Here is a 112,409-nt window from a genome sequence, read left to right as displayed (position 1 = left end):
CGGGAGCCGAGGGCGCGCTCCAGATGGCCGCCGACACCTGCGAGGCGATGGCCCGGGGCGGGATCTACGACCAGCTCGGCGGCGGCTTCGCCCGCTACGCGGTGGACCGCGAGTGGGTGGTCCCGCACTTCGAGAAGATGCTCTACGACAACGCCCTGCTGTGCCGTCTGTACGCGCATCTGTGGCGGGCCACCGGCAGCGACCTGGCCCGGCGGGTCGCCCTGGAGACGGCCGACTTCATGGTCCGTGAACTGCGCACCCCCGAGGGCGGATTCGCCTCGGCGCTCGACGCGGACTCCGACGACGGTACCGGCAGGCATGTCGAGGGCGCGTACTACGTCTGGACGCCGGAGCAGCTGACCGAGGTCCTCGGCGAGGAGGACGCGCAGTACGCGGCGCGGTACTACGGGGTGACGCCGGAGGGCACCTTCGAGGAGGGCGCCTCCGTGCTCCAGCTCCCGCAGGACGCCGGGGTCGGTGACGCCGAGCGGGTCGCCTCGATCAAGGCGCGGCTGCTCGCCGCCCGCGACGGACGCGAGCGGCCCGGGCGGGACGACAAGATCGTCGCCGCCTGGAACGGCCTCGTGATCGCCGCCCTCGCCGAGACCGGCGCCTTCTTCGACCGGCCCGACCTCGTCGAGCGCGCCACGGACGCGGCCGACCTGCTCGTACGGCTCCACCTGGGCGAGGGCGCGCGGCTCTTCCGTACCTCCAAGGACGGCAAGGCCGGTACGCACGCCGGGGTCCTTGAGGACTACGCCGATGTCGCCGAGGGTTTCCTCGCGCTGGCCGGAGTGACCGGCGAGGGTGTCTGGCTGGAGTTCGCCGGCCTCCTCCTCGACATCGTCCTCGACCAGTTCGTCGCCGAGGGCGGCGCGCTCTACGACACCGCCCACGACGCCGAGACGCTGATCCGGCGCCCCCAGGACCCCACCGACAACGCGACCCCGTCCGGCTGGACGGCCGCCGCCGGCGCGCTCCTCTCGTACGCCGCGCACACCGGCTCCGAGGCGCACCGCACCGCCGCCGAGGGCGCGCTCGGCGTGGTCAAGGCGCTCGGCCCGCGCGCGCCCCGGTTCATCGGCTGGGGCCTGGCCACGGCGGAGGCCCTGCTCGACGGGCCGCGCGAGATCGCGGTGGTCGGCCCCGGTGACGACGACGGCCCGGCCCGGGCGCTGCACCGGACCGCGCTGCTCGGCGCGGCGCCCGGTGCCGTCGTGGCCTTCGGCACCCCGGACAGCGAGGAGTTCCCGCTGCTCAAGGACCGGCCGCTGGTGGACGGGGGAGCCGCCGCGTACGTCTGCCGCCACTTCACCTGCGACGCGCCGGTGACGGACCCGGCCGACCTGGCCCGCTCGCTCTCCCGCTGAACGAAAGGCTACGGACAGACGAGGGAGGCGCCCCCGGCCGGCCGGTAGTCGCCCAGGCCGCCCGGGATGGTGCTGGTGGATACGGGGCGGGCCTCCGGCAGCGGCCGGTCGGAGCGCAGCGCCTCGAACACCTCCGCCGCGTGCTCGTCGTCCCAGGCGACGGTGGACCCGACGCCGGCGATGTTCGGGAGGAAGCGGCTGATCGGCACGGTCGCGAACTCCGTGGCGGCCGGGTCGAGGCTCCGCAGCCGGGCGGCGAGCACGATCATCTCGGTCACGGAGAGGGAGCGTTCGACCGGCGCCGTGCCGCGCAGGGTGGACGCGAGCAGCCACAGTCGGGTCGGGTCGTCGAAGAGGTCCTTGCGGATCGTGTTCCACGTGTTGGCGACGAACCTCTGCTGCTTCTGCATCCGCCCGAAGTCCATCTTCCCGTCGCGCCGAGACCGTACGTACTGCAGCGCCTCGCCGCCCGCCACCTTCCTGGTGCCGGGGGCGAGCTCGATCCCCGTGACCAGGTCCTTGAGCGGCTCCGTCGTACAGATCGGCACCCCGCCCTCGACGCGGTTCACGCCGTCGATGAAGCGCCGGAAGTCGATCTCCAGATAGCGGTGGACGGGCGTGCCCGTCATCCGCTCGACGGTCTCGACGGTGAGGGCGGGTCCGCCTTCCGAGTGAGCCGCGTTGGCCTTCGCCAGATGCGGCGCGTGGGCAGCGCCCGTCCGCTGGTCCGTGTGTTCGGAGGGGATCGTGGTGAGCGAGTCGCGGGGCAGGCTGACCACACTGACCCGGTCCTCGGCGGCGGAGACATGCACGAGCATCATCACGTCGGTGCAGTCGCAGCCCTTGCCGCCGGCCTTGTACCGCTCCAACTCGTCGGCCGTGAGGCCGGCCCGACTGTCCACCCCGACGACCAGGATGTTGAGTCCGTCCCGGGGCGACGGCAGGGCCGGGGCGGCTGCGGCGAGCGCCCCGGATCCGAGGGCGGCGACCACGGCCGAGGCGAGAAGCGCTTTCCTGACGGGCACGGTCACCGTGCTCACCTCCGAGGTTCGAAAAGCAGATCGACCGACATTAAGGCGATGTCCGTCGCACAGAGGTTCGCGACGCGACATGGTCCGGTCGAATCACTCTCCTGCGGGGTCTGTGTAATGATGCGGGAACCGCTGTGGATGGGAGGGAAGATGGCGCCCGATCCCGGGAAATGGGAGCGGATGGCCTTCATTCCGAAGAGCCGTTATGTGGCGGATCCGCCACCTGCCGACAGGGGACCCTTCCCCGTCTATTCCTCGTTGGTGCAGCAGTGGGCGCTGGCCGGACGCACCGTCCCGGGCCTGCCGGACCGCGAGTGGGAGCGGCTGGTCGCGATGCCCGTCTGGCCGCGATGACGCCTCCGGCGCCGGGGGCCCGGCAGGGCTCAATGGAGTGAATACCGGCGGGTCGGCGATAAGCCGGTTTCCTTTTCGGGGCATGGTCGTTGTGATGTGTGCGGCGGAGGCCGGGGGTTGCAATGCACCGGCGATTCGCGAAATCCGTGAAATTCCGTCCGCCGCGGAAAGGACCTAAGAAAATGAAGTGCAAGAAGGCCGCGGTCGTCGTCGCTGGACTGTTCATGGCCCTGGGTGCGGCCGCCCCCGCCATGGCGGACGCCGGCGCGCACGGTCTGGCCGCTGGTTCGCCGGGTGTTCTCTCGGGCAACCTCGTCCAGGTTCCGATCCACGTGCCGATCAACGTCTGCGGCAACTCCGTGAACATCATCGGCCTGATCAACCCGGCGTTCGGCAACACCTGCATCAACGCCTGACGCAGGCTAAGGGCCGGTCCCCCGGACGTCGTTCGACCTCCGGGGGGCCGGCCCTTCCTCATGCCCGCGCCACCGACGTCCGCTCATCATCGGAACGCGGACGGCCCACCGCGCCCCGCGTCGTCGCCCGCAGCCGCTGCCGTACCCCGCGCACGAGCCGCCCGGCCGTGTAGCCCGCGCCGAACACGAACCGCATCGAAGGACCGTACGAGGGCGCGGTGAGCAGCCCGGCGAGGAAGAGGCCCGGCCAGGAGGACTCGAAGAGCGCCCCGACCTCCGGCGCCCCGCCCGCGCCCACCGTGCGCAGCGAGCCCCGGAGCACGGGTGCGAGCATCCCGGCCCGGTCCAGGCTCGGTGTGAACCCGGTCGCCGCGACGACGTGATCGGTCTCCAGGACGGCCGGGCCCTCCGGCCCGGACACGTCGAGCCGGAGCCGCTCGTCGGCGGTCGGCGCCGCCCGGACGACGTGCGTGCCCAGGCGTACGTCGCCGACGGCCGCGAACCGTTCGCGCAGCCACCACGCGCCCGCCGGCCCCAGCGCCGAGTCGAAGATCCGCTCACGCGTCGGCGCGGGCAGCCGACGGAAGAGCCCGGGGGTGTCCGCGTACAACCGGTTGCGCCAGCCGCAGCCGAGGCCCGTGTGCGGGGCGCGGATCGACTGCCACAGGCCCCGGTCGAGGGCTGGAGGGAGGGTGTTCCAGTTCAGCCGGTCCGAGCGGGCCAGGATGCGGGCGTGCGCGCCCTGTTCGGTGAGGATCGCCGCCGTCTCCAGGGCCGCCTGGCCGGCGCCGACGACGGTGACGTCCTGCCCGGCGAAGCCGTCCAGTTCCCCGTGGTGGCTGCTGTGGGTGGCGTAACGGCGGGGGAGTCCGCGCAGAGGACCGGGGATCTCCATGAAGGGCAGGACGCCGACGGCCAGTGCCACCGTGCGCGTACGCAGGCTCTCGCCGTCCTCGGTGAGGAGCTCGAAGCCGTCGGCGAGCGGGGCGACCGAGGTGATCAGGCGCTCGTCGAGCGCGGGGACGGTCTGGCGGGCGAACCACTCGCCGTAGTCGGCGAAGAAGCCGACCGGGAGCGGGACGCCGTGCTCCACGCGGACCCCTCGGGAGGCCCCGTAGGTGTCGAGTCCGTACGCGCCACGCGGGTCGGAGAGATGGGAGGCCCAGGGCTCGGACTTCAGGAACATGCCCGAGGGCATGGCGCGCCAGGACTCCATCGGGCGGCCGAAGGTCCGCAGGTTGAGGCCGTGTGCCGCCGCGTGGGCGGCCACGGAGAGCCCGTAGGGGCCGGCTCCCACAATCACCAGGTCGTACATCGTGCCTTCCGTTGTCATCGTCGGGTCATGCGGTCGGAGGCGGAGCGGGCCGTCTGCGGAGGAGGCACGGTCGCCACCTTCCGTGGACGGCGCCCCGGGTCGAGGAGCCGACGGAGCGTCATCGCGCCCTTGCGCAGGACGTGGAGGATCCAGGCACCGGCCATCGCCAGGGCGGGGGCGAGGTCGTCGGCGGCGAACCAGGCCGTCTCCGTCCGCCCGCGCGGGCCCTCCTTACCCCGGCGGCCGGGTGAGGTGAGCACGGACAGGGCCGCGTAGTTCTCGACCACGAACCGGCGCCCGTACGTGGGGGAGTGCGCCGGGATCGGACGGCCGGTCAGGTCCAGGTGCATCGCGCGGACGACGTCGAGCCCGGCCGGGTCGGCGAAGAGCCGGAACTGCGCGCCGGGCCTCGGATTGAAGTCGAGCAGGTGGTACGCGCCGGTGGCCGGGTCGAGCCGGAAGTCCAGGTCGCACACGCCCCGATGACCGAGCGCGGAGAGCAGCTCGCCCGCCATCCGCTCGACCACGGGGTTCGCCGTCCAGCGGCCGACCGCCGTGAGGCCCGCCCCGTCCGGCCACGCCCGCTCCTTGCGCCCGGTCGCCCCGGCGACACAGCGGCCGGCGGAGTCGACGTACCCGTGGAAGAACCAGTCCAGATCGCGGCCCGGCGGCAGCAGCCGCTGGAGCAGCAACCGGCTTCCCGCCTCGGGCGTACGGGCGTACAGCGCGCGGACCTCGGGGAGCGAACGCACGAGCGAGGTGCTGCGCAGTCCGCTGCCGGGCGGGAGCAGCCACGGCCGGCTCCACTTGGCGACCACGGGCAGCCCGAGCGCCCAGGCCATGGCCGCGGCCTCCTCGGCGCTCCGAGGGAGTTCGGTCGGGGGGTGCGGGAGCGCGAGGGCGCGGCAGGTCTCGGCGAGCCGGGCCTTGTCGGCCACACCGGCGAGCCGGTCCGCCGACTGGTCGGGCAGGAGATAGCGGCCCGTCAGCTCGGCGCGGTGCTCGGCCAGGGCGAGTGCGCCGAGATCGTCGAGAGGGACGAGGAGCGCGGGGGCGCCCAGGTCGGTCGCGAGCCGGAGCAGGAGGTCGGCCAGGGCGGCGGGCAGGGCGGACGGCGAGAGGGGCGCGGGGCGGGTGTGGGCGCTCCGGACGTACCGGGAGCGGGCCGCGGGGCTGGTCGGTGATTCCAGGACCACGTGGACCGGGACGCCTGCTCTGCCCAGGGAGCGCGCGGCGCCCAGCGTGCCGTGATGGAAGGGGTTCCGGTCGAGTCGCACGAGGACGGCGGGGACGCGGGTGTCAAAACTCGGCACGGCATTCCTTCATCTCGGGTGCCCCAACTGGGCGATGAAATACACCAATGGACTACTGATCAGATCGGTGGTGCGTTCACTGTCGGCTTATTAGGAATACTTTCTGAGTATCGGACTGACGGAGTATCAAACGACGTAGTGCGTGAAGGAGTGGCCATGGAAATCCGGAAGCGGAAGACATCGAGGGTGTGGCTGGGGGTGTTCACCGCAGGCCTCCTTGCCTCAGGTTCCGTCGTGCTGTCCTCCCCGGCTCACGGCGCCGAATCCGTAACGACACGGGGCCCCGAACCGACTCTCTCCACCGCGCTGGGCGCGTTCCTCGAATCGGGACCGCCCGGCGTCAACCGGATCGGCCAGCTCCAGCGATGGCTCGGCGGACCGGAGCTCCGGGTCGGTCACACCTACCTCCCCGGCGACCTCTGGTCGAACATCGAGAGCCCTCCGGGGTTCCTGGACGCCTGGGCGAAGTGGCGCAACGAGCGCGCCGACCGGCTGTTCGTCCTGAACGTACCGATGCTGGAGCGCAACGAGGCCGGGGTCTCCGACTACGAGGTCCGCCGTCAGCTCCAGCTCGGCGCGGCGGGGTACTTCGACCACCACTTCAAGACGCTCGCCGAGCGGCTCGTCTCCCTGAAGGCCACGGACACCGTCATCGTCCTCGGCTGGGAGATGAACGGGACGACGTACACGCACCGGTGCGCGCCGGATCCAGAGGCGTGGAAGAAGTACTGGACGCGGATCGTCACGGCGATGCGTTCGGTTCCGGGGCAGAAGTTCCGCTTCGACTTCAACCCGAGCCGGGGGACGGACGCCATTCCGTGGACGGAATGCTATCCGGGTGACGACGTGGTCGACATCATCGGCATGGATTCGTACGACCAGCCGCCGGGGGCGAGTTTCGACCGCCATGTGAATGAGCCGTACGGGCTGCAGAAGCAGGTGGATTTCGCGGCCGTGCACGGCAAGGAGATCTCGTACCCGGAATGGGGTCTCTTCCGGAACGGCGACAACCCCGAGTACATGCGGCGGATGCTCGAATGGATGGCCGAGCACAAGCCGGTGTACCACACGATCACGGACTACTGCCCGCACGGCGTCTGGCAGTGCGACGACAACCCGCGCTCCTCGCAGGTCTTCCGCCAGATCCTGTCGGGCGTGAAGCCGGAGGCCCCTGAGGTACCCGAGGCCCCGGAGGTTCCTGAGGTTCCCGAGGCGCCCGAGGTGCCGGAGGTGCCGGAGGCTCCTGAGATCCCGACGGATCCCGAGTTCCCGATCCCGGAGATCCCCGAGATTCCGGAGATCCCAGAGATCCCGGAGATCCCGGAGGCGCCCGAGATTCCGGAGACGCCCGAGATCCCCGAGATTCCGGAGATCCCCCAGATTCCGGAGGCGCCTGAGGTACCCGGGGTTCCCGAGACCCCGACCAGCCCCGCACCCAAGCCGGAAACGAAGCCGAAGCCCGAGCCGAAGCCGGAGACCAAGCCGGAGCCGAAGCCGGAGACCAAGCCGGAGCCGAAGCCGGAGACCAAGCCGGAGCCGAAGCCGGAGACCAAGCCCGAGCCGAAGCCGGAGACCAAGCCCGAGCCGAAGCCGGAGCCGAAGCCGGAGACCAAGCCGGAGCCGAAGCCGGAGACCAAGCCCGAGCCGAAGCCCGAGCCGAAGCCCGAAACCAAGCCCGAGCCCAAGCCGGAACCGAAGCCGCAGCCCAAGCCCGAGCCGAAGCCCCAGCCCAAGCCGGAGCCGAAGCCCGAGCCGAAGCCCGAGCCGAAGCCCGAGGAGACCTGCTGGCCCGTGAATCTCGGTTCGTGGGTCGACAGCTGGATCGGTGGCAAGGTCTGCGTCCCCAAGATCGACATGAAGTGGGACGACGCGGTCGAGCCTGAGGTCAACGACCCCTGGGAGGACATCCTGGACAGCGACAACTGGCCCTTCTGAGGTTGCCCGCCCCCACGGCGGCGGAGGAACTCATCCTCCGCCGCCGTTCGTCCGTCCCGGCAGCCGCTCCACCGCCCGCCCGACCCAGGCCCGCTCGCGTGCCTGCCGGGCCGCCCAGCGCCTGCCGTCCGCCGCGCCCGCGCGCAGCCACAGCAGCGGAGCCGCACCGCGGCCCGCCAGCATCAGCCGCTGGTTGCGCACGGGCTCCGGCCGCCAGTGCTGCTTGTACGGTTCGGCGCCCCGCAGCATGCTCAGCGTCGCCCGCCCGCTCGCGCTGGTCTCCCGGGCCCCGTGCCGCAGCAGCATCGCCGCCACGTCGACCTTCCGTTCGCGCAGCACGGGGTCCGCGCCGTACAGATAGCCGCCCGCGAGCCGGGGCGACATCAGGGTCAGGTCCGCCGCGACGACTTCCCCGCCGAGCCGGAACTCCGTCACCCGCGCGTCCCCGTGCTCGACCATCGGCCGCACGGCCCGCGCGAGATGCTGGGCGAAGCGGTCGCTGGTGTGCTCGACGGTCACGCCCCGCCCCCGCCACTGCAGCTGATGCAGCTTCAGGAGCCGTTCGAGGGCGGCCGGCACCTCGTGTTCCGGCACGATCCGCTCGTCGATCCCGAGCGCGTCCAGCTTCCGCAGCTTCGCCCTCACCCGCTGGGCCTTGCCCGACGGAATCCGTTCGAGCAGGGCGTCCATCGGCACGGCGGGCAGCTCCAGACAGAGCGAGTCGGGCAGCCGCCGGCGCGGACCCCGCCAGTGCGCGACGACCTGCTCCGCCGCCGCCCCCGGCCGGACCTCCCGCAGATCGATCACCGCGCCCCGCGCGGCCTCGGCCAGCGCCCGGGCCAGCGCGGGCGCCGCCTCCGGGCAGGCGTCGTCCAGGAGGACGTCCGTGAAGTCGGTGATCGCGCCACCGAGCTGGGTGAGGACCGGCAGCGGACCCCGCGCCCGCGCCAAGGGCGCCGCCGCCACCAGTTCGCCGTCCTCACGCCGTACGAGCACGACCCGCAGCGCGCCCGGAGTGCCGTACGACACCCACCAGGAGTGCAGCCACGCGTGCGACTGGAACGGGGTGGCCGTGGAGCAGCGCGCGTACAGCGACGCCCACCGCTCGGCGAGCCGGCCGAACTCCGCGCCGTCCCGGCAGACCTCGGCTCTCACGCCGCCCCCCGTCACACCGCCTCCGGTTCCGGCTGGTGCTTGCCGACCGCCGGTCCGGGGACGGCGGCCGGGGCCGCGGCCTGCCGGGAGTGCCGGGCCTCCGCGCGTACCGCGCGCCCGGTGCGCCTCGGCCGCACCAGCAGCGCCAGGCCGCCGAGCAGACCGCCCGCGCAGCCGCCGACGAGCGCGGAGAGCGGGGCGGAGGGCGAGACGGGCTCCAGGGGCTTGGTGGCCCGCGAGAACTGCACCACCTTCACGCCCGTGTTCCCCGAGACGTGCGTGCTGTTGAGGACCAGGGCGCGGGCCACTCCGTCCGCCATGGAGACGGCCTTGGCCGGGGTCGCGGACCGCGCGGTGAGCGAGATCATCGGCGCGTCCGGGGAGGTGGCCGCCTGCACGCTCTCGCGCAGGGTCGCGGCGGAGACGCCCGCCCACACCTGCGCGTCGCCGGTCACCGCGATGTCGGTGGCGACCCGCCCGTACGCCTGGGCGAAGCCGAGCGCCGCGGCCGGGTCGGACTTCTCGCCGGGGACCACGATGACGTAACTCGTGGCCGCGTACTCCGGGGTCTTCACGACCCCGTAGCCCGCGCCGAGGGCCGTGCCGACCAGCACGGACGCGGGCAGCACGAGCCATCGGCGGGGGGTGCGCAGCGCGGCGGCGAGCCGGGCGCGGCGGGGACTCAGGGAGCTCATCGGTGACATCGGGTGACTCACTTCGGGAGGGGAGGGGTGCCGTGGACGGCCTGTTCGTAGAGGGACAGCAACTGCTGGGCGCTGTGCGCGATGTCGTAGCGGCGCGCGGCGGCGGGTTGCGGCAGCCGGGCGAGCCGGGCGTCACGGATGCCGCGCAGCGCGGAGACCAGTTCGGTTACGGACTCGCCGACCCGCCGGGCACCCGGGGCCTCGTCCGGCGACAGGTCGTCGATCGCCGGGCAGGCCACGTACAGCGCCGGCAGTCCGGCGGCCAGCGCCTCGACGACCGCGAGGCCGAAGGTCTCGTCGGGGGAGGTGGAGACGAAGACGTCCATCGCCGCGAGCAGCGACGGCAGGTCGGGTCCCGCGGAGTCCGCCGCCGGCGGGTCCTCGCAGGCGCCCGGGAGCAGCACCCGGTCGGCGGCCCCGCACTCACGGGCCACGGCGAGCAGCCGCTCGCGCTCGCCGCCCTCGCCGACGAGCAGCAGCCGCGCCCGCGGCACCGACGCCACCGCCCGTACGAGACGGTCGAAGCGCTTGCCCGGCGCGAGCCGGCCGACCCCGCCGACGACGAACGCGTCCTCCGGCAGGCCGAGCAGCTTGCGCGTCATGCGGCGCGCGTCCTCGTCGAAGCCGAACCGCGTCCGGTCGATGCCGTTGGGGACGACCTCGATCCGCGGGGCCGGCACGCCCCAGGCCGCCAGGCGCCGGGCGACGCTCGGCGAGACGGCGACCGTGGCCGTGCCGAGCCGCTCGGTCGCCAGATAGAGCGCGCGGGTGCCGACGGAGAGCGGACGGCCCTCGATCTGGGTGTCACCGAGGGAGTGTTCGGTCGCGAGGACCCTGCGGACCCCGCCGAGCCGGGCGGCGAGCCTGCCGTACACGCACGCCCGGTACAGGTGGGTGTGGACGAGGTCGTACCCACCCCGGCGCACGATCCCCGCCAGCCGGGGCAGCGCGCCGAGGTCCCGGTTGCCCGCCATGCCCAGGTGCGTGACCGGGACGCCGTCGGACTCGATGCCCCGGGCGACAGGGCCGGGATTGGTGAGCGTGACGACCTCGCTGCGTACCGGCAGGTGACGCAGCATCAGCCGCAGCTGCTGCTCGGCGCCGCCGATCCCGAGGCCCGTGATGATGTGCAGGACCTTCATGACGTCTCCTGGAGCACGACGTGTTCGAGATCGTCCGGGTGGCGTCGGCGCAGCGGGTGCAGCAGGCGTTTGACGGTGAGCCGCCAGGAGGTGTCCTGCTCCCCGACGTGGACCCGGGGCAGCGCGTGCGCACAGGTCAGCGGGCCCGGATCGATGGCGCAGCCGTAGCGGTATCCGGCCTCCCGTACGGCCCGGACCACGCGGTCGTCGACGTCCCCGTACGGGTAGCAGAAGCCGTCCACCGGCGCGCCCGTGATCTCCTCCAGGAGCTCCCGGCTGCGCGTGGTCTCCCGGGCGAGCGTCGCCGCGTCCAGCGTGGGCAGCGAGACGTGCCGCAGGCCGTGCGAACCGATCTCCATGCCGGCCTCGGCGACCCGCAGGATGCCGTCCTCCGACAGCAGCGGCTTGCGCGGCCCGTTGCCGTCCCAGGCGTTCTCCCCGCCGATGCGGCCGGGCAGGACGTACACGGTGGCGGTGAAACCGTGGCGGCGCAGCAGCGGCAGCGCCGACTCGACGAAGTCGGCGTACCCGTCGTCGAAGGTGAGGCCGACGAGCCCCTTGGCACGGCCCTCCGCGCGCGCGGCGAGCAACTCGCGGACGGAGACCCCCCGAAGTCCACGGTCGCCCAGCCAGTGCAGTTGCCGGGCGAAGCGGACGGGGGAGACGGTCACCCGGTACGGATCATCCGTGGGGTCGGCGATCGAGTGGTACATCACCACCCAGGGAGGTGGCTTCGGCAGCAGTCGACGGATCGCGGCGGCGGGGGGCGCCATGGCAGCGGGCATGGGCGAGCCTTCGGGATGCGGTGCGGGTGAGGGGTGGGATGTCCGGCGCGCGGGGGGCGCAGGTGAGGAAGAGCAGGAAGACCGCGGCGCAGACCACGCACGCGACGGTGAGGGAGAGCAGCGTGGGGGTGATCAGGACCGAGCAGAGCCAGCCCGCGGCGGTGGCCCAGGCGGCGGCGGTCGCGAGCCGCAGCAGCCCCTCGCCCAGGTACCGGACGCGGACGGGGATGGCCTGGCGGTGTGCGCCGAGCAGCAGGAGTACGGCGGTCAGGGTGATCCCGAGGGCGTTGGCGCCGGCGATGCCGACCGCGCCCCACAGCCCGGCGCCGACGACTCCGGCGACGGCGGTCACCGCGAGACCGGCGGCCATGGCGGCGGCCGGGTACCAGAGGGGGCGGGCGACGGAGAAGTAGCAGCGGACCAGAGTGCCGACCGTGGTCTGGCCGAGCAGCCCGAGGGCGTAGACCCGCATCACGGCGGCCGTCGCGGCGGTGTCGCCGGAGTCGAAGGCGCCGCGCTGGAAGAGGACTTCGACGATCTGGGGCGCGGCGGCGATGACGATCGAGGCGCCGACGAGAACGACGACGGCGGCGAGCAGCAGGTCGCGCTCGACGCGGCGGCGGGCGCCGTCCGTGTCGCCCGCCGCCATGGCACGGGCGACGACCGGGAAGCTGACCGTGCACAGCATCAGCGAGAGGATCATCGGCATCTGCGCGACCTTCTGCGCGTAGTTCAGATGCGAGATGGCGCCGGAGGGGAGCGGCGAGGCGAGGAAGCGTTCGATCAGGATCTGCGACTGGCGGGAGACCGTGAAGGCGATGACGGGGGCGATCAGGCCGAGGACGAGCAGCCGTCCGTCGGCGACCGGCCCCGCCTGCGGCAGCGGCCGCCGACGCAACTCCCGTACGAGATAAGGAGCCTGGACCGCCACCATCAGCGCCCCGCCGACGGCGACCCCCGCGGCCGCCGCCCGTACGCCGAAGGGTTCGCGGAGCACCACGATCGTGCCGATGATGCCGATGTTGTACGCGACGTAGATGGCGGCCGGGGGCAGGAACGAGCCGTGGGCGCGCAGGGCGGCGGAGCAGTAGCCCGCCAGCGCGAAGGTCAGCACGCAGGTCGCGGTGAGCCGGGTGCAGTCGACGGCGAGAGCGGGGTCGGAGAGGCCGGGCGCGAGCGCGGCGACGAGGAGCGGCGCGGCGAGGATCAGGACCCCGGCGAGCGCGGACATGGCGAGCACGAGCCGGGGCAGCGTGGAGCGTACGAGGGCACGGACGGCGCCGCGCCGACGGGTCAGGGCGCGGCTGAACGCGGGCACGAGGATGAGCGCCATCGCGTCCTCGATGAGCAGCGTCGACGCGAACTCGGGCACGGTCCAGGCGACGAGGAACGCGTCGGTCTCGGCCCCGGCGCCGAAGTAGTGCGCGAGGCTCTGGTCCCGTACGAGTCCGAGGACGGCCCCGGCGGCGGTGAGCACGGCGGTCACGGCGGCGGCCCGCGCGAGGAACCGACCGCCCCCGCCGGCCTTCGGAGCGGGAGCGGACGTCGGTGCGGGGGCGGCGGTCGGGGCGGAGGCCGGGACCCCGCGTGCCGGGCCGTCGCCCCGCCGGCCGCGCGGCCGCCAGTCGTCGGCGTACTCCACGGGCGGCGGCAGCCCGCCGTCCGAGGGCGCGGCGGTACGGGCCCCGGCGGACGGGGACGCGCCGGAGGCCGCCGGGGCCCGTACCGACCCGGAGCCGCCGGGCGGGACGTGCGCCGTCGTGCCCGCCCAACGCCGGACGCCCGGGGCCCACGGGTCCGCCCACACAGGCGCACCGGACTCCCCGGGGGGCTCCGCGGGCGGCACCCGGTCCGTGGACTCGGGCTCCCCGCCCCACGGGTCACGCACGGTCCACCTCCGCCAGCGACCACCAGGCCGCGAGGCCGAGCACGACCGACATCAGGACCGTCGACGGGCCGCCGATGTCCGCGTAGAAGAAGTCGATGAGCTGCCACGACAGCAGGCCGATCGCGACGAGCCCCATCCGCCGCACCGCGCCCACCAGCAGGGCCGCCCAGCTCCCCGCGAGCGCGAGCAGCCCCACGAGCCCCTGCTCGCTCAGCACGAGCAGATACATGTTGTGCGGGGAGAGCAGCGGCTGCTTGAGGAAGTCCGCGCCCGCCCCCGCCGTGTCGCTGCCCGACGACAGCGCGAGCGAGGCGTGCGAGTCGCGGTACGCGGGGAAGCCCTTCAGGCCCACCCCGGTCAGCGGATCGGACCGCCACATCTGCCCGGCCGCCGCCCACATCGTGTACCGGTCCGTCACGGACTGGTCCGGCGCCCCCGCCACCTGCGTGATGCTGGCGACCCGCTCCTTCACCATCGCCGAGCCCACCCCGAACCCGCCCACCAGGACCACCGCGAGCGCGCCCACGACGAGCGCCACCCGCCCCGCCCGCCGCAGCCCCGAAAGGACCAGCTGGATCGCGACCGCGAGCACCGTCGCGATCCACGCGCCCCGGCTGAACGAGAGGACCAGAGGCAGGAAGAGCAGACCTGCGCAGACAAGCGCGGCGGTCCGCGCCCGCCCCCGCCCGCTCCCCAGCGCGATCCCGACGACGACGACCAGGCCGTACGAGACGACCGTCGCCATCCCCATCACGTCCGTCGGCCCGAACGTCCCGACCGCCCGGACGTCCTCGCCCTGGTACGACGCGCCCGTCCCGGTCAGGTACTGCGCCACCCCGACCGCGCCCTGCACCAGCGCCAGGGCGACCAGCGCCCACGCGACCACCGCGAAGTCCCGCCGGTCACGGATCATCAGCAGCACGGCCGCCGGGACCAGGACGAAGATCTGCACGTACCGGGCCACGCCCGGCAGGGACGACGCCGGGTCACCGGAGGTGATCGCCGCCAGGCAGATCCCGAGCACCGGCAACCCGAGCACCACCGCCGCCGCGCGGCTCAGCGGCCGCGCCCCGCTCCGCACCACGCGCACCAGGCAGATCAGCACGAGCAGTCCGGAGGCCGCGTCCGCGACCGTCCCCGTCCCGCCCGTGCCGCCGTCCGCGCCGCCCCCGCCGGGGACGAGCAGCAGCGCGATCACCACCAGGACCGGGGACAGCGCCGCGGCCCGGCGCGCCCAGTCCCGTACCTCCGTCCCGGCCGCCCACGGCACCACCCCCGTCGCCGTCGCCATCATCAGCTCCCCGCCGGCCGGACCAGGCCCGCCGCGGTCCGCAGCAGGATCCGGACGTCCTGCCAGAGCGACCAGTGGTCGATGTAGTGGTTGTCGAAGCGGCAGCGGTCCTCGATGGACGTGTCGCCGCGCAGCCCGTGCACCTGCGCCAGACCGGTCAGCCCGACCGGCATCCGGTGCCGGTCCGCGTAACCCGCGTGGATCTTGCTGAACTGGGCGACGAAGTACGGCCGTTCGGGCCGCGGACCGACCAGGCTCATGTCCCCGCGCAGCACGTTCCACAGCTGCGGCAGCTCATCCAGCGAGGACTTCCGCAGGAAGCCGCCGACCGCGCTCATCCGCCGGTCGTTGGCGACGCTCCACCGGGTCGCCGACTCCGTCTCGTCGGCCGGGCGCAGCGTACGGAACTTCAGCAGCGTGAACAGCCGCCCGTTCTGCCCCACCCGCTCCTGCCGGAAGAGCACCCCGGGCCCGTCGGAGAGCCGGACCGCCAGCGCGCACAGCAGCAGGACCGGCAGGGCCAGGGCCAGCGCGGGAGCGGCCAGGACCACGTCGAGCGCGCGCTTCGCGGTCAGCCCGGGCCGCTCACCCAGCGGGACCAGGCGCCGGCAGGCGTACCCCCACAGATGGTCGCTCATCGCCCCCTCGTGGCCCTCGCCGCCCACCCGCCAGGTGGTGCATCCGTAGTGCTGGAAGAGCGTCACCAAGCTGGTGTCGTCGCTCAGGAAGACGGCGTCGCGCACCGTGTTCTGGATGACCGCCCGGTGGATCTCCTCGGCCGAGGAGAGAACCGGAAGCCCGGGCTCCCCGTCCGGCCGCGCACCGACGATCCCGACCGGCCGGATGCCGTACTCCGGGTGCTGCGCGAGCGCCGCCGCGAACCTGCGGGCCGCGGCCGGCGCGCCGACGACCAGCGCGGAGCGCGGATGCGCCCGGGCCGTACGCCGCCGCCGGGCGTGCACCACGGCACGCGCCAGGCAGACGGCGACGAGCTGCGTCGCGTACGCCGTGCCGAGCGCGCCCGGGCCGATCGCAAGAGCTGGGGCGAACGCGGCGACGGCCGCGGCCGAGACGCACCAGGCGACCCCGGCCCGCGCGGCGAGCGCGGGCAGTTCGTCCAGTACGGCGGCGCGGGCCCCGGCCGGCCGGTGCAGCCCCGCCTGCGCGTCCAGGACCAGCACGCACAGGGCGACCAGCAGGAACAGCCGTAGCCCGCGCTGCGGTTCGGGCATCAGCCCGACGGCGAGCAGCACGGCCAGGCCGTCGGCCGCCATCAGCGGTACGGCGGCGAACCGCAGCGGCGCGGAGCGGCGCGGCGGCAGCGCGAGCCGGTCCGAACCGCCGCGCTGCGGCGCCAGGGAGGCGAGTCCGGGGAGCTTGCCCCGGCCCGCCGAGGGCCAGGGGCCCGGTGCAGAAGGAACGCTGGTGCTTTCCGTAGTCACGGCGAAATCGGCTCTCTGTGCTCGGTGCACCGCACTCCGGCCAGCTCGCGGTACACGTCCGCGACGGCCGCGCCGGTGCGCCGCACATCGAATCTGCTGAGTACGTGTTCGTGGGCCTCGCGGCCCAGGGTCCGCCGCTGCTCCGGCCGGCCGAGCAGGCGGCCGACGGCAGTGGCGAGGGCGGCCGGGTCCTCGGGCGGGACCAGGCACAGGGGTTCGTGGCCGGGCGGGAGGCTCTCTCTGGCCCCGTCCACATCGCTGACCACGACGGGCCGTCCGCTCGCCATGGCCTCCAGGGGCGCGAGCGCCATGCCCTCCCAACGGGACGGCAGGACGACGAGATCGGCCGCCCGGTACCAGGGCGCGGTGTCGTCGACGTTGCCCGTGAACCGCACGGACGGCGGAGCGGCGGCCCGAAGCCGCTCCCCGTCGGGCCCGTCGCCGACCAGCACGAGCCGGGCGGTGGGCACCTGTTCCAGGACGGCGGGCCAGGCGGAGAGCAGGACGTCCTGCCCCTTCTGCCGGCAGAGCCGCCCGACACAGACGACGGTCGGCCCGGGCGCGTCGACGGTGTCGTCGTCCGAGGCGGCCGGCGCGAACCGCGCCACGTCCACCCCGTTGTGGATGACCGACCACGGCGCCCGGACGCCCGCCGTCTCGCCCGTACGGCGTTCCGCCTCGCTGACGCACACGATCCGGTGCGTCCAGCGCGCCGCCCACACCTCCCAGCGGCGGGCGAGGGCGCCGACCGTGCCGTCGACCGCCTCGAACGACCAGGCGTGCGGCTGGTACACCGTCGGCAGCCCTCCGCGCAGGGCGAGTCGGGCGCACAGCCCGGCCTTGGCGCTGTGCGCGTGGACCAGGGCGGGGGCGACCGTACGGATCACCCGGGCCAGGTCACGGGTCTCCCGGACCAGACCGGGGCCGGGGTCGCGCCCGGCCCGCCAGTCGAAGAGCCCGGCGCCCTCGGCCCGTACGGCCTCGGCGAGCGGGGTGTCGGGCGGGCAGGCGACGGCGACCCGAAGCCCCGCGCCGAGCTGCGCGCGGACGAGGTCGACGACGACGCGCGCGACCCCGCCGTCGCCGGGCTGGACCGCGTGCAGAACGGAGAAGGACAGCACGTCAGCGCCGGACGTCCGCCTGGAGGAAGAGCGCTCCGAGCCAGACGGTGTCCTGGCGGGAGCCGAGGCGGACGTGGAATCGGTCGGCTCCATGGCGCAGCGCACCCCCCAGATCGAAGACGTCGGAGTCGTACCCCAGGGTGTTCTGATGAGCCGGAAGTCGTTCGATCCGACCGGCGCCGAAATCGGTGATGCTGGAGTTCATCACGTCGTTCGCGGAATTGGCGGAATCCGAGAGCAGGACACTCTTCGACCGGCTCGTCTCCACCGCGAGGTAATCCCCGGAAGTGCCCTTGTCGCCGTCATAGGCGACCACTCCGAGTTGTCCCGAAGCGCCCTTCGGAACAGCCGTTTCCGCAAGCCCCACCCGGAGTGCACCGGTACGCGGACCGACCGTTTCGAAACCGTCCCAGAGGGCCAGTCGGCGCAGCGGTTCCGCCGCGTTCTCGTACGCGACGACCAAGGTCCAGCCACCCCACCCGCCGACCTTGGAGCGGCCCATGGCGACATTCACCTGGGCCACCGTCCACAGCCCGTCGCGGGCCGAGCGGACGAGTTCGGTGACGTCCGCCGAGGCCTGGAAGGCGTCGGCGCCGTCCGCCGTGCGGTGACCGATCGTGGAGTCGGCCAGGACCGCCTTGTACCGGCCCCCGGGCTCGGCGATCAGCACCCGGCCGTTGTCCTTGTGCGGCTTCTGCTCGCCGACCAGCAGGTTCCCGCCCCAGTAGAGCCGGGCGTAGCTGACCCGGGAGCCCTCGGGGACCCGCAGCTCGGCGCTGCTGGAGTTGTAGGTGTTGGGGTCGTCGTCGACGTCGACGTACCCGATGGCGAAGCCGTCGTTGCGCGTTCCCGCGCTCGTGGCGTCCTTGGCGACGGTGGCCGAGGTGTTGGCTGCGCGGACGATCCCGCCGTGCTGGACCGCCTGGTACCGCTGGGCGAAGGGAACGCGGGGGGCTTCCTTGGGCTGGGGCGCGGCGGCGGCCGGCAGCGCGGCGGACAGGGCCGCACACGACAGGGCGCACAACACACCGCGGCGCACAGCACGAACCGCTGAATTCCGCATACAGGTTCTCCGCTTTGATGAGAGAAGCAAGGGAACACCCGTGAAGACCGGGGGAGAGGGAGATGTCGACCGTGCGAAAAGGGCGTCCGCGCGGCTGGACCGGAAGCAACGTTCGGGAACGTTATAACCCCGACGCCGGGCGATAGTAAGCATTAGATGCTCACAAACGCTAACTCCCGTACCTGTTCGGCAGTTTCCTCGTTGTGCGTGTTGCGCCAATCCTCGGCCACACGCTCGAATGGCCCTCTTATGGCCCAAAGATCGGTTGAACGTCACCCGTTCGGGAGAGCAACCGATGAATTGCCGCTGCGTTGTTGAAGGAGCCGGGCGAAACCGTCCGTGCCGTCTCAGAGGTCTGTCAACAATCGAGGAGCGCTTCTCCATGTCCCGTATCGCGAAGGCTGTAGTCCTGTCCGTGGGTGTCGCGGCGTCCGTCGCGGGTGCCGCCGGTGTCGCCGCTGCCGACTCCGGCGCCGCGGGCGCGGCCCTGCACTCCCCGGGCGTCCTGTCCGGCAACCTGGTCCAGGTCCCCATCCACGTGCCGATCAACCTGTGCGGCAACACCGTCAACGTCATCGGCGCCCTGAACCCGGCCTTCGGCAACACCTGCGTCAACGCCTGATCTCGCACGCCGGATCGTGGTCCTTCCGAGGCCGGCGCGCCGCCCCGTTCACGGGTGGCGCGCCGGCCTTTGCTCATTCGGACGCACCCTTGTGCGCCGTCGGGTGCAACGGCGTACGCCCCTCGGAGGACCAGGTCAGGGCAGCGGATTCACCCGAACGGAGGGGGTGGCGCTGCGTAGTCTTCTCGTTGCGGAGCGCTATGCGTGCAGGACACGGTGGGGGAGTTGTTGTCCGACGCATACGGAAAAGGAACAGACATGCGTCCCCTGGCCCTGAGCCGCATCACCGCCCTGGCGATAGCCGCCGCCATCACCGTCGGTACGGCGGGACCCGCCCTCGCCGACGAACACGACCCGTCCCGCATCTCCGTCCCGGCCGCGCAGGCACCCCTGCCGAACGCGGCGGCGCTGCTCGCCCAGACCGAGGCGCTGGGCGACATGACCGAGGTGACCGCTCCGGTCACCGAGCTTCTCGAGGCCGTCCTCAAGGCCGACGGCGGTCAGATCCCCGCCGCCGACGCCGCGGCGCTCAAGGCCAAGATCGCGGAGGCCATCGACTCCGCCAAGACCGCCGCCGCGGCGCCCGAGACTTCGGCCGCCCAGCCCCCCGCGGCCGAGTCGCCTGCGGAGGCCCCGGCCGCTCAGGCCCCGGCCGTCCAGGCCCCCGCCGCTCAGACTCCGGCCGCTCAGGCTCCCGCCGCTCAGGCCCCGGCCGCACAGGCTCCGGTCCTCCCGGTCGCCGCCGGCGGCGCGAAGGCCGCGCAGGCCGCACCGGCCGATCTCCTCTCCGACGCCCTCGCCACCATCGAGAAGGCGGTCGCCGACCTGCTCGCGGCGGTCACGGGCGGCGACGCCACCGGTGTCGTCCCGCAGGTCACCGCGACCCTGACCTCGCTGGTCAACCTGCTCGTCACCACGCTCCTCGGCAGCGGACTGCCCGCACCGGACCTCGCGGGCCTGCCGAAGCTCCCGACGCTCCCGGTCCAGGCGCCCGAGACCCCGGCGGCGCCCCCCGTCGCGGCCCCCGAGCTGCCGGTGAAGCCGGCGCTGCCCCCTCGGTAGTCACGGTCGCACCACCCGCGCCGTGCCGCCCGGCATCCCACCGGGCGGCACGGCGTTCGGCCGTCCGGTCCGCAAATAGGACCGCGGCCAGTCATTCGGGTGCAGTGGGCAGAAATCCCTTCTCCCGGAGTTTCCGGGGCGCGCACCTCTCGTTACAGAAGACAGAACGACGTACAGGAATCGCCAAGAGGCCTGTACGGCAAGCGACTTGCTTGCACTGTGACGCGAATGAGGAAGGACTCGATTCATGAAGCCCACCAAGGTTGCCGCGGTCGTCGCCGGTTCTGTGATGGCCCTGGGTGCCGCCGCGCCCGCCATGGCCGCCGAGGCGCTGACGCCCACCAGCCTGAACGGTGGCCTCTCGGCGCTCACCAGCGAGGGCCTGAAGACGGACGCGCTGAGCAGCACCACGGACGGCTCCGTGGTCAAGACCGTGGGGGACACCGCCGACAAGCTGAACAAGACCACCCAGAGCGCCCCGCTGCTCGGCGGCCTCCCCGTCGGTGGCTGACGCACCCTCAGCGCCACCACCGCCCCGCGCACTTCCCTAGCGCGGCGGACCGCTCACGCGGTCCCGACCCTCCTGGATGGACCCCTCGCTCCGCCTGGCGCCGGCGGACCTTCTCACCGGGCGTATGCCGCTACCCACAGTGATCGGCTGATCGAATGATTTTCGGATCGGCTGCCGTGTGGTCCCGGCCCCCGAAGTGTGCCGCTCCCTAGGCTCTCGCCGACCCCCCACGGAAGGTCGGCCCTTGGAGAGACCGATGGCGGCGGCGCTCGCTCTCGCGTCGCGGTCCGCGGCGCAGCTGCCCGGTGTCCCTGAGCCTGACGTTCCGTAGCCAGTCCGTCGACGACCGACGTACTGAGCGCGCGGACAGGCCGGTCGGAGCGAGGGGGGATCCCTTCCGGTCTCTCCTTTTCTCCAGAGGAAGAGCGGTATGCGATCCATCATCAGCCGGAAGCTGTTCACCGCCGCGGCGACGACGGGCATCCTGTCGCTGACCGGAGGCGTCGCCATGGCGGCGAACTCCGCGAGCGGTACGGGCGATACGCCGAAGCCCGGCACGGGCCAGCATCTTCAGATCCCCCTCCCCGAGAGCCTCTGCGGCGACCCGGCGCGGATCTCCGCGATCGCCGCGGCGGTCGCCGACGTCTGCGCGACCACGGACGACGACGAGCCCGGCGGCTACGGCGACGGCGACGGCCCCGACGAGGAACCCCCCAAGCCCCCGGAGCACCCCAACTACCCGGACCAGCCCGGGAACCCGGACCAGCCGGGGAAGCCGGACCACCCGGAGAACCCTGGCAACCCGGATCAGCCGGGGAAGCCCGATCACCCCGAGAATCCTGGGAAGCCGGATCAGCCGGGGAAGCCTGACCACCCGGACCAGCCTGGCAACCCGGATCAGCCGGGAAAGCCGGACCACCCCGAGAATCCTGGGAAGCCGGATCAGCCGGGGAAGCCGGACCACCCGGAGAACCCCGGCAACCCGGACCAGCCGGGGAAGCCCGATCACCCCGAGAACCCTGGGAAGCCGGATCAGCCGGGGAAGCCGGACCACCCGGATCAGCCTGGGAACCCGGATCAGCCGGGGAAGCCGGACCACCCGGAGAACCCCGGCAACCCGGACCAGCCCGGGAAGCCGGATCACCCGGAGAACCCTGGGAACCCGGATCACCCGGGGAAGCCGGATCACCCGGAGAACCCTGGGAACCCGGATCACCCGGGGAAGCCGGATCAGCCGGGGAAGCCGGATCACCCGGAGAACCCCGGCAACCCGGACCAGCCCGGGAAGCCGGGCAACCCCGGGGAGCCCACGACTCCCACCACCCCGCCGACGTCTCCGGACGAGCCGGGTAAGCCGGGCGAGCCCACGACGCCGACGACTCCTCCCACGACTCCGGGCGAGCCCACCACTCCGACCACTCCTCCCACGTCCCCGGACGGGCCCGACAAGCCGCAGCTGCCCGACACGGGCAGCGACGCCTCGACGGCGGGTGCCGCGGCCGTCAGTGCCGCGCTGCTCGTCGGCGGAACCGTTCTCCGCCTCCGCGCCGGGCGCGTCGTCCGGGCCGGGCGGGCCCAGCGGGGCGAGCGCCAGGGCTGACGCGCAGTACTGACGCGGCGTCAACGAAGGCCCCCACCGTCACCGGTGGGGGTCTTCTACGTTGCTGCACACAGGCGAATTTCGCGACGTTCCCTCCGTCAGGCTCGTTCTCAGGACGCAGTACCTCAGTACCGTCGACACCCGCTCTGAAGGGCCTCCGCAGTCATGAATCTGCGCTCTCACGCCGGCATGGGAATCCTCATGACCGCTCTCGCCTCCGCGGCCGTGACCTCCCCCGCCGTCGCCGCCAACGCGCCGGTCGTCGTGCCGCTCCAGGGACTGGAGCCGGTGATCCCGATGGACGCCCCCACGGTGGCCACCGGCGTCCCCCTGCCCGTCCCGGGAGGCCCGACCGGCTTCCAGCAGGGGCAGTCCGGGCTGCCGGACGTCGGCCTGCCGCGCGTGCCGTTCACCAGCACGCTCCCGGAGACCGTCCTCGCCGCCGACCTCCCCGAGGTCATCGAGGGCAGCCAGCCCGGTCAGGCCCTGTTCACCACCCCGCGTTCGGAGATGGCGGCCTCCACCCCCGGTGCCACGGTCGGCAACCCGGTCGTCACGCCGCGCGGTGACCGGCTCGGGCTGCCGGACCTCGCCGTGCCGGAGGTCGGCGTCGTCGCTCCGGCGCTGCGCGGGGCGCTGGGCTCGCAGTTGGGTCTGGCGCAGCCGACGGCCTGACCCGCGTTCGTTTGTACGACCAATGACCAGGCGGGTGAAGACACGATTCTTCCCCGCCACCCGAGGGGTCGTTGCTCGTTACAACTGAAGGCTGGTCGCATGGCCGTGGCCCGCAGTTCCCGGGCTCGCTCCGTCGTATCCGACGGCGGGCGGCCCAGCGGTTCTGCGGGCCTTTCGCTCGCCCATTCGTCCCATCCGGCCTAAAGGCCGTGACCCGCACGCCATTGCGGCGTTGAACGGGAATGTCGGCCGTGATTCTCGCGGTCGCCTTTCCACGTCCAAGGAGTTCTTGATGTCTCGCATCGCGAAGGCTGCCGCTGTTCTCGCCGGCACGGGTGCCGTTGCCCTCAGCGGAGCCGGCATGGCCGTCGCCGACTCGGGCGCCCAGGGCGTCGCCGCCCACTCGCCCGGTGTCGCCTCGGGCAACGCCATCCAGGTCCCGATCCACATCCCGATCAACCTGTGCGGCAACACCGTCTCGGTCATCGGCCTGATCAACCCGGCGTTCGGCAACACCTGCGCGAACGTCGACGGTCACGGTGGCGACCACCGTGACGGCGGCTACGGCGGCTGACACTCCCGCAAGGTCCTGACGTCCCCCCGGCCCGTCGGCCGGGGGGACGTCCGCGTCATGCGTACCGGTAGATCGCGCTGTGGTCGAGCATCGAGGCGGGGGTGACCCCCCATGGCCCCATCTTCTCGTCGCGGGCCGCGATCCGGCGGTACTGCGACTCGCCCAGTTGCGGCGGCTCCGTCGGGAGGTAGCCGGCCCGCGGGTTGCGCTCCTGCCAGCGCGACCAGAGCAGGTCGATGAAGGAGTGGTGGAGCCAGAAGACCGGATCGTTGACGGAGGCGCCGCCGAGCATCAGGCCGCCGACCCAGCGGTGCACCCGGTTGTGGATCCGGAAGCGGTCGTTGCCCCGGCCGGGGGCCCAGCCCTCCAGCGCGTTGCGGAACCCCGACCGGCTGGTGGAGTTCCAGGGCTCCACGTCGTACACGGTCTCCCGCATCACCGTGTCCAGCTGCGCCTTCGTCGGCAGCGTGATCGGATCGTGTGGGCGGCCGAAGTCCCTGGTCAGGAACTTGCCCTCGGTCATCGCGTGCTTCACCGTCCAGCGCCCGCCCGCGTACGCGAAGGGGCCGGTCATCACCTGGAGGTCGGCGCGGCGGCCGTTGCCGCCCATGAAGTCCTCGCTCCACAGGGAGGCGGCCGGGGTGTTGTCCCGGGTCCAGTCCCAGTACGGGACGGTGACGGTCGGGTCGATCCCGCGCAGCGCGCGCTCGAACTCCAGCAGGAACTTGCGGTGCCAGGGCAGGAAGCTGGGCGTCATGTGGGCGACGCGGAGGCGGTCGTCCCCGTCGGCGACGTAGTAGTCGATGTGCGTCCGGACGAAGTCGTCGTACGTGCCCCGGCGCTTGAGTTCCAGGACGGCGGAGACGAACTTCCTCCGCTCGGCGCTCGTCAGGTCACGCTGGTTCTTACGTGTGTAGGCCACGCGGGCTCCCTCCCTGATGGACGCCGTGGGCGGCGGCGTAGCGGGTCAGCGGGGCGGACCCCAGTTCGTCCACGGCCGCCCGGGTGGCGGCCAGCGGTGTCGCATGGGACTCGTAGTGGTCGAGGGGGGTGAGAAAGCCCCCGTCGGCCCGGCGCATCACATGGAGCGGCCGACCGTCGACGAGGACGAGGGGCTCGCCCGACGGGCCCGCGAGGCCCCGGATGTGCCGCCCCCGGTACATCTCGTCGAAGACGTCCTTCGAGGACGCGTCCGAGGTGGCGCGGGCGGACCGCTCACGCGGGGTGCCGGCGATGCGGGCCAGGGCGCCGCCGGTGAAGGCGGCGACGGCCACGGTGAAGAGGGAACGCAGTGCGACGCGGCGCGGGACGATCATGAATGGTCTCCAAGCGGTCGGAGAATGCCCTCAGGGCACAACGATGGAATCCCGACTTCGTTGCGAGCGAAATGCCAGCGGGTGGAATGTCGGCCGATCGAGTGAATTCGGCGCGGGTCGGCGGTCGTTCGTCCCCTAGCATCCCGAGGCATGACCACTCCAAATGTCGTTTCCGCGGCGCGCAGCGACAATCCGCTGGGAACGCTGACCGTCGTTCCGTGGACCATCGGCCCCACCGCCGACACCCCCGTCACCCCCTTTCTGATGGTGTATTCGCTCGGGGACGGCCGTGACGGCCCCGAGGCCGGCGAGGAAGCGATGCGGGCCGCCCTCGAAGGCATGGGCCTGCCGATCGGCGACCGGGTCGTCGACGCCTCGCAGGAGCGCGGCACCGGCGCCCATCTGCTCGTCGAGGCACAGCGGGCGGTGCTCACGCTGCCCTTCATGAAGGCCCAGTGCCCGGTGCCCGCCGAGTGGGAGGCGGCCGTCAAGGAGAACGGGCACGCCTACCTGATCGTCTCGGTGCGCCCCTGGCCGGACGCCGTGCCCGGTGAGGCGGTCACCGAGGAGAAGCTGAAGTCCTTCGTCACCGACGACCAGGTCGTGGCGGCCGCCGCGCACGTCCTGCTGCCGGTGCGCAGCCTGCTGGGCTGAGCGGAGAGCCAAGGAGAGGAGGGGGTGGCGGCATGGCGACGGTGAACGTACGGGGCGGAGTGCCGGGACAGCGGCAGGAGGAGTCCGCGGAGACCGTCGGGACGGTCGGCGCGAGCCGGGCGCTCGGCCTGCTCCTCGTGATCACCGGGGCGGCCGGGGTGCTGGCCGGCTGGGTGATCACGCTCGACAAGTTCAAGCTCCTGGAGGACCCGAACTTCCAGCCGGGCTGCAGCCTCAACCCGGTCGTGTCCTGCGGCAACATCATGAAGAGCGAGCAGGCGGCGGTCTTCGGCTTCCCGAACCCGATGCTCGGCCTCGTGACGTACGCGATGGTCGTCGCGATCGGCGCCGGGGTGCTCGCCGGTGCCCGCCACCGCGGCTGGTTCTGGCTCGGGCTGAACGCCGGCATGCTCTTCGGCGTCGGATTCTGCACCTGGCTGATGTACCAGTCGCTGTACGAGATCAACGCGCTCTGCCTCTGGTGCTGCCTCGCCTGGGTCGCCACCCTCGTCATGTTCTGGTACGTGACCTCGCACAACGTCCGTTCGGGCGTGCTGCCGGCGCCGGCCGCCGTGAAGGGGTTCTTCGAGGAGTTCACCTTCGCCCTGCCGGTGCTGCACATCGGGATCATCGGCATGCTGATCCTGACGCGCTGGTGGGACTTCTGGACCAGTTGACGTGACCCTCCTCTCCTGGCCGCGGGCCGCACTGACCGTGCTGCTCGCGGCCGTTCTCGCGCTGGTCGTCCTGCCTCCCGGCCGCCTCTCGACCGGGGGGCCCGCGCCCGTGCCCGAGGCCGTTCCCGAGCGCTTGAACGTTCCGTCCGGCTTCTTCACCGGTTCCGACGCGGCGGGGGTGGCGCGGATCGCCGACGTGCAGCGCTGGCTCGGTGGTGCGTCGCTGACCGTCGGGCACACCTACCTCCCCGGCGACCGGTGGTCCAACATCGAGGGCCATCCCGCGCTCTTCGAGCCGTGGGCGCGGTGGAAGGAGGAGCGGCCCGGGCGGCTCTTCGTCCTGAACGTGCCGCTGCTCGACCGCAGCGAGGAGGGGCTGTCGGACGAGGAGGTCCGGGCGGGGCTGCGGCGCGGGGCGGCCGGATCGTACGACGGCCACTTCCGCACGCTGGGCGAGCGGCTGGTGGCGCACCGGCTCTCCGACGCGGTCCTGGTCCTGGGCTGGGAGATGAACGGCACCACCTACAGCCATCGCTGCGGGCCGGACCCCGAGGCCTGGAAGGCGTACTGGAAGCGGGTCGTGGCCGTGCTGCGGGACGTGCCGGGGCAGCGGTTCCGGTTCGACTTCACGGCGAGCCGGGGGCGGGACGCCGTGGAGTGGCCGCGCTGCTACCCGGGCGACGCGTACGTCGACATCATCGGGCTGGACGCCTACGACCAGCCCGAGGGGCTCGGCTTCGAGGAGCAGGTGACGGAGGAGTTCGGGCTCGCGCACCATGTGCGGTTCGCGGCGGCGCACGGCAAGCCCGTCTCGTATCCGGAGTGGGGGCTCTTCCGGAACGGGGACAACCCGGCGTACGTCCGCGGGATGCTCGACTGGTTCGCGCGGCACCGGCCGGTCTACCAGACGTTCACCGACTACTGCCCTCACGGAGTGTGGGGGTGCGCGGACAACCCGGAGTCGGGCGAGGTGGTCAGGGGCGCCCTGGGGGCGCCGGGCGGCCCCTGACCCTTACGCGTCGTAGGCGACCAGGGAGATGCCGACGTAGTGGACGATGAAGGCCGCGAGCGTGAGGGAGTGGAAGACCTCGTGGAAGCCGAACCAGCGGGGGGACGGGTTCGGTCGCTTGAGGCCGTAGATGACCCCGCCCGCGCTGTAGAGCAGGCCGCCGACGATCACCAGGACGAGGACGGCGATGCCGCCGGCCCGCATGAAGTCGGGCAGGAAGAAGACGGCCGCCCAGCCCATCGCGATGTAGCAGGGCGTGTACAGCCAGCGAGGCGCGCCGACCCAGAAGACCCGGAAGGCGATCCCCGCGGCGGCGGCCACCCAGACCGCCCACATGAGCGGGCGCCCGGTCGAGTCGGGGAGGAGCAGCAGGGTCAGCGGGGTGTAGGTGCCCGCGATGATCAGGAAGATGTTCGCGTGGTCGAGGCGCCGCAGGATCGCCTCGCCGCGCGGTCCCCAGTTGCCCCGGTGGTAGAGCGCGCTGATGCCGAAGAGCAGGCAGGCCGTGAGGACGTACACCCCGCAGGCGATCCGGGCGCGCGGCGAGTCGGCGAGGGCGACGAGGACGACGCCCGAGACGATCACCGCGGGAAACATCCCGGCGTGCAGCCATCCCCTCAGCCGGGGCTTCACGAACTGCTCTATCTCGTTCACCGAGGGCATGGCGGAAGTCATGGCTCGAATGCTACCTACGCGTCCGTAGGTCTCGGATATGAGTGGCGATGCTCACGTGGGCGGCCCTCTGGACATATGGGCACTTGCGTCGGATGATCAAATGAGTGTGGTCGGCACCGGATGAGCAGCTACGACGCATCCGGGTCGCAGCCCCCACGGGGCAGACATCAAAAAACCCCTCATCAAGGAGCAATCGTGGCGCGCGACAACGCGGCTCCCACCACCGCCGTCCCCACCCAGCACCAGGAACTGGTCGCCTGGGTGAACGAGATCGCCGAGATCACGCAGCCGGACAGCATCGTCTGGTGCGACGGATCCGAGGCCGAGTACGAGCGCCTGTGCGAGGAGCTCGTCGCGAAGGGCACGTTCAAGAAGCTCGACCCCACGCTGCGCCCGAACTCGTACTACGCCGCCTCCGACCCGTCCGACGTCGCGCGCGTCGAGGACCGGACCTTCATCTGCTCCGAGAAGGAGGAGGACGCGGGCCCGACCAACCACTGGAAGGCCCCGGCGGAGATGAAGGAGATCTTCGCGGGCGAGAAGGGGATCTTCCGCGGTTCGATGAAGGGCCGCACCATGTACGTGGTGCCCTTCTGCATGGGCCCCGTCGGCTCCCCGCTCTCCGCCATCGGCGTCGAGATCACCGACTCCGCGTACGTCGCCGCCTCCATGCGCACCATGACCCGCATGGGACAGGCCGTCCTCGACGAGCTCGGCACCGACGGCTTCTTCGTCAAGGCCGTCCACACCCTCGGCGCCCCGCTCGCGGAGGGCGAGGAGGACGTGCCGTGGCCCTGCAACTCCACCAAGTACATCTCGCACTTCCCGGAGAGCCGCGAGATCTGGTCCTACGGCTCCGGCTACGGCGGCAACGCCCTGCTCGGCAAGAAGTGCTACGCGCTGCGCATCGCCTCCGTCATGGCGCGTGACGAGGGCTGGCTCGCCGAGCACATGCTGGTCCTCAAGCTCACCCCGCCGCAGGGCGAGTCGAAGTACGTCGCGGCCGCGTTCCCGTCCGCCTGTGGCAAGACCAACCTCGCCATGCTGGAGCCCACGATCTCCGGCTGGACGGTCGAGACCATCGGTGACGACATCGCCTGGATGCGCTTCGGCGAGGACGGCCGCCTCTACGCGATCAACCCCGAGGCCGGTTTCTTCGGCGTCGCGCCCGGCACCGGCGAGCACACCAACGCCAACGCCATGAAGACCCTGTGGGGCAACTCCGTCTTCACCAACGTCGCGCTCACCGACGACGGCGACGTGTGGTGGGAGGGCATGACCGAAGAGGCGCCCAAGCACCTCACGGACTGGAAGGGCAACGACTGGACGCCGGAGTCCGAGACGCCGGCCGCCCACCCCAACGCCCGCTTCACCGTCCCGGCCGGCCAGTGCCCGACCATCGCCCCGGAGTGGGAGGACCCGAAGGGCGTGCCGATCTCGGCGATCCTCTTCGGCGGCCGCCGCGCCTCCGCCGTCCCGCTGGTCACCGAGTCCTTCACCTGGCAGCACGGTGTCTTCCTCGGCGCGAACGTCGCCTCCGAGAAGACCGCCGCCGCCGAGGGCAAGGTCGGCGAGCTGCGCCGCGACCCGTTCGCCATGCTGCCGTTCTGCGGCTACAACATGGGCGACTACATGGCCCACTGGATCAAGGTCGGCGCGAACGCGGACCAGTCCAAGCTGCCGAAGATCTACTACGTCAACTGGTTCCGCAAGAACGAGGCCGGGAAGTTCGTCTGGCCCGGCTTCGGCGAGAACAGCCGCGTCCTGAAGTGGATCGTGGAGCGCCTGGAGGGCAAGGCCGAGGGCGTCGAGACCCCGATCGGCATCCTGCCGACCGCCGACGCGCTCGACACCGAAGGCCTGGACCTGCCGGCGGAGGACCTGGAGTTCCTGCTCAAGGTCGACCGTGACGTCTGGCGCGAGGAGGCCGCCCTGGTCCCCGAGCACCTGAACACCTTCGGCGACCACACGCCGAAGGAGCTGTGGGACGAGTACCGCGCGCTGGTCGAGCGCCTGGGCTAGTCACCCGCACCGCGAGACTCGTGGCGGGTCGCCCCGAACACCGCCCTGACCAGTGGGGTCACGAACGGTCCGCCACGATGCATACCGGCCCCCGGAGCCCCCTCACGGCTCCGGGGGCCGGTGCGTTCCCGCATGCCGGTGCGTCCCCGTGTCAGAGCAGCGGCTGAGCCGCCTCGACGGTCGCGATCGCCCGACGGCAGGCGTCGCGGAAATTCAGGAACTCGCCGTTCCAGCTGGTCGCCCGGCCGCCCCGGCTGTCGGGGTCCTCGAAGAGGCTCTTGCGCAGCTCGGTCGTCAGCTCCAGCTGCGCGCCCATGCCGAGCATCGTCCTGTTGCAGGGGTTGGCGGCGTGGTCGCCGTTGTACTCCGTGAGCAGCGAGGCCCAGGCGGGGGCGAGGGAGTCGATCGCCGGGAAGCCCGCCGCGTTCAGCTCCTTCACCAGCTCCGTACGGAACGCCTTGTTGAGGCCGCCGACGACGGCCATCCGGCGGTCGCCGGTCGGGGGGTAGGTGCTGGTGGGCAGCTTCAGCTGGTCGAACGTACAGCCGTGCAGGCTGAGGACGTTGAGGTGGCTCGCTGCGGTCGCCACGGCGACGTGGTCGTCGCAGTTCTTCGAGGTGACGTGCAGGTCCTTGTTGCCGGTGGAGAGCAGGCCCTCGAACATCCAGTAGTCGTGCACGGTCGGCAGGACCGGGGCGCCGGCGGCGTCGCTCGGGCTGTATCCGGCGATGCCCAGACAGAGTTCGCTGGTGCCGATCTCGATGCCACCGCCGTGCAGCGCGAGGATCGCGGTGCGCCGGACCGGGGCGACGGTGGTCATCGAGGTGTCGAACTGCTCGTGGCGGCGGTACCGGCGACTGAAGGTGGTGCCCTCCTGGCCCGCGAGCTCCCGGTACAGCGCGGTGTTCGAGGCGTACTCGGTCTCCGCCGCGGCCGCGGTCGGGGCCGCGTACGCGGGGGCGGCGGAGGCCAGTTGGGCCAGGAGCGGTGAGCCCGCCGTGGCCGCGGCGGCGAACGCGGTGAGCACCGTGCGACGGGAGGCGGCACGGGGAGCGGAAGGGTGATCCGTAGTCATGGCCGGAACATAACCGATCGTGTTGGTGCGGGGGGCTTTCAGCCACGGCGCGGAACAGCCCGTCGGTCAGGACCTGCCGCGTTCCTCCAGATAGCGGGTGTGCGCCTCCTGCCGGATCGCCTCCGCGTCCTGGAGGGCGGCGGCGATCTGCCCCGCCTCCTCGTGGAGCGCGGTCAGCTGCCGTTCGAGATGGCGCTCGGGCGGCTCCGTCCCCGGCGTGACCCGGCTCCACCACCGGGTCCGTACGAAGGTGTCCACCGCCTCCGGGATGTCCTGGCGCACCGCGCGCGCCAGGACGTGCAGGTGCTCCGGGTCGCTGACCCAGCCGGGTTCGAGGAGCGCCTCGACGAGCGTGTCGAGCGCGGTGAGGCGGTCGGCCGCGGCAGGCGGCAGCTCGACCTCGGTGAGATAGGCGCGCAGGGTCGCGAAGTCCGAGCGCAGGGAGTCCAGTTGCTCCTCCGCGTTCGGGAACGCGGGCGCGGGCGGCCGCTCGGGCGGGGCGATCAGCGCCCCCGCCGTGTAGAGGGCCACCACGACCAGGGGCCAGAGCGAGCCGGCCGCGCCGGTGAAGGAGAGGGCCAGCCCCACGATGCCGCAGGCGCTGCCGGTGAGGTTCTTGCGGGACTCCAGGTACCGCATGACCGGGTTACTGGTAGCCACGGATCTCCTCGAAGGCTCCGTCGAGCGAGCCCTGGGTGGCGTCGAAGAGCCGGCCGCCGGTGAGACTCGCGATGTGGTCGAGGGCGGTGCGGTCGGAGTCCCCGAAGACGATCGGGAAGACCGGCGTCCGCTTCTGGGCGGGAGGCAGCTCCTGGTAGAAGGCGTCGAACGCGCCGGCCGGGTCGCCGTCGGTGTTCTCGCCGTCCGTCATCAGCACGATCGAGGTGAACGTGTCGCCCTCGGGGCCGGTGCCGAGGTGTTCGTACGCCTCCTTGAGGCTGGAGTAGATCGCCGTGCCGCCCGAGGCGGAGAGCCCGTTCGCCTGGGTGCGCAGGGCATCGATGGCCTTCTTCGGGGCGGCCGGGTCGACCGTGTACGTGCGTACCTCGTTCTGCTTCACCGACGTGCCGAACGGCATCAGGGTGACCGTCTCGCGGTCCCGGAAGTCCTCGGTCAGCTCGGCGAGGGCCGACCTGAGCCGTTGTAGCCGCTCGCCTTGCATGGAGCCCGAGGTGTCGAGGACGTAGACCGTGCGCGAGGGGCGGCGGAGCTTGTTCTCGTACGCGTCGAGGAGGCCGTCGGCGACGGCGCGGCTGCCGGGGAACGGCAGTTCGCGGCGCTGGTCGGCGGTGAGCGGCTTCGCGAGCTCCACGCCCGGGACCACCGGGCGGCGCAGCGTCCGGTTGGTGATCATCCGCTGGGCCTCGGGCGTACGGAGATGGGCGGTGAGGCGCGCGGCGGCCTGCTTGGCCTCCGGGCTCGCCGCGGTGAGCAGCGTGAAGGGGTAGTCGGCGGTGACGACACCGTCGGCGGGGCGGACGACCGTGAGCTTCTCGGCCGAGTTGAGCAGCACCGACTCGTAGTTGATCAGCGCGTCGACGTCCGTGCGACGGGACCAGGCGGTGGCCAGCCAGCCGGAGGAACCGGAGGTCAGCTTCTGGCCCCCGAAGAACTCCTTCAGCTTCGGCGTGGCCGCGGTGACGTCCTTCTCGGTGAGGGCGGACTGGGCGCCGGAGAGACCGGAGGCGATCGAGACGAGGGCGGAGAAGCCGGAGTTGGAGCGGGCCGGGTCGGTCATGCCGTAACCGAGCTTCTTGTCGGCGACGGCCTGGTGGATCTGCGACCAGGTGACCTTCGCGGGGTCCCAGCCGAGCGCGGACACGGCGCCCGGGCGGACGCCGAGGGCGACCGGCGAGGTCATGATCGGCGTCTCGCCGGTGATCTTCTTCGCGGTGTCGGGGCGCAGCCGCAGATAGTCGTTGGAGGAGAGCCAGACCGCGTCGTACGCCTTCTCCGCCGCGCCGGACGCGATCTGCTCGACGGCGTCGAGCGTGCCGGCGTAGGTCGGCCTGACGGTGACCCCGGTCTTCGTCCGGGCCTCTTCGAGGACGGGCTCCATGTCGGCGAGTTCGGAGGAGGCGAGGACGCGCAGGGTGTACGGGGCGCCGGCGTGGTCGCCCCCCGTGCCGTCGCCGTCTCCGCCGCCCCCGCCGCCGTCGGTGCAGGCGGCGGCCAGGGTCAACGCCGCGAGGAGGGCGAGCGCGGATGCCGCGCGGCGGCGCAGGGATCTCATTCGAGGCCGCCTTCCAGGGCGCTCGCACGGCGGGCGCGGCCCAGATAGGCGCTCGCGGTCTGGAGTTCGGCGGTCAGGGACTCGACCGTGGCCGCCATCGACTCGGTCGCCCGCACCTTGTACGTGTCGATCGCGTCGAGCGTCCGGTAGATCTGCTGGAACGCCGTGCGCAGCGTCTCCACGCCCACCGCCGGGTCGGCGGCGATGCGCTGGATCTCGCCGCTCTGGGTCGCCAGCATCTCCGCGTTGCCCCGGATCAGGTCCTCGGTCGTCGAGCGCAGCACGTCGACCTGCTCGGCCACCTTGCGCTGGTTCTCCAGGGCGGAGGAGAGCATGACCGCGATGCGCAGCGCCGAGACCGTGGTCGTCGCCGCCCGCTCGACACCCTTGATCAGCTCGTCGTTGTTGCGCCGGACGACGTCCATCGCCAGGTATCCCTGTGCGCAGACGGCGAGTTGCGTCAGCAGGTCCTGGTGCTTCTGGCGGACCGGGAAGAGCACGTCGGAGCGGAGCGCGTCCGCGGCCGCCAGGTCCGGGGTCAACGCGATCCGCTCCTCGACGGCCGCGTCGAGGGCCTCGGTGAGCACCGCGTACTCCTGGAGCTTGCCCATGGTCTCCCAGAGCCGGGCCCGCTCGGTCTGCAACGCCGCGTTGTCGCGGCGCAGTTCGTCCTGGCCGCCACGGAGCGTACCGACGATCTTCGTCAGCGTGCCCTGCGAGGAGGCGTACTTGGCGACGTGGTCGCGGAGCCTGTTGCCGCCGGGCAGCTTGGACAGGAACTTGCGCGCGCCCCTGCCGGGGGTGTCCCGGGGGTCGAGGTCCTCGACCGTCCGGCGCAGCTCGACGAGCGAGGAACCGACCCGGGACTGCGCGTCGCCGCCCGCCTCGCTCAGCGAGCGGACCGTGCGGTCGAGCATGCGGTTCGACTGGGCGGCCGCGCTGCGCATCTCACCGGCCCCGAGGGCCGCGATCTCCCCGATGCGGCCCGCGAACTCGGGTGAGCGGGTGTCGAGCCCGGCGAGCGAGTCGACGTACTCGACCGCGCGCCGGCTCGTCTCCGTGACGACCGAGTCGTCCAGCGGCACGAGACCCGAGGCCTGCTCGGGGCGGACCGGGGGCACCGGCTCCGGCGGGGTCAGGACCAGCTGGGCGGTGGCGGGGTCGTGGGGCGTGGGCGTGGGCGTGGGCGTGCGAGGGTCGGGCGTGGTCATGCGGTGTCCCCCTGGTTGCGGGCCCGTCGCGCCATGTCGTGCAGCACCTCGCTGGTGGGCACGGGGGCCTGGCGGACCCCGGTCAGATTCTGGTTGAGGCGGTCCGCGAGTTCCGCGGTGGCGGCCGTGAACTCGGCGGCGGCACCCTGCGGGCGGAAGCCGTGGCGCACCGCGAGCTCGCGCAACTCCTTGTCGTTCGTCAGGAGTTCACCGAGCTCGCGACCGCTGTCGGTGAGCGGGACGACCGTGTGGTCGCTGATCACCGTGGTGTCCGGGTAGAGCACGACGAGGTCGCCCATCTGCCGCTTCGCGAGGAGCTGGGAGGCCACCTGGGACTCGTAGACGAGCACCAGCTGGTTGCCGACGCCGCTGATGAAGTCGCGGAACGGGGCGTCGGAGCTGGACTGCTGGGCCCCCTGGACCTCGATCAGCTTGCGCATCAGCGGTGCCGTACGGTTCACGGCCGCCTTGTCGCCCGCCACCTTGCCGCCGTCGGCGACGAAGCTCGCGGCGGCGAGGTAGAGCGCGCCGGAGTTGGAGGCGACGGGGTCGGTCGAGGTGATGAACACCGTGCCGCTCAGCTCCGGCCTCCCGGCCGAGCCCTTGAGCTGCTGCCAGGTCCGGTCGGCCTTCGCGGCCTTCAGGTACGGCTCCATGCGCAGGGTGCCGGTCTGGCCCCCCGGGCTGAACGCGACCAGGCCGTTGTCGGCGAGCACCTCGGCGGCCCCCCGGTGGGCGACGACGACCAGCGGCGAGTAGAAGGGCCGCAGCGCGGCGGCCTTCACCCCGTTCTTGGCGCGCAGCTCGTCGGCGGGCGCCTTGGCGGACGGGAACGCGAAGTCGTAGCCCTTGAGGGGCAGTTCCTCCATGTCCCAGGACCCGGAGGTCTCCGTCCGCACGGTGAAGCCCTCGTCGGCCAGGGCCTGCACCACCTTGGGGTCGGCGAAGAACTCCGCCTTCTCCGACCCGATCACTCCTCGCACGGTCTTCGTTGCCGTGCCCTTGTCCTTGCCGCCGCCCATGAGGAGGACGGTGGCCACACCGCCCAGGAGCAGGACGGCCAGGACGATTCCCAGGATGCGTCTCACGAGGGCAGATTGCTCGCGGAAGCCCACATTCCAGGGGGAGTTGGGTGTACGAGGGGTGAAGTGGTGATCCCGGTACGGAACCGGAGTGCGAGGAACTGGCGTGTGGGCGCGGGGGTTGGGGGTTCAGGGGTGGAGGGTGCAGAGCCTGGGCTCGCCCCGCTCGCCTGACGTGGGTGGCTCCCGTGCGTCTGACGTGGGTGGCTCCCGGCCCGCGCGGCGGTGACGCGCGCGGACCGGGGCCGTCAGGGGGTGGTGACCAGTTCGGGTGCGGTCTCCGGTGCGGTCAGGGCCGCGGTGTGGGCGTCCATGCGCTCGGCGGCCAGGATCGCGGCGGCCGTGTCGGCCCGGGAGGCGGCGACGACCAGGGCACGGCCCGCGAGGGCGTGCGCGCGCCGGTGGAGCGACGGGGTGTCCGAGCCGCTCAGCCCCGCGTGCCGGGCCGGCGGCGCGCCGCGCAGTCGCGCGACCTGCCGGGCGATGAGGTCGCCGGCCTCCGTGTCGCCCAGCTCGTCCGTGACGGCGAGCAGCGCGGCGAGATGTCCGGCGAGCTGGATGTCCAGCTCCTCCTCGCGGGAGCGGTGCGGGTACGCGTTCTGGTCGTCGTCGGCCATCCGGTGGACCGACTTCGTGCGGATCGGTTCGTACATGGGGATGGCCTCCTGAGTATCTCTGGATCCATCCTAGCTTAGATTCAATCTAAAGTTGAGTGGGGTCTGAAGGCCGGCGCGGCTACGGCTGGCTGTAGCCGTCCAGGAACGTGCCGATCCGGGTCACCGCGTCCGCCAGGTCCGCGGCGTTCGGCAGCGTGACGATCCGGAAGTGGTCCGGCTCGTGCCAGTTGAACCCGGTGCCGTGGACCACCATGATCTTCTCGGCCCGCAGCAGGTCGAGAACCATCTGGCGGTCGTCCTTGACCTTGTAGACGCTCGGGTCGAGCCGGGGGAAGAGATACAGCGCGCCCTTCGGCTTCACGCAGGTCACGCCCGGGATCTGCGTCAGCAGGTCGTACGCCACGTCCCGCTGCTCCAGGAGCCGCCCGCCCGGCAGCACCAGGTCCTCGATCGACTGCCGGCCCTGCAGGGCGGCGGCCACCGCGTGCTGCGCCGGCATGTTGGCGCACAGCCGCATGTTGGCGAGGATCGTCAGACCCTCGATGTACGAGGAGGCGTGCGCCTTGGGGCCGCACACCGCGAGCCAGCCGGAGCGGAAGCCGGCCACCCGGTAGTTCTTGCTCATCCCGTTGAAGGTGAGGACGAGGAGGTCGGGCGCGATGGCGGCGGTGGGGGTGTGCGTGGCGCCGTCGTAGAGGATCTTGTCGTAGATCTCGTCCGAGCAGACGACCAGGTTGTGGCGGCGGGCGATCTCGGTGAGGGAGCGGAGCATCTCGTCGTCGTAGACGGCACCCGTGGGGTTGTTCGGGTTGATGATCACGATCGCCTTGGTGCGGTCGGTGATCTTCCGCTCGATGTCGGCGAGGTCCGGCATCCAGTCCGCCTGCTCGTCGCAGCGGTAGTGCACGGCCGTGCCACCGGCCAGGGAGACCGAGGCGGTCCACAGCGGGTAGTCCGGGGCGGGGACGAGCACCTCGTCGCCGTCGTCGAGCAGCGCCTGCATCGACATCTGGATCAGCTCGGAGACGCCGTTGCCCAGGTAGATGTCCTCGACGGAGAGCGGAATGCCCTTGGTCTCGTAGTGGCTCATCACCGCGCGCCGGGCCGAGAGCAGGCCCTTCGCGTCACCGTAACCGTGCGCGTCGGCGAGGTTGCGCAGGACGTCCTCGAGGATCGCCGGCGGGCACTCGAAGCCGAAGGCGGCCGGGTTTCCGGTGTTGAGCTTGAGGATGCGATGACCCGCAGCCTCAAGCCGCATCGCCTCTTCGAGCACCGGACCCCGGATTTCGTAACAGACGTTGGCGAGCTTCGTGGACTGGATCACCTGCATGCCGAGAGCTTACGGCGGGGTGGCGCGAGGCGCCTCGTGTTTTGGGACACGTCGGGCGGAACGGGAACCTCGGGCACGCGCGTCCGGAATGTGACCTGGCTCGCTCCACGCGGCCCCGCTCCCTAGAATTCGGCGCCATGAGCCACGAGGACCACCGCGCCGTAGGCGCCTCACCGGCCGGCGGGGCCGGGGGACGTCGCCGCCGGCACGCGCCGCCACGGTCACGCGCGGGCGCGCGATGGCTGCTCGCCGGCGGCGGAGTCGTCGGGCTCGGGCTCCTCGTCGCGGCCCTCGCCGGCGCCTTCCGCGCCGGGGAGACCGTCGGGACGCCCACGGGAGACGACGGGCGCCCGGGGCCGCCCTCGCTGATCCAGGCCGATCCCCCGGGCGGGGGAGAGGCCGGCGGCGAGGAGGAGGGGACCGGGGCCTCGTCGAGCGGCGCCTCGCCGGGCCCGGGCGCCACGACCGCACCGGCCGACCCGAGCGCGACCCCGTCGGCGACCCGGTCGGGGACCACGACCACGACCGCCTCGCCCTCCGCCACGGCCGACGCCCTGGAGGGGGACTCCCCGGACAGGATGGAGAAGCCCGGAAAGTCGGGCTCGGCCCCGGGGGCGTCCAAGCGCCCCAGGTAGGTTGACCCCTCATGTGGGTTTTGGGTGCAGCCGGCTGTCGGTGGGCAGGTGCGGTCGGGGCGCTGGCCGTCGCCGTGGGCGGGTACGCGGCCGGGACGCTGCCGGAACGCGAACCGTGGGGCCTGTGGGCCGCACGGGGGACGGCGACGACGGTGGCGGGCGCGATCCTGGCCTATCTGGGGCTCACGGTGCTGGTCGTGGCGTGGCTGCGGTACGGGACGCTGCTCGCGCGGGGCGTGGACGAGGCGCGCGAGCGGGTGCACGTCACCCTGGGCCTGTGGTCGGCGCCGCTGGTCCTGGCGCCGCCGCTGTACAGCGCCGACGTGTACAGCTACGTCGCGCAGGGCGCGATGGTCCTGGAGGGGCACGACGTGTACGGCGCAGGGCCGTCCGTGCTCGGCCCCGGCGACCTCGGCGCGGACGCGGCGGCGAGCGTCGGCGGGCACTGGACGGACACCCCCGCGCCGTACGGGCCGGTCTTCCTGGTGCTCGCCCAGGCGGTGGTCCGGCTCACCGGCGGGGAGATCGTGCCGGCGGTCGTGGGAATGCGCCTGATCGCCCTCGCCGCGCTCGCTCTCGTCGTGTGGGCGGTGCGGGGGCTCGGGGGAGGCGGCGGGGCGGTGTGGCTGGCCGCCCTCAACCCGCTGCTGCTGATCCATGTCGTCGGCGGGACGCACAACGACGGGCTGATGATCGGGCTCATGCTGAGCGGCGTGCTCCTGGCGAGCCGGGGGCGGTGGGTGCTCGGCAGCGTGCTGGTGGGGCTCGCCGTGATGATCAAGTCGCCTGCGGCGGTCGCGCTGCTCTTCGTCGGGGTGATGATCGCGCGCCGCGAGGGCGGGGCACGCGGGGTCGCCAAGGGCCTCGTCCTGCCCGGCCTCGTCGCCGCCGGGGTCGCGGTGGTGGCGACGGTGGCGGCCGGGACCGGCTTCGGCTGGCTGCGGACGCAGAGCGTGGCGGGGGCGATCCACACGGCGTTGTCGGTGACGAGCGACGTGGGGCTGGGGCTTGGCCTGCTGCTCGGGGACGACCCCGACCCGGTGAAGGGCCTCGTGCAGAAGCTGGGGCTCCTCGCGGCGGGGGCGATCATTCTGGCGCTCGGGTGGCGGGCGTGGCGGGGGCGGATCGATCCGGTGCTGGGGCTGGGGTTGTCGCTGGTCGCGTTGGTGGCGCTGTCGCCGATGGTTCAGCCCTGGTACCTGCTGTGGGGGGTGGTGGTCGTGGCGGCCGTCGCGTGGCGGACGCTGGTCGGGCAGGTGCTCGCCGTCGTCTCGGCGGCGCTGGTGTACGAGACGGCGCCGTCCGGGTCCACGCCCTGGTACGGGTTCGTGGCGGCGGGGGTTGTGCTGGTGCTGGGCCTCCTGTGGGTGCGACGGGAGCCGTGGGTGGGGCCTGGGCCGCGCACCGGCCCCGTGGTGGACAGGGACGTGGAGCGGACGGGCCCGTAAGGGCGCCGTCCCGTGTGCCCGCCCTCCCCCAAGCTCGCGGCTTCGCTCGAGCAGGGGGCCCCATCGCCCTGCGGGACGATTGCCCACACAGGGCCTGGGGCGGGCCGGACGTGCTTGCCCCGCGCGGGACTGGTCGCCGGCCCGCGCCGGTCAGGGGGCGGGCGGCCTTCGGATGGATCGGCCTGCGAGGACGTCCGTCCTCCGGCCGTCCTCCATGACGAACCGGCCGTCGATCAGGACGTGCGGGATGCCCACCGGGAGGGTGCGCGGGGCGTCGTACGTCGAGCCCGCCGCCACCGTCGTCGGGTCGAAGAGGACCAGGTCCGCCACGTAGCCCTCGCGGACCAGGCCTCGGTCCGGGAGGCGGAGGCGGGCCGCCGGGCGGGAGGTCAGGTGGGCCACGCACTCCTCCAGGGAGAGGACGCCCTCCTCGCGGACGTACTTCCCCAGGTACTGCGGGAACGTCCCGTACGCCCTCGGGTGAGGCTTGAAGCCCTGGAGGATGCCGTCCGAGCCGCCCGTGTGCACGCGGTGGCGCATGATCGTGCGGACGTTCTCCTCATGGCCGACGTGCTGGAGGATCGTCGAGCCCAGCCTGTCGTCGATCAGGAGGCGCCGGGCCGTCGCCCAGGGCGCCTCGCCGCGCATCTCCGCGGATCGGGCGATCGTTTTTCCTACGCAGGACGCGAGCCCCGGGTCGCTCACCCCCGAGATCTCGATCGTCTCCCACTCGATCGGCACCCCGTGGCAGCCGTCCGAGCCGATCTCCTCCAGGTGGTGGCGGATGCGTTCGGCGGTCTCCTCGTCCTTCAGGCGCGCCAGCAGCGCCTCAGGGCCGCCCTCCGCCGCCCAGCTCGGCAGCACCGCGACCAGCGTCGTACAGCCCGGCGTGTAGGGGTACGTGTCCAGGGTGATGTCCGCGCCCTCCGCCAGGGCCCCGTCGAGAAGGGCCAGCAGGTCGGGGGCCTTGCCCTTGTTCACGCCGAAGTTCATCGTCGCGTGCGCCAGGTGCAGCGCGCACCCCGCCTCCCGGGCGAGGGTGACCATCTCCTCGTACGCCTGGAGCGCACCGGCGCCGTACGAGCGGTGGTGCGGGCAGTAGTAGCCGCCGTACCGGGCCACGACCTTGCAGAGCTCGGTCAGTTCGGCGTCCTTCGCGTACATGCCGGGCGTGTACGTCAGGCCCGAGGACATGCCCACCGCGCCCTGCTCCATGCCCTCGGCCACCAGTTGCCGCATCCGGTTCAGCTCCGCCACGGTGGCGGGGCGGTCGTCCCAGCCGACCGCGTACATCCGGACCGTGCCCTGCGGGATCAGGTACGCCGCGTTGACCGCGATGCCCCGGTCCAGGCGGTCCAGGTACTCGCCGACCGTGCGCCAGTCGAAGTCGACGGTCGTGTCTCCGGGCGCACCGCCGTTCCAGCCGGTGATCGCCCGGCGGACCTCCGCGAGTGTGCGGTCGTCGACCGGGGCGTACGAGAGGCCGTCCTGGCCCAGCACTTCGATGGTCACGCCCTGGGCGACCTTCGCGGTGTGTTCCGGGTCGCGCAGCAGCGCGAGGTCGGAGTGCGCGTGCATGTCGATGAAGCCGGGGGACAGGGCGAGGCCTTCGGCGTCCAGGACACGCCGGGCGGTGGGGCGCTGGCAGCCCGCCGCCGCGCCCTCCTTGACGATGGCGGCGATGCGGCCGCCGTCGACGGCGACGTCGGCGCGGTACGACTGTCCGCCGGAGCCGTCGACGACGTCCACGTCGCGGATGACGAGGTCCATGGTGACCGGCTCCTCTAGAAGAACGTACGGATGTAGTCGACGACCGTGCCGTCCGCCTCGACCAGCGGGATCAGCTGCCACTTGTCGAAGGACGTGCAGGGGTGGGAGAGGCCCATGCCTAGCCAGTCTCCGACCTCGATCTCCGCGCCCGGCTCGGTGCGGACCCAGCCGTGCTGGTCGGAGAGGCCGGTGACCGTGATGCCGGTGGCGGGGCGTTGCGCGCCGGTGCGGGCGTCCCGTACGACCTGCGCCTCCGGGAGGTCCAGGTCGTACGCGGCGTCCCGCTTGCCCGCGTTGGTGAAGGCCTGCTCGGGGCTCGGACGGGAGACGACCTGAGCCCAGAGGCGGAACGCGGGCTGCAGCGCGCCCTCTTCGGTGACGCGGTTGAAGGGGGTGAGGCGGCGGTAGTGACCGTCGTCGTGCGAGACGTACGCGCCGGAGCGGAGCAACTTGAGGACGGGGAGGGAGAGTTCGGGGATCTCCGCGAAGACGTCGGCGACGGCGTCGAACCAGGCGCTGCCGCCCGCGCTGATGACGATCTCGTCGAGCTCGGGGGAGAAGCGGCCCGCCTTGTCGAAGTCGGCGGCCAGGGCCGTCAGCCGGCGCAGCCAGGCGTGGACGCGGTCGGTGTCCGCCTGCGGGACCTCGCCCTCGTAGCCCGCCACGCCGGCCAGGCGCAGGGTGCTCGTCGCGGCGACCGCGTCGGCGACGGCGGCGCAGTCGGCCTCCGTACGGGCTCCGGTACGGGCTCCCTCGCCGGCGCCGAGCTCGACGACGACGTCCACGGGGCGGACGGCGCCGGCGTCGGTGAGGGCCGCGTCCATGAGCTCGACGCCACGGACCGAGTCGACGTAGCAGAGGAAGCGGAAGCCGGGGTCGGCGTCGAGCTCGGCGGCGAGCCAGCGCAGGGCCGGTGCGTCGACGAGCTCGTTGGCGAGGAAGATCCGCGCGATGCCGTGCGCGCGGTAGACGCGGGCCTGGTGCGGGACGGCGGCGGTGATGCCCCAGGCGCCGTGCTCCAGCTGGCGGTCGAAGAGCTGCGGGGCCATGGAGGTCTTGCCGTGCGGGGCGAAGGCGAGGCCGTGGCGCTCGGCGTAGCTCTCCAGGAGGCGCAGGTTGTGCTCGACGGACTCGGCGGAGAGGGCGAGGACGGGGGTGGTGAAGCCGCCGGTGAAGAGGTTGCGGCGCTGGGCGGCCAGCTCGCCGACCGTCAGGCCCTCGGCGTCGGGCGGCAGGGCCTTGAAGCGGTGGTCGACGCGCTCCTCCGCGAGCTGCTGGGTGCGCTGGGCGGGGGCGGGGTGCGGCTGCTGCATGGGTTCCTCCAGGCGTCGCATCAGTGCGTTGCAGTATCTGCAACGGTCATTGCGCATATCGCTTACTGGTGTCTAACATCCGGGCCAACGCCGGGTCAATGGACCCCCATGATCGACGAGGAGCCCGCAGGTGACCGTGACCGGAGACCACCCGACCGTGGACGCGCCACCCGTGGACGTCGTCTGCCTCGGCGAGTCCATGGTCACCTTCCTGCCCTCCCGGCCCGGCCGCCTCGCCGACGTGCCGTCCTTCGCCCGCGCGATCGGCGGCGCCGAGTCCAACGTGGCCTGCGTGCTCGCTTCGGCGGGCCACCGCGCGAAGTGGGTGAGCCGGGTCGGCGCGGACGGCTTCGGCGACCACCTGGTGGAGGCGATCGGGGCGTACGGGGTCGACGTGTCGGGGGTGGGCCGGGATGCCGTGCGGCCGACCGGGATCTACTTCCGTACCGCCACGGACCGGGCGACCTCGGCGCACGAGGTCGCGTACTACCGGGCCGGGTCGGCGGCGTCGGCGATGTCGCCGGTGACGGTGGCGTGGGGCGACGTCTCGGACGGGCGGGTCCTGCACCTGTCCGGGATCACCGCGGCCCTGTCGGACGACTGCCTGGAGCTGATGCGCGCGCTGACCGCGCCGCGGGTGGGCCGACCGCTGGTGTCGTTCGACGTGAACTTCCGGGCGGGGCTTTGGAGGGACGGGGTGGCCGGGGGCCGGGTGCTGCTCGAGCTGGCTCGGGGGGCGGATCTGGTGTTCGTGGGGGAGGACGAGGCGGAGGAGGCGTGGGGGGTCGTGGGGCCGGAGGCGATTCGGAGTGTGCTCCCGGAGCCGGCCGTGCTGGTGGTGAAGCGGGGGGCGGCGGGCGCGGTCGCCTTCGAGCGCTGCGCGGCTTCCTTCCCCACCCCGCCCCTTCCCGAACCGGGGGCTCCGCCCCCGGACCCGCGCGCCTCGAACGCCGACGGGGCTGAATCCTCAGCCCGCCCGGCGTGTGAGGACATGGCCCCGCTCGGCGGCCCCCATGCGGAGGCACCCGACACCACCACCCCCGACACCGCCACCACCGTCCCCGCCCCCCGCGTCGACGTCGTCGCGGCCGTCGGGGCCGGGGACGCGTTCGCCGCCGGGTTCCTGTCCGGGACCCTTCGCGGGCTGGACGCGCGGGAACGTATCCGGCACGGGCATCTGGCCGCCGCCGCCGCCCTCACCGTCCACGGAGACCTCGCCGCGCCGCCCGCCCGGGACCACGCCGACCGGCTCGTCGCTCTCGACGAGGAGGGCTGGGGGAGACTGCACCTCGGACCCGGCTGGACGCGGACCGGGGAGGACCAGGAGGTACGTACGCCATGAGCCAGACCGTCGACCGCGCGCTGAGCATCCTGCCGCTGCTCGCCCAGGGGCCCGCCGACCTCGGGCAGGTCGCCGACCGGCTCGGCGTGCACAAGTCCACCGCCCTGCGGCTGCTCCGCACCCTGCACGAGCACGGACTCGTCTACCGCCAGCAGGACCAGCGCTACCGCCTCGGCGCCCGCCTCTTCGCCCTCGCGCAGGAAGCCGTCGAGAACCTCGACATCCGCGAGATCGCCCATCCCCATCTCGCGGCGCTCGGCGAGCAGATCGGGCACACCATCCACCTCGCCGTGTACGAGGACGGCGAGGTGCTCTACATCGACAAGGTCGAGAGCCGCTACCCGGTCCGGATGTACTCCCGTATCGGCAAACCCGTCGCGATCACCGTCGCCGCCGTCGCCAAGCTGCTGCTCGCCGACCTCCCCGAGCCCGAACGGCGCGCCCTCGCCGCCAAGCTCGACTACCCCCTGTACACGCCCCGTTCGACCCCCAACGCCGCCGCGTTCCTCAAGGAGCTGGCGACCGTGCGCGAACAGGGCTGGGCCACCGACCTCGGTGGCCACGAGGAGTCCATCAACTGCGTCGGAGCGCCCATCCGCGGCGCCGACGGCCGTGTCGTCGCCGCCATGTCGGTCTCGGCGCCCAATGTGGTCGTGACCGCCGAGGAACTCCTCACCCTGCTCCCGCTGGTGCGCCGCACCGCCGACGCCATCAGCCGGGACTACTCAGGCAACACCCCTACCAAGGACCGGACATGACCGAGAAGATCGCGCTCACCCCCGCCACCCACACCGCCCCGCCCGCGAAGTTCTCGCACGGCGTCAAGAAGGGCAACATCCTCCAGGTCGCCGGCCAGGTCGGCTTCCTGCCCGCCGTGGAGGGGCAGCCGCCGACGCCCGCGGGCCCCACCCTGCGCGAGCAGACCCTCCAGACCTTCGCCAACGTCAAGGCGATCCTGGAGGAGGGCGGCGCGCGCTGGGACGACGTGATGATGATGCGTGTCTACCTCACGGACGTCGACCACTTCGCCGAGATGAACGAGATCTACAACGCCTACTTCGAGGAGCAGGGCCTCAAGGCCCCCGCCTCGGCCCGTACGACGGTCTACGTCGGCCTCCCCAAGGGTCTCCTCATCGAGATCGACGCGCTCGCGGTCCTCGGCTGAGCCGAGCCCGAGCCAGAACCCGGGCCAGAACCAGGGCCAGAACCAGGGCCAGAGCCCGCGCCAGAGCCGGAGCAAGCGCTCGACCCAGAGCCCGAGCCAGAACCAGGGCCAGGGCCAGGGCCAGAACCAGGGCCAGAGCCAGAGCCCGCGCCAGAGCCGGAGCAAGCGCTCGACCCAGAGCCCGAGCCAGAGCCAGAACCTGAGCTGATCTTCCTGATTTCGCCGCTTCACGGCACGGCGTCCGCCCCCGGGGCGCCGTGCCGCGCTCCCCCCTACCCAAAAACGAGGCCCCCGCCATGCTGCTCGCCGCCGCACCCCCCGCCGCCGAGGCGCCACCCCACACCGGAGGACTGCTCCTCCTCATCCCCGGCACCGCCGGGCTGCTCACCGTCGCCGCCCTCGGTATCGCCCTGCTCCTCGTCCTGATCATCAAGGTCCGGCTGCAGCCCTTCGTCGCGCTGCTCGCCGTCTCCATCGGCGTCGGCCTCGCCGCCGGACTCTCCGTCACCGAACTCTTCGGCACCGTCCAGAAGTCCGCCGCCACCTCGGTCATCGAGACCGGCATGGGCGGCATCCTCGGCCATGTCGCGATCATCATCGGCCTGGGCACCATGCTCGGCGCGATACTCGAGGTCTCCGGCGGCGCCGAGGTGCTCTCCTCCCGTCTCCTCGGGCTGTTCGGAGAGAAGCGCGCGCCGCTCGCGATGGGCCTCACCGGCCTGATCTTCGGCATCCCCGTCTTCTTCGACGTCGGCATCTTCGTCCTCGCGCCGATCGTCTACGCCGCCGCCAAGCGCTCCGGCAGGTCGATCCTGCTCTACTGCATGCCGCTGCTCGCGGGTCTGTCGATGACCCACGCCTTCCTGCCGCCGCACCCCGGCCCGGTCGCCGCCGCCGGACTGCTCCACGTCTCGCTCGGCTGGGTCATCCTCATGGGCATCGTCGTCGGCATCCCCGCCGTCCTCGCCGCCTGGGCCTACGCGGCCTGGATCGGCAAGCGCCTCTTCGTCGAGGTCCCGCAGGACATGGTGGAGGCCGCCGAGGAGGCCCGCGCGAAGGTGGTCGCCGAGCGCAAGGAGGGCTCTGCCTCCGAGGCCCCGGTCTCCCTCGCCACCGTGCTCGCCATCATCGGTACACCGCTGGTCCTCATCCTCGCCGCGACCTTCTCCTCCATCGCGCTGGAGGAGTCGACCCTGCGCTCCGTGATCGAGTTCTTCGGCAACCCGTTCGTCGCCCTGACGATCGCCCTGGTCCTCGCGTACTACCTGCTCGGCATCCGGCGCGGCTGGTCCCGCAAGTCCCTTGAGCAGGTCTCCACCTCGTCCCTGAAGCCCGTCGGCAACATCCTGCTCGTGGTCGGCGCCGGCGGTGTCTTCGGCGCGATCCTCAAGGCGAGCGGTGTCGCGCAGGCCCTCTCCGACACCTTCAACGACGTCGGCCTGCCGGTGATCGTCCTCGCCTACCTGATCTCGCTCGTCCTGCGCGTCGCCCAGGGCTCGGCGACGGTCGCGATCGTCACCACCGCCGGCATCGTCCTGCCGCTGGTCGAGGGCGGCGACCACTCGCAGGCCTTCCTCGCCCTGGTCATCATGGCGATCTCGGCCGGCTCGATCTTCGCCTCGCACGTCAACGACGGCGGCTTCTGGATCGTGTCGAAGTACTTCGGCATCTCCGAGCGGGACACGCTGAAGTCCTGGACCGTCCTGGAGTCCGTCCTCTCCCTGGCCGGTTTCGCCGTCGCCGCCGCGCTCAGCCTCGTCGTCTAGCCCCCCCGGACGGCGAGGAGGAGGGCGCCCCGGAGCCCGGGGCGCCCTCCTCGCACGACCTACGACCCTACGACCGTACGTACCGTCAGCTCGTGCAGTACTGCGCCTGCTTGCCGATCGAGCGGTACATGCAGTCGGCGTTCTCCAGCAGCTGCAGGACGGCGTCCCTGTTGCGGCTCGTCTCGCGCTCGATCACCTCGTCGGGCGGGTAGAAGCCGCCGTTCCAGGACGAGGCCGGATACATCTCGAACGTGTAGCCGAAGATCCTCTGCGAGCCCCACAGCCAGTCGTCGATCGACCCGTCCGTGATGTACAGGTCGCTGGACTGCTCCGGGGTGTAGCCGTTGCTCGACGCCATCTTGCCGCCGACCGTCGCGAACGCGTCCCGGTCGTCCTGGGTCATGCCCGGCGCGGTGTTCGCCGTGGTGTAGCCGAACGGCCAGAGCACCAGTTCGCTGTACGTGTGGAAGTCGATGCCGGCCTTGATCTGCTGCTTGCCGCCCACCACGCGCGAGCGGACGAAGTCGGCGACGACCTTCACCTCGGGGGCCGACTCGGGGGCCGTGCCCCGGTAGGTCTCCGAGCTCTTGGAGCCGGAGGAGCCGCCGCAGCAGCCCCACTTGTAGTCCCAGTTCCGGTTCATGTCCGTACCGACGTACGTGGAGCCGGCGTTCGGCTGGCGGTTCTTGCGCCAGCTGCGGTAGGAGCCGGAGGCGATGTCGTACTCGCCGCCGTCCGGGTTGAGGTCCGGCACGATCCAGATCTCGCGGTTGTTCACCATGTTCGTGACACGGCTGTCGGAGCCGTAGCCCGCGCCGAGTTCGCGCAGCAGGTACAGCGCCATCTCGACGGTGAGGTGCTCGCGCGCGTGCTGGTGGTGGGTGAAGAGGACCTCGGGCTCGGCCTCGTCGGTGCCCACGTTGTCGCTGATCTTGACCGCGACGATGTCCCGGCCCTGGTACGTCTTGCCGATGACCCGCTTGTTCATGAGGTTCGGGTACTGGGCGATGCGCTGGTCGATCTCCGCCGTCATCTCGGCGAAGTTGTGGTACTTCGAGTCGGCGGAGGGGAAGTCGAAGGGTTCGACGCCCACGCCCTTGGCCGACCGGTCCGGCGGCGCGGGCAGCGCCTCCGGGCGGTGGCCGAGGGCGCGGAGCTTGCGCAGCTGCGCGGAGTTGGCGCTGACGACGACGCTGTGGTCGTCGGCCTCGTCGATCGAGACTCCGGTGGCGGCGAGCGCGGTGCGTTCGGCGACGGTGGACGGGCCGTGGATCTCGTACTGGCGGATCACTTCCTCGGTGGCGGCGGTCGGTTCGGAGTCGGCCCCGGCCTGCTGGGCGCCGAGGGAGAGGGGCGCCGCGAGGGCGAGCGCCAGAAGGGCCGCGAGAGCGGCGGACCTTCTGCCGCGGGTTCGAAGTCGCATGCTGTCTCCTGGGTGGGGAGTGTGGGGGGTGCGACAAGCTGTGCGGGGTGTCCGGGCACATCGTCCGGCTATGGCATGAACGGGTCAAGAGGGCGGTTCGGTCACGCCCTCTTGCGCCGACGCGCCGTAGCCGCTTGGGTGACCGGGTTCCCCAGGAGATCACATCGGACAGCGGACGAACGGTGAAAGGCGGACAGACATGGCGGAGATCGCTCAAGAGGAGGGTGCGGGAGACGGCAGGGCGACCACCGCCCCGCGCAAGTCCTCCTGGCGCTACATCGGCCCCGGCATCGTCGTCGCCGCCACCGGCGTCGGCGCCGGAGACCTCGTCGCGACCCTGATCGCGGGCTCGAAGTTCGGCTACACCCTGCTCTGGGCCGCCGTCATCGGATGCATCGTCAAGATCTCCCTCGCCGAGGCCGCAGGCCGCTGGCACCTCGCCACCGGCCGCACCCTCTTCGACGGCTGGCGCAGCCTCGGCGCCTGGACCACGGTCTACTTCGTCGGCTACGTCGTCGTCTGGGGCTTCGTCTACGGCGCGGCCGCCATGTCCTCCAGCGCGCTGCCGCTCGGCGCGCTCTTCCCCGACGTCATGGACCTCAAGGTCTGGGCCGTGCTGTGCGGCCTGGTCGGCCTGGTCTTCGTCTGGTTCAACCGGTACGCCGTCTTCGAGAAGGTCATGACCGTCCTCGTCGGCGTCATGTTCGTCGTCACCGTCTACCTCGCGATCCGCGTCACGCCGAACCTCGGCGAGGCCCTCGCCGGCCTCGTCCCGGTGCTCCCCGACGGCTCCCTCGTCTACACCCTCGGCCTGATCGGCGGCGTCGGCGGCACCATCACCCTGGCCGCGTACGGCTACTGGGTCAACGCCAAGGGCTGGCGGGACACCGGCTGGATGAAGGTCATGCGGCTCGACAACCGCGTCGCCTACCTCACCACCGGAATCTTCGTCGTCGCGATGCTCTTCGTCGGCGCCGAACTCCTGCACTCCTCCGGCGTCGCCCTCGCCAAGGGCGACAAGGGCCTGCTCGACCTCGGCGGCGTCCTTTCCGAGCGGTACGGCAACGCCACCGCCAAGCTCTTCCTCGTCGGCTTCTTCGCCACCTCCTTCACCTCCCTCATCGGGGTGTGGCACGGCGTCAGCCTGATGTTCGCCGACTTCGTCGCGCACTACCGGCCCACCCTCGTCCCCGAGGGCACCCCCCGCGACCGGTCGCTGCCGTTCCGCGCGTACCTGCTCTGGCTGACGTTCCCGCCGATCGCCCTGCTCTTCCTGGACCAGCCGTTCGGCCTGGTCATCGTCTACGGCGTCATCGGCGCGTTCTTCATGCCGTTCCTGGCGCTCACCCTGATACGGCTCCTCAACTCCTCCCGCACCCCCGCCGAATGGCGCAACGGCCCGATCAGCAACCTGATGCTGGGCGCGGCCGGACTGCTCTTCGTGGTGCTCTGCGTCGAGCAGGTGCGCGACCTGCCCTGGTAGGCCGCGGCCCTCGCCCGCCTGAGACACGGCGCAGCGCCGTCGCGGGGAAGCGACGGCGCTGCGGGTGTGGCGGGTAGGGCGTTGCTGCGCGTGTGGTGGCGCGGCGGGTGTGGCGGGTGAGGCGGGTGTGGCGGGTGGTGGGTGCGGCGGGTGCGCGGTCTACCGGTTACGGCAGGTTGTGGACGTGCGGGCCGACCGCGTTGGACCAGGCGTTGCCGGCCGTCGCGTCCCAGTTGGTCGACCAGGTCATCGCGCCCCGCAGGTTCGGCCAGGTCTGCGAGGGCTTGAAGGAGCCGCAGTTCGTGCCGCGGGCCAGACAGTCGAGCGCGTTCTTCACGATCGACGGGTCGACGTAGCCGCTGCCCGCGCCCCGGGTCGAGGCCGGCACACCGAGGCCGACCTGGGAGGCGTCGAGTCCGCCCTGGAGCTGGATGCAGGCGAGCGCGGTGAGGAAGTCCACCGACCCCTGGCTGTACACCTTGCCGTCACAGCCCAGCATCGACCCGCTGTTGTAGTACTGCATGTTGACGACCGTGAGGATGTCCTTCACGGCGAGCGCGGTCTTGAAGTACTCGGTGCCGGTGTTCTGCATGTCGATGGTCTGCGGGGCCATCGTCAGGACCATCGAGGAACCGGCCTTCGCGGAGAGCTGGCGCAGCGCCTTCGTCAGGTACGTGGAGTTGATGCCGTGCTCCAGGTCGATGTCGACCCCGTTGAAGCCGTACTCCTGCATCAGGGCGTACGCGCTGTTGGCGAAGGCGGTCGCGGAGGCGTCACTGTTGATCGTGACGTTCCCCTTCTCGCCGCCGACCGAGATGATGACCGACTTGCCCGCGGCCTTCTTCGCGGCGACGTCGGCCTTGAAGTCGGCGACGGAGGCGTAGCCGACGGCCGGGTCGAGGTTGAAGACGATCTGGCCGGGCGTGGCCGTCGAGTCGGCGAAGGAGACGGCGATGATGTCGTACTGCGCCTGGACGTCGCGCAGCTTCTGGACGGTCGCCCCGTTGTTGAAGTTCTGCCAGTAGCCGGTCAGGGCGTGCTTCGGGACGGACGGGCCGGGGCCCGGGTCGGTGGTGCTGGTGCGCGCCGAGACGGCCGTCGACTTCGCGGACTCGCCCGCCGCGTTGGTCGCGGCGACCTGGAACTGGTACGTCGTGTTGGCCGCGAGGCCCGTCACGGTCGCGGACGTGCCGGAGACGGTCTGCGCGAGGGCCCCGTCGCGGTACACCTTGTAGCCGGTGGCGCCGGAGACGGCGTTCCAGCTCAGGGCGACCGAGGACGACGTGACCGTACCGGCGGCGAGACCGGCCGGGGTGGACGGGACGACCGGGTCGGGGTCGGGGGTGCCGCCGCCGTCGGGGCCGAAGACGGAGACGTCGTCGACGTGGTACGCGGCCTGGCCGTACCAGCCGTGGGTGTAGACGGTCACCGAGGTGGTGCTCGCGCCCGTGGTGAAGCTGGTGGTCAGCTGTTTCCAGGAGGAGCTGTCGGGCGTCCAGGTGGAGACGTCGGTGGTCCCGGTGCCGGTGGCGCCGAGGTAGGCGTACCCGCCCTGCACCCAGGCGCTCAGCGTGTACGTCGAGCTGGGCTTGACGGTGACGACCTGGCTGCAGCGGGCGTTGTGCTGGCCCGCCGGGCTCGCCTTGAGGGCGCCTGCCCCGGTCCGTACGGGCGAGGAGACGGCGGCGCCGCTTCCCGCCGTGCAGGTCCAGTTGGCCAGGCCGGACTCGAAGCCCGCGTTCCTGGCGACGTTGACGTTCGCGGCCTGGGCGGTGCCGGCGCCGCCGACGAGGACGAGCCCGGAGCCGACGGCGAGCGCGAGGGCGCCGCCGATCCATCTGCGGGAGCGTGTGGTGGTGCGGTCCACTTGCTGCCTCCGGTGGGGGAGTTGGGAGGGAGGGGGAGGAGAGGGGTCGGGAACGGTGGCCACCGCTGGGGGAACAAGCTGGTCCAGACCAATCGAGTTGTCAAGACCTCTGGCGAGGAAGGGGAGTTGGGCGCGTAGGCCCCAGGCTCTACGGCGGGCCTACGAGCGGGCCCATGAGTGGGTCCACGAGCGGGCCCATGGGGAGGCTCGGGGGAGACCCGGGGCGAGGTCCGGAGGAGGGGCCCAGGGGGAGGTCCGGCAGCAGGCTCATCGCAAGACCCACGCGGGCCCAGATTTCTCGTTGTGCTTGGCGGATTGTGTGTTCACCACCCCGCGGGTCGTGGATAAAGTGCACAGCATCGCGCAGTGCAGTAACGCAGTGAACGCAGTGAGTCATGGGGACATGGGGACGGGGAGCCCGACGTGCCGACAGCGATCGCGGTCACCAGTGCCGACCTGGTGCTGCCACCGACCGACCAGCAGACACCCACCGCCGCCGTCCTGCCCGCCCCCGAGACCCAGCCTCTCGCCTCCGCGGTGGCCGACCTCCAGCTCCTCCTCGACCGCTACGGCCATGTGATCGTCCTCTGCCCGACCTCCCTGCCGAAGCCCGCGGAACGGCGGCTGCACGCCATCCGCTCCCTCCTGGAGAGCGACCGGATCGCCCTGGTCAAGACCGACCTCCCGCCGCTGGGCACCGCCGTCCTCGCCCGGCAGCTGCGACAGCTCTCCGCCTGCGACTTCAGCCCCGGCGTCGTCGCCTCCGCGGCCCGGCTGCTCGCCCACTACATCTACGCCGGAGCCGTCCTCGGCTCCGTCGCCAAGCTGGACCGCGTACCCGTCGGCCTGAAGTCCCACGTCAAGAGCTGGCTCCCCGGCGCCCAGTTCGCCGTGCTCGCCGGGCCCACCCCGCAGCTCGTCCGGATCGGACAAGGCGTCCCCCCGCCCGCGGGCCCCGAGTTCGCCACCCAGCTCGTCCTCGCCAGAGGCCAGTTGCAGACCGACTGGCCCACCGCCACCCTCGCCCCGACCTGGCAGGTCCAGGCCGTCCACGAGGCGCCACTGCCCGCCGAGTCACCCCGCTGGTGGGGGACCGGACGACTGGTGGAATTCACCGCGTACCTCCCCGACATCGCCGTACTCCACCGGCTGGTCGCCTCCGTACGGCGCGAGACCTGCCACTGGTGCCGGATGGAACTCATCGGCGACCGCTGCGGCTTCTGCTCCGCCCCGTGGGTCGCGCCGACGGCCGTCCGGACCGCCCTTTCCTCGGCCGCCGCGTCGACGGCCTCACGCCCGGCGCTGGGGAGCACCTCGCAGACCGCCCGGCAGTCCGCCCCGCCGCCCGTCTCGCAGCCCGCTCCGCCGCCCGCCTCGCACTCCGCCCCGCCGCCCGCCTCGGACTCCGCCCCGCCGCCCGCCTCGTACTCCGCCCCGCCGCCCGCCTCGTACTCCGCCCCGCAGGCCGAGCTGCCCACCGCCTCCGCACGACAGCCACGAGCGCTCACCCCACCACCTGCTGCCTCCCCCGTCGCCCCCTCCGCCACGTTCCCCGTCCGCTGAGCCACACGTACCCCCGATCGAGGTTGTCCGGCCATGAACTCCCGCCAGCGTCGTGGCGTCATCCTGTTGCTGCTGTCCGTCCTGTGCGCCCTCGGCGCGTTCGCCGGCGTCCTCTCCGTGATCGACGACGTGAACTCCAAGGTCGGGCCCGAGGTGACCGCGTACCGGGTGAAGGAGAAGGTGGCCCCCTACACCCCGCTGCAGGAGCGGCAGTTCGAGGCGATCTCGATGCCGAAGCGCTGGCTCTCGAACACCGCCGTCACCGACCTCGACCAGATCAGCGGGAAGATCGCCGTCACCACGCTCGAAGCGGGCTCCCTCCTCCAGTCGGACATGATCGTCAAGCGGCCCGCGCTCCAGCCCGGCCAGCAGGAGATCGCCATCATGATCGACGCCGCCACGGGCGTCGCGGGCAAGATCACGGCCGGTGCCACGGTCAACATCTACGCCACGTTCGCCGGCGAGAAGGGCGGCAAGGCCGCCCAGTCCAAGGTCATCGTCAGCAACGCCCGCGTCCTCGACGTCGGCAAGCTCACCCCGATCTCCGACACCACCGACCGCAGGAACGGCCCCACCGAAGCCGTCCCGATCACCTTCGCGCTCTCCACGCTCGACACCCAGCGCGTCGCCTACGCCGAGTCCTTCGCCGAGCACGTACGGCTGGCCCTCGTCGCCCCCGGCAGCGAGCCCACCCTCACCCCCGACGACCGCACCTACACGCTCGACAAGGACAAGTGAGGCCGGTATGACCACCAGGATCCTGCCGGCCGTCGCCGACCCCGACGCGGCCCGCGCCGTCATCAGCCTCCTCAGCCAGCTCCCCGGCGCCGAGCCCGCCCCGCCCGTCGCCGACTCCACCCAGCTCGTCGACACCCTCGCCCGGCTGGCCGCAGCCTCCCTCGACGAACTCCCCGAAGTCGTCCTGGTCCACGAACGGATCGGCCCCGTCCCGGCCCTCGAACTCGTCCGCGAGGTCGCCCTCCGCTTCCCCGCCGTCGGCGTCGTCCTCATCACCGCCGACGCCAGCCCCGTGCTCTTCTCCGCCGCCATGGACTCCGGCGCACGCGGCCTGGTCACCCTCCCCCTCGGGTACGAGGAGCTGGCCAGCCGCGTCCAGGCCGCCGCCCAGTGGTCGGTCGGGGTCCGCCGCCACCTCGGCGGCGGAGCGGACGCGGTGACAGGCCCCGGCGGCACCGTCGTCACCGTCAGCGGCGCCAAGGGCGGTGTCGGGACCACCGTCACCGCCGTCCAGCTCGCCCTGGCCTCCCGGGCCTCCGGCCGTAACGTCGCCCTCGTCGACCTGGACCTGCAGGGCGGCGACATCGCCTCGTACCTCGACGTCCAGTTCCGCCGCTCCGTCGCCGACCTCGCCGCCGTCGACGACATCTCGCCCCGCGTCCTCCAGGACGCCGTGTACGTCCACGAGACGGGCATCGCCCTCCTTCTCGCCCCCGGCGAGGGCGAACGCGGCGAGGACGTCGCCGACCGCTCCGCCCGCCAGATCGTCGGCGCGCTGCGCTCCCGCTACGACGTCGTGGTCGTCGACTGCGGCACGTACCTCAACGGCGCCAACGCGGCGGCCGTCGAAATGGCCGACACGGCGCTCCTCGTCACCACGCCCGACGTCGTCGCGGTGCGGGCGGCCAAGCGGACCGTACGGATGTGGGACCGCCTCCAGATCCGCAAGGCGGAGGAGACGACGGTCGTGGTGAACCGGCACACCCGCTCCACCGAGATCCAGCCCGCCCTGATCCAGAAGATCACCGGGACGCGGATGGCCGGCGCCGTCGTCCCCGCCAACTTCAAGGAGCTGCAAGGCGTCGTCGACGCCGGCCGCATGCACGAACTCGACGCCCGGTCCAGCGTGAAGCAGGCCCTCTGGTCACTCGCCGGCGAACTGGGCCTCGTCGGAGCACCCGCGTCCACGCAGGGGGCACCTGCGCTGGGACCGGGAAAGCAGTTGGCGCGCCTGACCCGCGGCAAGGGCGGGCGCTGAACCATGCCGACGTACGGGCGCACAGGGAGGGACGACAAGGGGCAGGTGGCCGTCGAGTTCCTCGGCATGGTGCCCCTCATCCTGATCACGCTCGTCCTGCTCTGGCAGTGCGTCCTGGTCGGCTACACCTTCACGCTGGCCGCCAACGCGGCGGACGAGGCGGCGCGGGTCTGCGCCGTGGACGGCGACTACGAGGCGGCGGGGAAGCGGCACGTGGGCGAAGCGTGGTCGGCGCGGGTCGCCTGCGACCGCTCCGGAGAGCTGGCCCAGGCGACGGTGAACCTGAAGGTCCCGGTGCTCTTCCCGGGCGCGATCAACTTCCCCTTCACGGTGCCCGCCGAGGCCGGGGCGGTACGGGAGGAGGGGGTCGGGGGATGAGGCGACGTGAGGACCGGGCGCTGAAGCCACGCGTAGGCCGGGGGACGACGCCACGCGTAGGCCGAGGGATGACGCCACACGACAACCGAGGTGCGACGTCGTCGCGCGACGGCCGGGCGCTGAACCCACACGACCGCCGGGCGCTGAAGCCACACGACGGCGGGGGTACGGCGTCGTCGCACGACGGCCGGGCGCTGAAGGAACACGACAACCGAGGTGCGGCGTCGGCGCGCGACCGCGGGCAGGTCGCCGTCGAGTACCTCGGCTTCCTTCCCATCCTCCTGCTCGTCGCCCTCGCCGGCATCCAGCTCGGCATCGCCGCGTACGCCGCCCAGCAAGCGGGCACAGGAGCGCGGGCCGCCGCCCGAGCCGCCACGCACGACGACGCGACCATCGGCCCGGAAGCCGCCGGACGCGCCGCGATGAGCGACTGGATCGCCGAACGCAGCACGGTCTCCGCCCCGCGGGGCACGGACGAGGTCACGGCGACCGTCCGCGTGGAGATCCCGTCCGTCGTCCCCTTCTGGGACGGTCTCGGCTCCGTCACGAAGAGCGCCACCCTGCCCCTGCCCGAGGAGGGCGAGTAAGCCATGAGTCTGCGCGCCCGCATCAGCGCCCCCGACGAGAACGGGGCAGCCGGCACCCGGGAGGACGGCCACCTCGTCGCCTCCTTCCGCGCCAAGCTCCTGGAAGAGATCGACCTCACCGAGATGTCCGCGCTCGCCGCCACCGAGCGGCGCGCCCGCCTCGAACGCGTCCTCGGCCACATCATCAGCCGCGAAGGCCCCGTCCTCTCCACCGCCGAACGCGCCCAGCTGATCCGCCGCGTCGTCGACGAGGCGCTCGGCCTCGGCGTCCTGGAACCCCTCCTCGAAGACGCCTCGATCACCGAGATCATGGTCAACGGCCCCGACCAGATCTACATCGAACGCGCGGGCCGCGTCGAACTCCTCCCGCTCCGCTTCGCCTCCCACGAACAGCTCATGCAGACCATCGAGCGGATCGTCTCCACCGTCAACCGCCGCGTCGACGAGTCCAACCCGATGGTCGACGCCCGGCTGCCCTCCGGCGAACGCGTCAACGTGATCATCCCGCCGCTCTCCCTGACCGGCGCGACCCTGACGATCCGCCGCTTCCCCCGCGCCTACACACTCCGCGAGATGGTCGGCCTCGGCTCGCTCGACGAACAGATGGTGCTGCTGCTCGCCGGACTCGTCCAGGCCAAGTTCAACGTGATCGTCTCCGGCGCCACCGGCACCGGCAAGACCACCCTCCTCAACGCGCTCTCCGAACTCATCCCGGACGGCGAACGCGTCATCACCATCGAGGACTCCGCCGAACTCCAGCTCCAGCAGGCCCACGTCATCCGACTGGAGAGCCGCCCCCCGAACATCGAGGGCCGCGGCCAGGTCACCATCCGCGACCTCGTCCGCAACTCCCTGCGCATGCGCCCCGACCGGATCATCGTCGGCGAGGTCCGCGGCGGCGAGACCCTCGACATGCTCCAGGCCATGTCCACCGGCCACGACGGCTCACTCGCCACCGTCCACGCCAACTCCGCCGAGGACGCCCTGATGAGGCTCCAGACGCTCGCGTCGATGTCCGAGGTCAAGGTCCCCTTCGAGGCACTCAGGGACCAGATCAACAGCGCCGTCGACGTCCTCGTCCAGCTCACCCGGCACCCCGACGGCACCCGCCGCATCACCGAGATCGCCGTCCTCGCCTCGACCGCCCGCGAACGCTTCACCCTCGCCACCGTCTGCGCCTTCCACGCCCAGCCGCTCAACGCCGACGGCCGCGTCCACGGCGTGTACGCGTACCACCCGCTGCCCCGCCGCGTCGCCGACCGCCTCTCCCTGGCCGGCCAGCCGATCCCGCAGGCCTTCGGCGTCGCCGCGACCGACGACCAGCTCACCACCCGAGAAGCGAAGTAGGAGAGGCCGTCATGACGAGGAGGGGCCGTAGATGAACGCGTCGACGTGGCTGGTGACCGGCGTCGTTCTGCTCGCCTGCGTCCTCGGGGTGCTCGGCGTCCACACGTACGCGCGCGGAACCGCCGACCGCGCCGCCCTGGTCGCCCGGCTCGCCCAGAGCGGCGAGCCCGCCGCCACCGGCCGCCGCAGGCGCCGCTTCCGGGGCATCGACCGGCGTGTACGGCGCACCGCCTTCGGGCGCCGCCTGGAGCTACGGATCTCCGCCACCGGCCTCGACCTGACACCCGGCGAGTTCGTCGTCGCCATGACCGTCGTCGTGATCGCGCTCTGGATCACCGGCCAGGCCGCGCTCTCCCCCTTCTTCGGCCCCATCTGCGGGCTGCTCGGTGTGTGGGTGGCCATGGGCTTCCTCAACTGGCAACGCCAGAAACGCATCGAGCGATTCATCAACCAGCTGCCCGAACTGTCCCGGATCCTCGCCAACGCCACCCAGGCCGGACTGGCCCTGCGGATGGCCCTCAGCATGGCCGCCGACGAACTGGACGCCCCCGCGGGCGACGAACTGGAGAAGGTCGCCCAGCAGCTCGCCGTCGGCACCTCCCTCGACGACGCCCTCGGCGAACTCGCCGAACGCCTGCCCTCCCGCGAACTCGTCGTCCTCGTCACCACCCTCGTCCTCGCCAACAAGGCCGGCGGCACCGTCGTCTCCTCGCTGCGCAACCTCACCGAGACGCTGGAGGAGCGCAAGGAGACCCGCAGGGAGGTCCGTACACAGCTCTCCCAGGTCAGCCTGACGGCATACGCGGTCCCGGTCATCGGCATCGGCTCCCTGTTCCTCATCGACAACATGCAGCCGGGAGCACTGGACCGGATGACCGGCTCCGGCCTCGGCCAGTTCGCCGTCGTCGCCGCGTTCGCGCTGTACGTCGTCGGCTTCGTGATCATCCGCCGCTTCTCCAAGATCGACGTGTGAGGGCCGGACATGGACCTACTTCTCGCGTTGGCCGCCGCACTGTCGGTCACCGGCATCCTCCACGGCATCCGCCTCTACCGGGCCGACGCCACACTCCCCGACGACCTCCGGCTCGCCCTGGAGGTCGGCTCCACCCGCACCGGCGCCGTCGACTCCCTCGTCGACCGGCTCGGCATGCGCTACTCGGCCGCCGTCCTGCGGGCCATGGGCCCCAAACGCGTCGGGGCCGTCCGCCGCCGCATCGACCTCGCGGGAAACCCCGGCGGCCTCACCATCGACCGCTACGGAGCACGGCGCGCCGTCTACGGCTTCCTGGGCGGCCTCGGCGGCCTGATCATGCTCTCCAACGGCGACATCCTCGTCGCGCTCCTGCTCTTCGCCTTCGGCGCGTTCTGGACCGAGGTCGGCATCTGGTCGGCGATCCGCATCCGCAAGGACCAGATCGAACGCACGCTGCCGGACTTCCTCGACGTCCTGGCGGTGGTGGTCTCGGCCGGCCTCGGCTTCCGCCAGGCCCTCGACCGCGTCTCGGAGAGGTACGAAGGCCCCTGGGCCGACGAACTCCGCATCACCCTGCGCCAGATGGACATGGGCGTCAGCCGCCGCCAGGCCTTCGACGAACTGCGCCGCCGCAACGACAGCGAACAGGTCGCCCAGTTCGTCACCGCCCTCCAGCAGGGCGAGGAACTCGGCGCGCCGATCGTGGAAACCCTCATACAGATCGCCAACGACATGCGCCGCACGGACGCCCAGAACGCCCGCAGAAAGGCCGCGAAGGCGGTCCCCAAGGCGACGATGGTGATCACGACCCTGATGGTCCCCGCCACCATGATCCTCCTCGGCGCGGGCCTCTTCCTCGGCACGGGGACGAACCTCGGCTCGATCACGGGGGAGTGAACGATGCGGGTGGACTTCGGGGTGCCGGGAGACGGGCGGGGGTCGGCGGGGGGTCAGGCGCCGAGGGAAGGGCAGGCGTCGGCGGGCGGCGAGGTGCGGGCGGACGTTCGGCTGTCGGCGGAGGGTTCGGCATCGGCGTACGGGCAGGTGTCGGCGGACGGGCGGGGGCCGGCGGGCGGGGAGGTGTCGGTGGACGGGCGGGGGCCGGCGGGCGGGGAGGTGCGGGTGGACCCTCGGATGCCCGTGGACCCTCGGGTGCCCGTGGACCTTCAGGTGAACGCCCTTCAGGCGATGTGCCGGCAAGTCTTCGGCTTCCGGCTCGCGATGATCGCCCTGGCGACCCCGTACGCCCTCTTCGGCGCGGCGCCGCCCGGCCTGGCGCTGTGGCTGGTCGGTACGGCCGTACTCATCACCTCACTCATCTCGTACGCGATGTTCCGCGACTGGGAACGCTTCGGCCCCCTGCTGCTCCGACACCCCGCGCTGCTCGGCGCGGACACCCTCGTCGGCGCGCTGCTGCTCGTCACGGCGGGCCCGGACAGCACCCTCGGGTACGTCAGCGTCTGCACGCCCCTCCTCGCGGGCCTCGCCTACGGCCCGCGCGGGGCGGCCTTCTTCGCCTGCCTCCAGGCGCTGATCCTGCTGGCCCTCCACGCGGCCGGGCTGGGCGACCCGGGGCTGCTCCCGGGCCTCTGCGTGATCACGGGCGCGCTCGGAGTCACCCTCCGCAACCTCCTCCTCCGGTACGGCGCGGCGGCCCGAGCCCTCGCCGTCGCCCAGGCGGCCGAGGAGGAACGCGCCCACCTCGCGCGCGACCTGCACGACTCGGTGGCCAAGACCCTGCACGGCCTGGCGCTCCAGGCGGACGCCCTGGCGGCGTCCCCGGACCCGCGCCGGCAGGCCAGGGCCGTGGCGGGCGCGGCGCGCAGGGCGGTGGAGGAGTCACGGGAACTGGTGGCGGGCCTGCGGAGACACCAGTACGCCGAGCCGGATGTCGACCTGGCGACGGAACTGACGGACCAGGTACGGAACTTCGGCCAACGGTCGGGAATCGAGGCACGGTACGAGGACCTGGGCGAGGCGACGATGCCCCCGGTACCGCCGGCGGTGGCCAGACAACTGCTCACGATCGCCTCGGAGGCCCTGGAGAACGCGGGCCGCCACGCCTCCCCGACACGGGTGGACGTCTCGGCCGGCGTGGTCGAGGGCAACCTCCGCATCAGCGTCCGCGACGACGGCCGCGGCCTGCCCCCGGGCACGACCCTGGACGACCTACGCAGGGCCGGCCACTTCGGCCTGGTCGGGATGGTGGAGAGGGCGGCCGGGGTGGGCGCGCGGATCAGGATCGGACGGGGCGGCGGACTGGCGCGCCGGGGCACGGAAGTCCGCCTGGACCTCCCGGTCGAGGGGGTGGCGGCACGATGACGCTCACGGTGCTCGTCGCCGACGACAACCCGGTGGTCCGCGCGGGCCTGCGCGCCCTGCTCGACGCGGCGACCCCCGACATCCGGGTCGTCGCGGAGGCCCCCGACGGCCGCACGGCGATGGACGAGACCCGCCGCCACCGCCCGGACGTGATCCTCCTCGACGTCCGCATGCCGGTCGTCGACGGCCTGACGGCCCTGCCGCACCTGGTCAGAGTGGCCCCGGTCCTGATGCTGACGTACAGCGCGGAGACGGAGATCGTGCACGAGGCGCTGCGGTTGGGAGCGGGGGGTTACCTGGTCCACGGCGAGTTCACGGCGGAGGAACTGGTGACGGCGGTCCGCGACGTACGAGCGGGCCGGGCCCGCTTCACACCGACGGCGGCAAACGCGTTGGTGGGTGTGGTGCGAGGTGCGACTGCACACGCTTCGGCCCGGCCAATCGTCTCGACTTCATTGCGATTTGACGGAATGGCTTCGCAGCTGCAACGAAATGTGGCACGGTTTGGGCTGAGCGTGAGGGAGGGGGAGGTGATGGACTTGATCGCGTCGGGCCTGAACAACCGCCAGATCGCCGACACATGCTTCATCAGCGAGAAGACGGTCAAGAACCACATCAACCGCATCTTCGCCAAGCTCCACGCCACCTCGCGAAGCGAGGCCATAGCCGCCTGGCTCGGCACCAGGGCGGCGTCATGACCGACAACGCGACCTGGGCCCGTGTTTGGGCCTACGGACCCTGTGGGGAGGAGGAGGTGGGGACGTACCCTGCGCGTGCCGAACTCGGCATCGGCACGGGGATGTACGAATCCGGAGGGGACGACCATGAGCGACCTCATGCTGAAGGCTGCGACGAAGGCAAAGGTGCACTTCGCCGCATGGGCCCGCACGAGGACGAACGACCGGGGCCAGACGGCGGTCGAGTACCTGGGGATCATCGTCGTGGTGGTGGCGATCGTGGTGGCGATCAGCGGCACGAGCATCGGCGGATCCATCAAGACAGCGATCACGAACAAGATCGCCGACCTCATCGACTAGTACTGCTGAGCAGACACAGGGATTCAGGGCAGGCGCTCCCTGTCTACATCACAGTGATGGCGGGCTTGCTCTTCCTGGCGTTGGCGTACTTCGCCGTGGGCCAGGCTGCGGTGACCCGGAACAGTGCTCAGACCGCCGCCGACGCTGCAGCTTTGGCTGCTGCCCAGGATGCTCGTGATCAGCTTCGGGACGGCTGGCTGGGCGTCATCCTCGATCCGGCACAGTGGGGTGAATTCCTCTCGGGCGGGGATTACGACGTGGACGCTGCTTGTCGGCGCGCGGCATCCTTCGCGGCCAAGAATGACGCGAAGCTCTTTGGAGAGGCCTGTGTCCCCCTCCCTCTCGGGGAACGAGGCTTCCGTGTCGAGGTAAGAACCTTGGACTCGGTCGGTGACTCCGTCATCCCGGGCACGGAGAACCAGCGCGCCAGGGCAACGGCGACCGCTGTGCTCGAACCGCTGTGCACGTTCGACAGTCCCGAGCCGACGCAGGAGCCTGAACCGCCCGAACCCGACCCGGACCCGGAACCCACGCCGTCGGAGACCGCCCCGATCCTCGGTCTCACATGTGACGGTATCCCCTGGACGATCGACCCCGACCGGCCGGAGCTCCCTAGCGCCGCTGACCTCTTCACCGTTCGGCTGTCCGACTGACAAGCGAAGGAATCCCGTTCATGAGAGTTCGGTACGCAACGACGGCCTTCAGGAAGTGGGCCGTGGCCGCCACCGCGGCCGGCCTGGTCCTCGGCGTAGCCGGCTGCGGCAGCGACGGCGAAGCTCCGAAGAGTCAGCCCTCCACGACGTCTTCGTCGCCCCGTAGCAACGAGGGCGACAACCAGCCTCAGTCACAGGCGCCGGAGGAGACCTTGGCCGTACTGAAGGGGCCGAGCGGCTTCGAGCTGGCGATCACCTCGGCCAAGCGCGATGCTGGCGGCTTCCTCACCGTCAAGGGGCGGCTGAAGAATGCGTCAGAAAAGGGGCAAGCAGTCCCTGAATGGCGAGGGAACGAGACTGAGGTGCTGAAGCACGGCGATTCGTTGGGAGGTGCGACTCTCGTGGACGGAGTGGCGAAAAAGCGCTACTACGTCCTCCGTGACACGGACGGCAGGCCCTTGACCACGACGGGCCTCGCCATGCTTGGAGCTGGTGATTCGGCCGAGGTCTTCATGCAATTCCCGTCACCCCCCGCCGGCACCACCGAAGTGACCTTCCAGCTCCCCACCTTCGAACCCGGCACCATCAAACTCTCCTGACGGACGCCGCCATGACTCCCCACCGCCTCGCCACCCTCGCCGCCGCCTCACTCCTCCTCACCCTCCTCCCCGCCACCCCCGTCCTCGCCGACGACCCCCCCAACTCCACCTCCAGCGCCTCCCCGCCCCCCGCGATCGACGCGAACTCGCCCGAGTTGATGCTTCCCGACGGGGCCACCCTCGCCGCGCCCAAGGTTCTCGACATCAAGCAGGTCGTCGAGGAGGAGGGCGGGGAGCAGCGGCGGGAGGACACCAACGTCGACGTCACCTTCGCCCTTCAGGCCGAGGTGCTGTTCAGCAAGGACAGCGCCAAGCTCAGCCCCGCCGCCACCGCCCGTATCGCCGCCATCGCCGTGGAGATCAACAAACAGAACTCCAGCCGAGTCCGCGTCTTCGGCTTCACCGACAACCTCGGGACGTACGAGCACGGCCTCAAGCTCTCCAAGCAGCGTGCCGACGCCGTGCAGCTGGAGTTGGCGAAGACGCTCGAACCGGGAAAGACCTTCGACATCCGCGGGTACAGCGAGGACTACCCGATCGCCGACAACGCCACGGAGGAAGGGCGTACCAAGAACCGCCGCGTCGAGATCTCCTTCCCCCGGACCACCACCTCGGCACCCGTTCCCGCGCCCTGAGGCGCGTAGCCCGGCCGGGTTGCCGGATGGTCGCTGGATCGCCTCCGCGCCTCAGGGCTGACGGCCCCGCCTAGCCCCCCGCCGCCAAGCTGTCCAGCACCGCGCGGATCGTCGCGACCACCGCGTCCGGGCGGCGGAACACGTCCCGTGCCGTGAAGCGCAGGACCCGGCGGACCTCCGGGCAGTCCGCGAGGTCGTTGTAGCGGCGGATGTCGCGGTCGTGGGCATGGCGGGTGCCGTGGAAGGCGTAGCCCTCGATCTCGACGGCCAGGCCCACCGTCCGGAAGAGGAAGTCCGGGCGCAGGGCGCGGCCCGAGCGCGAGTGGAGGAGGGGCTGGGACTCCGGGCGGAGGCCGGCGTCGCGCATGTGGAGGCGGGCGACCGTCTCCGCCGGGGAGCCGCACGCCGGATCCGCGAGCCGCAGCCAGCGGCGGGCCTGGGCCGCGCCCGGGCGCGGGGCGGCCAGTTCCGCCACCAGGTCCCCGTGGTGGACGAGCGGCTCGCGGCGGACGCCCCGGACCGTGCGCCGCGACAGGGCCGAGTCCGCGACCACGACGGCCCCCTCGCGTGTGCCGCAGCTCCGTATCAGGTCGCCGACCGTCCGCGCCGGAGCCGTCGCCCGTAACCCGCCGCGCATGACGCAGTCCCCGTCGGCCAGGTACTCCGTGGAGTGGACGCGCACGCCGTCGCCGGTACGGGAGGACAGCGGGCGGCGCACGGTGAAGTCCAGGACCTCCGGCTCGTCCCGCCCCACCGGGGGCCCCACCGCCGCCCCCACCCCCTCCCCCCGACCCCCGAGTACCTCGATGCGGTGCAGTGTCGCGGCCGTGCCGTGGCTGCACACCCACTCCGGGTGCATCAGTTGGTGCGCCCGGACGCGGACGCGCCAGTCGACGTCCTTGCCGGGGGCCGCCCACGCGCCCCGGCAGATCGGCTTCCAGCCTTCCGCGCGCAGCCGTCTCCCGACGCGGCCCGGCGACCATCCCGCTCCGTATGCCCACACGTTGAGGAGCACCCCGCCCCGGGCGACCCTCGAAAGCTCCTCCGTCTCGTCCGCCATGGCCTCAACGATCCACGGAAGAGGGAAGGTTCGCATCCCCTGTGGATAACTCCTGCCTTCATGCCGCATCCTGGTGCGAACCGACTCCGGGCCCGCTCCGAGGTGGACTGCCGATGAAGACGACATCTCCGAGCGTGCGACTGGTCAGCGACCTCGTGACGCAGATCCCCGAGTTCCGGGACGTCTACGAGGCCCATGTCTTCAGCCAGGGTGATGTGCTCCCGCACGTGTTCTTCTGGGACGTCGTCCAGAACACCGTGCGTTCCTTCCTCGGGGAGGATCCAGCGGCGGCCGACTGGCGCCGGACGCTCGACTTCCTGGAGCAGCAGAGCGCGCGCGGGGACCTCGGCGTCGACGAGGTCATCGTCACCTCCTTCCTCAACGACCTGCCGTACCCGCACGAGCCCGGGCACGCCATCGTCCAGGAGCTCGGCCCGGTCATGGCGGCGAGGTTCGTCCGCGTCCGCCCCGGAGGGTGAGGGGCCCTCCCACCCCGGGACGGGTGAGCGAGCCTTCCCGACCGGGGAGTGAGGGGGCCTTCCCGCGCCAGAGAGTGAGCGGGCCCTCCCGCCCCGGGGGTGAGGGGGCCTTTCCGGGCCCCGCCTGTCCGCCGGACATAATCGAGCGCATGTCCCCCGACCAGCCCCGTTCACCCCAAGTGCGCCATGTGCCTGATTCGCCCGCCGTCGCCCTCGGCGGCTACGCCGCCACCCGCGTCATCGGCCTCGCGATCCTCGCTCTCGCCGCCGTCGCGACCGGCAAGGACGGGCTGCACCGGCTGAGCGGCCGCTGGGACTCCGTCTGGTACGTCCGGATCGCCGAGAACGGTTACGGCTACCAGGTCACCCTCCCCAACGGCAGCGTCCACTCCGACCTCGCCTTCTTCCCCCTCTTCCCCGCGCTCGAACGGGCCCTGGCCACCGTCCTCCCCATCGACGCGGCCACCGCCGGGCTGCTCATCTCCTGGGCCGCCTCGCTCGCCGCCGCCTGGGGCATCTACGCCGTCGGCGCCCACGTCGCCGGCCGGCCCGCCGGGGTCGTGCTCGCCGTCCTGTGGGGCGTGTACCCGACCGCGTTCGTGCAGTCGATGGCGTACACCGAGACGCTCTTCACCGCCCTCGCCGCCTGGTCGATCCTGGCCGTGCTGCGTGGCCGCTGGATCCTCGCCGGCGCGCTCTGCGCGCTCGCCGGGCTCACCCGCCCGACGGCCGCCGCGCTGATCGCCGCCCTCGGGATCACCGCCCTCGTCACCGTCGTACGCGAACGGAAGCTGCCCGCCCCGATGGTGGCCGGCGTCCTTCTCGCGCCGCTGGGCTGGCTCGCGTACATCGTCTACGTCGGCCGACGTGAGTCCAGCCCCATGGCCTACTTCGACGTCCAGGCCGCCTGGGGGAACTCCATCGACGGCGGTGTCGCCCTCGCCCGCTTCATCTGGGGTCTGCCGCCCCTCGCCGCGCTCGGTCTGGTCGCCGCGCTCGCCCTGCTCGGCTGGCTCGTCGCTCTCTGCGTACGGCAGAAGCAGCCGCTGCCGCTCCTCGTGTACACGATCGCGGTCGTCGTGATCTCGCTCATCGGCGCCGCGTACTTCGGCTCCCGGCCGCGCCTGATGATGCCCGCGTTCGGCCTGCTGCTGCCGGCCGCCGTGGCGCTCGTACGGCTCCGCCCGCGCAACCGGGTCCTGGTACTCACCGGACTCGCGCTCGCCTCCGGTGCGTACGGCGCCTTCACCCTGCTCGGCTCGGGACCACCGTGACCCGCGCGCCCTTCCGCAGCCCCCACCCCGCCATCGTCCCGGCCTCCGCCTCCACGACGTGCCGGCCTCGCGGGCGCGGCATGCCGAGCCGTCCGGGCCGCATGGTCACGACGTCCAGGACCGTGAGGTTCCGGTCCAGGTAGGCCACGTCGATGGCGAAGCGCATGCCGAACGTGTGGATGCTGTTCGTCGGGGTGATGAGCAGCGCTCCGGCGATGCCGTCCCGGCCGAGCAGGCCGCGCCGCCTCGACCGGTAGGAGGCCGCGATCTCCAAGGGGACCTGCTCCTCCCCGACCAACAGGGTCCCTGTGCCGTCGCGCCATTTCCCCGGTCTCCCCATAGGGGAGACGGTAGCGGTGCGGTGCGAGTGGGTAGGTTCGGCGGGTGTTCGTCACACTGATCGTCGTCGCCGCGCTGTGGGGTGCCGCCACGGGGCTGCTCGTGCCGCGCGCCGCGTACCGGCTGTCGGTCGAGCCGGAAGAGCCGTGGCGCGACCGTTGCGAGGCGGGCCACGCCCTGACCGGCCCGGCACGCGGCTGGCTCGGCGCCCCGTCGTGCCGGTCCTGCGCCACGACGCCGACCACGACGTCGACCACGACGCCATCGACGACAACCAAGACGACGACCAACACGACCACCACGACCGCGGTCGCGGACACCCGCCCCCTCGCGTCCCCCCGCAAGCGGCCCCTCGTCGCCCCCGCCGCGAAGCCCCACCCCCCGGCCGCAAGACCCCGCCCCCTCGGCCCCGTCCTCGCCCCGGTCGTCGTCACCGCCCTCTCCTGTGCCGCGCTCGCCGCCGCCACCGGGCCCCGGCCCGAGCTGGCCGTCTGGCTGCTGTGCGCGCCTCTCGCCGTGCTCCTGGCCACCGTCGACGTCCGCGTGCACCGGCTGCCCGACCCGCTCACGCTCCCGCTCGCCGCCGCCACCCCGATCCTCCTGCTCGGCGCCGAACTCCTGCCGTACGACGCCGGTTCCTGGCTTCACGCGCTGCTCGGCGGAGTCGCCTTGGGCGGCGGCTACTTCGTGCTGTTCCTGATCCGGCCCGCCGGCATGGGCTTCGGTGACGTCAAGCTCGCGCTCTGCGTCGGCGCGGCCCTCGGCTGGTACGGCTGGGGTGTCCTCTTCGCCGGTACGTTCGCGGGCTTCCTCCTCGGTTCGCTGTACGGTCTCGGCCTCGTCCTCGCGCGGCGGGGGAGCCGGAAGTCGGCGATCCCCTTCGGGCCGTTCATGATCGGCGGCGCCCTGCTCGGTCTGCTCCTCGGCGCGCTCTCCGCCTCCCCTTGAGGTTCGCGACCTAGCATTCCGGCACATGCGGACAATCAATGACAATCTGCCCGTAGAGCCACTGGAGCCCGCAGAGCCCGTAGCGGCACCCGGAGAGGTACAGGAAGAGGGGACGAAGACCACCCCCGCCCCCTGGTACCGCCGGCCCGCCGTCCTTCCTTGGGCCTGGGCCGCGGGCCTCTGTCTGCTCTACGCGACCGTCGCCGTACGCCGCCACCAGCTCCTGCGGACCACCGGCTACGACCTGGGCATCTTCGAGCAGGCCGTCCGCGCCTACGCCGAACTCCGCGCGCCCGTCGTCCCCTTGCGCGGCCCGGGCTTCAACCTCCTCGGCGACCACTTCCACCCGCTCCTCGCCGCCCTCGCCCCCCTCTACCGCCTCTGGCCCTCGCCCCTCTGCCTGCTCGTCGCGCAGTCCGCCCTTCTCGCCCTCGCCGTCGTCCCCCTGGCCCGCTGGGCCCGGCGCGTGCTCGGCGCCCGCGCCGCGCACGCCGTCGCCGCCGGGTACGGGCTCAGCTGGGGCATCGCCTCCGCCGCCGCCTTCGACTTCCACGAGGTCGCCCTCGCCGTACCGCTGCTCGCCTTCTCCCTCGAAGCGCTCGCCCACCGCCGCTGGCGCGCCGCCGTCGCCTGGGCCGCGCCGCTCCTGCTCGTCAAGGAGGACCTGGGGCTGACCCTCGCCGCCGTCGGCGTCTACGTCGCGGTCAAGGGTCCCCGGCGGCTCGGGATCGCCACCGCCGCCCTCGGTACGCTCGGCTCACTGATCGAGATCAAGCTGCTGCTGCCCGCCTTCAACCCCGGCGGCGACTACGCCCACGGCGGCCACCTCGCCGACGGCCACGGCTCCCTGCTCTCCACCCTCGCCCACGCCCCGCTCGACGCCCTGCGCCCCGACGTGAAGGCCATGCTGCTGATCCTGGTCTTCGCGCCGTCCGCGTTGCTCGCGCTGCGCTCGCCGCTCGCGATGATCGCCGTCCCCACGCTCGGGTGGCGGCTGGTCTCCGACAACCCCTTCCACTGGGGCACGGCCTACCACTACAGCGCCGTCCTCATGCCCGTCGTCCTCGCCGGGCTGATCGACGTCCTCGGAAGGGAGAAGTCCGCCCGGAACGTACGCGCCTCCCTCGTCACCGTCCTCGCCGTGACCGTCGTGATGCTTCCGTCGTTCCCGCTGGCCCAGCTCGCGCAGCGGTCCACCTGGCGGACCACGCCCCACATCGAGGCCGCCCGCGAGCTGCTCGCGCGCGTCCCGGACGGCGCGACCGTCGCCGCGTCCAACCGGCTCGCCCCGCAGCTCACGTCGCGCTGCGAGGTCATGATCTTCCCGACCTTCCCGGTGGACACTCTCCTCGACCGCCGGGAGACCGGTCCGCTGCCCGCGCCCACGGCCGAGTGGATCGTCTACGACGCCGTGCCACCGGAGGCCTGGCCGCAGAAGAGCGGACCGTGGCCCTACCCGGTCGAGCAGCAGGAGGCCGAACTGCGCGCGGCGCGCGAGCGGCACGGGTACGAGGTGGTGGCCTCCCGGGACGGCATCACGCTCCTCCGCCGCGCCGCCTAGCGCCCGCGAGCCGCTCCCCTGTGCGGCGAGGGCCGCGCGGCGCCCCCTTGCCGTTCCGCCGCCCGCCGCCCGAGCCCCCCGCCCCAGCCCCAACCCCGCCCCGCCCCAGCCTCAACCCCGGCCCCACTCCAGCCTCAACCCCCACTCCAGCCTCAACCCCCGCCCCCGAGCCCCTCGACGCGCGCCCTACGCGTGCGGCCCCACCGTCACCCGGTCGATCACCAGCTCGGCGCGACCCTCCAGGATGGTGGCGACGCGTGCGGCCTGGTCCTCCAGCTCCCGTAGCCCGGGCGCGGTCAGCGGCTTCAGCGGTTCGACGGTCACCGTGATCCGCTTGCCCGAGCGGCGCTGGTGCCAGACGCCCGCCACCGTGCCGTCGACCAGGAGCACCGGGTAGTTCCCGGCCTGGCCGCCCGCGAGCGCGCGCTCGCGGGCCGCGCCGGGGAAGAGCCGTTCACGTGGCTGGGAGGCGATGGTGAAGGCGTCGAAGTAGGGCAGCAGCCGCACCCCGCGCGCCGGACGTTCCTCGGGGAACGCGGTGTCCCCGGCGACGACCCACCCCGGCGCCCCCTCGAAGTCCACCTCCTCGATCCGCCCGGCCTCGGCCAGCGAGGCGAAGAGCCCGGTCGCCCAGCCGGCCGGTGCCGCCAGCCACTTCGCGAACTGCCGGGGGCCGGCCGGGCCGTACGCGTACAGGTACCGCTCCGCCAGGTCGCCGAGGGCCTGCGTCCCCTCCGCCGGGCGCACCCCCGGGTTGGTGTACGTGACCTTCCGGCCACGGTCCCGGCCGAAGCACAGCACCCCGCGGTGGCCCGCCAGGTGCGTGATCTGCCGCCAGCGCGGCCACTTGTCCTGGAAGGCGTCCATGACCCGGTCGCCCGCCCAGGGGCCGGTGCGCGCCACGATCGCGTCCGTCAGCTCGTCGACGGTGAGCTCCGTGCCCGCGAGGGCGTCCGCGACGGCCGCCAGGACCTCCTCGGTCTGCGCCGTCGTCATCCGTACGTCCGGCGGCATCGCAGACGCGCCGGCGGGGATCGCGGAGAGCGCGCCGGTCCACATCGGCAGGTCGGCGGCGGGCAGCAGATGGACCGTGCCGCGCGGTCCGTACGTCTTGACCAGCGTGCCGTCCTCCCAGAGCGCCGCCCTTACGTCCGCCCGGGTTCCCTCGGCGGTGCGCAGCGCGAGGGACAGCTCGGCGGCCGAGAGGACCTGGGCGTGGGCGCCGAGCATCGCGGCGGCCACCGCCGCCGGCGGCGCGTCCGTGGGCTCGTCCAGAAACTGCCGGTGGATCCTGCGGGCGTCGGCCCGCGCCCAGCTGACCTGTGGTGGGGTGGAGGTCGTCATGCTTCGACGGTAGGTGGGGAATAGGTCAGGGCCTGTCCGCCTTGCCCGAAGGGGCAGAGTCGAAGAGTCGGGACCGGACGAGGAGTTGGCGATGGCCAAGGGGAAGACCACATACGGCTGCGGGCTCGACGCGGCCGTCGATGTCGTGGGCGGCAAGTGGAAACCGCTCATCCTGTGGGCGCTGCACGCGCACGGCGCGACCCGCTTCGGTGAGCTCAGGCGGGGGCTCGCCGGCGTCAGCGAGAAGGTGCTGATCCAGCAGCTGCGCGAGCTGGAGGCGGACGGCATCGTCCACCGGGAGATCTATCCGGAGGTCCCGCCCCGGGTGGAGTACTCCCTGACCGCGCTCGGCGAGTCGCTGAACACGGCGCTGCTGCCGCTGGGGGAGTGGGGCGAGAGCTTCATGGCGGACATCCTCGCGATCAAGGCGGCCCAGCGCGCGGCCGAGGACGACGCCCAGCTCACGGTCGAGAGCGTGCCGCAGAGCGGCAGCGGCGAAGCCCAGCGCACGGTCGCAAGCGTCCCGCAGGGCCAGGCCGGGCGCGCGCGGCAGGCTGCCTGACCTGGGCCGGTCGGGGGCTCTGCGTCAACTCGGGTCCCTTTCGCGGGGGTCCCTCTTGGGAGGTACGAAACCCGCCGCCACGCCGGGGCGCAAACCGGCCGACGGGCCCCAGGGCCCTTGTCCCGACTGGGCTCCGAGGAATCCGGGAGGGACCGGCGGCGCCGCGTGGCACGCAGCACCGCTTATGAAGGGTTATGGTGGAAACCCCCCCTCGGGCCGGTCCGTATCCCCCCCACGGACCGGCCCGTTTTCTTTCCCCGGCCCCCCTCCGGACCGCGGGCCCGGGCCCCTCGGGGACCCGCCCCAGGCACATCGAAGTCCCCGCCCGAGCCCCTCAGGGCCCCGGCCCCCACGGACCCCAAGCCCCTCAGGGCCCCTGGCCCCGACGGACCCCCGGCCCCGACCGGACCCCCGGCCCGGACGGACCCCCGGCCTCGACCGGACCCCCGGCCCCGACCGGACCCCCGCCCCCGACCGGACCCCCGCCTCCGGCCCCTCCGGACCGTAGCCTCAGCCCCGGCCGGCCCAGATGTTGGTGCCCGCGGTGTCCACGGCGAAGGAGTCGATCTCCTTCAGCTCCTCGTCCGTCAGCGGAGGTCCGGCCAGCGCGGCCACGTTCTCCTCCAGCTGGGCGACGCTCGACGCGCCGATCAGCGCGGACGTCATCCGCTCGTCGCGCAGCACCCACGCCAGCGCCAGCTGCGCCAGCGACTGACCGCGCCGCTCGGCGATGTCGGCCAGACCGTGCAGCCGCCGCAGGACCTCGTCGGAGAGCAGGTTCGGGTCGAGGGACTTGCCCTGTGTCGCCCGCGACCCCTCCGGGATCCCCTTCAGGTACTTGTTCGTGAGCAGACCCTGGGCGAGGGGCACGAAGGAGATGCAGCCCATGCCGGCCGCCTCCAGCGTGTCGAGGAGACCGTCCTCCTCGGTCCATCGGTTGATCATCGAGTACGACGGCTGGTGGATGAGCGCAGGGACACCCATCTCCTTGAGGATCCCCGCGGCCTCGGCCGTCTGCTCGCTGGTGTACGACGAGACGCCGACGTACAGCGCCTTGCCCTGCTGGACGGCGGAGGCGAGCGCCCCCATCGTCTCCTCCAGCGGCGTGTGCGGGTCGAAGCGGTGCGAGTAGAAGATGTCGACGTGGTCGAGGCCCATCCGCTTCAGGGACGCGTTGAGTGAGGACATCAGATACTTGCGGGAGCCCCACTCGCCGTACGGGCCGGGGTGCATCTCGTACCCCGCCTTGGTGGAGATGATCAGCTCGTCACGGTACGGCGCGAAGTCCTGGGCGAAGAGCTTGCCGAAGTTCAGCTCGGCGGAGCCGGGCGGCGGCCCGTAGTTGTTCGCCAGGTCGAAATGGGTGACGCCGAGGTCGAAGGCGCGGCGCAGGATCGCGCGCTGCGTGCCGAGCGCCCTGTCGTCGCCGAAGTTGTGCCAGAGGCCGAGGGAGACGGCCGGGAGCTTGAGCCCGCTGCGCCCGGTGCGGCGGTACTCCATGTGCTCGTAGCGGTCCGCGGAGGCGGTGTAGATCGGGGAATGAGTCACGTCTCTCTGCTTATCACGGACTTGTGACAGTCCCGGGCTGGGAGCCTGTTACCCGTCCGCAGTAAGGTGGTCGGCTGCGGGGACCGCCGCGGCATGGAGGGGTTAAGAACAGTGAACCTGCGCGACCTGGTGTACGGGCTCTACGCACGCCGGGTGGAAGGCCGCCTCGACCACGACCAGGTGCCCAAGCACATCGGCGTCATCCTCGACGGCAACCGGCGCTGGGCCAAGGCCTCCGGCGGGACCCCCGAGCAGGGCCACAAGGCCGGCGCGGACAAGATCCAGGAGCTGCTCGGCTGGTGCGCCGAGACGGACGTCGAGGTCGTCACGCTCTGGATGCTCTCCACGGACAACCTGAACCGGCCCGAGGACCAGCTCCGCCCGCTGCTCGCCATCATCGAGGGCGCGGTGCGCGCCCTGGCCGCCGACGGCCGCTGGCGGGTGCACCACGTGGGCACGCTGGACCTGCTGCCCGCCCGTACGCAGTCCGTGCTGAAGGAGGCCGAGCAGGCCACGCACGACAACACGGGGATACTCGTGAACGTCGCCGTGGGCTACGGCGGCCGTCAGGAGATCGCCGACGCGGTCCGCTCGCTGCTCCTGGAGCACGCGGAGAAGGGGACGAGCTTCGAGGAGCTCGCCGAGATCGTCGACGTCGAACACATCTCCGAGCACCTGTACACGCGCGGGCAGCCCGACCCGGACCTGGTGATCCGGACCAGCGGCGAGCAGCGGCTCTCCGGCTTCATGCTGTGGCAGAGCGCCCACTCGGAGTACTACTTCTGCGAGGTCCACTGGCCGGCCTTCCGTAAGGTCGACTTCCTGCGGGCGCTGCGCGACTACGCCGCCCGCCACCGCCGCTACGGCACCTGAGCCGGATTCAGCCCGGCAGTCCGCGGGAGCGATCACCGGACGTTCGACTCTGTTCACGAACACGTCGTCATATGCCATGGCATGGCGGCGCGTGATCGAGGGAATACCCCTTGCAGAGTGAGCGGCACGGAGACCGCCACCCGGGAGGCCCGTTGCACCAGGACGACCGTGCAGGACATGTACGGACGGAGCGGAGGGCCGGTGCTCGGCCCGCGCATCGTGGCCAGAGCCCGGTCCCATCCCGCAGCGACACCGCTTCCGTCGCGCCCCGACCTCTCAGGGGTCGTCAAAGGGGGTCTGTCCTTCCGTGGTGACCAGCACTAAGCGCCGCTTGTCCGACAGGCGCACCTACGTACTCGACACCAGCGTCCTGCTGGCCGACCCCAACGCCGTGTCACGGTTCGACGAGCACGAGGTCGTGCTCCCGATCGTCGTGGTCACCGAGTTGGAGGCCAAGCGGCACCATCCCGAACTCGGCTACTTCGCCCGGGCGGCCCTGCGCCTCCTGGACGACTTCCGGGTCAGGTACGGGCGCCTGGACGCCCCGCTCCCCATCGGGGACCTGGGCGGCACCCTGCGTGTCGAGCTGAACCATTCCGACCCCGGAGTCCTCCCGGCCGGCTACCGGCTGGGGGACAACGACTCCCGGATCCTGGCCGTCGCGCGCAATCTCCAGGCCGAGGGGTACGACGTCACGGTCGTCTCCAAGGACCTGCCGCTGCGCATCAAGGCGTCCTCGGTCGGTCTCCTGGCCGAGGAGTACCGCGCGGAACTCGCCATCACGGATTCCGGTTGGACCGGAATGTCCGAACTGGCGCTCTCCGCCGACCAGGTGGACATCCTCTACGACCAGGAGACGCTGTTCGTGCCGGAGGCCTCCGAGCTTCCGGTGCACACGGGTCTGGTCCTGCAGTCCGAGCGGGGCAAGGCGCTCGGCCGGATCACGGCCGAGGGCAACGTCCGGCTGGTGCGGGGCGACCGGGAGGCGTTCGGCATCCGTGGCCGCAGCGCCGAGCAGCGGATCGCGCTCGATCTGCTCCTCGACCCGGACGTCGGCATCATCTCGATGGGCGGCCGGGCCGGTACGGGCAAGTCCGCGCTGGCGCTCTGCGCCGGCCTGGAAGCGGTCCTGGAGCGCCGGCAGCACCAGAAGGTGATGGTGTTCCGCCCGCTGTACGCGGTCGGCGGCCAGGAGCTCGGCTATCTGCCGGGCAGCGAGGCCGAGAAGATGAGCCCCTGGGCGCAGGCGGTCTTCGACACGCTCTCGGCCGTGGCGGGCCGAGAGGTCATCGAGGAGGTGCTCGGCCGGGGCATGCTGGAGGTCCTGCCGCTCACGCACATCCGGGGCCGCTCCCTCCACGACGCGTTCGTCATCGTGGACGAGGCCCAGTCCCTGGAGCGGAACGTCCTGCTGACCGTTCTGTCCCGGATCGGGGCGAACTCCCGTGTCGTGCTGACCCATGACGTGGCCCAGCGCGACAACCTCCGGGTCGGCCGGTACGACGGAGTCGTCGCCGTCGTCGAGAAGCTGAAGGGGCACCCGCTCTTCGCGCACGTCACGCTGACGCGTTCGGAACGCTCGCAGATCGCCGCCCTGGTGACCGAAATGCTGGAGGACGTCCAGATCTGATCCGATTGGCACACTCCCGTACGGATACGGGAGTTGGCGCCGCCCGGCAAAGCGCAGGAGCTTAGCCGGGCGGCGTCTCGCTGTCCGGGGAATGGGCCAAAACTCCGGTGACTTATGAGGTGTGAGCTTTCACACGCAACGCAGAATTGCCTTGCGGTGTCGGCGTCCGGCAGAGTCTTGCTTCCGTCAGGCCCCGCATACGGCCCACGCACACCTTCACCGGTGTGGCACCACACAACTCAACAGCCGTTCGCCGTATGCCGCCCACAGCACCACGGGCCCGTGTCTTCTGTGACCCAGTACGTCGGAGACCAGCGCAAGGGGCAAGATTTCGCCCGCTTGGTCACCTGTGTGGGCGATGCTGGAAGGAAACCGTGTGAGCCGGATCTCGGTCCGGGGATTCGCGGTGGCTTCGGCCACTGCGGTCACCACCGTCGGCGCCGTCGTGGGTGTTGCCTCGGGCGACACCCAGCCCTCGGGCGACAACTTCGAGGCCACCGCGGCCGACACCACGCTGCTCGCGGACATTCCCGTGGGCGAGCAGGCCCAGGTACAGGTCTCCTCGCTCTCGGAGCAGGCCGACGTCCAGGCCGCCGCGGCCGACTCGGCCGCGAAGAAGTCCGCGGAGGAATCGGCCCGCATCCAGGCCGCCAAGGACGCCGAGGCCAAGAAGCAGGCCGCCGACAAGGCGGAGAAGGAGCGCAAGGAGGCCGCGGAGCGCGCCGAGCGTTCCTCGGTCCGTGACGCGTCGAGCTTCTCGGCCCAGGGCTCCTACTCCATCGCTGAGGTCAAGGCGATCGCCCGTCAGATGATCCCGGCCTCGCAGTTCCAGTGCTTCAGCAACATCGTGGACCACGAGTCCGGCTGGAACTACCGCGCGACCAACCCGTCGTCCGGCGCGTACGGTCTCGTCCAGGCCCTCCCCGGTTCGAAGATGTCGTCGGCGGGCGCCGACTGGCAGACGAATCCGGCCACCCAGATCAAGTGGGGCCTGAACTACATGAACAACCGCTACGACAGCCCCTGCGGCGCGTGGAACTTCTGGCAGGCCAACCGCTGGTACTAGTACCGGCGCTCTCAACCTCGCTGAGCCCCTCACCGTCCTACGGTGAGGGGCTTCATGCGTGTAGGTTCGGGCCCATGTGCTCCCCGGGGGAGTGAGTCGGGGGGAGAGGGAAGAAGATGTCGAGACTGCCAGGATGGCTGAGCCGGCTGGGCGACGAGCTCAACCGCATGAGCGAACGGCTCGACGAGCGCCGCGCCCGCGCGGAGCGCGAGGACGACGACCACGACGCGGAGCCGCCCCAGGGTGGTGGCGGAGCAGAGCCGCCAACGGGTGAGGGTGGTACGGAGAAGCCCGCCGAGAAGCCCGCCCCGGAGCCCGTCGGCGCGCCTCCTGGCGAGGGCGCCGGTGAGGCGGTCGCGGGCGGTGGCCCCGAGCCGTCCGGTGCCGCGGCCGTCTCGGTCCCCGCGCCGCCCGCCTACGCCCCGGCCATAGCCGCGCGCCCCGACCCCGTCGCCGCGATCCCGTGGGGCATGCGGGTCGCCGCCGAGGCCGGCTGGCGGCTGCTCGTGCTCGCGGGCACGGTCTGGGTGTTGATGAAGGTGATCAGCTCCGTGCAGCTGGTCGTCCTCGCCTTCGTCGCCGCGCTCCTCATCACCGCCCTGCTCCAGCCCACCGTCGCCCGGCTGCGCAGGATGGGGCTGCCGCGCGGGGTCGCCACGGCCATCACCGCCGTCTCCGGGTTCGTGATCATGGGCCTGGTCGGCTGGTTCGTGGTCTGGCAGGTCATGGACAACATCGACACCCTCTCGGACCGGGTCCGCGACGGCATCGAGGAGCTCAAGCGCTGGCTGCTCGACAGCCCGTTCCATGTGACCGAGAAGCAGATCAACGACATCGCCAAGAACCTCAGCGACACGATCAGCTCGAACACGGAGCAGATCACCTCCGCCGGGCTCCAGGGCGTGACGGTCATCATCGAGGCGATCACCGGGATACTGCTCGCGATGTTCTCGACCCTCTTCCTCCTCTACGACGGGAAGAAGGTCTGGCAGTGGACGCTCAAGCTGGTGCCCGCCCAGGCACGGCCCGGTCTCGCCGGCGCGGGGCCCCGGGCCTGGCGGACGCTGACCGCCTATGTGCGCGGCACGGTGATCGTCGCCCTGATCGACGCGGTCTTCATCGGCCTCGGCCTGTACTTCCTCGACGTGCCGATGGCCGTGCCGCTCGCCGTGTTCATCTTCCTGTTCGCCTTCATCCCGCTGGTCGGTGCCGTCATCTCCGGCGCCCTGGCGGTCGTGGTCGCCCTGGTCACCAACGGGGTGTTCACCGCCCTGATGGCCCTGGCCGTGGTCCTGGCCGTCCAGCAGATCGAAGGCCATGTGCTGCAGCCGTTCATCCTGGGCCGCGCGGTACGGGTCCACCCGCTCGCCGTCGTCCTCGCGGTCGCGGCCGGCGGCCTGACCGCCGGCATCGGCGGCGCGGTGGTCGCGGTCCCGCTGGTCGCCGTCACCAACACCGTGGTCGGCTACCTCCGCGCGTACAGCCACAATCAGGCCCTGCTCTCCACGCCGGAACCGCGCGGCGCCACCGCGTGGGCGGTGGCGCCGACCCGCGCGCCCGGCGCCAAGGACGAGAAGTGACGGAAGGGCCCCGGGGCATGACGCCCCGGGGCCCTTCGCACATCCTCGTACGCCTTACTCGGCGAGGAGCGCCTCCGCGTCCAGCGTGACGCCGACCGCCTGGATCACCGAGGCGATCTTGACGGCCTCCTGGATCGTCTCGCGGTCGACACCGGCCTTGCGCAGGACCTGCTCGTGCGAGTCCAGGCACTGGCCGCAGCCGTTGATCGCCGAGACGGCCAGCGACCACAGCTCGAAGTCGACCTTCTCGACACCCGGGTTGCCGATGACGTTCATCCGCAGACCCGCGCGCATCGTCCCGTACTCGGGGTCCGACAGCAGGTGCCGGGTCCGGTAGAAGACGTTGTTCATCGCCATGATCGCGGCGGCGGACTTGGCCGCCGTGTACGCCTCGGGCTTGAGGTTGGCCTTGGCCTCCGGCTCCAGCTCCGCCAGGACCTTCGGCGAGCGCGAGGCGATCGCGCAGGCGAGGACCGTGCCCCAGAGCTGCTGCTGCGGGAGCTCGCTGTTGCCGATGACCGAACCGAGGTTCAGCTTCAGGTCCTTGGCGAAGTCCGGGATGGCGGACTTGAGTTCGTCGAGAGCCATGTCAGATCACTCGCCCGACAGGAGCGCGGCCGCGTCGAGGGTGTTCTCGCCCTTGTTCCAGTTGCACGGGCACAGCTCGTCGGTCTGCAGGGCGTCGAGGACCCGCAGGACCTCCTTGGGGTTACGGCCCACGGAGCCGGCGGTCACCATGGTGAACTGGATCTCGTTGTTCGGGTCCACGATGAAGACGGCGCGCTGGGCGAAGCCGTCCTCGCCCTCGACGCCGCAGTCGCGCATGAGCTCGTGCTTGGAGTCGGCGAGCATCGGGAAGGGCAGGTCACGCAGGTCGGCGTGGTCCTTGCGCCAGGCGTGGTGGACGAACTCGGAGTCGCCGGAGACGCCGAGGATCTGGGCGTCGCGGTCCGCGAACTCGTCGTTCAGCTTGCCGAAGGCGGCGATCTCGGTCGGGCAGACGAAGGTGAAGTCCTTGGGCCAGAAGAACACCACACGCCACTTGCCCTCGTAGGACTTGTGGTCGATCTGCTCGAACTCCTTGCCGCTCTCCAGCGACACGCAGGCGGTCAGGTCGTAGGTGGGGAACTGGTCACCGACAGTGAGCACGCGCTCTCCTTGCAGGTCGGAAGGTCCCTTTTGAGGCTTCCATGAGGGGTTGGACGGGTCTCATCCTGGCACGGAGTGCATTGATCAGTGAAATAGCTAGACTCGGTCGCGTTGATCGAAGGTGGTTATCAGTGGTTTCGGTGCGGCGTGTGAAGCAGCCCAGCTTGTCCCAGCTCAGAGCGTTCGCGGCGGTCGCGGAGCATCTGCACTTCCGGGATGCGGCGGCGGCCATAGGGATGAGCCAGCCGGCGCTCTCGGGCGCGGTCTCGGCTCTCGAAGAGGCACTGGGTGTCCAACTCCTTGAGCGTACGACGCGGAAGGTGCTGCTCTCGCCCGCCGGTGAGCGGCTCGCGGCGCGCGCCCGGGCCGTCCTGGACGCCGTGGCCGAGCTGATGGAGGAGGCCGAGGCGGCGCAGGCCCCGTTCACCGGCGTGCTGCGGCTCGGAGTGATCCCGACCGTCGCCCCGTACCTGCTGCCCACCGTCCTGAGCCTGGTCCACGAGCGTTACCCGGAGCTCGACCTCCAGGTCCACGAGGAGCAGACCTCCTCGCTCCTGGAGGGGCTCGCGGCCGGGCGGCTCGACCTGCTGCTGCTCGCCGTTCCGCTCGGGGTGCCCGGAGTGAGCGAACTCCCGCTCTTCGACGAGGACTTCGTGCTCGTCACCCCGCAGGGCCATCCGCTGGCCGGACGTGACGACATTCCGCGCGAGGCCCTCAAGGAACTCAACCTGCTGCTCCTCGACGAGGGGCACTGCCTGCGCGACCAGGCCCTCGACATCTGCCGCGAGGCCGGGCGCACCGACGGAGCGCCCGTCACCACGACCGCGGCCGGCCTGTCCACGCTCGTACAGCTGGTGGCGGGCGGGCTCGGGGTGACCCTGCTGCCGCGCACGGCCGTGAAGGTCGAGACCGCGTACAACGCGGCCCTGTTCACCGGCCGCTTCACCGATCCCGCGCCCACCCGGCAGGTCGCCCTCGCGATGCGCACCGGCGCGGCCCGCCAGGCCGAGTTCGAGGAGCTGGCCGAGGCTCTGCGCGGCGCGATGGAGTCCCTGCCGGTACGGGTGGTGGGCTCCGGCTGACCTCGCGGCCGGAGCCCCTGCCGTACTACTCCGTCCTGAGGCCGTCCGCGCGGGTCAGGCGCCACAGCGGAGGCAGGGACAGCAGCGTCACGGCCGCGACCATCGCCGCTCCGACGCCGGTCACCGGCAGGAAGACCCACCAGTCCACGACCTGCTTGTCGATCATCTTCAGGAGCACCACGCCGAGCCCGAGTCCGCCCGCGACGGCGAGCGCCAGACCGAGGCCGATCGGGACCGCCGTCTGCCACAGGACCGACAGGCAGAGGGTGGTGCGCCGGGTGCCGAAGGCGACGAGAGAGGACAGCAGTCGCTTGCGGTCCCGCAGCTGCTCCAGCGTGGTGACCAGGAGCGAGGCCGCGACCAGCAGCATCGTCGCGGTGGCGCCGGCCAGGATGCCGGTGCGGACGCTGCTGTACTGCGCGTCCCGTTCGGTGTTCTGCAGGGTGCGGACCCAGGCCAGGGGGTCGATCGACGCGGCCGTGTTCCGTACGTGCTCGACGGCGTCCGGCACCGACGCGTCGACGCGCACCATCGCGGTCGCCTCCGGGTCGTCCAGCTGGGCGACATCGATCGCCGAGGGGGTGGCGAAGATCCCGAACTGGTAGTTGCCGACCGGGTCCGGGCGGGTGTCGACCGTGCGGGCCGACTCCGGGATCCGCCACGTCGGCACGGGCCCGCGCCGGTGCTCCTGCGGGTCCCGCAGGGCGACCACGGCGCCCGGCTGCGCGGTCCGACGGACCCAGTCGTCGGGCGCGCCGCCCTCCCGGCCGTGGGCGAGGGCCACGAAGACATCGCCGTCCTTGCAGGAAGGCAGGTGCGCCAGCTCCTTGAGGGAGGGGCAGTCGCCGACGACGAGCGAGGTGATCGGGCCGAACTCCTCGTCCTTCTTCAGCGGACCGGGCCGCCACGCGTGCGACTCGATCGTGCCGATGACGCCGGTGACGCCCGGGGTCTTCGAGAACCTCTCGATCATCTCGCGGGCCTCGCCGCCGTCCTTGGCGTCGATCGTCGACTGCAGCTGCGCCCGCGCGCTGTCCATGCCCGTCGGGTTCATGAAGTCGTTCTGCATCGCGTGGAACATCATCTGGAGCGCGATCGCCCCGGCCGCCGCGACGACGATGCCGCTGACCGCCCTGGCCGCCGTACCGCTGCTCACCTGCAGTCGGCGGGTCGCCAGGTGCCAGGCGACCGGCCCGCCGCGGAGCCGTTTCACGCAGGCCTCCACCAGCCAGGGCAGGAGCGTGGTGAGACCGACGAGGGCGAGGGTCGAACCGGCGGCGACACCGGTGGTGTTGATCGCGGTGTCCCGCAGGTCGACGTCGTCGGCCATCGGCGCCAGCAGCGCGGCCCCGGCCGCGACGAGCAGCAGCCGCCACCAGAGCCTGCGGGGGCGGGGCGTGGAGGTCCGTACGACACCCAGCGGTTCGATCGCGACCCCGCGCAGCGCGAAGAGGGTCACGACGATCGCCGAGACCGGCACGACGGTCAGGACGAGCGCGGCGAGCGGCGCCAGTGGCACCACGTCGGAGGGAAAGGCGTTGACGTCCCACACCTGGAACAGCCCGACGAGCCGGCGGCCGGCGGCGAAGAAGACCGCGCCGAGCCCGAGCCCGAGGAGCGCGCTCGCCAGGGATTCACCGGCCGCGATCCGCCGCACCATGGCCACGTCGGCGCCGACCAGGCGCAGCGCGGCGAGCCGCCGGTCGCGCTGCTCGCCGCCGAAGCGGACGGCGGTCGCGATGAAGACGAGGACCGGCAGGAGCAGGACGACGCAGGCGATGACGACGAGCAGGAGCAGGAAGGCGTTCAGCGGTTCCTCGGGCACCGACCAGCCGTACGAGCGGCCCCGGCCGTCGTAGTTGTCGGTGGCGAGGGTGTCGCTGCCGGCGACGTACCGCAGCTCGGCCGGGCCGATGAGTCCGGGCTCTTCGATGGTGCCGGTGATCCGGTAGGGCAGCCGCTCCTTGAGCAGGGCGCCCGCCGGGGTGCCGAGGAGTTCGCCGAGCGCGGGGGAGACCCACATCTCGCCGGGACCGGGGATCTTCGCGAGCCCCGGCGGGGTGGGAGCGTCCGGGCCCTCGGGGCGCAGGACGAGCCCGGTGACGGACGCGCCGTGGTAGACGGTCGCCGGGGTGGCGTAGAGGAAGGAGTCCTTCGTGGGGCTCGGGTTCTCGCCGCTCGCGTCGACGCTGCGCTGCGACTCGCGGACCTCGCGGGCGAACGACATGTGCGGGACGGAGGAGGCGAGGAGCAGCAAGGCCACGCCGAGGCCGATGCCGACGGCCGTCAGGGCCGTACGGATCCAGCCGCGCCGGCCTCCGGTGACCGCGAACCGGGCGCCGAGCGCGAGATCGCGGGACCAGGTACGGAGCTTCATGCCGCCCACTCCGCGTCGCGCACCGCGCCGTCACGGACGACGATCTCGCGGTCCGAGTAGGCGGCCACCCGGGCCTCGTGGGTGACGAGGACGACGGCGGCGCCGGTGTCCCGGGCCGCGTCGGTGAGCAGCTGCATCACGCGCTCGCCGTTGAGGGAGTCGAGGGCGCCGGTCGGTTCGTCGGCGAAGAGCACGCGCGGGGCGGTGACCAGCGAGCGGGCGACGGCGACCCGCTGGCCCTGGCCGCCGGATATCTCGCCGGGCCGCTTGCCGGCGACGTCGCCGACCTCCAGGCGGTCCAGCCACTCCCGGGCGCGGGCCTCGGCGGGCTTGCGCCGTTCGCCGTTCAGGCGCAGCGGAAGGGCGACGTTCTCGGCGCAGGTCAGTTCGGGCACGAGCTGGCCGAACTGGAAGACGAAGCCGAAGTCGGTGCGGCGCAGGGTGCTGCGTTCGCTGTCGGAGAGGGCGGTGAGTTCGCGGCCGTCGTAGGTGATGGTGCCGGTGTCGGGGCGGACGATCCCGGCGAGGCAGTGCAGGAGCGTGGACTTGCCCGAGCCCGAGGGGCCCATGACGGCGACGACCTCGCCGGCCCGGATGGCGAACTCGGCGCCCAGGAGCGCGGGGGTCGGGCCGTACGCCTTGTTCAGGCCGCTCGCCTTCAGCAGCGGGGTGGCGGTCATCGGCGGAGCTCCTCGGCGAGCCGGTCGAGCCGGGCGGCGGTCAGCTCCAGCCAGCGCAGGTCGGCTTCGAGGTGGAACAGGGCGTGGTCGCAGATCAGCTGGTCGGCGAGGTCGCCGTCCTTCTTGCGCCGGGTCAGCTCGCGCATCAGCCGCAGGTGCTCGGCCCGCTGCGCGTCGAGGACCTCGGCGGCCGCGCGTCCGGTGAGCAGGGCGAGGACGACCTTGGTGTACAGCGTCGACTGGAGGTACGGCTCCGGCTTCTCGGGCCGGGCGATCCACTGGTCGACATCGGTGACACCGGCCTCGGTGATGGCGTACCGCTTCCGCTCGGGGCCGCCGCCGGCCTCGATGCCGTCGACCACCACGAGGCCGTTCTTCAGCAGCCGGGACATGGTCGAGTAGACCTGTCCGTAGTGCAGGGGGCGGTCGTGGCCGAACTTCTCGTCGAAGGCGCGCTTGAGGTCGTAGCCGTGGCGCGGACCGGACTCCAGGAGTCCGAGGAGGGTGTGTCCGATTGACATGCCGCCACTCTACACGGGGTGTATACGCGCTATGTATAGCCTCCGAAGTCGCCCCGAAGGGGTGATGTGACCGGCGTCGCACAACCATCGGGGCTCCGTGAGCGTCGGTTCCACCGGGATGGGTGCTGATTGTCACGTCCGGAAAGACCGGATCGATCGCCCTTTGTCAGCATCGGCGGTGTTAGCTTGCTGAGCTGATTCGGAGCGGACACGCCCGACACCACGACGAGCGGAGCGACGGAGAACATGGGCCGAGCGGACAAGGGCCAGGGGAAGAAGGGCGGGCGGATACGCCGCCTCTTCACCTGGAAGAAACTCCTGGGCACGTTCTTCGTCGTCTGCCTGCTCGTGATGGGCGCCTTCTACGCGGTCTACCTGATGGTCCCGGTGCCGCAGGCCAACGCCCAGGCGACCATGCAGAGCAACGTCTACAAGTACGCGAACGGCAAGATCCTCGCCCGCACCGGCGAGATCAACCGCGAGATCGTGGGCCTGGAGAAGATCCCGCTCGAGGTCCAGCACGCCTTCGTCGCCGCCGAGAACAAGACCTTCTACAAGGACAACGGCGTCGACATCAAGGGCACCGTCCGCGCCGCCTGGAACACCGCCACCGGCAAGGGCAAGCAGGGCGGCTCCACTATCACCCAGCAGTACGTCAAGAACTACTTCCTGAGCCAGGACCAGACGGCCACCCGCAAGCTCAAGGAAATGGTGATCGCGCTCAAGGTCGACCAGCAGATGAAGAAGCCCGAGATCCTCGCCGGGTACATCAACACCAGCTACTACGGCCGCAGCGCGTACGGCATCCAGGCCGCCGCCCAGTCGTACTACGGCGTCGACGCCGGCAAGCTGAACGTCGCCCAGGGCGCCTACCTCGCCTCCCTGCTCCAGGCCCCCAACCAGTACGACTGGACCGCCGCCTCCCCGACCGGCCGCAAGCTGGTCGAGGACCGCTGGAACTACACCCTCGACAACATGGTCGAGGAGGGCTGGCTCGACGCGACCAAGCGCGCCGGTCTGAAGTTCCCCGCCCCGCAGAAGGCCAAGCCCGCCCCCGGCATGGAGGGCCAGCGCGGCTACCTCGTGGAGGCCGCCAACCAGGAGCTGGTGCGGCAGGGCATCCCCGAGGAGGACATCAAGGCCGGCGGCTGGACGATCACCCTCAACATCGACGAGCAGAAGCAGAAGGACCTGGTCAAGGCGGTCGAGCGGCAGCTGGAGGAGAAGCTCGACCGCAAGGGCGACAAGAAGGACGCCACCGTCCAGGCCGGCGCCACCTCCGTCGACCCGAAGACCGGCAAGGTCGTCGCGATGTACGGCGGCATCGGCGCCACCGAGCACTGGACGTCGAACGCCACCCGCCGCGACTACCAGCCCGCCTCGACCTTCAAGCCGATCGTCCTCGCCTCCGCCCTCGACAACGGGGCCGACACCCAGGACGGCCGGAAGATCGGCCTCGGCACGATCTACGACGGCACCAGCAAGCGCAAGGTCGTCGGCAGCAGCGTCCCGTTCAACCCGGAGAACGAGGACAACCGGAGCTACGGCCCGGTCACCGTCCAGAAGGCCACCAACAGCTCGATCAACTCCGTCTACGCGCAGATGATCGTGGACGTCGGCCCCGGCAACACCAAGAAGACCGCCCTCGACCTCGGCATGAAGGACGGCGCCGACTTCGGCGAGACCCCCGCGATGTCGCTCGGCACCATGGGCGCCTCCACCTGGGACATGGCGGGCGTCTACGCCACGCTCGACAACCACGGCGTCAAGGTCACCCCGACCATCGTGAAGTCCGCCGAGCACAAGGACCGCAAAGCCGACCCGGTGAAGTCGATCGGCAGCCAGGTCATCAGCCGCGAGGCCGCCGACACCGTCACCAAGGCGATGCAGGGCGTCGTCCGCAGCGGATCCGGCTTCCGGGCCGCCGGCGACTACCAGGCGGCCGGCAAGACCGGCACCTCGGAGAACAACCGCTCCGCCTGGTTCGTCGGCTACACCCCCGAACTGGTCACCGCCGTCGGCCTCTTCGGCGAGGACACCAAGGGCAACCAGGTCACCCTCACCGACACGATCAACCCGGGCCGCGCCAACGGCGGCCGGACCCCGGCCCAGATCTGGGGCGACTACACCACCGCCGCACTCGGCGGCGGCTCCGACGCCCGCTTCGACCTGGAGACAGACGGCAGCTCCGGGGACGTCGAGCCGGACCCGACCTCGACGCCGACCGGCTCCACGCCGACGTCCACCCCGCCGCCCACCACCGGCACCACGGGCCCGACGCCCCCGCCGACCTCGACGGCGACCACGCCGCCGCAGCCGACGGACACCGTCACCGTGCCGCCGCCGCCCACGAAGACCACGGACCCGGTGCCGCCGACGATCGACCCGCCGGACCCCGGCGGCGAGGACAGCGGCGACGCCGGCAACGTACGCCCGCCGCGGTGACGCGACCGGTGACATGACGAAGGCCGGACCCGAAAGGGTCCGGCCTTCGTCGTCATCGGCCTAGAGACGCGTGGCCAGTTCGAACCAGACGACCTTGCCGCCCGAGAGCCGCGTCGCGCCCCACCGGCGCGCCAGCCGGTTCACCAGGAAGAGCCCGCGCCCGCCCTCGTCCGTGTCCCGCGCCCGCCGCTGCCGGGGCAACTGAGGCGAGTCGTCGCCGACTTCGCAGCGCAGCACGTCGGTCTTCAGCAGCCGCAGGGTCACCGGCCGTTCCGCGTACCGCACGGCGTTCGTCACGACCTCGCTGATCAGCAGCTCGACCGAGTCCGAGAGCTCCTCCAGGTCCCAGCGGGCCAGCGCCCGCCGGGCCAGCCGCCGGGCCCGCCCCGGCGCCGCGTCCTCCGGTTCCAGGAACCAGTACGCCACGTCGCTGGGCGCGATCCCGTCGAAACGGGCCGCGAGCAGCGCGATGTCGTCGTCCCGGTCGCCCGGGCCGAGCATGTCCAGGACGTCGTCGCAGAGCGCCTCCAGGGGCGGTGAGTGGTCCGGGCCGGTCAGCTGGGCGGTCGCCGCGAGGCGCTCCCGCAGCTGCTCTATCCCGGTCCACACGTCCCGCAGCCGGGACTCGACCAGGCCGTCCGTGTACAGCAGCAGCGTGGCGCCCGCCGGGGCGTCCAGCTCGACCGCCTCGAAGTCGACCCCGCCCACGCCGATCGGCGCCCCCGGCGGGACCCGCAGGACCTCGGCGCGGCCGCCGAGGTGGAGCAGTATCGGCGGCGGGTGGCCCGCGTTGGCGATCGTGATCCGGTGCGAGACCGGGTCGTACACCGCGTACATGCAGGTCGCCATGCGGTCCTGGCCGAGCCGTTGGGCCTGCTCGTCCAGGTGGTGCAGCACCTCCTGCGGCGGCAGGTCGAGCCCGGCCAGGGTCTGCGCGGTGGTCCGCAGCTGGCCCATGATCGCGGCGGAGGTCATGGAGTGGCCCATGACGTCGCCGACGACCAGCGCCACGCGGCTGCCGGGCAGCGGGATCGCGTCGTACCAGTCGCCGCCGACCCGGGCCGTCTCGGCGGCCGGGAGGTAGCGGGAGGCGAGCCGGACGCCGGTCGGCTGCGGCAGCGAGTCCGGCAGCATCGTGCGCTGGAGCTCGTCGGCGATGTACGCCTCACGGCCGTACAGCACGGCCTTGTCGATGCCGAGGGCGGTGTGCGTGGCGAGCTGGGCCGCGACGAGCAGGTCGTTCGGCTCGAAGCCGGGCCGCTCGGGGCGGCGCAGGAAGACGGCGGCGCCGATGACCCGGCGCCGCCCCCGCAGCGGGGCCAGTATCGCCCGCTGGCCGCGGGGCAGGGTGTGCTCGGCGCCGAGCAGCTCGGGCAGCGCGGCGCGGGCGGCGGCGGAGTCGCCGAAGACCGGCCGGACACCGCGCAATACCTCGGCGAGGGCCCCGCCGGAACGCACCTCGCAGAGTTCGGCCGCGGGGGTCGGGTCCGGGTCGGGGACGAGCGTCAGCTCCTCGCCCTCCACGTCCGTTAAGCGCAGCCGGTCGGTGCGGCGCAGCCGCAGCACGAAGGGCGCGATGGGGCGTTCGTCGCCGACCGGGAGGGGGTCGCGGAGGTAGACCAGGATCGCGTCGGAGAACGTCGGCACGGTCGCCCGGCAGAGGCCGAGCACGATCTCGTCGAGGTCTATCCCGCGGGCGATCCGCCGGGTCGCGGCGCCGACGAACCGCAGCCGGTCGCCCTCACGGCGGGCGGCGGCGACGTCCGGCACGACCGCGGCGGCCGGGGCGCCCGGGGGCGCGTTCACCGCCATCGCGGCCGCCGGCGCGCCCGGCTGGGTGGCCGCGCCCCCGCCGGCGGGTACCGGCGGCGTGCGCGAGGTCGCCTGCCCGGGGGTGGGACGGCCGGCGCCGTCGGGCGCGCCGGACTGGGCCGGCACCGGCGCCTCGGCCGCCTGCTGCCGGGGGCGGGTGCGCTCATGCGGCCGGGCAGCCAGCGGCTGCCGGCCTTCGTGGGAGGTGGGATGCTCCGTCACGCGTGGGATTCCGTCCGTCCGGGCCGGTGGTGCGATGCACTCGCTCTTCTCGCCGATGCCGCGCCTTCACGGGGGATAAACCCCTGGCGCGCGGTGGATGTGAATGCCCCGCGAGCAGCGGCTACGACAGGGGTCGGCACACCCGGGCAGACGTCCGGCACTGCTCTCCCCCTCAAGGATGACTTACGGTCAGGTCCTGCGCTGTGCTCTCTCGTTGACGCCTCGTCCGGTGGATCACCGCCGTGCGGAGGACGATCCTACGTTTGCACCCCGGGGGCGCATCAAGGGTCTCACGGAGCGGTGTGCGCCGGAGTGCGATCCCAGTCCGCAGGCAGCTCGGGCACGGTCCACGCCGGGTCGGGCCGCCAGTCCTCCCAGCCGTCGCGGAACGGCGCGCCCCAGGCCTGGATGATCTCTACGGCCGCCTCGCCCGCCGCCCGCACCCGCGCGGCCTGCGCCGCGTCCATCAGGCCGGCCCGCTGGGCCTGCGCGAACTCGTCCTCGTCCCGCCACAGCCAGCTGCGGTCGGGGTAGACGGAGATGTCGAGGAAGTGGTCCTCGGAGTCGACGCCGCCGGACCACCGGGTGCGCGGCTCCTCAAGGTTCACGTACCAGTTGTGGAAGTTCCAGCCGCGCTCCCAGAACAGCCAGACCGACCACGGGTCGCCGGGCCGGGCGAGCTTGAGGACGCCCGTGCCGGACCAGCGGGCGCGGACCGTGGTGCGCGGGGCGGTGTAGCGGGTGGCGAGCGGCTCCTGGTGGATGGGCGAGCCGTCGGCGAGCACCGGTTTCACGCACTCGGTGTCCGGTGCCATCCAGACGGCGAGCAGCTCGGGGGTGTCGCGCACGACCGTCACCGGCCGGCAGATGTGCACGTCGCCCGAGCCGTTGCCGCGGTAGCGCCAGAGGATGTGGTCCCCCGGCGCCCAGTGCTGAGAACTGCCCGATCCTGTCATGCGCAGATATTAGGGGGGCGCCTTCCCGGCCGCTGCGACCCAGGTCACGGATGAGTCATACGCAGCACGTCCAGCGCCTCGTCCAGCTGTTCGACCGTCAGGTCGCCCCGCTCGACGTATCCGCCGTCCAGGACGACCTGGCGGATCGTCTTGCGCTCCGCCAGCGACCGCTTGGCGACCTTCGCGGCCTCCTCGTAGCCGATGTACCTGTTCAGCGGGGTGACGACGGACGGCGAGGACTCGGCGTACTCCCGGGCCCGTTCGACGTTGGCGGTGATCCCGTCGATCGTGCGGTCGGCCAGCAGACGTGCGGCGTTGGCCAGGAGTCGTACGGATTCCAGCAGGTTCTTGGCCATGACCGGGAGCATCACGTTGAGCTCGAAGTTTCCCGCCGCGCCCGCCACCGCGACGGTGGTGTCGTTTCCGGTCACCTGCGCGGCGACCATCAGGACGGCCTCGGGAATGACCGGATTCACCTTGCCGGGCATGATCGAGGAGCCGGGCTGGAGGTCGGGGAGGTTGATCTCGGCGAGGCCGGTGCGCGGGCCGCTCGCCATCCAGCGCAGATCGTTGGAGATCTTCGTCAGACCGACGGCGATGGTCCTGAGCTGCCCGGACGCCTCCACCAGGCCGTCCCGGGCGCCCTGCGCCTCGAAGTGGTCACGGGCCTCGGTGAGCGGAAGCCCGGTCGTCGCGGCGAGTTCGGCGATGACGGCGGCGGAGAAGCCGGGTGGCGTGTTGATGCCGGTGCCCACCGCCGTACCGCCGAGGGGGAGTTCGGCGAGCCGGGGCAGGGAGGCCCGCAGCCGCTCGATCCCGTACCTGACCTGGGCCGCGTAGCCGCCGAACTCCTGGCCGAGGGTCACGGGGGTGGCGTCCATGAGGTGCGTGCGGCCGGACTTCACGACCTCCGCGAATTCGGCCGATTTCCGCTCCAGCGAGCCCGCCAGATGGTCGAGGGCGGGGATGAGGTCCTCGGTCACGGCGGCCGTGGCGGCGATGTGGATGGAGGACGGGAAGACGTCGTTGGAGGACTGCGAGGCGTTCACATGGTCGTTGGGGTGGACCTCGAGGCCCTCGGGGAGCCGTTCGCCGGCGAGCGTGGCGATGACCTCGTTGGTGTTCATGTTGGAGGAGGTGCCCGAGCCGGTCTGGAAGACGTCGACCGGGAAGTGCGCGTCCCAGCGGCCCTCGGCGACCTCGGCCGCGGCGGCCACGATGGCGTCCGCCCGGTCCTGGTCGATCACCCCGAGCGAGGCGTTGACCTGGGCGGCGGCCGCCTTGATCCGGGCCAGGGCCGCGATGTGCGCGCGCTCCAGACGCTGCCCCGAGACGGGGAAGTTCTCCACGGCCCGCTGGGTCTGGGCCCGCCACTTGGCGTGCGCGGGAACCCGCACCTCGCCCATCGAGTCGTGCTCGATCCGGTACTCGCCCGCCGCGTCGCCGGTGGGGTCGCTCGGGCCGTCGTTCCTGTCGTCGCTCATGACGTCAACCTCCATGCAAAGGTGAGCACTTGTCTTGTTCTGGCTATTCCCATTGCGCTTACCGGCCAGTAAAAACCGTGGGTAACCCCACTTCCAGGAGGCGCAATGAGGCGCACCAGGTACAGACTCCGTTGGGCGATCGCGGCCACGGCCGCGGCCGCCGCGGCCTTCGGAACCATGACGGCCGTCGCTCCCGCCGGCGCGGCCGAGGCCACCGCCCGTACCGTCACCGCTCCTTCCGTCCCGCTCCCGCCCGAGCTGGAGGCGATCCGGGCCGCCGAGGCCACCACGATCTACGGCAGCCCCGAGGAGCGTCCCCTCGCGCAGCGCAGGACCGGGCTGATCTCGCTCGGCGACAGCGAGATCTCCGGCGAGGGCGTCGGCACGTACGAGCCGCCCACCAACGGGCCGACCAACTGGTGCCACCGCTCGCCCGACGCCGCCATCCACCGCACCGGCATCGCCGCGGACCTCACGTTCAACGTGTCCTGTTCCGGCGGCTACACCGGCAACATCAGGATCGGCGGCTCGAAGCAGTACGCCGACGAACTCGTCCAGAGCGACAATCTGGCGATCAAGGCCCGCAACACCCGCATCAAGATGGTCGTGCTCGTCGCCGGAGCCAACGACGACCTCCAGTTCGGGCCCGTCATGACGGACTGCGTCACCCGGTACCTGACCCTCCAGGGCCCCTGCGAGCCGAAGTACGCCGCCGGCTGGCAGGCCCGCGTGGACGCCCTGGTCCCCAAGGTCGAGCAGACCGTCCGCGACCTGAAGACCGTGATGCGCGACGCCGGGTACGCCGACGGCGACTACAAGCTCGTCGTCATGGGCTACCCGAGCCCCATCGGCCCCGACTTCAAGGACAACCCGAACTTCCCCGGCAAGCTCGCCTGCGGCGGCCTCGGTTACGACTCCGACACCGTCTGGGGCCGCAACACCGCCGTCCCCGCCTTCGAGCGCGGCATGCGCAAGGCCGCCGCGACCACCGGGGCGACCTACCTCGACAACTCCCGCCTCTTCCACGGCCACGAGGTCTGCATGGAGGACGCCTGGGCCCGGGGCCTGTACATCGACCTCTCCAAGCCCGGCACCCCGGACGAGAACTCGGTCCGGCAGTCCTTCCACCCGAACGCGAGCGGCCACCGCGCCTTCGCGTCCTGCCTCACCCAGATCTACAACTCCGGCCTTCGTGAGGCGAGTTGCGCGGACGTCAACTCCAGCGGCACGCCGACCCTCTTCCCGTACGCCTGGGACGACGTCTACAAGCCGCTGAAGAACCAGGCGACCGGCAACTGCGTGGACGTGAACGCCTCCACCAGCGCCAACGGCACGGCGGTGCTCGGCTGGGACTGCCACGGCGGCCGCAACCAGGGCTGGTGGTTCGACTCCGCCCGCCAGACCCTCCACACGGAGCTGACCCAGGACCGCTGCCTGGACGTGCCGGGCGCCCGCTACCGGACGGGCGAGGCGCTGGTGCTCTGGAACTGCTCGGGTTCCGCGAACCAGAAGTTCGTCCGCGACGGGGCCACGATCCGGCCGTCGGCCGCGACCGGGCTCTGCCTGACGCAGGCGGCGGCGAAGCAGCCGCTGCGACTGCAGAACTGCGACGGCTCGGCGAACCAGCGGTTCGCCTGACCTGAACGCCGTGGCCCCCGTCCGGTGCGGGACGGGGGCCACGGTCATGATCTAGAGGGGCTTCAGGCTCGTGCGGGCCAGCTCGTACGCCGGAAGCATCTCGCGGTGCTCCTGGGAGTCGAGCCCGCCGAGATGGACGATCACCGTCCCCTTCGGGGCGGCGACGGCGAAGGCGCGCTCCTCCTTCGACTCCTCCATCAGCTCGTTGTAGACGGTGTAGGTGACCTCCACGACCGGCAGCGCGCCGGTGCTCGTCTCCTTGTAGGAGACCTTGGAGGTGTTCTTCTCCGCATTCACGAACCCTTCGAGCGCGGTACGGGCCGGGCCTTTGCCGGCCGTCCACACGCGCATGTAGCCGATGTTGCCGGCCGGCTTCGCGTCGATCTCGCAGACCATCGTCGCCGGCCCCTGCTTGCCGAGGGCGGCGAACACCTCGTCGTCCGTGGCCTTCACGGCCTTCGGCTTCCAGTCGGCGGCCAGACCGAAGGCGACCGGCAGTTCGCAGGCGCTCCCGGCGGCCCCGATCGACCCGGCCGCCGCCTTGGTCGCGGCGGCCGGGGCCTTCGCGGGCGGTACGACGCGGTCGGGCTTGGGCTCGGTGCCCAGGCAGCCGGTCAGTGTGCCGGCTGCCGTCAGCACGGCGAGGACGGGGAGCAGGACCCGTGTCGGACGTCTCATGCGCGCGAGAGTATCCCCCGGCCGTACGGCCGGACCGACCGGGAGGCGCTGGTCAGGAGAGCTTGCCGCCGTAGTCCGGCAGCTTGAAGGTCCGCTCGGCGTGGCCGCCGACGAGGTCGGTGGTGTTGTTGCCGATGTTGGCGATGATCGTGTAGCCCTTGGCCTCGATCTCCGCGCGCTTCTCCGTCTTGTACGCGCTGACCTCACCGAACAGGTCGGGCAGGGAGCGCACGTAGAGACCGTCGACGGGGTAGCCGGCCTGCTTCAGGTTCCAGTGCGTGAGCGAGTAGATGATGCCGGGCCGTGCGGTGACGAAGAAGACCGCCACACCGCGGTCGTGGGCGTCGTCGACCAGGTCGCGGACCTCGGCGATGGCCGGGGTCGGCAGCTCCCAGAAGGGGTGGAAGTCCGTCTCCAGCGAGGAGTTGTCGATGTCGAGGACGATCGCCTGCTTCTCGCGGCCGGCGTTGCCGGAGCGCTCCTCGATGTACGGGCGGGCCTGGGCGACGACGGCCGACACGTCACGGCGCCAGGTCGTGTAGTCGATGCCGTGGAGTGCGCTCGCGGAGGTCGAGTGGCTGTCCGGGTCGGCCGCGGAGGCGGCGGGCGCGGGTACGACGACGAGCAGGGTGGTCAGGGCGAACGTGGCCGTGGTTCCGGCGGCGGCGCGCCTGAGGAGAGGGGCGGAGGGCATGGGGGGCTCCCGAGTGGTCGACCGGCTCAGTGGTTGACATGCTCGCGGCCAATACTGACCAGTAGGCGACCGGAAAGCTACCGGTTGGTAGCGAGATTCTGAGCGGAGACCGACAACGCCCCCCGGTCCGGAGGGACCGAGGGGCGTCTGGACGTACGGGAGTCGCGGGCCGGGCGGGTCAGCCGAGGCCGGGGCCGCGCACCGGGATGTGGGTGAACGTCGGCTCCGGGGCCGGGTTCTGGAAGAAGTCGTTGCCCTTGTCGTCCACGACGATGAACGCGGGGAAGTCCTCGACCTCGATCTTCCAGACCGCCTCCATGCCGAGCTCCTCGTACTCGACGACCTCGACCTTCTTGATGCAGTCCTGCGCGAGGCGCGCCGCCGGGCCGCCGATGGAGCCCAGGTAGAAGCCGCCGTGGCTGCCGCACGCGTCCGTGACCTGCTTCGAGCGGTTGCCCTTGGCCAGCATGACCTTGGAGCCGCCCGCCGCCTGGAACTGCTCGACGTAGGAGTCCATCCGGCCGGCCGTCGTCGGGCCGAAGGAGCCGGAGGCGTAGCCCTCGGGGGTCTTCGCCGGGCCCGCGTAGTAGACCGGGTGGTCCTTCAGGTACTGCGGCATCTCCTCGCCCGCGTCGAGCCGCTCCTTGATCTTGGCGTGCGCGATGTCGCGCGCCACGACCAGCGGGCCGGTCAGCGAGAGCCTGGTCTTCACCGGGTACTTGGTGAGCTCGGCGAGGATCTCGTCCATCGGCTGGTTCAGGTCGATCTTCACGACGTCGGAGGACTCGTCGAGGTGCTCGTCCGTCGTCTCCGGCAGGAAGCGCGCCGGGTCGGTCTCCAGCTGCTCCAGGAAGACGCCCTCGGCGGTGATCTTCGCGACGGCCTGGCGGTCGGCCGAGCAGGAGACGGCGATCGCGACGGGCAGCGAGGCGCCGTGGCGGGGCAGGCGGACGACACGGACGTCGTGGCAGAAGTACTTCCCGCCGAACTGCGCGCCGATGCCGATCTTCTGCGTCAGCTCGAAGACCTTCTCCTCCAGCTCCTTGTCGCGGAAGCCGTGGCCGGTCTCGGCCGAGCCCTCGGTGGGCAGCTCGTCCAGGTAGTGCGCGGAGGCGTACTTCGCGGTCTTCAGCGCGAACTCGGCCGACGTGCCGCCGACGACGATTGCCAGGTGGTACGGCGGGCAGGCGGCCGTACCGAGCGAACGGATCTTCTCCTCCAGGAACTTCATCATGCTCGCCTCGTTGAGCACGGCCTTCGTCTCCTGGTAGAGGAAGGACTTGTTGGCCGAGCCGCCGCCCTTGGCCATGAAGAGGAACTTGTACGCGCCGCCGTCGGTCGCGTACAGCTCGATCTGCGCGGGCAGGTTCGAGCCGGTGTTCTTCTCCTCCCACATGGTGACCGGAGCCATCTGGGAGTAGCGCAGGTTGAGCTTGGTGTACGCGTCGTAGATGCCCTTGGACAGGGCCTCCTCGTCGAGGCCGGACGTCAGCACGTTCTGGCCGCGCTTGCCCATGACGATCGCGGTGCCGGTGTCCTGGCACATGGGCAGGACGCCCGCCGCCGCGATGTTCGCGTTCTTGAGGAGGTCGAGCGCGACGAACTTGTCGTTGCTCGACGCCTCCGGGTCGTCGATGATCCGGCGCAGCTGGGCGAGGTGTGCCGGGCGCAGGTAGTGCTGGATGTCGTGGATCGCCTCGGCGGCCAGGGTACGCAGCGCCTCCGGCTCGACCTTGAGGAACGTACGGCCGTCGGCCTCGAAGGTGGAGACACCTTCGGCGGTCACCAGGCGGTAGGGCGTGGTGTCCTCTCCCAGGGGGAGCAGATCGGAGTACGAAAACTCTGGCATGACGGCAGCCATTCCTCACTCGGCAGACGGCGGCGCCACCTCCATTGGCGACGCCTCCTCCAGCGTAGAGCGCGGTCGCCGCCCCGATCCTGTGAGGTAAGGCTCACTCGGGGCCGGGACCGCGCCGAAGTGGAGTGGAGGGGTCGGGTTCAGGCCAGGGGTGTGCGGTGGAGGGCGATCAGCAGGCGCCATGTGCGGTCGGCGATCTCCTCGGGGGCGGCGTCGATCAGGCCGTGCAGCCAGTCCGCGAGCAGCCCGGCGAAGGCCGCGGCCACCGCCGACGCGACGAGGGCGGGCTCGGGCGCCCCGGCCAGCTCGCGCTCGCGGGCGCTGTACGCGCGCAGCTCCTGGTGGAGCAGCTCGCCGAGCGGCCCGCCGCCGCCGGGCCTCAGCAGGCTCCGGTAGAGCGGCGCGTGCGGGGCGACCTCGGCGAAGAAGGCGGGCAGGGCGGGCGGTGGGGCGTCCGGGTCGGGCGTGCCGCGCCAGGCGTGCAGGGCCTCGACCGCGTCCCGTACGACGTCGGCGCAGGCGTCCACGGCGAGGGCCTGGAGGTCGGGGTAGTGCAGATAGAACGTGGCCCGGCCGATCCCGGCCCGGCGGACCAGCGCGGCGACACCGACCTCGTCGAGGGGGCGTTCCGCGCACTCCGCGAGCAGGGCGGCACGCAGCTTCGCGCGGGTCCGGGCCGCGCGCGGGTCGAGGGTCGGGCTGGTCACCCGGCCCACAGTACGGCGATGAGGGCGAGCGCCCCCGGCAGGGTCTGGGCGAGCAGGATCCGGCGGTTCGCGGTGAGTCCGCCGTACACCCCGGCGATCACCACGCAGGAGAGGAAGAAGATCTGGACCCGGTGGCCGGTGGGGTCGGCGGCGATCAGACCCCAGACCAGACCGGCGGCCAGGAAGCCGTTGTACAGCCCCTGGTTGGCGGCGAGCGGCGCGGTCGCGCGCGCCATCTCGGCGTCGAAGCCGGAGAGTTCGCGCCCGGGACGGCGCTCCCAGAGGAACATCTCCAGGACCAGGATGTAGGCGTGCAGGGCGGCGACCAGGCCGACGGCGACGTTCGCGAAAGTAGTGGACACCTGTCCAGAATACATGGACACCTGTCCAGGAGTCTTGCTGGAGTGGTGCGTCTCCGTCGCGCCCCCTAGTCGCGATCTATCGCGTTTCGCTAGGCTGGCTTCGTGGACCTCGAAAAGCAGCCTCAGAAGCCGGTCGCCCCCGCCGAGCCCGCCGCCGCTCCGGCCGTTCCGGCCGCCGCTCCGGGGGACTTGCTGCGCGCGTCGGACGCCGACCGGGACCGGATCGCGGACATCCTCAGGGACGCGCTGGCCGAGGGTCGGATCGACGCGGAGGAGCACTCCGAGCGGATCGACGCGGTCTACCGCGCCAAGACCGTGGGCGAGCTGGAGCCGATCGTCAGCGACCTGCCCGCCGGCAACCGCCGCGGCGCGGAGCCCGAGCCGGCGTACGCGTACGGCCCCGACGACGACTCCGGCCCCGCCGACAACTTGGTCGCCGTCTTCTCCAGCACCACCCGCAAGGGCCGTTGGCGCGTGGGCCGCAGGACCAACGCCTTCGCGCTCTTCGGCAACATCGAGATCGACCTCACCGAGGCGCTCTTCGCCCAGCGGCTGACCACCATCAACGCCACCTCGGTCTTCGGTAACGTGGAGGTCCGCGTCCCGGAGAACATCAGCCTGCGGGGCAACGGCACCGGGATCTTCGGCAACTTCGAGGTCGTGACGCTGGAGGCCGCCGACCCGCAGGCCCCGGTGGTCGTGATCAACGGCTACTCGGTCTTCGGCAACGTCGAGGCCAAGCCCAAGCGCGGCAAGTGGATCACGGACCTCCAGAACACCGTCCAGAACAAGATGCGCAAGCACCTCGGCCACTGAACCGGTCGTCGCTGAACCGGTTCACCGCCTCCGACGTGGGATGACGCGGTGACCGGATTCCGCCCCTGCGGCTCCGCTCTGCGGAGTCGGGCGGCACGCAGTGCATAGGCGCGCGCACAGCGGGTAGGGCTGCTCCATCGTCTCTCGCTCGCGAAGCCGTCGTCAGGAGTAGACCGTGCTGCAACTGCCGCATCAGCCCCTCCAGGTCGCCGCCGTCCCGCCCCAGCGTGCCCCCGCTCGGGAGGACGAGGCCGGTCCCTGGCACACGGAGGCGGTGTGCCGTCGGGACGAAGCCGGACTGTTCTTCGCCCCCTCCAAGGAGCCGACCGCCTCGCGACTGGCGCGCGAGGAGGCCGCCAAGCGGGTCTGTGCCCGCTGCCCCGTGATGGTCGAGTGCCGGGAGCACGCGCTGCTCCAGCCCGAGCCGTACGGCGTGTGGGGCGGGCTCACCGCCGCCGAGCGCCGCGTCGTGCTCGCCCGGCGCCGCCGGCGCGAGGTGGAGCTCAAGAAGGCCGCCGCGGCGGACCGGATCGCCGCGGCCGGCTGACGGCCCGAGCGGCTCGCGACGTCGTTCGTACGGCACGCGAAAGGGGCGCCCCCACCGCACAGGGGGCGCCCCTTTCCGTACAACCGCTGGACCGCCGTGACGTTACTTCGCCCGATGGCCGGCCATGACTTCGCCCGCTGCTTCGCGCGTTACTTCGCGCGGTCGAAGTCGATCTTGCTGTAGGCGCGCAGCTTCGCCAGTCGGTGCGTGGAGTCGATCTGCCGGATCGTGCCGGACTTCGAGCGCATCACCAGCGACGAGGTGGTCGCGGTCTCCGAGCGGTAGCGGACGCCGCGCAGCAGCTCGCCGTCCGTGATGCCGGTGGCGACGAAGAACACGTTCTCGCCGCTGACCAGGTCGTTCGTGGAGAGCACACGGTCCAGGTCGTGACCCGCGTCGATCGCCTTCTGGCGCTCGGCGTCGTCCTTCGGCCACAGCTTGCCCTGGATGACACCGCCGAGGCACTTGATGGCGCAGGCCGAGATGATGCCCTCGGGCGTACCGCCGATGCCGAGGAGCAGGTCCACGCCGGTGCCCTCGCGGACGGCCATGATCGAACCGGCGACGTCGCCGTCGGTGATGAACTTGATGCGGGCGCCGGTCTCGCGGATCTCCTTGACGACGCCCTCGTGGCGGGGGCGGTCCAGGATGACGACCGTGACGTCCTCGGGGGACATGTTCTTGGCCTTGGCGACCCGGCGGATGTTGACCGAGACGGGCGCGTTGATGTCGACGAAGTCGGCGGCCTCGGGGCCGGTGACCAGCTTGTCCATGTAGAAGACCGCGGACGGGTCGAACATGGTGCCGCGGTCGGCGGCGGCGAGGACGGCGATCGCGTTGGGCATGCCCTTGGCGTTGAGCGTGGTGCCGTCGATCGGGTCGACGGCGATGTCGACCTCGGCGCCGGTTCCGTCGCCGACCCGCTCCCCGTTGAAGAGCATGGGCGCTTCGTCCTTCTCGCCCTCGCCGATGACGACGACGCCGTTCATGGAGACGGTCGAGATCAGCGTCCGCATCGCGTTGACCGCGGCGCCGTCCGCGCCGATCTTGTCACCGCGCCCGACCCAGCGACCGGCGGCCATGGCGGCGGCCTCGGTCACCCGGACCAGCTCAAGGGCGAGGTTGCGGTCGGGGGCCTCGGGGGAGACCTCGAGCTCGGACGGCAGGGAATGCTCGGTCATCGGAGCGCACCTTTCTGTACGGCGACGGCCGGAATAAAGAGGGTGCTGCGACTCTATCGGTACGTCGACAAATTGAGCAGAGGGGCCCACGTATGAGCACAACACCATGATGCGACCATGGGGGGCGTGGCAGGTATGCGAGGCAGGCAGACGGTACGCGGGATGTTCCAGTCGCTCGGGGTGATCTTGATCGCCGCGGGCGTGATGTATCTCTTCATCCCGCACGACGAGAACGCCGACCCGGTGAAGGCCAAGGACTACCGGGTCGAGCTGGTGACGGCACAGCGGGCGGCGCCCTACGCGGTGCTGGCCCCCGAGGGGCTCGGGGAGGGCTGGAAGGCGACCGTCGTCTCGTACAAGCGCGAGCAGAACGACGCCTGGCAGCTGGGCTTCCTCGACCCGGACACCCAGTACGTGGCGATCCACCAGTCGACGGCGGAGCCGGAGAAGTTCGTCCCGAAGGTCACGCAGCAGGCCAAGGACTCCGGGAAGACCCAGACGGTCGCCGGTCAGGTCTGGCAGCGCTGGGAGGGGCCGAAGTACGACGCTCTGGTGCGCACGGACGGCGGCGCCACGACGGTCGTGACGGGGACGGCCTCCTTCGAGCGGCTGGCCGAGATGGCGGGCGCGCTGCAGTCGAAGAAGGCGTAGGCGGGCGTACGTACGGGAAAGCCCCCGGACCTGTGGGTCCGGGGGCTTTCGCGTGCGCGACGGGGGTCGGTCAGACGGTGGTGACGACCTCGTCGTAGGCCAGGCGCGGGGAGCGCGGGAACCAGGCGTCCTCGCCCGGCTTGCCGATGTTGACGACCATCAGCGGGGTGTGGTCGTCGTCCAGGAACTCCTTCTGGAGGCCGGCGAAGTCGAGACCGGTCATCGGGCCGGCGGCCAGGCCGGCGGCGCGGACACCGACGATGAAGTACGCGGCCTGGAGGGCGGCGTTCAGCAGGGCCGAACCCTCACGGGCCGGGCGCTCGGCGAAGAACATGTCCTTGGCCTGCGGGAAGTGCGGCAGCAGGTTCGGGAGCTCCTCGTGGAACTCGTTGTCGGCGGAGAGGATCGCGACCAGCGGGGCGGTGCGGGTCTTCGCCTGGTTGCCCTCGGCCATGTGCTTCACCAGGCGCTCGCGGGCCTCGGGGGAGCGGACCAGCGTGATGCGCAGCGGGGTCTGGTTGAAGGCGGTCGGCCCGTACTTGACGAGGTCGTAGATCGCCTGGACCTGCTCGTCGGTCACCGGCTCGTCGGTGAACGTGTTGGCGGTGCGGGCCTCACGGAAGAGGAGGTCCTGGGCGGTGGGGTCAAGAGCGAGGGACATGCTGCTTACCTTCCGGACTGCAGGGAGTTTCAAGCGATGCCCTCACCGTACGACGGTGTTTGGTGAACTTTCAACTAATCCAACCGGATAGTGATCCGGTTCACACCGTCATCGTACGGGATCCGATGCGGGACGCGGAACGAGGCCGACCCGGGCCCGTACGAGGCCGACGCGGGGCCGGTACGAACCAGGCGCGGGGACCGGTACGAAGCCGGGCGTCGGGCCGGTGCGGGTCGCCCGGTGCCGCTACTCGGCGTCGGCCTCGGACCGGTCGCCGTCGTCCTCCGGGGCGGCCAGCGCGGCGTCGAGACGGGCCCGTGCGCCTTCCAGCCAACGCCGGCACACCTTCGCCAATTCCTCCCCGCGCTCCCAGAGCGCGAGCGACTCCTCCAGGGTCGTTCCGCCCGTCTCCAGACGCCGAACGACCTCGATCAGCTCGTCGCGTGCCTGCTCGTACCCGAGCGCCTCTTCCGTGGTGGCTGCCATGGGAACCACCCTATGCGTCGGGTCCGACAACGCGCCGCACCGTGAACTCGCCCGCCGAGACCCGGGCCCGCAGCTCCTCGTCCACCGCGACCTCCTCCGGGGACCGCACGACCGCCCCGTCCGCCCGCTGGAGCACGGCGTACCCCCGCTCCATCGTCGCGGCGGGCGACAGCGCCCGGACCCGGGCGCGGGTGTGGGACAGCTCGGAGTCGGCCCGGTCGAGCAGGTGCCCGAGGGTCCGGCGGCTGCGGGCGAGCAGCGCGTCGAGCTCGTCCTCGCGCTGCTCGATCATGCGCTGCGGGTGCTCCATGACCGGCCGCGCCAGCGCGTGCGCGAGCCCGCGCTCCTCCCGGTCGAGCAGCCCCTGCACCGTCCGCAACGCCCGGTCGCGCAGCGCCTGCACCCGGTCCAGCTCCTCGCCGACGTCCGGTACGACCTTCTTGGCGGCGTCGGTCGGGGTGGAGGCGCGCAGGTCGGCGACGAGGTCGAGCAGCGGCGAGTCCGGCTCGTGGCCGATCGCGGAGACCACCGGCGTACGGCAGTCGGCCACGGCCCGGATCAGCTGCTCGTCCGAGAACGGCAGCAGGTCCTCGACGCTGCCGCCGCCCCGGGCCACGATGATCACGTCCACGTCCCCGTGCGCGTCGAGCTCCTTCACGGCCTGGACGACCTGGGGCACGGCCTTCACCCCCTGCACGGCCACGTTGCGCACCTCGAAGCGGACGGCGGGCCAGCGGCGCCGGGCGTTCTCCAGGACGTCCCGCTCGGCGGCGGAGGCGCGCCCGCAGACGAGGCCGACGAGCTGGGGGAGGAAGGGCAGCGGCTTCTTGCGGTCGAGCGCGAAGAGCCCCTCGGCGCCGAGGCTCCGCTTGAGCTGCTCCAGGCGGGCCAGCAGCTCCCCGATCCCGACCGGCTTGATCTCCACGGCCCGCAGCGACAGCTGCCCGCGCGGGGCGTACCACTCGGGCTTGGCGTGCACGACGACGCGGGCGCCCTCGGAGACGACGTCGGCGACGGCGTCGAACACCTGGCGGTAGCAGGTGACGCCGATGGAGATGTCGTACGAGGGATCCCGCAGCGTCAGGAACACGACCCCGGCGCCGGGCCGCCGCGACAACTGCGTGATCTGCCCCTCGACCCAGATGGCACCGAGCCGGTCGATCCACCCCCCGATGAGCCGGGAGACCTCTCCGACGGGCAGCGGCGCTTCGGCGGACGTAGTGAGACCCATGCGGCGAGCGTAGCGGCGGGCACGGACACCCCGGTCATTCCGAGCGCGTCGCTCCCTGGACCGCGAGGACCACCAGGCCCACACCCAGCCAGACCACGCCCACCACCTGAGCCGACACCGCCGCCTCGGCGATCACCGCGACCAGGATGGCCGCGCCGACCACGGGCATGACCACGTGCCGCAGCCAGTGCGGCGGCCCTTCCATCCGCCGCACCACGAACCACCCCACCACGCTCGCGTGCAGCAGCGTGAACGCCGTCAGGGCCCCGACGTCGACGACCGAGACGAGATGGTCGAGGCCGTCGTCCCGCTGGGCCGCCCACACCGCCGCCACCATCGTCACCGCCGCCGCGAGCAGCAGCGCCACCCGTGGCACCCCCGAGTCCGTACGGGCGAGCAGGTGCGGCAGCCGCCGCTCGCGCCCCATCGCGAAGAGCAGCCGGCCCGCCGCCGCCTGCCCCGCGAGCGCGGCGAAGGCGGCCCCGATCGCCTTCGACACCGCCACCAGGTCGTGCAGCCAGGTCCCCACCGACACGTCCACCGCGTCGTAGAACGCCGACCCCTGCTTCCCCGGGTCCGCCGCCAGCTCCGCCGACGACAGCGGTTCGAGGAGCGCGACCAGATACGTCTGGCCGACGAACAGCACACCTGCGAGCGCCAGACAGAACAGCACCGCCCGCGCCACCTTCTCCGAGCCGCCGGTGACCTCCTCCGCGAACGAGGCGATGGCGTCGAAACCGAGGTACGAGAGCACGGCCACCGACACCGCCCCGACCACGGCCGCCACCGAGAACGTCCCGTCACCGGCCAGCGGCGACCACCAGTCGCGCCGTGCCCCGTCCCGTGCGAGGACGACCAGCGCCGACACGACGAAGACCAGCAGGACCACGATCTCCATGGCGAGCACCGCGAAACCGACCCGCGCCGCCGCCCGTACGCCCCAGAGATTGAGCAGCGTCGTCACGACCACCGCGATCGCCGTCCACACCCACCGGTCCACCTCCGGAACCAGCGCCTCCATCGCGATGCCCGCGAAGAGGTACGCCACGGCCGGGATGAGGAGGTAGTCGAGCATCGCCATCCACCCCGCGACGAACCCCGGCCCTTCCCCGAGCCCCTTGCGGGCGTACGTGAAGACGGAACCGGCGAGCGGGGCGACCCGCACCATCTGCGCGTAACTGAAGGCCGTGAACGCCATCGCGACGGTGGCCACCACGTACACCAGTGCCACCGCGCCGTGCGACTTCGCGTCCAGCGTGCCGTAGACGCCGACGGGGGCCATGGGCGCGATGAAGAGCAGCCCGTAGACGACAAGGTCGCGGAACCCCAGGGTCCGCCGCAGTCCGGTGTGGGATGCCACCTGCACTTCCTCGGCCATGGGGCCAGTCTCGGCCACCGTGTCGATCACGGGCCGTACCGACGCGGCCTTACGAACGGTCCGTACCGATGCGGCCTTACGATGGGACGCATGACTGCGACGCCCGCGACCAACCGCCCGAAGCGTGTCCTCCTCGCCGCTCCCCGTGGCTACTGCGCGGGCGTGGACCGTGCCGTGATCGCCGTGGAGAAGGCCCTGGAGCAGTACGGCGCGCCGATCTACGTACGCCACGAGATCGTGCACAACAAGTACGTCGTCCAGACCCTGGAGCGGAAGGGCGCGATCTTCGTCGACCAGGCGACCGAGGTGCCGCCCGGCAACATCGTGATGTTCTCCGCGCACGGCGTGGCCCCGACCGTGCACGAGGAGGCCCGGGAGGGCCGCCTCAAGACCATCGACGCGACCTGCCCGCTGGTCACCAAGGTGCACAAGGAGGCGGTCCGGTTCGCCAACGAGGACTTCGACATCCTCCTGATCGGCCACGAGGGCCACGAGGAGGTCATCGGCACCTCCGGCGAGGCCCCCGACCACATCCAGCTCGTCGACGGCCCCGAGGACGTCGCCAAGGTCGAGGTCCGCGACCCGGACCGGGTCGTCTGGCTCTCCCAGACCACGCTCTCGGTGGACGAGACGATGGAGACGGTCGACGCGCTGAAGGAGAAGTTCCCGAACCTGATCTCCCCGCCGTCCGACGACATCTGCTACGCCACGCAGAACCGGCAGCTGGCCATCAAGGAGCTCGCCGGCCAGGCCGAGCTGGTGATCGTCGTCGGCTCGAAGAACTCCTCCAACTCGATCCGCATGGTCGAGGTCGCCAAGCAGGCCGGCGTCCCGGCCGCGTACCTGGTCGACTTCGCGAGCGAGATCGACGAGGCCTGGCTGGAGGGCGTCACCTCGGTCGGCCTGTCCTCGGGCGCCTCGGTCCCGGACGTCCTCGTGCAGGAGGTCCTGGAGTGGCTCTCCGAGCGGGGCTACGCGGACGTGGAGATCGTCAAGACGGCGGACGAGTCGCTGACCTTCTCGCTGCCGAAGGAGCTCCGGAACAAGGACCTGCGCGCCCAGGCGGCAGAGCTGATCAAGGAGTAGCTCCGCGCCGCTGCCCTTACCGTGGGTTCATGAACGTCTTCGGAGTGGACATCGGCGGTTCGGGCATCAAGGGCGCTCCCGTGGATCTGGAGCGCGGCGAGCTCACCGAGACCCGCCACAAGGTACTGACCCCGCAGCCCGCGACACCGGACGGTGTCGCGGGCTGCGTCGTGGAGGTCGTGGAGAACTTCGGCTGGTCGGGGCCGGTGGGGGTGACCTTCCCCGGCGTCGTCACCGGCTCCACGATCCGTACGGCGGCCAACGTCGACAAGGGCTGGATCGGCGTCGACGCCGGCAAGCTGCTCGGCGACCGCCTCGGCGGCCTCCCGGTGACGATCCTGAACGACGCGGACGCGGCCGGGGTCGCCGAGATGACCTTCGGCGCGGGCCGGGGCCGTACGGGCACGGTGATCCTGCTGACGCTCGGTACGGGCATCGGCTCGGCGCTCTTCGTGGACGGCCGGCTCGTCCCGAACACGGAGCTGGGCCACCTGGAGCTGAAGGGCCACGACGCGGAGAAGCGGGCGTCGACGAAGGCCAAGGAGGACGAGGACCTCAGCTGGGAGCACTGGGCGCGGCGGGTGACGAAGTACCTGGCGCACGTGGAGATGCTGTTCTCGCCGGAGCTTTTCATCATCGGCGGGGGAGTGAGCCGGAAGGCGGACAAGTTCCTGCCGCTGATCGAGGGCATCAGGGCGGAGATCGTCCCGGCGGAGCTGGAGAACAACGCGGGGATCGTGGGCGCGGCGATGGCGGCGGCGCGGGAGTAGGGGTCGGGGGGCGGGGCGGGTTGCGAAGGGGCTACGGAGCGGCCTGAGGGGTCGCTCCAGGGAGTCGTCGCCGGAGCGGGGGCGGACGGGGGCTGGAGCGGCCCGCGGGCGGCCTGAGGCGGTCGTTCCGGGGGGTCGTCGCCGGAGCGGGGGCGGACGGGGGCTACGGAGCGGCCTGAGGCGGTCGTTCCAGGGAGTCGTCGCCGGGACGGCGGTAGACGGGCGGCTACGGAGCGGCCCGTCGGACGGCCTGGGGAGCTGCCCCGCCCTTCGCCCCCGGGCCGTTCCTGGCGGCACGCGCGGCGGCGGCGCGCTGGCGGCGCCCCATGTCGCGTACCTTCCGGACGCTGGTGATCAGACCGGCGACGAGCGTGCCGCCGTACAGCCACCCGGCGTGGACGGCGAGGGCGGTGACGACGGCCATGGCCTGCCCGCCGAAGCCGCCGGACCCGCCCGAGATGGGCACGACGCCGACGGCGAAGGCGATGGGCACGCTGATCGGGGCGGTGACGAGGTCGGCGGTGCGGACCCAGAGCGCGGTCAGGGCGCTGACCGGCAGGAACAGCAGCCCGTAGACGAGGGGCGAGCCGTCGAGGATCAGCCAGTCGAGGAAGCCGAGCACCAGCATGGTTGCGGAGGCGAAGAGCCCCGCGCCCAGGCCGGTCAGCCGGGGGTTGGGCAACCGCCTGAGGGCGAGGACGAAGGGCGCCACCGGGGGCGCCGACCGTCGTACGGGAACGGTGACGGGCACGGGCCCGGAGGGCGTCGCCCGCTCGACCCGGCCACGGCCCGGGCGCGCGGCGACGCGATAGACGGCGGCGCCCTCGACGAGCGCGCCGGGCGGCGTGAGGGGCGTTTGCGGCCGTCGGCGGCCTTGCGGCTGACTTGTCCTGTGCTGCTCCACTACACCAACGTAGGTCGGGAAGGGGCAGGGGAGCGGCCCAGGACACGCCCTTTGGGTGACGTAGCCGTCGAGAACGGCCGAAGGTCGGCGTCACGGGCCGGTTCGTACCCCCCGTAAACTGGGGGATCGGCCCACCCACCGCACCCCCATCCGTACTCCAGAAGGTCGCCACCGTGTCGCTCACGATCGGAATCGTCGGTCTGCCGAATGTCGGCAAGTCGACCCTGTTCAACGCCCTGACCAAGAACGACGTCCTGGCGGCCAACTACCCGTTCGCCACGATCGAGCCGAACGTCGGCGTCGTCGGTGTCCCCGACCCGCGTCTGACGAAGCTGGCGGAGATCTTCAACTCGCAGCGGGTGCTCCCGGCGACGGTCGACTTCGTGGACATCGCGGGCATCGTGCGCGGTGCGAGCGAGGGTGAGGGCCTGGGCAACAAGTTCCTGGCGAACATCCGCGAGTCGGACGCGATCTGCCAGGTCATCCGTGCCTTCAAGGACGAGAACGTCGTGCACGTCGACGGCAAGGTCTCGCCGAAGGACGACATCGAGACGATCAACACCGAGCTGATCCTCGCGGACCTGCAGACGATCGAGAAGGTCCTCCCGCGGCTGGCGAAGGAGGCCCGGATCAAGAAGGACGTGGCCCCGAAGGTCGCGGCGGTCGAGGCGGCGAAGGAGATCCTGGAGCGCGGCGACACCCTGTTCTCCCAGGGCATCGTGCAGGGCACGGACAAGACGGAGCTCCTGCACGACCTGCACCTCCTCACCACGAAGCCGTTCCTCTACGTCTTCAACGTGGACGAGGACGAGCTGACGGACGACTCGTTCAAGGACGAGCAGCGCGCGCTGGTGGCCCCGGCGGAGGCGATCTTCCTCAACGCCAAGCTGGAGCAGGACCTCGCCGAGCTGGACGAGGAGGACGCCATGGAGCTCCTCCAGTCCGTCGGCGCGGAGGAGCCGGGCCTGGCGACCCTCGCCCGCGTGGGCTTCGACACCCTGGGCCTCCAGACCTACCTGACGGCCGGCCCGAAGGAATCCCGCGCCTGGACGATCAAGAAGGGCGCGACGGCCCCGGAGGCGGCCGGCGTGATCCACACGGACTTCCAGAAGGGCTTCATCAAGGCCGAGGTCATCTCCTTCGCCGACCTCGTCGAAACCGGCTCGGTGGCCGAAGCCCGCGCGGCAGGCAAGGCCCGCATGGAGGGCAAGGAGTACGTGATGCAGGACGGCGACGTGGTGGAGTTCCGCTTCAACGTCTGATTCGTCCGGCGAAAGGCCGTCCGACCTGCGGGGAGCAGGTCGGACGGTCGGTCTCCGCGGGTGGGGCCGCCCGCAGAGGCGTGCTCCTAGGTCATGTAGTCGTACACCGGCCAGAACTGCGGTGTCGGGGGTGGGCCCGCTGCTCCGGCGGCCTGGAGAGCGGGTGCGAGACGTTCTGCGAGGAATCGCTTCGCGTCCTCTTCCGACTCCCAGACCTCGATGACACGCCAGCCGCCGTTCGGGCTCGGTCCGGCGGCGTGGAAGATGCCGCCCGCGGGCTTCTGCTGCAGGCCCAACTGCTCCCGGACCTTGTCGTAGATCTCCTGCGAACCGTGTGGGTTGTCCACCAGCATTGCGATCGCCATGACGGTCTCCTTCGCTCATGTGGAGTGGGGGACGAGGGGGTTGCCGATCTCGGCGCGTAGCGCTGCCAGGAAGGCTTCGGGCTGCTCGAAGGCGGGGTCGTCGGCGGCGTTCTCGATCACGTGGAGCGGCCATCCGTGGCGGTCGCTCGCGGCCTCGGCGACGCTCAGGCGCACCTGGAGGTCGTGCCGCCCGCAGATCAGGCTGGTGGGCACGGTGATCCGCTCCAGGTCGTCCGCCGGGATCGGGGCCATCGCGAACGCCGGCATGAGGCTACGGAGAGCGACTTTCTGGCCCGGTGTGCGGGCGCGGTCGAGCGCGTAGGCCTCCAGCAACTCCATGCTCGTACCGAGCTGTTGGCGCAGTGCGCCCAGGTCGGTCATGCAGGCCCCCATGAGCTGGTCCTGGGCACGCTCCGTGGGCCGTGCCATGAAACGGACCATGGCGAGGGCGAACTTGGGGGCGGGGCGGAACCGGGCGAGGCCGTACGTGTCCACCAGGACCAGCCGGCCGATCCGGGCTCCCTGGTCACAGGCGAAGCGGGCGGCGATGGCGCCGCCGAGCAGATGTCCCGCCAGGACGGGGCGCGACGTACAGGTCCGCTCGATCAGCTCACCGAGCCACGCGAGAACGCGATCGGCCTTCAGCGGGCCGTCGCCCACCTCGGAGGCGCCGTGGCCGGGCAGGTCGGGAGCGATCACGCGGTGGGTCTCCATGAGATCCGGCATCACGCGCATCCAGGTCGCGGCGAACTCACCGGGGCCGTGCAGGAGGACGAGCGGCGGGCCGTCACCGCCTTCCAGTACGGCGGTCGGGATACCGGCCAGGTCGAGTCGTCGTTCCGTGGCGGGGAACCCGGCGAGGAGCTGTCGGCGGAGGTCGTCGCCGGCGGAGGACTTGTTCATCGCAGCCACCTCCATTCGCTTTCAGCCTCCTCGTGACGACGGCGGCCGGCATCGCCCGGATTCACCAACTACGCACCGACGAAAGGCGTGGTCATTTCCGACCAGCGCCGTCAGACGAGGTGGTGTTCGTAGGCGAAGGCACTCGCCGCGGTCCGCGACGACACGTCGAGCTTGGCGAAGATGTTCTGGATGTGCCGCGCGACGGTGTGCTCGCTGATGACCAGGGCCGATGCGATCTCCCGGTTGTGTTTCCCGGCGGCGACCAGGCGCAGCACCGACTGCTCGCGCGGTGTCAGCCCGTGGACACCCTCGGGCGGGGCTCCGGCGCGGCGGGCGATCGAGTCGGTCCGGGCGAGGTCCGGCGCGGCTCCCAGGCGCTCGAACACGGCGCAGGCCGCTTCGAGCTCCAGGTCCGCGGTCTCCTCGTCGCCCAGGGCGCGGCAGGCCATGGCCAGGCCCACGCGCACCCGTGCCGTCTCGTACGGTGCTTCGAGTTCCCGCCAGCCCCGCTCCGCGTGACGGAGCGCGATCAGGGCGGACCGCGCGTCGCCGGTGGCCAGATCGACCGTGCCCCGGGCGCCCGTCGCGATCACGCGCAGCTCGCCGCCCCGGTAGTTCTCGGCGATCGCCCCCAGCTCGTCGCAGGCGCTGCGCGCCGCCTGGGTGTCTCCCACGGCCAGCATGATCTCGATGTGGGCGGGCAGCAGCCGCGCCCGCTCCAACGGCTCGGTGGTCTCGTCGAGCAGCCGGCGGATCGCGGCGCTCGCGGCGTCCGCGTTCCCCTGGGCCAGTCGCAGCAGGGCAAGCCCCGGCTGCGGATCTTCTCCGTACCGGCCGGCGTCCCGGTACGCCTCCTCGGCCGTCGCGAAGGCCCCCTGCAGACGGTGAAGCTCCGCCTGCCGGTAGTACGACGGCGCGGCTGCCCCCTCGTACGACTCCTGGCGGAACCGCTCGCCCGCCCGCTCCGCCTCCGTCAGCGCGTCCCGCCACGCACCATGCAGCTGCATGATCTCCGCGCGGTGCACGAGGCACTCGCCGGAGAACACCACCATGTCGGGCTGCTCCTGGCACCACGAGGTCAGCGCCTCGGTCCACTCCTGGGCCCGGCGGAGTTCGTACACCGCACGGCAGACGTCGATCACGGCGCAGTAGATCACCCCGGTGACGATGGGGGAGAGGTCGCCCGCCGTGACGGCCACCATGACCTCGTCGAGGAGCCCGAGCCCCTCCTCGACCTTCCCCTGCCGCACCAGGGAGTGGCCCTGTTCGTACACGGAGAGGGCGAGCAGGTCCGCGTCCCCGAACCGCTCCGCGATCACGACGGCCCGGCCCGCCGTCGCGTAGGCGCCCGCGTAGTCACCGCCGGCCCGCTGCCCCATGACGGCCGGTATCAGGAGGTAGCCCTCCTCGACGCAGGCGCTCTGCTCGGCCTCGACCAGCCGGTGGGCCCGCCCGAACCATCCGGTCGCGTGCCCCACCTCTCCCCGGAACGCCAGATCGACCCCGGCCCAGAAGGCACAGCGCGCCGCGCGCAGCGCCTCCCCGGCGTCGAGGTACGAGCCGTACGCACGCTCGAGACCGCTCACCAGGTCGTCGTGGCGCCCGGTCATGAAGCCGGAGACGGCCAGGAGTTCGAGGTCCTCCGCCCCGAGCGGAGCCACCTCGTCCGCGAGGGTCAGGGCCTTGTGGGCATCCGCCCACGCCCGCACGGCATAGGCTGCCCGGCCGCGCTCAAGATCGCCGGACACGGTCATGACCGTCGGCTTCCCAGGCTCTGGTCCATGGCGCCTCCAGGGAGCACTTCAATTCTATGAGGTGACCTGGAATGTATCTATTTGTTCCCCGAGGCCACGGAACCTCGACGAGGTGCTGCCCGGGCTCCTCGTCCAAGACGGGACGCCGGATGCGCAGGACTAGAGGGACCTCAGTGCCGCGAGGAAGTCCAGTCTGGTCTCCAGGTGGGACAGGTCGCGGCCGGTGAGGTCTTCGATGCGGGCGATCCGCCGGCGCAACGAGTTCACGTGCAGGTGGAGTTGGGCCGCGCAGGCGGTCCAGGACGCGTCGCAGGCCAGGAACGTGTCCAGGGTCTTCAGCAGGTCGGTTCGGTGGCGGCTGTCGTGGTCGCGGAGGGGGCCGAGGAGGCGGGTGGCGAAGGCGCGGCGGGTTTCGGCCGGGATGAGGGGCAGGAGAGACAGGATGTGCTGCGTGAGGTCGTCCGGGCCGCGCACGGTCACGCGTTCCGGGCCCTCTTGGGCGACCCGTAGCGCGGTACGGGCCTCGTCGAGCGCTCGTTGCGCGTGTCCGGGCTCCGCGACCGGCGAGCTGACGCCGATGGAGACGCTGTCCGTCGCGCCGAGCCAGCGCGCGAGCGCCGCGGCCAGTCTCCGCTCCAGGGCGGCGCAGTCGAGGGCCAGTTCGGGGGTCAGGGCGAGGAGGACGGCCTGGTCGCCGTCGGTGGTGGACGCGATGTCCTGGGACGAGACCCGCACCGGGCCGTCCGGCTCGATCAGCGCCTCCTCCAGGAGTACGCGGAGGGCCGGGGCGGGGATCGGCCGCGTCCCGTGCCACTCGCCGCCGGCCACCACGAACTGGCAGCGCGGCCAGTTGTCGACCTGGCTGACCACGCCCTGCGCGGTGCCGCGCAGCCGGACGGGGATCTCCTCGGGCGGTACGCGCCTGCGCATCAGGTCGAGGAGTCGCCCGGCCAGGTCGTGGAGCGCCGCCTTCGTCCGCTCGTGCGCGGCTCGCGCGTCGGTGACCAGCTCGACGGTCCGGTCGAGGAGCTCCACCTCCGCCGTCGGCCAGATTGACGTGTCCCCTTCCACGACGACCAGCCAGTCGCCCCACTCGGAGGCTTGCCCCTCTGTCGGTGGCGTGGGTGCCGGAACCGGTACGAGGGAGTAGTGGCTGGATCCGATCGTGACCCCGTGAGGGGCCGGCTCCTGGGACCGGCGCGCCGCCAGGTACCGCGCGGCCAGCGCCACCGCCGTCCTGGGGCGCAACGGAGGCTGCACCCCCGCGATCTGACGTCCCGTAGGGGACAGGACGTGCAGGTCGAGGTCGAGGCTGTGCCGCAGGAGTTCCAGTACGGAGTCCGGCGCGCCTTCGTCGGTGAGGAGCCGCCGATGGCGTTCGACCATGGCGGCGAGGGTGCCCACGTCCTGGCGGTGCAGCCCGCGAAGACGGCTCAGGACGTGTTCGGTGATCGTGGCGAAGGACGTCTCCGGCCGCACGGCGAAGAGGGGGAGGCCGTGGCGTCGGCAGGCCCGTACGAGGTCGTCCGGGACGCCCCCGTGCTCGACCTCCCCGGCGGCGAGGGCCGCGACGCCCGCGCGGTTCAGGACGCGTACGAACGGCTCCGCGTCACCGTCCTTGTGCCACCAGGCGAGCCCGGTGAGGACGAGTTCGCCGCCGGTGAGGAAGCGGCCCGGGTCGGCCAGGTCGATGGTCGGGACGGCGGAGACGGCGCGGTCGAGCACGGCTGGGTCGAGCACGGTTCGGTCGGGCATGGCTGGGTCGAGCGCGGTCCTGTCGAGCACGGCTGGGTCGGGCATGGCTGGGTCGAGCGCGGTCCTGTCGAGCACGGCTGGGTCGGGCATGGCTGGGTCGAGCGCGGTCCTGTCGAGCACGGCTGGGTCGGGCATGGCTGGGTCGAGCGCGGTCCCGT

General features: G+C 71.8%; 104 protein-coding genes and 2 pseudogenes (1 of these 106 running past the window's edge). 53 read left to right on the top strand and 53 right to left on the bottom strand.

Features of this window, described 5'->3' with window-relative positions:
- Positions 1-1,370, top strand: the 3' portion of a protein-coding gene (locus ACWF79_RS09265) for a thioredoxin domain-containing protein (protein ID WP_453727428.1). 661 nt of this gene lie to the left of the window's left edge; only the last 1,370 of its 2,031 coding nucleotides appear in the window; its start codon lies off the left edge, out of view; it ends in the stop codon at positions 1,368-1,370.
- A gap of 8 nt (positions 1,371-1,378) precedes the next feature.
- On the opposite strand, the gene ACWF79_RS09260 is transcribed toward ACWF79_RS09265, so the two are convergent.
- Entirely contained in the window at positions 1,379-2,401 is a 1,023-nt protein-coding gene (locus ACWF79_RS09260) for an LCP family protein (protein ID WP_453727427.1), read from the bottom strand.
- Between the two features lie 48 nt (positions 2,402-2,449).
- Between ACWF79_RS09260 and ACWF79_RS09255 the strand changes: the two genes are divergently transcribed.
- Together ACWF79_RS09255 and ACWF79_RS09250 are read left to right on the top strand one after the other, a co-directional pair.
- Positions 2,450-2,755, top strand: a complete 306-nt coding sequence (locus ACWF79_RS09255) for a hypothetical protein (RefSeq protein WP_453727426.1) — start codon at positions 2,450-2,452, stop codon at positions 2,753-2,755.
- Between the two features lie 182 nt (positions 2,756-2,937).
- A complete protein-coding gene (locus tag ACWF79_RS09250) occupies positions 2,938-3,171 on the top strand; it encodes a chaplin (protein WP_453727425.1) in 234 nt (77 codons plus the stop codon).
- Between the two features lie 58 nt (positions 3,172-3,229).
- On the opposite strand, the gene ACWF79_RS09245 is transcribed toward ACWF79_RS09250, so the two are convergent.
- Together ACWF79_RS09245 and ACWF79_RS09240 are read right to left on the bottom strand one after the other, a co-directional pair.
- Positions 3,230-4,486: an FAD-dependent oxidoreductase gene (locus ACWF79_RS09245; RefSeq protein WP_453727462.1), complete on the bottom strand. Its 1,257-nt coding sequence runs from the start codon at positions 4,484-4,486 to the stop codon at positions 3,230-3,232.
- A gap of 14 nt (positions 4,487-4,500) precedes the next feature.
- Positions 4,501-5,799 carry a carboxylate--amine ligase gene (locus ACWF79_RS09240; protein WP_453727424.1) on the bottom strand — a complete coding sequence of 433 codons (1,299 nt, stop codon included), beginning with the start codon at positions 5,797-5,799 and terminating at the stop codon, positions 4,501-4,503.
- Between the two features lie 156 nt (positions 5,800-5,955).
- On the opposite strand from ACWF79_RS09240, the pseudogene ACWF79_RS09235 reads away from it, so the two are divergent.
- A pseudogene (locus tag ACWF79_RS09235) lies at positions 5,956-7,062 on the top strand (glycosyl hydrolase); the annotation flags it as partial.
- Positions 7,063-7,764: 702 nt separating this feature from the next.
- Here ACWF79_RS09235 and ACWF79_RS09230 read toward each other — a convergent pair.
- From ACWF79_RS09230 to ACWF79_RS09190, 9 genes are read right to left on the bottom strand one after another with little or no spacing between them, the layout of a single operon-like run.
- Positions 7,765-8,889: a GNAT family N-acetyltransferase gene (locus tag ACWF79_RS09230; RefSeq protein ID WP_453727423.1), complete on the bottom strand. Its 1,125-nt coding sequence runs from the start codon at positions 8,887-8,889 to the stop codon at positions 7,765-7,767.
- A gap of 11 nt (positions 8,890-8,900) precedes the next feature.
- Positions 8,901-9,584, bottom strand: coding sequence for a lipopolysaccharide biosynthesis protein (locus ACWF79_RS09225; RefSeq protein ID WP_453727422.1), 684 nt, complete (start codon positions 9,582-9,584; stop codon positions 8,901-8,903).
- Positions 9,585-9,601: 17 nt separating this feature from the next.
- Positions 9,602-10,735 (bottom strand): glycosyltransferase, encoded by a 1,134-nt coding sequence (locus tag ACWF79_RS09220; RefSeq protein WP_453727421.1) that lies wholly within the window; start codon positions 10,733-10,735, stop codon positions 9,602-9,604.
- On the bottom strand, positions 10,732-11,508 hold the full coding sequence (locus ACWF79_RS09215; protein ID WP_453727420.1) for a polysaccharide deacetylase family protein: 777 nt from the start codon (positions 11,506-11,508) through the stop codon (positions 10,732-10,734). Before ACWF79_RS09215 ends, ACWF79_RS09220 begins: the two co-directional genes overlap by 4 nt.
- Positions 11,417-13,408, bottom strand: a complete 1,992-nt coding sequence (locus tag ACWF79_RS09210; protein ID WP_453727419.1) for a lipid II flippase MurJ — start codon at positions 13,406-13,408, stop codon at positions 11,417-11,419. Before ACWF79_RS09210 ends, ACWF79_RS09215 begins: the two co-directional genes overlap by 92 nt.
- Entirely contained in the window at positions 13,401-14,699 is a 1,299-nt protein-coding gene (locus ACWF79_RS09205; protein ID WP_453727418.1) for an O-antigen ligase family protein, read from the bottom strand. The genes ACWF79_RS09210 and ACWF79_RS09205 overlap by 8 nt, the downstream gene beginning before the upstream one ends.
- A gap of 2 nt (positions 14,700-14,701) precedes the next feature.
- Positions 14,702-16,141: a sugar transferase gene (locus ACWF79_RS09200; protein ID WP_453727417.1), complete on the bottom strand. Its 1,440-nt coding sequence runs from the start codon at positions 16,139-16,141 to the stop codon at positions 14,702-14,704.
- Entirely contained in the window at positions 16,138-17,262 is a 1,125-nt protein-coding gene (locus tag ACWF79_RS09195; RefSeq protein ID WP_453727416.1) for a glycosyltransferase, read from the bottom strand. Before ACWF79_RS09195 ends, ACWF79_RS09200 begins: the two co-directional genes overlap by 4 nt.
- Before the next feature lies 1 nt (position 17,263).
- Positions 17,264-18,325, bottom strand: coding sequence for a DUF3344 domain-containing protein (locus ACWF79_RS09190; RefSeq protein WP_453727415.1), 1,062 nt, complete (start codon positions 18,323-18,325; stop codon positions 17,264-17,266).
- A gap of 382 nt (positions 18,326-18,707) precedes the next feature.
- Here ACWF79_RS09190 and ACWF79_RS09185 point away from each other — a divergent pair, with 382 nt between their 5' ends.
- The 6 genes from ACWF79_RS09185 (at position 18,708) to ACWF79_RS09160 (ending at position 23,369) form a co-directional block, all read left to right on the top strand.
- Positions 18,708-18,947 (top strand): chaplin, encoded by a 240-nt coding sequence (locus ACWF79_RS09185; RefSeq protein WP_453727414.1) that lies wholly within the window; start codon positions 18,708-18,710, stop codon positions 18,945-18,947.
- A 258-nt stretch (positions 18,948-19,205) separates the two neighbouring features.
- Positions 19,206-20,009: a hypothetical protein gene (locus tag ACWF79_RS09180; RefSeq protein WP_453727413.1), complete on the top strand. Its 804-nt coding sequence runs from the start codon at positions 19,206-19,208 to the stop codon at positions 20,007-20,009.
- A gap of 247 nt (positions 20,010-20,256) precedes the next feature.
- Entirely contained in the window at positions 20,257-20,520 is a 264-nt protein-coding gene (locus tag ACWF79_RS09175) for a hypothetical protein (protein ID WP_453727412.1), read from the top strand.
- A 430-nt stretch (positions 20,521-20,950) separates the two neighbouring features.
- Positions 20,951-22,120 carry a hypothetical protein gene (locus tag ACWF79_RS09170; RefSeq protein ID WP_453727411.1) on the top strand — a complete coding sequence of 390 codons (1,170 nt, stop codon included), beginning with the start codon at positions 20,951-20,953 and terminating at the stop codon, positions 22,118-22,120.
- 201 nt (positions 22,121-22,321) lie between these two features.
- Positions 22,322-22,795 carry a hypothetical protein gene (locus tag ACWF79_RS09165; protein WP_453727410.1) on the top strand — a complete coding sequence of 158 codons (474 nt, stop codon included), beginning with the start codon at positions 22,322-22,324 and terminating at the stop codon, positions 22,793-22,795.
- Between the two features lie 292 nt (positions 22,796-23,087).
- A complete protein-coding gene (locus ACWF79_RS09160; protein ID WP_453727409.1) occupies positions 23,088-23,369 on the top strand; it encodes a chaplin in 282 nt (93 codons plus the stop codon).
- A 55-nt stretch (positions 23,370-23,424) separates the two neighbouring features.
- Here ACWF79_RS09160 and ACWF79_RS09155 read toward each other — a convergent pair whose 3' ends face one another.
- Entirely contained in the window at positions 23,425-24,291 is an 867-nt protein-coding gene (locus ACWF79_RS09155) for a tyrosinase family protein (RefSeq protein ID WP_453727408.1), read from the bottom strand.
- Entirely contained in the window at positions 24,275-24,685 is a 411-nt protein-coding gene (locus tag ACWF79_RS09150; protein ID WP_453727407.1) for a tyrosinase family oxidase copper chaperone, read from the bottom strand. The genes ACWF79_RS09155 and ACWF79_RS09150 overlap by 17 nt, the downstream gene beginning before the upstream one ends.
- Before the next feature lie 150 nt (positions 24,686-24,835).
- Between ACWF79_RS09150 and ACWF79_RS09145 the strand changes: the two genes are divergently transcribed.
- Genes ACWF79_RS09145 through ACWF79_RS09135 form a run of 3 tightly spaced genes read left to right on the top strand, consistent with a single transcriptional unit; the run spans position 24,836 to position 27,025 of the window.
- Positions 24,836-25,339: a DUF5949 family protein gene (locus tag ACWF79_RS09145; RefSeq protein WP_453727406.1), complete on the top strand. Its 504-nt coding sequence runs from the start codon at positions 24,836-24,838 to the stop codon at positions 25,337-25,339.
- Between the two features lie 32 nt (positions 25,340-25,371).
- The gene (locus ACWF79_RS09140) at positions 25,372-26,016 is read left to right on the top strand and encodes a vitamin K epoxide reductase family protein (RefSeq protein WP_453727405.1); all 645 of its coding nucleotides are present in this window, start codon (positions 25,372-25,374) and stop codon (positions 26,014-26,016) included.
- Between the two features lies 1 nt (position 26,017).
- A complete protein-coding gene (locus ACWF79_RS09135) occupies positions 26,018-27,025 on the top strand; it encodes a glycoside hydrolase family 26 protein (RefSeq protein ID WP_453727404.1) in 1,008 nt (335 codons plus the stop codon).
- Between the two features lie 3 nt (positions 27,026-27,028).
- On the opposite strand, the gene trhA is transcribed toward ACWF79_RS09135, so the two are convergent.
- Positions 27,029-27,700, bottom strand: coding sequence for a PAQR family membrane homeostasis protein TrhA (gene trhA / locus ACWF79_RS09130; RefSeq protein ID WP_453727403.1), 672 nt, complete (start codon positions 27,698-27,700; stop codon positions 27,029-27,031).
- A gap of 195 nt (positions 27,701-27,895) precedes the next feature.
- Between trhA and ACWF79_RS09125 the strand changes: the two genes are divergently transcribed.
- Positions 27,896-29,722: a phosphoenolpyruvate carboxykinase (GTP) gene (locus ACWF79_RS09125; RefSeq protein ID WP_453727402.1), complete on the top strand. Its 1,827-nt coding sequence runs from the start codon at positions 27,896-27,898 to the stop codon at positions 29,720-29,722.
- A 151-nt stretch (positions 29,723-29,873) separates the two neighbouring features.
- Here the strand turns inward: ACWF79_RS09125 and ACWF79_RS09120 are convergent, their stop codons facing one another.
- The 7 genes from ACWF79_RS09120 to ACWF79_RS09090 form a co-directional block, all read right to left on the bottom strand.
- Complete coding sequence (locus ACWF79_RS09120) at positions 29,874-30,797, bottom strand: poly-gamma-glutamate hydrolase family protein (protein WP_453727401.1); 924 nt, start codon at positions 30,795-30,797, stop codon at positions 29,874-29,876.
- Positions 30,798-30,863: 66 nt separating this feature from the next.
- Complete coding sequence (locus tag ACWF79_RS09115) at positions 30,864-31,436, bottom strand: hypothetical protein (RefSeq protein WP_453727461.1); 573 nt, start codon at positions 31,434-31,436, stop codon at positions 30,864-30,866.
- Positions 31,437-31,443: 7 nt separating this feature from the next.
- A complete protein-coding gene (locus ACWF79_RS09110; RefSeq protein WP_453727400.1) occupies positions 31,444-33,030 on the bottom strand; it encodes a substrate-binding and vWA domain-containing protein in 1,587 nt (528 codons plus the stop codon).
- Entirely contained in the window at positions 33,027-34,241 is a 1,215-nt protein-coding gene (locus ACWF79_RS09105) for a toxic anion resistance protein (protein WP_453727399.1), read from the bottom strand. The genes ACWF79_RS09110 and ACWF79_RS09105 overlap by 4 nt, the downstream gene beginning before the upstream one ends.
- Positions 34,238-35,356: a hypothetical protein gene (locus ACWF79_RS09100; RefSeq protein WP_453727398.1), complete on the bottom strand. Its 1,119-nt coding sequence runs from the start codon at positions 35,354-35,356 to the stop codon at positions 34,238-34,240. The genes ACWF79_RS09105 and ACWF79_RS09100 overlap by 4 nt, the downstream gene beginning before the upstream one ends.
- 215 nt (positions 35,357-35,571) lie before the next feature.
- Entirely contained in the window at positions 35,572-35,976 is a 405-nt protein-coding gene (locus tag ACWF79_RS09095; RefSeq protein ID WP_453727397.1) for an SCO4983 family protein, read from the bottom strand.
- 82 nt (positions 35,977-36,058) lie between these two features.
- Entirely contained in the window at positions 36,059-37,270 is a 1,212-nt protein-coding gene (locus ACWF79_RS09090) for a pyridoxal phosphate-dependent aminotransferase (RefSeq protein ID WP_453727396.1), read from the bottom strand.
- Between the two features lie 137 nt (positions 37,271-37,407).
- Between ACWF79_RS09090 and ACWF79_RS09085 the strand changes: the two genes are divergently transcribed.
- Positions 37,408-37,905, top strand: a complete 498-nt coding sequence (locus ACWF79_RS09085; RefSeq protein ID WP_453727395.1) for a hypothetical protein — start codon at positions 37,408-37,410, stop codon at positions 37,903-37,905.
- A gap of 11 nt (positions 37,906-37,916) precedes the next feature.
- Positions 37,917-39,353 carry a polyprenol phosphomannose-dependent alpha 1,6 mannosyltransferase MptB gene (gene mptB / locus ACWF79_RS09080; protein WP_453727394.1) on the top strand — a complete coding sequence of 479 codons (1,437 nt, stop codon included), beginning with the start codon at positions 37,917-37,919 and terminating at the stop codon, positions 39,351-39,353.
- Between the two features lie 150 nt (positions 39,354-39,503).
- On the opposite strand, the gene ACWF79_RS09075 is transcribed toward mptB, so the two are convergent.
- Both ACWF79_RS09075 and ACWF79_RS09070 read right to left on the bottom strand, forming a co-directional pair.
- On the bottom strand, positions 39,504-41,123 hold the full coding sequence (locus tag ACWF79_RS09075) for an N-acyl-D-amino-acid deacylase family protein (protein WP_453727393.1): 1,620 nt from the start codon (positions 41,121-41,123) through the stop codon (positions 39,504-39,506).
- A 14-nt stretch (positions 41,124-41,137) separates the two neighbouring features.
- Complete coding sequence (locus ACWF79_RS09070) at positions 41,138-42,436, bottom strand: amino acid deaminase (protein ID WP_453727392.1); 1,299 nt, start codon at positions 42,434-42,436, stop codon at positions 41,138-41,140.
- Positions 42,437-42,566: 130 nt separating this feature from the next.
- On the opposite strand from ACWF79_RS09070, the gene ACWF79_RS09065 reads away from it, so the two are divergent.
- The 4 genes from ACWF79_RS09065 to ACWF79_RS09050 all read left to right on the top strand — a co-directional run bounded on the left by ACWF79_RS09065 (position 42,567) and on the right by ACWF79_RS09050 (position 46,709).
- A complete protein-coding gene (locus ACWF79_RS09065) occupies positions 42,567-43,778 on the top strand; it encodes a sugar kinase (protein WP_453727391.1) in 1,212 nt (403 codons plus the stop codon).
- On the top strand, positions 43,775-44,536 hold the full coding sequence (locus ACWF79_RS09060) for an IclR family transcriptional regulator (protein WP_453727390.1): 762 nt from the start codon (positions 43,775-43,777) through the stop codon (positions 44,534-44,536). The genes ACWF79_RS09065 and ACWF79_RS09060 overlap by 4 nt, the downstream gene beginning before the upstream one ends.
- The gene (locus ACWF79_RS09055; RefSeq protein ID WP_453727389.1) at positions 44,533-44,943 is read left to right on the top strand and encodes a RidA family protein; all 411 of its coding nucleotides are present in this window, start codon (positions 44,533-44,535) and stop codon (positions 44,941-44,943) included. Before ACWF79_RS09060 ends, ACWF79_RS09055 begins: the two co-directional genes overlap by 4 nt.
- A gap of 296 nt (positions 44,944-45,239) precedes the next feature.
- Complete coding sequence (locus ACWF79_RS09050) at positions 45,240-46,709, top strand: GntP family permease (RefSeq protein ID WP_453727388.1); 1,470 nt, start codon at positions 45,240-45,242, stop codon at positions 46,707-46,709.
- An 85-nt stretch (positions 46,710-46,794) separates the two neighbouring features.
- On the opposite strand, the gene ACWF79_RS09045 is transcribed toward ACWF79_RS09050, so the two are convergent.
- Positions 46,795-48,132 carry a M14 family metallopeptidase gene (locus tag ACWF79_RS09045; RefSeq protein ID WP_453727387.1) on the bottom strand — a complete coding sequence of 446 codons (1,338 nt, stop codon included), beginning with the start codon at positions 48,130-48,132 and terminating at the stop codon, positions 46,795-46,797.
- Positions 48,133-48,331: 199 nt separating this feature from the next.
- Here ACWF79_RS09045 and ACWF79_RS09040 point away from each other — a divergent pair, with 199 nt between their 5' ends.
- A complete protein-coding gene (locus ACWF79_RS09040) occupies positions 48,332-49,615 on the top strand; it encodes an Nramp family divalent metal transporter (protein WP_453727386.1) in 1,284 nt (427 codons plus the stop codon).
- A 166-nt stretch (positions 49,616-49,781) separates the two neighbouring features.
- On the opposite strand, the gene ACWF79_RS09035 is transcribed toward ACWF79_RS09040, so the two are convergent.
- Positions 49,782-51,482 carry a chitinase gene (locus ACWF79_RS09035; protein WP_453727385.1) on the bottom strand — a complete coding sequence of 567 codons (1,701 nt, stop codon included), beginning with the start codon at positions 51,480-51,482 and terminating at the stop codon, positions 49,782-49,784.
- Positions 51,483-51,905: 423 nt separating this feature from the next.
- On the opposite strand from ACWF79_RS09035, the pseudogene ACWF79_RS09030 reads away from it, so the two are divergent.
- The 14 genes and pseudogenes from ACWF79_RS09030 to ACWF79_RS08965 all read left to right on the top strand — a co-directional run.
- Positions 51,906-52,724 (top strand): annotated as a pseudogene (locus ACWF79_RS09030) (hypothetical protein); the annotation flags it as partial.
- Between the two features lie 354 nt (positions 52,725-53,078).
- The gene (gene cpaB / locus ACWF79_RS09025) at positions 53,079-53,783 is read left to right on the top strand and encodes a Flp pilus assembly protein CpaB (RefSeq protein ID WP_453727384.1); all 705 of its coding nucleotides are present in this window, start codon (positions 53,079-53,081) and stop codon (positions 53,781-53,783) included.
- Positions 53,784-53,790: 7 nt separating this feature from the next.
- A complete protein-coding gene (locus tag ACWF79_RS09020) occupies positions 53,791-55,041 on the top strand; it encodes an AAA family ATPase (RefSeq protein ID WP_453727383.1) in 1,251 nt (416 codons plus the stop codon).
- Positions 55,042-55,044: 3 nt separating this feature from the next.
- Positions 55,045-55,419, top strand: coding sequence for a TadE/TadG family type IV pilus assembly protein (locus ACWF79_RS09015; protein WP_453727382.1), 375 nt, complete (start codon positions 55,045-55,047; stop codon positions 55,417-55,419).
- 68 nt (positions 55,420-55,487) lie between these two features.
- Positions 55,488-56,006, top strand: coding sequence for a TadE family protein (locus ACWF79_RS09010; protein ID WP_453727381.1), 519 nt, complete (start codon positions 55,488-55,490; stop codon positions 56,004-56,006).
- Between the two features lie 3 nt (positions 56,007-56,009).
- Complete coding sequence (locus ACWF79_RS09005; RefSeq protein WP_453727380.1) at positions 56,010-57,353, top strand: CpaF family protein; 1,344 nt, start codon at positions 56,010-56,012, stop codon at positions 57,351-57,353.
- Positions 57,354-57,384: 31 nt separating this feature from the next.
- Positions 57,385-58,326 (top strand): type II secretion system F family protein, encoded by a 942-nt coding sequence (locus ACWF79_RS09000; protein WP_453727379.1) that lies wholly within the window; start codon positions 57,385-57,387, stop codon positions 58,324-58,326.
- A gap of 9 nt (positions 58,327-58,335) precedes the next feature.
- Positions 58,336-59,223: a DUF5936 domain-containing protein gene (locus ACWF79_RS08995; protein ID WP_453727378.1), complete on the top strand. Its 888-nt coding sequence runs from the start codon at positions 58,336-58,338 to the stop codon at positions 59,221-59,223.
- Positions 59,224-59,460: 237 nt separating this feature from the next.
- The gene (locus ACWF79_RS08990; protein ID WP_453727377.1) at positions 59,461-60,648 is read left to right on the top strand and encodes a sensor histidine kinase; all 1,188 of its coding nucleotides are present in this window, start codon (positions 59,461-59,463) and stop codon (positions 60,646-60,648) included.
- Entirely contained in the window at positions 60,645-61,346 is a 702-nt protein-coding gene (locus tag ACWF79_RS08985; protein ID WP_453727376.1) for a response regulator, read from the top strand. The genes ACWF79_RS08990 and ACWF79_RS08985 overlap by 4 nt, the downstream gene beginning before the upstream one ends.
- A gap of 126 nt (positions 61,347-61,472) precedes the next feature.
- Positions 61,473-61,685 (top strand): Flp family type IVb pilin, encoded by a 213-nt coding sequence (locus ACWF79_RS08980; protein ID WP_453727375.1) that lies wholly within the window; start codon positions 61,473-61,475, stop codon positions 61,683-61,685.
- Positions 61,637-62,338 carry a pilus assembly protein TadG-related protein gene (locus ACWF79_RS08975; protein WP_453727460.1) on the top strand — a complete coding sequence of 234 codons (702 nt, stop codon included), beginning with the start codon at positions 61,637-61,639 and terminating at the stop codon, positions 62,336-62,338. The genes ACWF79_RS08980 and ACWF79_RS08975 overlap by 49 nt, the downstream gene beginning before the upstream one ends.
- 62 nt (positions 62,339-62,400) lie before the next feature.
- Positions 62,401-62,937, top strand: a complete 537-nt coding sequence (locus ACWF79_RS08970; RefSeq protein ID WP_453727374.1) for a hypothetical protein — start codon at positions 62,401-62,403, stop codon at positions 62,935-62,937.
- A gap of 11 nt (positions 62,938-62,948) precedes the next feature.
- Positions 62,949-63,572 carry an OmpA family protein gene (locus ACWF79_RS08965; protein ID WP_453727373.1) on the top strand — a complete coding sequence of 208 codons (624 nt, stop codon included), beginning with the start codon at positions 62,949-62,951 and terminating at the stop codon, positions 63,570-63,572.
- 70 nt (positions 63,573-63,642) lie between these two features.
- Here the strand turns inward: ACWF79_RS08965 and ACWF79_RS08960 are convergent, their stop codons facing one another.
- A complete protein-coding gene (locus ACWF79_RS08960; protein ID WP_453727372.1) occupies positions 63,643-64,632 on the bottom strand; it encodes an endonuclease domain-containing protein in 990 nt (329 codons plus the stop codon).
- Positions 64,633-64,745: 113 nt separating this feature from the next.
- On the opposite strand from ACWF79_RS08960, the gene ACWF79_RS08955 reads away from it, so the two are divergent.
- Together ACWF79_RS08955 and ACWF79_RS08950 are read left to right on the top strand one after the other, a co-directional pair.
- Entirely contained in the window at positions 64,746-65,111 is a 366-nt protein-coding gene (locus tag ACWF79_RS08955; RefSeq protein ID WP_453727371.1) for a DUF7674 family protein, read from the top strand.
- Positions 65,112-65,260: 149 nt separating this feature from the next.
- Positions 65,261-66,385, top strand: coding sequence for a hypothetical protein (locus ACWF79_RS08950; RefSeq protein WP_453727370.1), 1,125 nt, complete (start codon positions 65,261-65,263; stop codon positions 66,383-66,385).
- Here ACWF79_RS08950 and ACWF79_RS08945 read toward each other — a convergent pair.
- Complete coding sequence (locus tag ACWF79_RS08945; protein WP_453727369.1) at positions 66,357-66,725, bottom strand: DUF192 domain-containing protein; 369 nt, start codon at positions 66,723-66,725, stop codon at positions 66,357-66,359. The two genes, ACWF79_RS08950 and ACWF79_RS08945, sit on opposite strands and share 29 nt — an antisense overlap.
- Before the next feature lie 44 nt (positions 66,726-66,769).
- Here ACWF79_RS08945 and ACWF79_RS08940 point away from each other — a divergent pair, with 44 nt between their 5' ends.
- Together ACWF79_RS08940 and ACWF79_RS08935 are read left to right on the top strand one after the other, a co-directional pair.
- Positions 66,770-67,672, top strand: a complete 903-nt coding sequence (locus ACWF79_RS08940) for a prepilin peptidase (protein WP_453727368.1) — start codon at positions 66,770-66,772, stop codon at positions 67,670-67,672.
- 25 nt (positions 67,673-67,697) lie between these two features.
- The gene (locus ACWF79_RS08935) at positions 67,698-69,233 is read left to right on the top strand and encodes a DUF2079 domain-containing protein (RefSeq protein ID WP_453727367.1); all 1,536 of its coding nucleotides are present in this window, start codon (positions 67,698-67,700) and stop codon (positions 69,231-69,233) included.
- Between the two features lie 186 nt (positions 69,234-69,419).
- Here ACWF79_RS08935 and ACWF79_RS08930 read toward each other — a convergent pair whose 3' ends face one another.
- Positions 69,420-70,577 (bottom strand): winged helix DNA-binding domain-containing protein, encoded by a 1,158-nt coding sequence (locus ACWF79_RS08930; protein ID WP_453727366.1) that lies wholly within the window; start codon positions 70,575-70,577, stop codon positions 69,420-69,422.
- A gap of 91 nt (positions 70,578-70,668) precedes the next feature.
- Between ACWF79_RS08930 and ACWF79_RS08925 the strand changes: the two genes are divergently transcribed.
- On the top strand, positions 70,669-71,139 hold the full coding sequence (locus ACWF79_RS08925; RefSeq protein WP_453727365.1) for a winged helix-turn-helix transcriptional regulator: 471 nt from the start codon (positions 70,669-70,671) through the stop codon (positions 71,137-71,139).
- A gap of 510 nt (positions 71,140-71,649) precedes the next feature.
- Here ACWF79_RS08925 and mgrA read toward each other — a convergent pair.
- On the bottom strand, positions 71,650-72,687 hold the full coding sequence (gene mgrA / locus ACWF79_RS08920) for an L-glyceraldehyde 3-phosphate reductase (protein ID WP_453727364.1): 1,038 nt from the start codon (positions 72,685-72,687) through the stop codon (positions 71,650-71,652).
- A gap of 111 nt (positions 72,688-72,798) precedes the next feature.
- On the opposite strand from mgrA, the gene ACWF79_RS08915 reads away from it, so the two are divergent.
- From ACWF79_RS08915 to ACWF79_RS08900, 4 genes are all read left to right on the top strand, one after another.
- The gene (locus ACWF79_RS08915; protein WP_361966793.1) at positions 72,799-73,560 is read left to right on the top strand and encodes an isoprenyl transferase; all 762 of its coding nucleotides are present in this window, start codon (positions 72,799-72,801) and stop codon (positions 73,558-73,560) included.
- 307 nt (positions 73,561-73,867) lie between these two features.
- Positions 73,868-75,190 carry a PhoH family protein gene (locus tag ACWF79_RS08910; protein WP_453727363.1) on the top strand — a complete coding sequence of 441 codons (1,323 nt, stop codon included), beginning with the start codon at positions 73,868-73,870 and terminating at the stop codon, positions 75,188-75,190.
- Positions 75,191-75,566: 376 nt separating this feature from the next.
- Positions 75,567-76,256: an aggregation-promoting factor C-terminal-like domain-containing protein gene (locus ACWF79_RS08905; RefSeq protein WP_453727362.1), complete on the top strand. Its 690-nt coding sequence runs from the start codon at positions 75,567-75,569 to the stop codon at positions 76,254-76,256.
- Between the two features lie 116 nt (positions 76,257-76,372).
- The gene (locus ACWF79_RS08900) at positions 76,373-77,836 is read left to right on the top strand and encodes an AI-2E family transporter (RefSeq protein ID WP_453727361.1); all 1,464 of its coding nucleotides are present in this window, start codon (positions 76,373-76,375) and stop codon (positions 77,834-77,836) included.
- A 54-nt stretch (positions 77,837-77,890) separates the two neighbouring features.
- Here ACWF79_RS08900 and ACWF79_RS08895 read toward each other — a convergent pair whose 3' ends face one another.
- Entirely contained in the window at positions 77,891-78,424 is a 534-nt protein-coding gene (locus tag ACWF79_RS08895; protein WP_147980985.1) for an alkyl hydroperoxide reductase, read from the bottom strand.
- A gap of 6 nt (positions 78,425-78,430) precedes the next feature.
- Positions 78,431-78,985, bottom strand: coding sequence for a peroxiredoxin (locus ACWF79_RS08890; protein ID WP_137993611.1), 555 nt, complete (start codon positions 78,983-78,985; stop codon positions 78,431-78,433).
- A 131-nt stretch (positions 78,986-79,116) separates the two neighbouring features.
- Between ACWF79_RS08890 and ACWF79_RS08885 the strand changes: the two genes are divergently transcribed.
- The gene (locus ACWF79_RS08885) at positions 79,117-80,067 is read left to right on the top strand and encodes a hydrogen peroxide-inducible genes activator (RefSeq protein ID WP_453727360.1); all 951 of its coding nucleotides are present in this window, start codon (positions 79,117-79,119) and stop codon (positions 80,065-80,067) included.
- A gap of 25 nt (positions 80,068-80,092) precedes the next feature.
- On the opposite strand, the gene ACWF79_RS08880 is transcribed toward ACWF79_RS08885, so the two are convergent.
- Genes ACWF79_RS08880 through ACWF79_RS08870 form a run of 3 tightly spaced genes read right to left on the bottom strand, consistent with a single transcriptional unit; the run spans position 80,093 to position 83,645 of the window.
- Positions 80,093-82,444, bottom strand: a complete 2,352-nt coding sequence (locus tag ACWF79_RS08880; RefSeq protein WP_453727359.1) for an FtsX-like permease family protein — start codon at positions 82,442-82,444, stop codon at positions 80,093-80,095.
- Positions 82,441-83,124: an ABC transporter ATP-binding protein gene (locus tag ACWF79_RS08875; protein ID WP_453727358.1), complete on the bottom strand. Its 684-nt coding sequence runs from the start codon at positions 83,122-83,124 to the stop codon at positions 82,441-82,443. The genes ACWF79_RS08880 and ACWF79_RS08875 overlap by 4 nt, the downstream gene beginning before the upstream one ends.
- Positions 83,121-83,645, bottom strand: coding sequence for a PadR family transcriptional regulator (locus ACWF79_RS08870; protein ID WP_453727357.1), 525 nt, complete (start codon positions 83,643-83,645; stop codon positions 83,121-83,123). Before ACWF79_RS08870 ends, ACWF79_RS08875 begins: the two co-directional genes overlap by 4 nt.
- Positions 83,646-83,891: 246 nt before the next feature.
- On the opposite strand from ACWF79_RS08870, the gene ACWF79_RS08865 reads away from it, so the two are divergent.
- On the top strand, positions 83,892-86,090 hold the full coding sequence (locus ACWF79_RS08865) for a transglycosylase domain-containing protein (protein ID WP_453727356.1): 2,199 nt from the start codon (positions 83,892-83,894) through the stop codon (positions 86,088-86,090).
- Positions 86,091-86,150: 60 nt separating this feature from the next.
- Here the strand turns inward: ACWF79_RS08865 and ACWF79_RS08860 are convergent, their stop codons facing one another.
- The 3 genes from ACWF79_RS08860 to ACWF79_RS08850 form a co-directional block, all read right to left on the bottom strand.
- Positions 86,151-88,124: a SpoIIE family protein phosphatase gene (locus ACWF79_RS08860; protein ID WP_453727355.1), complete on the bottom strand. Its 1,974-nt coding sequence runs from the start codon at positions 88,122-88,124 to the stop codon at positions 86,151-86,153.
- Positions 88,125-88,414: 290 nt separating this feature from the next.
- On the bottom strand, positions 88,415-89,080 hold the full coding sequence (fomD, locus tag ACWF79_RS08855; protein WP_453727354.1) for a cytidylyl-2-hydroxypropylphosphonate hydrolase: 666 nt from the start codon (positions 89,078-89,080) through the stop codon (positions 88,415-88,417).
- A 44-nt stretch (positions 89,081-89,124) separates the two neighbouring features.
- Positions 89,125-90,564: a class II fumarate hydratase gene (locus ACWF79_RS08850; protein WP_453727353.1), complete on the bottom strand. Its 1,440-nt coding sequence runs from the start codon at positions 90,562-90,564 to the stop codon at positions 89,125-89,127.
- A gap of 105 nt (positions 90,565-90,669) precedes the next feature.
- Here ACWF79_RS08850 and ACWF79_RS08845 point away from each other — a divergent pair, with 105 nt between their 5' ends.
- Positions 90,670-92,202 carry a ricin-type beta-trefoil lectin domain protein gene (locus tag ACWF79_RS08845; protein ID WP_453727352.1) on the top strand — a complete coding sequence of 511 codons (1,533 nt, stop codon included), beginning with the start codon at positions 90,670-90,672 and terminating at the stop codon, positions 92,200-92,202.
- 51 nt (positions 92,203-92,253) lie between these two features.
- Here ACWF79_RS08845 and ACWF79_RS08840 read toward each other — a convergent pair whose 3' ends face one another.
- The 5 genes from ACWF79_RS08840 to ACWF79_RS08820 form a co-directional block, all read right to left on the bottom strand.
- Positions 92,254-92,880, bottom strand: coding sequence for a lipoprotein (locus tag ACWF79_RS08840; RefSeq protein WP_453727351.1), 627 nt, complete (start codon positions 92,878-92,880; stop codon positions 92,254-92,256).
- Between the two features lie 52 nt (positions 92,881-92,932).
- Entirely contained in the window at positions 92,933-93,574 is a 642-nt protein-coding gene (locus ACWF79_RS08835) for an HAD family acid phosphatase (protein ID WP_453727350.1), read from the bottom strand.
- Positions 93,575-93,752: 178 nt separating this feature from the next.
- Positions 93,753-95,423 carry a fumarate hydratase gene (locus ACWF79_RS08830; protein WP_453727349.1) on the bottom strand — a complete coding sequence of 557 codons (1,671 nt, stop codon included), beginning with the start codon at positions 95,421-95,423 and terminating at the stop codon, positions 93,753-93,755.
- Between the two features lie 149 nt (positions 95,424-95,572).
- Positions 95,573-96,139: a TetR/AcrR family transcriptional regulator gene (locus tag ACWF79_RS08825; RefSeq protein WP_453727348.1), complete on the bottom strand. Its 567-nt coding sequence runs from the start codon at positions 96,137-96,139 to the stop codon at positions 95,573-95,575.
- Entirely contained in the window at positions 96,136-96,501 is a 366-nt protein-coding gene (locus ACWF79_RS08820) for a DUF1304 domain-containing protein (protein WP_453727347.1), read from the bottom strand. The genes ACWF79_RS08825 and ACWF79_RS08820 overlap by 4 nt, the downstream gene beginning before the upstream one ends.
- 102 nt (positions 96,502-96,603) lie before the next feature.
- On the opposite strand from ACWF79_RS08820, the gene ACWF79_RS08815 reads away from it, so the two are divergent.
- Positions 96,604-97,317, top strand: coding sequence for a DUF1707 SHOCT-like domain-containing protein (locus ACWF79_RS08815; RefSeq protein ID WP_453727346.1), 714 nt, complete (start codon positions 96,604-96,606; stop codon positions 97,315-97,317).
- Positions 97,318-97,492: 175 nt separating this feature from the next.
- Positions 97,493-97,864, top strand: coding sequence for a WhiB family transcriptional regulator (locus ACWF79_RS08810; protein ID WP_453727345.1), 372 nt, complete (start codon positions 97,493-97,495; stop codon positions 97,862-97,864).
- Positions 97,865-98,013: 149 nt separating this feature from the next.
- On the opposite strand, the gene glpX is transcribed toward ACWF79_RS08810, so the two are convergent.
- Complete coding sequence (gene glpX / locus ACWF79_RS08805; protein ID WP_453727344.1) at positions 98,014-99,045, bottom strand: class II fructose-bisphosphatase; 1,032 nt, start codon at positions 99,043-99,045, stop codon at positions 98,014-98,016.
- 117 nt (positions 99,046-99,162) lie between these two features.
- On the opposite strand from glpX, the gene ACWF79_RS08800 reads away from it, so the two are divergent.
- The gene (locus ACWF79_RS08800; RefSeq protein ID WP_453727343.1) at positions 99,163-99,696 is read left to right on the top strand and encodes a DUF4245 domain-containing protein; all 534 of its coding nucleotides are present in this window, start codon (positions 99,163-99,165) and stop codon (positions 99,694-99,696) included.
- 70 nt (positions 99,697-99,766) lie between these two features.
- On the opposite strand, the gene ACWF79_RS08795 is transcribed toward ACWF79_RS08800, so the two are convergent.
- The 4 genes from ACWF79_RS08795 to ACWF79_RS08780 form a co-directional block, all read right to left on the bottom strand.
- Positions 99,767-100,357 carry a malonic semialdehyde reductase gene (locus ACWF79_RS08795; RefSeq protein ID WP_453727342.1) on the bottom strand — a complete coding sequence of 197 codons (591 nt, stop codon included), beginning with the start codon at positions 100,355-100,357 and terminating at the stop codon, positions 99,767-99,769.
- A 246-nt stretch (positions 100,358-100,603) separates the two neighbouring features.
- Positions 100,604-100,843: an exodeoxyribonuclease VII small subunit gene (locus ACWF79_RS08790; RefSeq protein WP_453727341.1), complete on the bottom strand. Its 240-nt coding sequence runs from the start codon at positions 100,841-100,843 to the stop codon at positions 100,604-100,606.
- Between the two features lie 10 nt (positions 100,844-100,853).
- A complete protein-coding gene (gene xseA, locus ACWF79_RS08785; protein ID WP_453727340.1) occupies positions 100,854-102,074 on the bottom strand; it encodes an exodeoxyribonuclease VII large subunit in 1,221 nt (406 codons plus the stop codon).
- A 34-nt stretch (positions 102,075-102,108) separates the two neighbouring features.
- The gene (locus ACWF79_RS08780; RefSeq protein ID WP_453727339.1) at positions 102,109-103,452 is read right to left on the bottom strand and encodes an APC family permease; all 1,344 of its coding nucleotides are present in this window, start codon (positions 103,450-103,452) and stop codon (positions 102,109-102,111) included.
- 81 nt (positions 103,453-103,533) lie between these two features.
- Between ACWF79_RS08780 and ACWF79_RS08775 the strand changes: the two genes are divergently transcribed.
- Complete coding sequence (locus tag ACWF79_RS08775) at positions 103,534-104,538, top strand: 4-hydroxy-3-methylbut-2-enyl diphosphate reductase (protein ID WP_453727338.1); 1,005 nt, start codon at positions 103,534-103,536, stop codon at positions 104,536-104,538.
- Positions 104,539-104,567: 29 nt separating this feature from the next.
- Complete coding sequence (ppgK, locus tag ACWF79_RS08770; protein WP_453727337.1) at positions 104,568-105,308, top strand: polyphosphate--glucose phosphotransferase; 741 nt, start codon at positions 104,568-104,570, stop codon at positions 105,306-105,308.
- 226 nt (positions 105,309-105,534) lie between these two features.
- Here the strand turns inward: ppgK and ACWF79_RS08765 are convergent, their stop codons facing one another.
- Complete coding sequence (locus tag ACWF79_RS08765) at positions 105,535-106,212, bottom strand: DUF6542 domain-containing protein (protein ID WP_453727336.1); 678 nt, start codon at positions 106,210-106,212, stop codon at positions 105,535-105,537.
- A 173-nt stretch (positions 106,213-106,385) separates the two neighbouring features.
- On the opposite strand from ACWF79_RS08765, the gene ychF reads away from it, so the two are divergent.
- The gene (gene ychF / locus ACWF79_RS08760; RefSeq protein WP_453727335.1) at positions 106,386-107,474 is read left to right on the top strand and encodes a redox-regulated ATPase YchF; all 1,089 of its coding nucleotides are present in this window, start codon (positions 106,386-106,388) and stop codon (positions 107,472-107,474) included.
- An 86-nt stretch (positions 107,475-107,560) separates the two neighbouring features.
- Here ychF and ACWF79_RS08755 read toward each other — a convergent pair whose 3' ends face one another.
- The 4 genes from ACWF79_RS08755 to ACWF79_RS08740 form a co-directional block, all read right to left on the bottom strand.
- Positions 107,561-107,839, bottom strand: coding sequence for a hypothetical protein (locus ACWF79_RS08755; RefSeq protein ID WP_453727334.1), 279 nt, complete (start codon positions 107,837-107,839; stop codon positions 107,561-107,563).
- 15 nt (positions 107,840-107,854) lie between these two features.
- Positions 107,855-108,742: an alpha/beta fold hydrolase gene (locus ACWF79_RS08750; RefSeq protein ID WP_453727333.1), complete on the bottom strand. Its 888-nt coding sequence runs from the start codon at positions 108,740-108,742 to the stop codon at positions 107,855-107,857.
- Positions 108,743-108,852: 110 nt separating this feature from the next.
- Positions 108,853-110,496, bottom strand: coding sequence for a LuxR C-terminal-related transcriptional regulator (locus ACWF79_RS08745; protein WP_453727332.1), 1,644 nt, complete (start codon positions 110,494-110,496; stop codon positions 108,853-108,855).
- Between the two features lie 159 nt (positions 110,497-110,655).
- On the bottom strand, positions 110,656-112,409 hold a 1,754-nt coding region (locus ACWF79_RS08740), incomplete at its 5' end, for a PucR family transcriptional regulator ligand-binding domain-containing protein (protein WP_453727331.1).

The organism is Streptomyces sp. NPDC054975 (assembly GCF_053609105.1).
Note: the sequence above shows the minus strand (reverse complement) of the source record. Positions and strands in the feature narration are given on the sequence as shown.

Coding starts and splice junctions, on each gene's coding strand:
- ACWF79_RS08750 (WP_453727333.1), bottom strand. CDS start 108,742: ATGAACAAGTCCTCCGCCGGCGACGACCTCCGCCGACAGCTCCTCGCC.
- ACWF79_RS09255 (WP_453727426.1), top strand. CDS start 2,450: ATGTCCGTCGCACAGAGGTTCGCGACGCGACATGGTCCGGTCGAATCA.
- ACWF79_RS08955 (WP_453727371.1), top strand. CDS start 64,746: ATGAAGACGACATCTCCGAGCGTGCGACTGGTCAGCGACCTCGTGACG.
- ACWF79_RS09185 (WP_453727414.1), top strand. CDS start 18,708: ATGTCCCGTATCGCGAAGGCTGTAGTCCTGTCCGTGGGTGTCGCGGCG.
- ACWF79_RS09190 (WP_453727415.1), bottom strand. CDS start 18,325: ATGCGGAATTCAGCGGTTCGTGCTGTGCGCCGCGGTGTGTTGTGCGCC.
- ACWF79_RS09245 (WP_453727462.1), bottom strand. CDS start 4,486: ATGTACGACCTGGTGATTGTGGGAGCCGGCCCCTACGGGCTCTCCGTG.
- ACWF79_RS08830 (WP_453727349.1), bottom strand. CDS start 95,423: ATGCCAGAGTTTTCGTACTCCGATCTGCTCCCCCTGGGAGAGGACACC.
- ACWF79_RS09010 (WP_453727381.1), top strand. CDS start 55,488: ATGACGCCACACGACAACCGAGGTGCGACGTCGTCGCGCGACGGCCGG.
- fomD (WP_453727354.1), bottom strand. CDS start 89,080: ATGACAGGATCGGGCAGTTCTCAGCACTGGGCGCCGGGGGACCACATC.
- ACWF79_RS09115 (WP_453727461.1), bottom strand. CDS start 31,436: ATGCGGTACCTGGAGTCCCGCAAGAACCTCACCGGCAGCGCCTGCGGC.
- ACWF79_RS09075 (WP_453727393.1), bottom strand. CDS start 41,123: ATGGACCTCGTCATCCGCGACGTGGACGTCGTCGACGGCTCCGGCGGA.
- ACWF79_RS09090 (WP_453727396.1), bottom strand. CDS start 37,270: ATGCAGGTGATCCAGTCCACGAAGCTCGCCAACGTCTGTTACGAAATC.
- ACWF79_RS08845 (WP_453727352.1), top strand. CDS start 90,670: ATGAGGCGCACCAGGTACAGACTCCGTTGGGCGATCGCGGCCACGGCC.
- ACWF79_RS08775 (WP_453727338.1), top strand. CDS start 103,534: ATGGGACGCATGACTGCGACGCCCGCGACCAACCGCCCGAAGCGTGTC.
- ACWF79_RS08800 (WP_453727343.1), top strand. CDS start 99,163: ATGGGGGGCGTGGCAGGTATGCGAGGCAGGCAGACGGTACGCGGGATG.
- ACWF79_RS09020 (WP_453727383.1), top strand. CDS start 53,791: ATGACCACCAGGATCCTGCCGGCCGTCGCCGACCCCGACGCGGCCCGC.
- ACWF79_RS08990 (WP_453727377.1), top strand. CDS start 59,461: ATGCCCGTGGACCCTCGGGTGCCCGTGGACCTTCAGGTGAACGCCCTT.
- glpX (WP_453727344.1), bottom strand. CDS start 99,045: ATGACCGAGCATTCCCTGCCGTCCGAGCTCGAGGTCTCCCCCGAGGCC.
- ACWF79_RS08960 (WP_453727372.1), bottom strand. CDS start 64,632: ATGGCGGACGAGACGGAGGAGCTTTCGAGGGTCGCCCGGGGCGGGGTG.
- ACWF79_RS09175 (WP_453727412.1), top strand. CDS start 20,257: ATGAAGCCCACCAAGGTTGCCGCGGTCGTCGCCGGTTCTGTGATGGCC.
- ACWF79_RS08945 (WP_453727369.1), bottom strand. CDS start 66,725: ATGGGGAGACCGGGGAAATGGCGCGACGGCACAGGGACCCTGTTGGTC.
- ACWF79_RS09220 (WP_453727421.1), bottom strand. CDS start 10,735: ATGAAGGTCCTGCACATCATCACGGGCCTCGGGATCGGCGGCGCCGAG.
- ACWF79_RS08980 (WP_453727375.1), top strand. CDS start 61,473: ATGAGCGACCTCATGCTGAAGGCTGCGACGAAGGCAAAGGTGCACTTC.
- ACWF79_RS09060 (WP_453727390.1), top strand. CDS start 43,775: ATGAGCCAGACCGTCGACCGCGCGCTGAGCATCCTGCCGCTGCTCGCC.
- ACWF79_RS09015 (WP_453727382.1), top strand. CDS start 55,045: ATGCCGACGTACGGGCGCACAGGGAGGGACGACAAGGGGCAGGTGGCC.
- ACWF79_RS08900 (WP_453727361.1), top strand. CDS start 76,373: ATGTCGAGACTGCCAGGATGGCTGAGCCGGCTGGGCGACGAGCTCAAC.
- ACWF79_RS09070 (WP_453727392.1), bottom strand. CDS start 42,436: ATGCAGCAGCCGCACCCCGCCCCCGCCCAGCGCACCCAGCAGCTCGCG.
- ACWF79_RS09215 (WP_453727420.1), bottom strand. CDS start 11,508: ATGGCGCCCCCCGCCGCCGCGATCCGTCGACTGCTGCCGAAGCCACCT.
- ACWF79_RS09045 (WP_453727387.1), bottom strand. CDS start 48,132: ATGCGACTTCGAACCCGCGGCAGAAGGTCCGCCGCTCTCGCGGCCCTT.
- ACWF79_RS08950 (WP_453727370.1), top strand. CDS start 65,261: ATGTCCCCCGACCAGCCCCGTTCACCCCAAGTGCGCCATGTGCCTGAT.
- ACWF79_RS09085 (WP_453727395.1), top strand. CDS start 37,408: ATGAGCCACGAGGACCACCGCGCCGTAGGCGCCTCACCGGCCGGCGGG.
- ACWF79_RS08925 (WP_453727365.1), top strand. CDS start 70,669: ATGGCCAAGGGGAAGACCACATACGGCTGCGGGCTCGACGCGGCCGTC.
- ACWF79_RS08835 (WP_453727350.1), bottom strand. CDS start 93,574: ATGCCCTCCGCCCCTCTCCTCAGGCGCGCCGCCGCCGGAACCACGGCC.
- ACWF79_RS09120 (WP_453727401.1), bottom strand. CDS start 30,797: ATGACTACGGATCACCCTTCCGCTCCCCGTGCCGCCTCCCGTCGCACG.
- ACWF79_RS08880 (WP_453727359.1), bottom strand. CDS start 82,444: ATGAAGCTCCGTACCTGGTCCCGCGATCTCGCGCTCGGCGCCCGGTTC.
- xseA (WP_453727340.1), bottom strand. CDS start 102,074: ATGGGTCTCACTACGTCCGCCGAAGCGCCGCTGCCCGTCGGAGAGGTC.
- ACWF79_RS08840 (WP_453727351.1), bottom strand. CDS start 92,880: ATGAGACGTCCGACACGGGTCCTGCTCCCCGTCCTCGCCGTGCTGACG.
- ACWF79_RS08985 (WP_453727376.1), top strand. CDS start 60,645: ATGACGCTCACGGTGCTCGTCGCCGACGACAACCCGGTGGTCCGCGCG.
- ppgK (WP_453727337.1), top strand. CDS start 104,568: ATGAACGTCTTCGGAGTGGACATCGGCGGTTCGGGCATCAAGGGCGCT.
- ACWF79_RS08870 (WP_453727357.1), bottom strand. CDS start 83,645: ATGTCAATCGGACACACCCTCCTCGGACTCCTGGAGTCCGGTCCGCGC.
- ACWF79_RS08995 (WP_453727378.1), top strand. CDS start 58,336: ATGGACCTACTTCTCGCGTTGGCCGCCGCACTGTCGGTCACCGGCATC.
- ACWF79_RS09225 (WP_453727422.1), bottom strand. CDS start 9,584: ATGAGCTCCCTGAGTCCCCGCCGCGCCCGGCTCGCCGCCGCGCTGCGC.
- cpaB (WP_453727384.1), top strand. CDS start 53,079: ATGAACTCCCGCCAGCGTCGTGGCGTCATCCTGTTGCTGCTGTCCGTC.
- ACWF79_RS09040 (WP_453727386.1), top strand. CDS start 48,332: ATGGCGGAGATCGCTCAAGAGGAGGGTGCGGGAGACGGCAGGGCGACC.
- ACWF79_RS09000 (WP_453727379.1), top strand. CDS start 57,385: ATGAACGCGTCGACGTGGCTGGTGACCGGCGTCGTTCTGCTCGCCTGC.
- ACWF79_RS09160 (WP_453727409.1), top strand. CDS start 23,088: ATGTCTCGCATCGCGAAGGCTGCCGCTGTTCTCGCCGGCACGGGTGCC.
- ACWF79_RS08795 (WP_453727342.1), bottom strand. CDS start 100,357: ATGTCCCTCGCTCTTGACCCCACCGCCCAGGACCTCCTCTTCCGTGAG.
- ACWF79_RS09110 (WP_453727400.1), bottom strand. CDS start 33,030: ATGAGATCCCTGCGCCGCCGCGCGGCATCCGCGCTCGCCCTCCTCGCG.
- ACWF79_RS08965 (WP_453727373.1), top strand. CDS start 62,949: ATGACTCCCCACCGCCTCGCCACCCTCGCCGCCGCCTCACTCCTCCTC.
- ACWF79_RS08875 (WP_453727358.1), bottom strand. CDS start 83,124: ATGACCGCCACCCCGCTGCTGAAGGCGAGCGGCCTGAACAAGGCGTAC.
- ACWF79_RS09205 (WP_453727418.1), bottom strand. CDS start 14,699: ATGGCGACGGCGACGGGGGTGGTGCCGTGGGCGGCCGGGACGGAGGTA.
- ACWF79_RS08935 (WP_453727367.1), top strand. CDS start 67,698: ATGCGGACAATCAATGACAATCTGCCCGTAGAGCCACTGGAGCCCGCA.
- ACWF79_RS08895 (WP_147980985.1), bottom strand. CDS start 78,424: ATGGCTCTCGACGAACTCAAGTCCGCCATCCCGGACTTCGCCAAGGAC.
- trhA (WP_453727403.1), bottom strand. CDS start 27,700: ATGACTTCCGCCATGCCCTCGGTGAACGAGATAGAGCAGTTCGTGAAG.
- ACWF79_RS08850 (WP_453727353.1), bottom strand. CDS start 90,564: ATGAGCGACGACAGGAACGACGGCCCGAGCGACCCCACCGGCGACGCG.
- ACWF79_RS09095 (WP_453727397.1), bottom strand. CDS start 35,976: ATGTACGAACCGATCCGCACGAAGTCGGTCCACCGGATGGCCGACGAC.
- ACWF79_RS09140 (WP_453727405.1), top strand. CDS start 25,372: ATGGCGACGGTGAACGTACGGGGCGGAGTGCCGGGACAGCGGCAGGAG.
- ACWF79_RS08865 (WP_453727356.1), top strand. CDS start 83,892: ATGGGCCGAGCGGACAAGGGCCAGGGGAAGAAGGGCGGGCGGATACGC.
- ACWF79_RS09180 (WP_453727413.1), top strand. CDS start 19,206: ATGCGTCCCCTGGCCCTGAGCCGCATCACCGCCCTGGCGATAGCCGCC.
- ACWF79_RS09055 (WP_453727389.1), top strand. CDS start 44,533: ATGACCGAGAAGATCGCGCTCACCCCCGCCACCCACACCGCCCCGCCC.
- ACWF79_RS09250 (WP_453727425.1), top strand. CDS start 2,938: ATGAAGTGCAAGAAGGCCGCGGTCGTCGTCGCTGGACTGTTCATGGCC.
- mptB (WP_453727394.1), top strand. CDS start 37,917: ATGTGGGTTTTGGGTGCAGCCGGCTGTCGGTGGGCAGGTGCGGTCGGG.
- ACWF79_RS09150 (WP_453727407.1), bottom strand. CDS start 24,685: ATGATCGTCCCGCGCCGCGTCGCACTGCGTTCCCTCTTCACCGTGGCC.
- ACWF79_RS08930 (WP_453727366.1), bottom strand. CDS start 70,577: ATGACGACCTCCACCCCACCACAGGTCAGCTGGGCGCGGGCCGACGCC.
- ACWF79_RS09005 (WP_453727380.1), top strand. CDS start 56,010: ATGAGTCTGCGCGCCCGCATCAGCGCCCCCGACGAGAACGGGGCAGCC.
- ACWF79_RS09145 (WP_453727406.1), top strand. CDS start 24,836: ATGACCACTCCAAATGTCGTTTCCGCGGCGCGCAGCGACAATCCGCTG.
- ACWF79_RS09170 (WP_453727411.1), top strand. CDS start 20,951: ATGCGATCCATCATCAGCCGGAAGCTGTTCACCGCCGCGGCGACGACG.
- ACWF79_RS08780 (WP_453727339.1), bottom strand. CDS start 103,452: ATGGCCGAGGAAGTGCAGGTGGCATCCCACACCGGACTGCGGCGGACC.
- ACWF79_RS09165 (WP_453727410.1), top strand. CDS start 22,322: ATGACCGCTCTCGCCTCCGCGGCCGTGACCTCCCCCGCCGTCGCCGCC.
- ACWF79_RS09105 (WP_453727399.1), bottom strand. CDS start 34,241: ATGACCACGCCCGACCCTCGCACGCCCACGCCCACGCCCACGCCCCAC.
- ACWF79_RS09050 (WP_453727388.1), top strand. CDS start 45,240: ATGCTGCTCGCCGCCGCACCCCCCGCCGCCGAGGCGCCACCCCACACC.
- ACWF79_RS08790 (WP_453727341.1), bottom strand. CDS start 100,843: ATGGCAGCCACCACGGAAGAGGCGCTCGGGTACGAGCAGGCACGCGAC.
- ACWF79_RS08755 (WP_453727334.1), bottom strand. CDS start 107,839: ATGGCGATCGCAATGCTGGTGGACAACCCACACGGTTCGCAGGAGATC.
- ACWF79_RS08745 (WP_453727332.1), bottom strand. CDS start 110,496: ATGACCGTGTCCGGCGATCTTGAGCGCGGCCGGGCAGCCTATGCCGTG.